This is a genomic window from Azospirillum oleiclasticum (assembly GCF_013423485.1).
Taxonomy (GTDB): Bacteria; Pseudomonadota; Alphaproteobacteria; order Azospirillales; family Azospirillaceae; genus Azospirillum; species Azospirillum oleiclasticum.
This window is the reverse complement of record NZ_JABFFR010000005.1, coordinates 55,602-169,163: the sequence shown is the minus strand read 5'-3', so window position 1 is coordinate 169,163 and position 113,562 is coordinate 55,602. Positions and strand designations below refer to the sequence as shown.

General features: G+C 69.9%; 104 protein-coding genes (1 of these 104 cut by a window edge). 39 read left to right on the top strand and 65 right to left on the bottom strand.

What is annotated here, in order from left to right:
* Positions 1 to 2: 2 nt before the first annotated feature.
* The 4 genes from HL658_RS08525 (at position 3) to HL658_RS08510 (ending at position 7,050) form a co-directional block, all read left to right on the top strand.
* Positions 3 to 2,510 carry a glycoside hydrolase family 2 protein gene (locus HL658_RS08525; RefSeq protein WP_343055037.1) on the top strand — a complete coding sequence of 836 codons (2,508 nt, stop codon included), beginning with the start codon at positions 3 to 5 and terminating at the stop codon, positions 2,508 to 2,510.
* Positions 2,511 to 2,521: 11 nt separating this feature from the next.
* Positions 2,522 to 4,264: an alpha/beta fold hydrolase gene (locus HL658_RS08520; protein WP_180281517.1), complete on the top strand. Its 1,743-nt coding sequence runs from the start codon at positions 2,522 to 2,524 to the stop codon at positions 4,262 to 4,264.
* A 64-nt stretch (positions 4,265 to 4,328) separates the two neighbouring features.
* Entirely contained in the window at positions 4,329 to 5,258 is a 930-nt protein-coding gene (locus tag HL658_RS08515) for a dihydrodipicolinate synthase family protein (protein ID WP_180281516.1), read from the top strand.
* A 232-nt stretch (positions 5,259 to 5,490) separates the two neighbouring features.
* The gene (locus tag HL658_RS08510) at positions 5,491 to 7,050 is read left to right on the top strand and encodes a tetratricopeptide repeat protein (protein ID WP_211109686.1); all 1,560 of its coding nucleotides are present in this window, start codon (positions 5,491 to 5,493) and stop codon (positions 7,048 to 7,050) included.
* A 15-nt stretch (positions 7,051 to 7,065) separates the two neighbouring features.
* Here HL658_RS08510 and HL658_RS08505 read toward each other — a convergent pair whose 3' ends face one another.
* Together HL658_RS08505 and HL658_RS08500 are read right to left on the bottom strand one after the other, a co-directional pair.
* Complete coding sequence (locus HL658_RS08505) at positions 7,066 to 7,965, bottom strand: SDR family oxidoreductase (protein WP_180281515.1); 900 nt, start codon at positions 7,963 to 7,965, stop codon at positions 7,066 to 7,068.
* 27 nt (positions 7,966 to 7,992) lie between these two features.
* A complete protein-coding gene (locus tag HL658_RS08500; protein WP_180281514.1) occupies positions 7,993 to 8,670 on the bottom strand; it encodes an O-methyltransferase in 678 nt (225 codons plus the stop codon).
* A gap of 87 nt (positions 8,671 to 8,757) precedes the next feature.
* Here HL658_RS08500 and HL658_RS08495 point away from each other — a divergent pair, with 87 nt between their 5' ends.
* Positions 8,758 to 9,381 carry a TetR/AcrR family transcriptional regulator gene (locus HL658_RS08495; RefSeq protein ID WP_180281513.1) on the top strand — a complete coding sequence of 208 codons (624 nt, stop codon included), beginning with the start codon at positions 8,758 to 8,760 and terminating at the stop codon, positions 9,379 to 9,381.
* Positions 9,382 to 9,450: 69 nt separating this feature from the next.
* Positions 9,451 to 10,884: a dipeptidase gene (locus tag HL658_RS08490; RefSeq protein WP_180281512.1), complete on the top strand. Its 1,434-nt coding sequence runs from the start codon at positions 9,451 to 9,453 to the stop codon at positions 10,882 to 10,884.
* On the opposite strand, the gene HL658_RS08485 is transcribed toward HL658_RS08490, so the two are convergent.
* From HL658_RS08485 to HL658_RS08460, 6 genes are all read right to left on the bottom strand, one after another.
* Complete coding sequence (locus HL658_RS08485; RefSeq protein WP_180281511.1) at positions 10,851 to 11,552, bottom strand: HAD family hydrolase; 702 nt, start codon at positions 11,550 to 11,552, stop codon at positions 10,851 to 10,853. The genes HL658_RS08490 and HL658_RS08485 overlap by 34 nt on opposite strands.
* Before the next feature lie 11 nt (positions 11,553 to 11,563).
* Positions 11,564 to 12,502, bottom strand: coding sequence for a 2-hydroxyacid dehydrogenase (locus HL658_RS08480; protein WP_180281510.1), 939 nt, complete (start codon positions 12,500 to 12,502; stop codon positions 11,564 to 11,566).
* A 13-nt stretch (positions 12,503 to 12,515) separates the two neighbouring features.
* Entirely contained in the window at positions 12,516 to 13,235 is a 720-nt protein-coding gene (locus HL658_RS08475) for an amino acid ABC transporter ATP-binding protein (protein ID WP_211109699.1), read from the bottom strand.
* Positions 13,236 to 13,369: 134 nt separating this feature from the next.
* Positions 13,370 to 14,164: a transporter substrate-binding domain-containing protein gene (locus HL658_RS08470; RefSeq protein WP_180281508.1), complete on the bottom strand. Its 795-nt coding sequence runs from the start codon at positions 14,162 to 14,164 to the stop codon at positions 13,370 to 13,372.
* Between the two features lie 46 nt (positions 14,165 to 14,210).
* Complete coding sequence (locus HL658_RS08465; RefSeq protein WP_196242129.1) at positions 14,211 to 14,864, bottom strand: amino acid ABC transporter permease; 654 nt, start codon at positions 14,862 to 14,864, stop codon at positions 14,211 to 14,213.
* A gap of 16 nt (positions 14,865 to 14,880) precedes the next feature.
* Positions 14,881 to 15,552 (bottom strand): ABC transporter permease subunit, encoded by a 672-nt coding sequence (locus HL658_RS08460; RefSeq protein WP_180281507.1) that lies wholly within the window; start codon positions 15,550 to 15,552, stop codon positions 14,881 to 14,883.
* A 442-nt stretch (positions 15,553 to 15,994) separates the two neighbouring features.
* Here HL658_RS08460 and HL658_RS08455 point away from each other — a divergent pair, with 442 nt between their 5' ends.
* Positions 15,995 to 17,683, top strand: coding sequence for a methyl-accepting chemotaxis protein (locus HL658_RS08455; RefSeq protein WP_246337396.1), 1,689 nt, complete (start codon positions 15,995 to 15,997; stop codon positions 17,681 to 17,683).
* A gap of 28 nt (positions 17,684 to 17,711) precedes the next feature.
* On the opposite strand, the gene HL658_RS08450 is transcribed toward HL658_RS08455, so the two are convergent.
* From HL658_RS08450 to HL658_RS08410, 9 genes are all read right to left on the bottom strand, one after another.
* Positions 17,712 to 18,572 carry a hypothetical protein gene (locus HL658_RS08450; RefSeq protein ID WP_180281506.1) on the bottom strand — a complete coding sequence of 287 codons (861 nt, stop codon included), beginning with the start codon at positions 18,570 to 18,572 and terminating at the stop codon, positions 17,712 to 17,714.
* Positions 18,572 to 19,177, bottom strand: a complete 606-nt coding sequence (locus HL658_RS08445; protein ID WP_180281505.1) for a hypothetical protein — start codon at positions 19,175 to 19,177, stop codon at positions 18,572 to 18,574. The genes HL658_RS08450 and HL658_RS08445 overlap by 1 nt, the downstream gene beginning before the upstream one ends.
* A 116-nt stretch (positions 19,178 to 19,293) precedes the next feature.
* Positions 19,294 to 20,067: a fumarylacetoacetate hydrolase family protein gene (locus HL658_RS08440; RefSeq protein WP_180281504.1), complete on the bottom strand. Its 774-nt coding sequence runs from the start codon at positions 20,065 to 20,067 to the stop codon at positions 19,294 to 19,296.
* A gap of 27 nt (positions 20,068 to 20,094) precedes the next feature.
* Positions 20,095 to 21,159 (bottom strand): LacI family DNA-binding transcriptional regulator, encoded by a 1,065-nt coding sequence (locus HL658_RS08435; RefSeq protein WP_180281503.1) that lies wholly within the window; start codon positions 21,157 to 21,159, stop codon positions 20,095 to 20,097.
* 125 nt (positions 21,160 to 21,284) lie between these two features.
* Positions 21,285 to 22,406, bottom strand: coding sequence for a DUF1513 domain-containing protein (locus HL658_RS08430; RefSeq protein ID WP_246337395.1), 1,122 nt, complete (start codon positions 22,404 to 22,406; stop codon positions 21,285 to 21,287).
* A 4-nt stretch (positions 22,407 to 22,410) separates the two neighbouring features.
* The gene (locus tag HL658_RS08425) at positions 22,411 to 23,523 is read right to left on the bottom strand and encodes an imelysin family protein (RefSeq protein WP_180281501.1); all 1,113 of its coding nucleotides are present in this window, start codon (positions 23,521 to 23,523) and stop codon (positions 22,411 to 22,413) included.
* 66 nt (positions 23,524 to 23,589) lie between these two features.
* Entirely contained in the window at positions 23,590 to 24,831 is a 1,242-nt protein-coding gene (locus HL658_RS08420; protein WP_180281500.1) for a di-heme oxidoredictase family protein, read from the bottom strand.
* Entirely contained in the window at positions 24,828 to 26,282 is a 1,455-nt protein-coding gene (locus HL658_RS08415; protein ID WP_180281499.1) for a multicopper oxidase family protein, read from the bottom strand. The genes HL658_RS08420 and HL658_RS08415 overlap by 4 nt, the downstream gene beginning before the upstream one ends.
* Positions 26,283 to 26,379: 97 nt before the next feature.
* A complete protein-coding gene (locus HL658_RS08410; RefSeq protein ID WP_180281498.1) occupies positions 26,380 to 27,654 on the bottom strand; it encodes an imelysin family protein in 1,275 nt (424 codons plus the stop codon).
* Between the two features lie 164 nt (positions 27,655 to 27,818).
* On the opposite strand from HL658_RS08410, the gene HL658_RS08405 reads away from it, so the two are divergent.
* Complete coding sequence (locus tag HL658_RS08405; RefSeq protein ID WP_180281497.1) at positions 27,819 to 28,523, top strand: SDR family oxidoreductase; 705 nt, start codon at positions 27,819 to 27,821, stop codon at positions 28,521 to 28,523.
* A gap of 109 nt (positions 28,524 to 28,632) precedes the next feature.
* On the opposite strand, the gene HL658_RS08400 is transcribed toward HL658_RS08405, so the two are convergent.
* The 7 genes from HL658_RS08400 to HL658_RS08370 all read right to left on the bottom strand — a co-directional run bounded on the left by HL658_RS08400 (position 28,633) and on the right by HL658_RS08370 (position 34,001).
* Entirely contained in the window at positions 28,633 to 30,150 is a 1,518-nt protein-coding gene (locus tag HL658_RS08400) for a UxaA family hydrolase (RefSeq protein WP_180281496.1), read from the bottom strand.
* Between the two features lie 81 nt (positions 30,151 to 30,231).
* Complete coding sequence (locus HL658_RS08395; protein ID WP_180281495.1) at positions 30,232 to 30,684, bottom strand: c-type cytochrome; 453 nt, start codon at positions 30,682 to 30,684, stop codon at positions 30,232 to 30,234.
* Positions 30,684 to 31,136: a c-type cytochrome gene (locus HL658_RS08390; RefSeq protein ID WP_180281494.1), complete on the bottom strand. Its 453-nt coding sequence runs from the start codon at positions 31,134 to 31,136 to the stop codon at positions 30,684 to 30,686. The genes HL658_RS08395 and HL658_RS08390 overlap by 1 nt, the downstream gene beginning before the upstream one ends.
* A complete protein-coding gene (locus tag HL658_RS08385) occupies positions 31,133 to 31,672 on the bottom strand; it encodes a methylamine dehydrogenase light chain (protein WP_211109685.1) in 540 nt (179 codons plus the stop codon). Before HL658_RS08385 ends, HL658_RS08390 begins: the two co-directional genes overlap by 4 nt.
* 21 nt (positions 31,673 to 31,693) lie before the next feature.
* Positions 31,694 to 32,302 (bottom strand): methylamine dehydrogenase accessory protein MauD, encoded by a 609-nt coding sequence (gene mauD / locus HL658_RS08380; protein WP_196242128.1) that lies wholly within the window; start codon positions 32,300 to 32,302, stop codon positions 31,694 to 31,696.
* A gap of 20 nt (positions 32,303 to 32,322) precedes the next feature.
* Positions 32,323 to 32,856, bottom strand: coding sequence for a MauE/DoxX family redox-associated membrane protein (locus HL658_RS08375; RefSeq protein ID WP_180281493.1), 534 nt, complete (start codon positions 32,854 to 32,856; stop codon positions 32,323 to 32,325).
* Entirely contained in the window at positions 32,853 to 34,001 is a 1,149-nt protein-coding gene (locus HL658_RS08370; RefSeq protein ID WP_180281492.1) for an amine dehydrogenase large subunit, read from the bottom strand. Before HL658_RS08370 ends, HL658_RS08375 begins: the two co-directional genes overlap by 4 nt.
* Before the next feature lie 167 nt (positions 34,002 to 34,168).
* On the opposite strand from HL658_RS08370, the gene HL658_RS08365 reads away from it, so the two are divergent.
* The 3 genes from HL658_RS08365 to HL658_RS08355 all read left to right on the top strand — a co-directional run bounded on the left by HL658_RS08365 (position 34,169) and on the right by HL658_RS08355 (position 36,285).
* Positions 34,169 to 35,092 (top strand): helix-turn-helix domain-containing protein, encoded by a 924-nt coding sequence (locus HL658_RS08365; protein ID WP_180281491.1) that lies wholly within the window; start codon positions 34,169 to 34,171, stop codon positions 35,090 to 35,092.
* Between the two features lie 108 nt (positions 35,093 to 35,200).
* Complete coding sequence (locus HL658_RS08360) at positions 35,201 to 35,884, top strand: hypothetical protein (RefSeq protein ID WP_180281490.1); 684 nt, start codon at positions 35,201 to 35,203, stop codon at positions 35,882 to 35,884.
* Positions 35,881 to 36,285, top strand: coding sequence for a PIN-like domain-containing protein (locus tag HL658_RS08355; RefSeq protein ID WP_180281489.1), 405 nt, complete (start codon positions 35,881 to 35,883; stop codon positions 36,283 to 36,285). Before HL658_RS08360 ends, HL658_RS08355 begins: the two co-directional genes overlap by 4 nt.
* A 42-nt stretch (positions 36,286 to 36,327) precedes the next feature.
* On the opposite strand, the gene HL658_RS08350 is transcribed toward HL658_RS08355, so the two are convergent.
* Positions 36,328 to 38,496: a malate synthase G gene (locus HL658_RS08350; protein ID WP_180281488.1), complete on the bottom strand. Its 2,169-nt coding sequence runs from the start codon at positions 38,494 to 38,496 to the stop codon at positions 36,328 to 36,330.
* A 206-nt stretch (positions 38,497 to 38,702) separates the two neighbouring features.
* On the opposite strand from HL658_RS08350, the gene HL658_RS08345 reads away from it, so the two are divergent.
* Positions 38,703 to 39,107, top strand: a complete 405-nt coding sequence (locus tag HL658_RS08345) for a GlcG/HbpS family heme-binding protein (protein ID WP_180281487.1) — start codon at positions 38,703 to 38,705, stop codon at positions 39,105 to 39,107.
* A gap of 43 nt (positions 39,108 to 39,150) precedes the next feature.
* Here HL658_RS08345 and HL658_RS08340 read toward each other — a convergent pair whose 3' ends face one another.
* The gene (locus HL658_RS08340) at positions 39,151 to 40,167 is read right to left on the bottom strand and encodes an NADP-dependent oxidoreductase (RefSeq protein ID WP_180281486.1); all 1,017 of its coding nucleotides are present in this window, start codon (positions 40,165 to 40,167) and stop codon (positions 39,151 to 39,153) included.
* Positions 40,168 to 40,256: 89 nt separating this feature from the next.
* Here HL658_RS08340 and HL658_RS08335 point away from each other — a divergent pair, with 89 nt between their 5' ends.
* Complete coding sequence (locus HL658_RS08335; RefSeq protein ID WP_180281485.1) at positions 40,257 to 41,168, top strand: LysR family transcriptional regulator; 912 nt, start codon at positions 40,257 to 40,259, stop codon at positions 41,166 to 41,168.
* On the opposite strand, the gene HL658_RS36970 is transcribed toward HL658_RS08335, so the two are convergent.
* Positions 41,162 to 41,578 (bottom strand): pyridoxamine 5'-phosphate oxidase family protein, encoded by a 417-nt coding sequence (locus HL658_RS36970; RefSeq protein ID WP_343055036.1) that lies wholly within the window; start codon positions 41,576 to 41,578, stop codon positions 41,162 to 41,164. The genes HL658_RS08335 and HL658_RS36970 overlap by 7 nt on opposite strands.
* Positions 41,579 to 41,877: 299 nt before the next feature.
* Between HL658_RS36970 and HL658_RS08325 the strand changes: the two genes are divergently transcribed.
* The 3 genes from HL658_RS08325 (at position 41,878) to HL658_RS08315 (ending at position 45,625) form a co-directional block, all read left to right on the top strand.
* Positions 41,878 to 42,660 (top strand): AraC family transcriptional regulator, encoded by a 783-nt coding sequence (locus HL658_RS08325; RefSeq protein ID WP_180281484.1) that lies wholly within the window; start codon positions 41,878 to 41,880, stop codon positions 42,658 to 42,660.
* A 162-nt stretch (positions 42,661 to 42,822) separates the two neighbouring features.
* Positions 42,823 to 43,791 (top strand): TAXI family TRAP transporter solute-binding subunit, encoded by a 969-nt coding sequence (locus HL658_RS08320; RefSeq protein ID WP_180281483.1) that lies wholly within the window; start codon positions 42,823 to 42,825, stop codon positions 43,789 to 43,791.
* A 13-nt stretch (positions 43,792 to 43,804) separates the two neighbouring features.
* Positions 43,805 to 45,625, top strand: coding sequence for a TRAP transporter permease (locus HL658_RS08315; RefSeq protein ID WP_180281482.1), 1,821 nt, complete (start codon positions 43,805 to 43,807; stop codon positions 45,623 to 45,625).
* Positions 45,626 to 45,635: 10 nt separating this feature from the next.
* Here the strand turns inward: HL658_RS08315 and HL658_RS08310 are convergent, their stop codons facing one another.
* From HL658_RS08310 to HL658_RS08180, 27 genes are all read right to left on the bottom strand, one after another.
* Complete coding sequence (locus HL658_RS08310) at positions 45,636 to 46,895, bottom strand: MFS transporter (RefSeq protein WP_180281481.1); 1,260 nt, start codon at positions 46,893 to 46,895, stop codon at positions 45,636 to 45,638.
* 124 nt (positions 46,896 to 47,019) lie between these two features.
* Entirely contained in the window at positions 47,020 to 49,578 is a 2,559-nt protein-coding gene (locus tag HL658_RS08305; RefSeq protein ID WP_180281480.1) for a bifunctional diguanylate cyclase/phosphodiesterase, read from the bottom strand.
* A 173-nt stretch (positions 49,579 to 49,751) separates the two neighbouring features.
* The gene (locus tag HL658_RS08300; protein WP_180281479.1) at positions 49,752 to 50,663 is read right to left on the bottom strand and encodes an acyltransferase domain-containing protein; all 912 of its coding nucleotides are present in this window, start codon (positions 50,661 to 50,663) and stop codon (positions 49,752 to 49,754) included.
* Between the two features lie 3 nt (positions 50,664 to 50,666).
* Positions 50,667 to 51,518, bottom strand: coding sequence for a triphosphoribosyl-dephospho-CoA synthase MdcB (gene mdcB / locus HL658_RS08295; RefSeq protein ID WP_180281478.1), 852 nt, complete (start codon positions 51,516 to 51,518; stop codon positions 50,667 to 50,669).
* Positions 51,515 to 52,147: a malonate decarboxylase holo-[acyl-carrier-protein] synthase gene (mdcG, locus tag HL658_RS08290; RefSeq protein ID WP_180281477.1), complete on the bottom strand. Its 633-nt coding sequence runs from the start codon at positions 52,145 to 52,147 to the stop codon at positions 51,515 to 51,517. The genes mdcB and mdcG overlap by 4 nt, the downstream gene beginning before the upstream one ends.
* 5 nt (positions 52,148 to 52,152) lie before the next feature.
* Entirely contained in the window at positions 52,153 to 52,872 is a 720-nt protein-coding gene (locus HL658_RS08285; RefSeq protein WP_180281476.1) for a biotin-independent malonate decarboxylase subunit gamma, read from the bottom strand.
* Complete coding sequence (locus HL658_RS08280; RefSeq protein WP_180281475.1) at positions 52,869 to 53,765, bottom strand: biotin-independent malonate decarboxylase subunit beta; 897 nt, start codon at positions 53,763 to 53,765, stop codon at positions 52,869 to 52,871. Before HL658_RS08280 ends, HL658_RS08285 begins: the two co-directional genes overlap by 4 nt.
* Positions 53,762 to 54,079 carry a malonate decarboxylase acyl carrier protein gene (gene mdcC / locus HL658_RS08275; RefSeq protein ID WP_180281474.1) on the bottom strand — a complete coding sequence of 106 codons (318 nt, stop codon included), beginning with the start codon at positions 54,077 to 54,079 and terminating at the stop codon, positions 53,762 to 53,764. Before mdcC ends, HL658_RS08280 begins: the two co-directional genes overlap by 4 nt.
* 6 nt (positions 54,080 to 54,085) lie before the next feature.
* Positions 54,086 to 55,747, bottom strand: coding sequence for a malonate decarboxylase subunit alpha (gene mdcA, locus HL658_RS08270; RefSeq protein ID WP_180281473.1), 1,662 nt, complete (start codon positions 55,745 to 55,747; stop codon positions 54,086 to 54,088).
* Positions 55,748 to 55,760: 13 nt separating this feature from the next.
* Positions 55,761 to 56,654 (bottom strand): ABC transporter permease, encoded by an 894-nt coding sequence (locus HL658_RS08265; protein ID WP_180281472.1) that lies wholly within the window; start codon positions 56,652 to 56,654, stop codon positions 55,761 to 55,763.
* Positions 56,651 to 57,607, bottom strand: a complete 957-nt coding sequence (locus HL658_RS08260; RefSeq protein ID WP_180281471.1) for an ABC transporter permease — start codon at positions 57,605 to 57,607, stop codon at positions 56,651 to 56,653. The genes HL658_RS08265 and HL658_RS08260 overlap by 4 nt, the downstream gene beginning before the upstream one ends.
* Before the next feature lie 167 nt (positions 57,608 to 57,774).
* On the bottom strand, positions 57,775 to 59,385 hold the full coding sequence (locus HL658_RS08255) for an ABC transporter substrate-binding protein (RefSeq protein ID WP_211109684.1): 1,611 nt from the start codon (positions 59,383 to 59,385) through the stop codon (positions 57,775 to 57,777).
* A gap of 119 nt (positions 59,386 to 59,504) precedes the next feature.
* Entirely contained in the window at positions 59,505 to 61,625 is a 2,121-nt protein-coding gene (locus HL658_RS36965) for an ABC transporter ATP-binding protein (RefSeq protein ID WP_180281470.1), read from the bottom strand.
* 225 nt (positions 61,626 to 61,850) lie between these two features.
* Positions 61,851 to 62,549, bottom strand: a complete 699-nt coding sequence (locus HL658_RS08245) for a pirin family protein (protein ID WP_180281469.1) — start codon at positions 62,547 to 62,549, stop codon at positions 61,851 to 61,853.
* A gap of 129 nt (positions 62,550 to 62,678) precedes the next feature.
* A complete protein-coding gene (locus HL658_RS08240) occupies positions 62,679 to 63,521 on the bottom strand; it encodes a ParB/RepB/Spo0J family partition protein (RefSeq protein ID WP_180281468.1) in 843 nt (280 codons plus the stop codon).
* The gene (locus HL658_RS08235; protein ID WP_180281467.1) at positions 63,511 to 64,545 is read right to left on the bottom strand and encodes an AAA family ATPase; all 1,035 of its coding nucleotides are present in this window, start codon (positions 64,543 to 64,545) and stop codon (positions 63,511 to 63,513) included. Before HL658_RS08235 ends, HL658_RS08240 begins: the two co-directional genes overlap by 11 nt.
* 181 nt (positions 64,546 to 64,726) lie before the next feature.
* Complete coding sequence (locus tag HL658_RS08230) at positions 64,727 to 65,923, bottom strand: MFS transporter (RefSeq protein WP_180281466.1); 1,197 nt, start codon at positions 65,921 to 65,923, stop codon at positions 64,727 to 64,729.
* Positions 65,924 to 66,083: 160 nt separating this feature from the next.
* Positions 66,084 to 67,220, bottom strand: a complete 1,137-nt coding sequence (locus HL658_RS08225) for an ABC transporter substrate-binding protein (protein WP_246337394.1) — start codon at positions 67,218 to 67,220, stop codon at positions 66,084 to 66,086.
* Between the two features lie 53 nt (positions 67,221 to 67,273).
* Entirely contained in the window at positions 67,274 to 68,254 is a 981-nt protein-coding gene (locus HL658_RS08220; RefSeq protein ID WP_180281464.1) for an isopenicillin N synthase family dioxygenase, read from the bottom strand.
* 15 nt (positions 68,255 to 68,269) lie between these two features.
* Positions 68,270 to 69,007: an SDR family NAD(P)-dependent oxidoreductase gene (locus HL658_RS08215; RefSeq protein WP_211109683.1), complete on the bottom strand. Its 738-nt coding sequence runs from the start codon at positions 69,005 to 69,007 to the stop codon at positions 68,270 to 68,272.
* A gap of 347 nt (positions 69,008 to 69,354) precedes the next feature.
* Complete coding sequence (locus HL658_RS08210; protein WP_180281462.1) at positions 69,355 to 69,723, bottom strand: VOC family protein; 369 nt, start codon at positions 69,721 to 69,723, stop codon at positions 69,355 to 69,357.
* Positions 69,724 to 69,786: 63 nt separating this feature from the next.
* On the bottom strand, positions 69,787 to 70,482 hold the full coding sequence (locus HL658_RS08205; protein WP_180281461.1) for a helix-turn-helix transcriptional regulator: 696 nt from the start codon (positions 70,480 to 70,482) through the stop codon (positions 69,787 to 69,789).
* A gap of 58 nt (positions 70,483 to 70,540) precedes the next feature.
* The gene (locus HL658_RS08200) at positions 70,541 to 71,833 is read right to left on the bottom strand and encodes a hydroxymethylglutaryl-CoA reductase, degradative (protein WP_180281460.1); all 1,293 of its coding nucleotides are present in this window, start codon (positions 71,831 to 71,833) and stop codon (positions 70,541 to 70,543) included.
* 54 nt (positions 71,834 to 71,887) lie between these two features.
* Complete coding sequence (locus tag HL658_RS08195) at positions 71,888 to 73,201, bottom strand: TRAP transporter large permease (RefSeq protein WP_180281459.1); 1,314 nt, start codon at positions 73,199 to 73,201, stop codon at positions 71,888 to 71,890.
* Positions 73,198 to 73,740, bottom strand: coding sequence for a TRAP transporter small permease subunit (locus tag HL658_RS08190; protein ID WP_180281458.1), 543 nt, complete (start codon positions 73,738 to 73,740; stop codon positions 73,198 to 73,200). The genes HL658_RS08195 and HL658_RS08190 overlap by 4 nt, the downstream gene beginning before the upstream one ends.
* A 73-nt stretch (positions 73,741 to 73,813) precedes the next feature.
* Positions 73,814 to 74,860, bottom strand: a complete 1,047-nt coding sequence (dctP, locus tag HL658_RS08185) for a TRAP transporter substrate-binding protein DctP (RefSeq protein ID WP_180281457.1) — start codon at positions 74,858 to 74,860, stop codon at positions 73,814 to 73,816.
* Positions 74,861 to 74,911: 51 nt separating this feature from the next.
* Positions 74,912 to 75,490, bottom strand: coding sequence for a cupin domain-containing protein (locus HL658_RS08180; RefSeq protein ID WP_180281456.1), 579 nt, complete (start codon positions 75,488 to 75,490; stop codon positions 74,912 to 74,914).
* Positions 75,491 to 75,775: 285 nt separating this feature from the next.
* Here HL658_RS08180 and HL658_RS08175 point away from each other — a divergent pair, with 285 nt between their 5' ends.
* Together HL658_RS08175 and HL658_RS08170 are read left to right on the top strand one after the other, a co-directional pair.
* Entirely contained in the window at positions 75,776 to 76,042 is a 267-nt protein-coding gene (locus tag HL658_RS08175; protein ID WP_180281455.1) for a plasmid mobilization protein, read from the top strand.
* A complete protein-coding gene (locus tag HL658_RS08170; RefSeq protein ID WP_180281454.1) occupies positions 76,039 to 76,254 on the top strand; it encodes a hypothetical protein in 216 nt (71 codons plus the stop codon). Before HL658_RS08175 ends, HL658_RS08170 begins: the two co-directional genes overlap by 4 nt.
* A 192-nt stretch (positions 76,255 to 76,446) precedes the next feature.
* Here HL658_RS08170 and HL658_RS08160 read toward each other — a convergent pair whose 3' ends face one another.
* A complete protein-coding gene (locus tag HL658_RS08160; RefSeq protein ID WP_180281453.1) occupies positions 76,447 to 77,199 on the bottom strand; it encodes a hypothetical protein in 753 nt (250 codons plus the stop codon).
* A complete protein-coding gene (locus HL658_RS08155) occupies positions 77,196 to 77,654 on the bottom strand; it encodes a hypothetical protein (protein WP_180281452.1) in 459 nt (152 codons plus the stop codon). The genes HL658_RS08160 and HL658_RS08155 overlap by 4 nt, the downstream gene beginning before the upstream one ends.
* A gap of 183 nt (positions 77,655 to 77,837) precedes the next feature.
* Here HL658_RS08155 and HL658_RS08150 point away from each other — a divergent pair, with 183 nt between their 5' ends.
* The 7 genes from HL658_RS08150 to HL658_RS08120 all read left to right on the top strand — a co-directional run bounded on the left by HL658_RS08150 (position 77,838) and on the right by HL658_RS08120 (position 87,906).
* Positions 77,838 to 78,434, top strand: a complete 597-nt coding sequence (locus HL658_RS08150; RefSeq protein WP_180281451.1) for a helix-turn-helix domain-containing protein — start codon at positions 77,838 to 77,840, stop codon at positions 78,432 to 78,434.
* 704 nt (positions 78,435 to 79,138) lie between these two features.
* On the top strand, positions 79,139 to 81,493 hold the full coding sequence (gene hypF, locus HL658_RS08145; RefSeq protein WP_246337393.1) for a carbamoyltransferase HypF: 2,355 nt from the start codon (positions 79,139 to 79,141) through the stop codon (positions 81,491 to 81,493).
* Positions 81,490 to 82,026 (top strand): nicotinamide-nucleotide amidohydrolase family protein, encoded by a 537-nt coding sequence (locus HL658_RS08140; RefSeq protein ID WP_180281450.1) that lies wholly within the window; start codon positions 81,490 to 81,492, stop codon positions 82,024 to 82,026. Before hypF ends, HL658_RS08140 begins: the two co-directional genes overlap by 4 nt.
* Before the next feature lie 24 nt (positions 82,027 to 82,050).
* On the top strand, positions 82,051 to 82,722 hold the full coding sequence (locus HL658_RS08135; RefSeq protein WP_180281449.1) for an HAD family hydrolase: 672 nt from the start codon (positions 82,051 to 82,053) through the stop codon (positions 82,720 to 82,722).
* Positions 82,719 to 83,657: an NAD(P)/FAD-dependent oxidoreductase gene (locus HL658_RS08130; protein ID WP_180281448.1), complete on the top strand. Its 939-nt coding sequence runs from the start codon at positions 82,719 to 82,721 to the stop codon at positions 83,655 to 83,657. The genes HL658_RS08135 and HL658_RS08130 overlap by 4 nt, the downstream gene beginning before the upstream one ends.
* Before the next feature lie 93 nt (positions 83,658 to 83,750).
* Positions 83,751 to 84,839 (top strand): efflux RND transporter periplasmic adaptor subunit, encoded by a 1,089-nt coding sequence (locus HL658_RS08125; RefSeq protein WP_180281447.1) that lies wholly within the window; start codon positions 83,751 to 83,753, stop codon positions 84,837 to 84,839.
* 4 nt (positions 84,840 to 84,843) lie between these two features.
* Positions 84,844 to 87,906 (top strand): efflux RND transporter permease subunit, encoded by a 3,063-nt coding sequence (locus HL658_RS08120; RefSeq protein WP_180281446.1) that lies wholly within the window; start codon positions 84,844 to 84,846, stop codon positions 87,904 to 87,906.
* A gap of 62 nt (positions 87,907 to 87,968) precedes the next feature.
* Here HL658_RS08120 and HL658_RS08115 read toward each other — a convergent pair whose 3' ends face one another.
* Entirely contained in the window at positions 87,969 to 88,367 is a 399-nt protein-coding gene (locus HL658_RS08115; RefSeq protein WP_180281445.1) for a RidA family protein, read from the bottom strand.
* Between the two features lie 193 nt (positions 88,368 to 88,560).
* Here HL658_RS08115 and HL658_RS37650 point away from each other — a divergent pair, with 193 nt between their 5' ends.
* The 3 genes from HL658_RS37650 (at position 88,561) to HL658_RS08100 (ending at position 92,829) form a co-directional block, all read left to right on the top strand.
* Positions 88,561 to 91,143, top strand: coding sequence for a methyl-accepting chemotaxis protein (locus HL658_RS37650; RefSeq protein ID WP_180281444.1), 2,583 nt, complete (start codon positions 88,561 to 88,563; stop codon positions 91,141 to 91,143).
* A 119-nt stretch (positions 91,144 to 91,262) separates the two neighbouring features.
* Complete coding sequence (locus HL658_RS08105) at positions 91,263 to 91,739, top strand: PACE efflux transporter (RefSeq protein ID WP_180281443.1); 477 nt, start codon at positions 91,263 to 91,265, stop codon at positions 91,737 to 91,739.
* Between the two features lie 49 nt (positions 91,740 to 91,788).
* Positions 91,789 to 92,829, top strand: coding sequence for a DUF808 family protein (locus HL658_RS08100; protein WP_180281442.1), 1,041 nt, complete (start codon positions 91,789 to 91,791; stop codon positions 92,827 to 92,829).
* Positions 92,830 to 92,847: 18 nt separating this feature from the next.
* On the opposite strand, the gene HL658_RS08095 is transcribed toward HL658_RS08100, so the two are convergent.
* From HL658_RS08095 to HL658_RS08080, 4 genes are all read right to left on the bottom strand, one after another.
* Positions 92,848 to 93,522 carry a hypothetical protein gene (locus tag HL658_RS08095; protein WP_180281441.1) on the bottom strand — a complete coding sequence of 225 codons (675 nt, stop codon included), beginning with the start codon at positions 93,520 to 93,522 and terminating at the stop codon, positions 92,848 to 92,850.
* A gap of 83 nt (positions 93,523 to 93,605) precedes the next feature.
* The gene (locus HL658_RS08090; RefSeq protein WP_180281440.1) at positions 93,606 to 94,049 is read right to left on the bottom strand and encodes a hypothetical protein; all 444 of its coding nucleotides are present in this window, start codon (positions 94,047 to 94,049) and stop codon (positions 93,606 to 93,608) included.
* 7 nt (positions 94,050 to 94,056) lie between these two features.
* Complete coding sequence (locus HL658_RS08085) at positions 94,057 to 95,088, bottom strand: hypothetical protein (protein WP_180281439.1); 1,032 nt, start codon at positions 95,086 to 95,088, stop codon at positions 94,057 to 94,059.
* A gap of 11 nt (positions 95,089 to 95,099) precedes the next feature.
* Positions 95,100 to 95,492 (bottom strand): hypothetical protein, encoded by a 393-nt coding sequence (locus HL658_RS08080; RefSeq protein ID WP_180281438.1) that lies wholly within the window; start codon positions 95,490 to 95,492, stop codon positions 95,100 to 95,102.
* Between the two features lie 356 nt (positions 95,493 to 95,848).
* On the opposite strand from HL658_RS08080, the gene urtA reads away from it, so the two are divergent.
* From urtA to HL658_RS08045, 7 genes are all read left to right on the top strand, one after another.
* On the top strand, positions 95,849 to 97,123 hold the full coding sequence (gene urtA / locus HL658_RS08075; RefSeq protein WP_425485326.1) for an urea ABC transporter substrate-binding protein: 1,275 nt from the start codon (positions 95,849 to 95,851) through the stop codon (positions 97,121 to 97,123).
* Between the two features lie 107 nt (positions 97,124 to 97,230).
* Positions 97,231 to 98,850 (top strand): urea ABC transporter permease subunit UrtB, encoded by a 1,620-nt coding sequence (gene urtB / locus HL658_RS08070; protein ID WP_180281436.1) that lies wholly within the window; start codon positions 97,231 to 97,233, stop codon positions 98,848 to 98,850.
* A gap of 4 nt (positions 98,851 to 98,854) precedes the next feature.
* Entirely contained in the window at positions 98,855 to 100,006 is a 1,152-nt protein-coding gene (gene urtC, locus HL658_RS08065) for an urea ABC transporter permease subunit UrtC (RefSeq protein WP_180281435.1), read from the top strand.
* Entirely contained in the window at positions 100,003 to 100,743 is a 741-nt protein-coding gene (gene urtD, locus HL658_RS08060; RefSeq protein WP_180281434.1) for an urea ABC transporter ATP-binding protein UrtD, read from the top strand. The genes urtC and urtD overlap by 4 nt, the downstream gene beginning before the upstream one ends.
* Before the next feature lie 2 nt (positions 100,744 to 100,745).
* Positions 100,746 to 101,441, top strand: a complete 696-nt coding sequence (gene urtE, locus HL658_RS08055) for an urea ABC transporter ATP-binding subunit UrtE (protein WP_180281433.1) — start codon at positions 100,746 to 100,748, stop codon at positions 101,439 to 101,441.
* 116 nt (positions 101,442 to 101,557) lie between these two features.
* Complete coding sequence (locus HL658_RS08050; protein WP_180281432.1) at positions 101,558 to 104,944, top strand: hybrid sensor histidine kinase/response regulator; 3,387 nt, start codon at positions 101,558 to 101,560, stop codon at positions 104,942 to 104,944.
* Positions 104,945 to 105,001: 57 nt separating this feature from the next.
* Positions 105,002 to 105,922 carry a response regulator gene (locus tag HL658_RS08045; protein WP_180281431.1) on the top strand — a complete coding sequence of 307 codons (921 nt, stop codon included), beginning with the start codon at positions 105,002 to 105,004 and terminating at the stop codon, positions 105,920 to 105,922.
* A 19-nt stretch (positions 105,923 to 105,941) separates the two neighbouring features.
* On the opposite strand, the gene HL658_RS08040 is transcribed toward HL658_RS08045, so the two are convergent.
* The 3 genes from HL658_RS08040 to HL658_RS08030 form a co-directional block, all read right to left on the bottom strand.
* A complete protein-coding gene (locus HL658_RS08040; protein WP_180281430.1) occupies positions 105,942 to 106,223 on the bottom strand; it encodes a hypothetical protein in 282 nt (93 codons plus the stop codon).
* 90 nt (positions 106,224 to 106,313) lie between these two features.
* Complete coding sequence (locus HL658_RS08035) at positions 106,314 to 107,099, bottom strand: DODA-type extradiol aromatic ring-opening family dioxygenase (protein ID WP_180281429.1); 786 nt, start codon at positions 107,097 to 107,099, stop codon at positions 106,314 to 106,316.
* A 33-nt stretch (positions 107,100 to 107,132) separates the two neighbouring features.
* Positions 107,133 to 107,906: a ferredoxin--NADP reductase gene (locus tag HL658_RS08030; protein ID WP_180281428.1), complete on the bottom strand. Its 774-nt coding sequence runs from the start codon at positions 107,904 to 107,906 to the stop codon at positions 107,133 to 107,135.
* Positions 107,907 to 108,136: 230 nt separating this feature from the next.
* On the opposite strand from HL658_RS08030, the gene HL658_RS08025 reads away from it, so the two are divergent.
* The 4 genes from HL658_RS08025 (at position 108,137) to HL658_RS08010 (ending at position 113,152) form a co-directional block, all read left to right on the top strand.
* Positions 108,137 to 108,298, top strand: a complete 162-nt coding sequence (locus HL658_RS08025) for a YqaE/Pmp3 family membrane protein (protein WP_180281427.1) — start codon at positions 108,137 to 108,139, stop codon at positions 108,296 to 108,298.
* Between the two features lie 167 nt (positions 108,299 to 108,465).
* The gene (locus HL658_RS08020) at positions 108,466 to 109,725 is read left to right on the top strand and encodes an efflux RND transporter periplasmic adaptor subunit (protein ID WP_180281426.1); all 1,260 of its coding nucleotides are present in this window, start codon (positions 108,466 to 108,468) and stop codon (positions 109,723 to 109,725) included.
* 59 nt (positions 109,726 to 109,784) lie between these two features.
* Positions 109,785 to 111,737 (top strand): MacB family efflux pump subunit, encoded by a 1,953-nt coding sequence (locus tag HL658_RS08015; RefSeq protein ID WP_180281726.1) that lies wholly within the window; start codon positions 109,785 to 109,787, stop codon positions 111,735 to 111,737.
* Between the two features lie 14 nt (positions 111,738 to 111,751).
* Positions 111,752 to 113,152, top strand: coding sequence for an efflux transporter outer membrane subunit (locus HL658_RS08010; RefSeq protein ID WP_180281425.1), 1,401 nt, complete (start codon positions 111,752 to 111,754; stop codon positions 113,150 to 113,152).
* Positions 113,153 to 113,165: 13 nt separating this feature from the next.
* Here HL658_RS08010 and HL658_RS08005 read toward each other — a convergent pair whose 3' ends face one another.
* On the bottom strand, positions 113,166 to 113,562 hold the end of the coding sequence (locus HL658_RS08005; protein ID WP_180281424.1) for a site-2 protease family protein. It continues 713 nt past the right edge of the window; the window shows 397 of its 1,110 coding nt (coding positions 714-1,110); its start codon lies off the right edge, out of view; it ends in the stop codon at positions 113,166 to 113,168.

The window sequence follows — 113,562 nt, the reverse complement described above, 5'->3', positions numbered from 1 at the left end:
GGGTGGGGCCCCGACGCGACAACCTCCCCGACCAGCCCCCCGCCCTGACCATGGCCCGCGTCCACCACGCCACCGGCCGTCATGTGGTCGCGCTCGACCGCGACTGGACCTGCGCGCTCACCCCGCCGGGCGCCGCCGCCACCCCCGCCGACGCCGACCGGCTGCCCGGCTGGATCCCCGCCCCGGTCCCCGGCACCGCGGCGCAGGCGCTGCGCGACGCCGGCCTGTGGAGCCTCGACGCCCCCACCCCCCTGCACGACCGTGACGTCTGGTACCGCGTCCCCCTCCCCGGCGAGGGCACCCGCACCCTGCGCCTGCGCGGCCTCGCCACCATCGCGGAGCTGTGGCTGGACGGCGAACCTATCCTCTCCTCCGACAACATGTTCCACGCGCACGCGCTGCCCGTCCGGCTGACCGGCGCCAGCACGCTGCACATCGCCTTCCGCGCGCTGGAGCCGGTGCTGAAGCGCCAGCGCGGCCGGGGGCGCTGGCGGCCGACGATGATCGCGTCGCCGGGCATGCGCGCGGTGCGCGCCACCCTGCTCGGCCACATGCCCGGCTGGTGCCCGCCGGTGCACGCGGTCGGTCCCTGGCGCGGGGTGGAGCTGGTGGAGGAGACCGGGCCGCTCACCGTCCACGCCGCCGACCTGCGCACGGGGCTGGTGGAGGACGGGACGGCGGTGCTGGACCTGTCCCTGTCCGTCGCCTGGACCGGCGGCGGCCCGCCCCCACCGGGCCGCGTGAGTGTCGCCGGCATCGAGGCGCCGCTGGCCTGGACCGACCCGCACACCCTCGCCGGCCGGCTGCGCGCCCCCGGCCTCGCCCCCTGGTGGCCGCACACCCACGGCGAGCCGGCGCTGCACGCCATCGCCGCGACGGTCGGCGACACCGCGATCGACCTCGGCCGCACCGGCTTCCGCCGCATCGAGCGCGATCCCGGCGACGGCTTCGCCCTGCGTGTCAACGGCGTGCCGATCTTCGCCCGCGGCGCCTGCTGGAGCAGCCCTGACATCGTGGCGTTGCCCGGTACGCGCGACGCGTACGTCTCGTGGCTGGCGCTGGCGCGCGACGCCGGCATGAACATGATCCGCGTCGGCGGCACCATGCTGTACGAGGACGACGCCTTCTTCGAGCTGTGCGACGAGCTGGGTATCCTCATCTGGCAGGATTTCGCCTTCGCCAATTTCGACTACCCCACCGACGAGCTCTTCACCGCGAGCGTGCGGCGGGAGGCGGCGCAGCTCCTCGACCGCACCCAGTCCTCCCCCAGCCTCGCCGTGCTGTGCGGCGGCAGCGAGGCGGAGCAGCAGGCGGCCATGCTCGGCCTGCCGGCGGAAGCCTGGAGCCAGCCCCTGTTCGACACCGTGCTGCGGGAGGAATCGGCGCGTACGCGCCCCGATGTGCCGTACGTCACCAATTCCCCCACCGGCGGCGCCCTGCCCTTCGCGGCGGACGCGGGCGTCGCCCATTACTACGGCGTCGGCGCCTACCGCCGGCCGCTGGAGGACGCGCGGCGGGCCGGTGTGCGCTTCGCGTCGGAGTGTCTGGCCTTCGCCAACCTGCCGGACGCGGAGACCCTGCGCGGCGTGCCCCCCGTCCACCACCCCCGCTGGAAGGAGCGGGTGCCCCGCGACCTGGGCGCCCCCTGGGACTTCGAGGACATCCGCGACCATTACCTCGCCCGTCTCTTCGGCGTCGATCCCACCGCACTGCGGGCGGAGGACCCCGACCGCTACCGGCGCCTGTCCCGCGCTGTGACGGCCGAGGCGATGGAGGCGAGTTTCGCCGAGTGGCGCCGTGTCGGCTCCACCTGCGCCGGTGGCCTCGTCTGGCTGTTCCAGGACCTCTGGCCGGGGGCCGGCTGGGGCGTGGTCGGGGCGGACGGTGTGCCCAAGGCGGCGTGGCACGCGCTGAAGCGCGCCTTCCGCCCGGTGCAGGTTCTGCTGACCGACGAGGGGGTGAACGGGCTGGCCGTGCATCTGATCAACGAGACGCCGCGGCCGGTGGCCGCCACCCTGTCCTTCGCTTGCCTCGCCCGCGGCGAACGCGCCGTGGCGCAGGCCGAACGCGCGGTCGAGCTGCTGCCGCGCAGCGCGCAAGCGATCCCGGCGGCGGCGTTGCTCGGCCGCTTCTTCGACACCACCCGCGCCTACCGTTTCGGCCCGCCGGAGCATGACGCCACGGTGGCGACCCTGACGGACGCCGCGACCGGCGACCGGCTGGCCGACGCCTTCCACTTCCCCGACGGCTCCACCCCGGAGCGCGCCGACCTCGGCCTGTCGGCGGAGCCGGTGCCGGACGGGGACGGCTGGGCGCTGGTCCTGCGCAGCCGCCGCCTCGCCCGCTCCGTCCATCTCGACGACGACGGTTTCCGCATGGCCGACGAGTGGTTCCACCTGCCCCCCGGCGCGGAGCGCCGCGTGCGCCTGCTGCCGCGCCATGGGGGTGCGACCCGACCCGATGGCGAGCTGCACGCGCTGAACGCGTACGGCCCCGTACGCGTCCGATGAGCGCGTCTCCGATGACCCCCATCGTCTTCGACGGCTGTTTCGGCTGGCTGCACCCGACATCCGGTGGGACATCCGGCGGGCGCGGGGTGGTGCTGTGCGCGCCGCACAGCCACGAGGAGTGGAGCGTGCACCGCGCGTGGCGGGGCTTCGCCCGGGATCTCGCCGCCGCCGGCCTGCCCACCCTGCGCTTCGACTGGCACGGCACCGGCGACAGCGCCGGCGGCGAGGAGGAGCCGGAGCGCGTCGCCGTCTGGCTCGCCAACATCCGCGCCGCGGTGGAGCGGCTGCGTGCCGAGACCGGGGTGACGGAGGTGGCGCTGGTCGGCCTGCGGCTGGGTGCCACGCTGGCGGCGGTGGCGGCGGCCGGCATGGGCGGCGTGGACCGCCTCGTCCTGCTGGCCCCCCCGGTGTCGGGCCGCGCCTATGTGCAGGAGGTGAAGGCGCTCATCCGCCTGTCGCTGGCGGAGGACCGCGCTTCCAACGGGGCGGAGATGCCGCGCCCGCCGGAACGGGCGGACGGGATCGAGGGCTTCGGCTTCCTGTTTACCGGCGCCACCCTCGCCGATCTCGCCCGCATCGACTTGGCCGCCCTGCCCGCCCGTCCGGCGCCGCGCGTGCTGCTGCTGAACCCCGGCGGCCTCCGCGGCGTGGACCGCCTCGCGTCCCGCCTGACGGAACTCGGCGCCGAGCTGGCGGAGGAGGGGTTCCCCGACTTCGCCCGCCTGATGCGCAGCGCGGAGACCGGGCACGCGCCCGCGGCACCCTTCGCCGCCGCCGTCTCCTGGCTGGCCGCGGACGCGCCGCCCGCGGCTCCGGCCGCTATCCTGTCGGCCCTGACGGAGCCGGTGCTGCCTCTGCCGCAGGCGGTGGAGCGTCCGGTGCGCTTCGGCGCCATGGGGCGGCTGTTCGGGGTGCTGTGCACGCCGGCCGCACCCACCGACCGCCCCGCCCTGCTCTTCCTCAACAGCGGCATCACCCACCATGTCGGCTCCGGCCGGGCGGCGGTGGAGTTCGCGCGGCGGCTGGCGGTCCAGGGCTTTCCCTCGCTGCGCATCGACGTGGCCGGGATCGGCGACAGCGAGTCACCGCCGGACGGGGTGGACAACCGCCTCTACCGCCGCGATTCCCTGCCCGACGTGCTGGCGGCGGTGGACTGGCTGGCCGCCCAGGGCTTCGGCCGGGTGGTCGCGGTGGGGCTGTGCGCCGGGGCGGCGCTGGCGTTGAACGCCGCGCTGGCCGACGAGCGCATCGTCGGGCAGGTGGTGGTGAACCCCGGCCGTTTCGTGCTGGGCGAGGGCATCACGGCGGAGATGGCGGTGCGCTCCGCCGCCCGCGCCGCCGACCGCTACGCCGGCATGCTGACGCGGCCCGAGGCGTGGCGCGCCCTGCTGCGCGGCGACCCGCGGGTGCTCCAGGTCGCGCGCACGCTGGGCGGCCGGGCCGCGGGCGGCGTGCGGCGCTGGTGGACCCGGCTGGCGACCCGCGGTGACGGGGCGGATGTTGCGGCCACCGGGGTGTTGGAGGCGTTCCGCCGTCTGGACGCGCGCGGCGTGCGCACCCTGCTGGTCTACGCCGCCGACGACGTGACGCTGGGCGAGCGCGACGCCCATCTCGGCCGCGGCGCGCGGCGGCTGGCAGGTCTGGCGCGCACGCGGCTGGAGTGTGTGCCCGGCGCCGACCACAGCTTCCTGCTGTCCCCCGCCCGCGAACGCCTCGCCCGCCTGATCGAGGGGCATCTGGCGGCGAAGGGCTGACAGCGCGGCGGCTCGCCCTATACTCTGCGCACCAACGACCACCAGACGCGCAAGGAGGCGGCCCATGCCGCTCGACGAGACGGCCGAGGGCGTGTACGCCATCGCCCCCACCCCCTTCCACCCCGACGGGCGCATCGACCACGACTCCGTCGACCGCATGACCGACGCCTACGTCGCTGCCGGCTGCACCGGCATCACCGTGCTCGGCATCATGGGCGAGGCGCCGAAGCTGGAGCCTGCGGAATCGCTGGAGATCGCCGGCCGCATCATCCGCCGCGCCGGCCTGCCCATCGTCGTCGGCGTGTCGTCGCCCGGCTTCGCCGCCATGCGCTCGCTGGCGCGCGGGGTGATGGAGATGGGGGCGGCCGGGGTGATGATCGCCCCGCCGCCGTCGCTGCGCACCGACGACCAGATCGTCACCTATTTCCGGCAGGCGGTGGAGGCCATCGGCGACGACATCCCCTGGGTGCTCCAGGACTACCCGCTCACCCTGTCGGTGGTGATGACCCCCGCCGTGATCCGCCGCATCGTCATGGACAGCCCCTCTTGCCGGATGCTGAAGCACGAGGATTGGCCGGGTCTGGAGAAGATCTCGGCCCTGCGCGGCTTCCAGAAGGACGGCAGTTTGCGCCCGCTCTCCATCCTCTGCGGCAACGGCGGCCTGTTCTTGGATTTCGAGATGGAGCGCGGCGCCGACGGCGCCATGACCGGCTACGCCTTCCCCGAGATGCTGGTGGACGTCGTCCGCCTGCAGAAGGCCGGTGAACGCGACGCCGCCCACGACCTGTTCGACGCCCATCTGCCGCTGGTCCGCTACGAGCAGCAGCAAGGGGTGGGTCTGGCGGTGCGCAAATACGTGATGCACCGCCGCGGCATCCTGACCTCCGACGCCCAACGCACCCCCGCCGGCAAACTGACCCCCGCGGCAAAGGCCGAGGTCGACTACCTGCTGTCCCGCGTGGCGCGGGTGGACCGCCGCGCGGCCGTGGGCTGACCCCGGCAAACCAACCCTCTCTTGCCCCCGGCGGGAGAGGGGGCTTACCTTACGCGATCATCGTATCGCGTCAGCGACCACGCGGTGCAGTTGTTCAATATCCTACCCGCCAGTGCACTTCGTCCTAGGCTTTCAAGCACCTTGCGGGAACCGCGGCGGTCGTTGGCGGCGTTGCTGCATTGTTGGGCGGCGTCTATACTCGCGGTGGTAGATCGGGATCGTGGGGGCGCGCATGCTGGGGGAAGGCTGGATTGGGCAGGCGCTCAATTGGCTGATCGGCAATCCAGGAGTGACGTGGAGCGGCATCGGCGTGCCCCTTGCCGTTGCCGTGGCCGGATTGCTCTGGAGGCTGTTCCGGCGTCCTCCGCCAAGCGTTCCGACACTCGTCCCGGCCACGCCGCAGAACACCATAAGCCACTCGGCCGGCGCCGTTCAGGGGGTGACCGGGGGCGGCCCTGTGACCATCACCACCAACATCGGCGCACCGCCAATCGACCCGATGCAGATCGTTCGGGAATACGGCGCCGCCATGGAGGCCAAGGCCCATGCCGAAGCGGCCACGCTGGATGCAAAGCGCGAGGCGGCGGATAAGGCAGCGCGACTGGAGGAAACACAGAAGGAGTTAGCCGCCGCCGTTTCCGCGCTCGACGCGCTGCGGCGCGACCTCCCCGCCCAGGCCCCTGGCATCGACTCCGCCCTTGCTGCTCTCCGCGAGGGCCGCGCGGCAGACGCGGAGTCCCTGTTCACCATGGTACTCGCCGCCCGCGAGGCCGCCGGCCGCGAACAATTCCGCGAAGCCGCCGCCGCCGCCCGCCACTTGGGCGCTTTGGCCTTCTTGCATGATACGGGGAAGGCGCTGGCGGCCTACCGCAAGGCAGTGGAACTGGACCCGGAGAACGCGGACGGGTGGAATCTGCTCGGCCATTTGCTGATGCGCGTCGGGGATCTCGACGGGGCCGAGCGTGCCTATGGCCGTGTGGTGGAGCTGGGAGAACGGGCAGGCGACAAGGTTACGGTCGCGGCTGGCTACGGCAACCTCGGCCTGATCCACCAGACGCACGGCGATCTCGACCTTGCGGAGGCGTTCCATCGCAAGTCGTTGGCGCTGGAGGAGGAACTCGGTCGCAAGGAGGGGATGGCGAACCAGTACGGCAACCTCGGCCTGATCCACCGGGCGCGCGGCGATCTCGACGGTGCGGAGGCGTTCCATCGCAAGTCGTTGGAGCTTAATGAGGAACTCGGCCTCAAGGAGGGGATGGCGAACCAGTACGGCAACCTCGGCCTGATCCACCAGACGCGCGGCGATCTCGACCGTGCGGAGGAGTTCCTTCGCAAGTCGTTGGCGCTGAATGAGGAGCTCGGCCGAAAGGAGGGGATGGCGAGCGACTACGGCAACCTCGGCCTGATCCAAAAGGCGCGCGGCGATCTCGACGGTGCGGAGGCGTTCTTCCGCAAGTCGTTGGTGCTGGAGGAGGAACTCGGCCGCAAGGAGGGGATGGCGAACCAGTACGGCAACCTCGGCCTGATCCACCGGAGGCGCGGCGATCTCGACCTTGCGGAGGAGTTCCTTCGCAAGGCGTTGGCGCTGGATGAGGAACTCGGCCGCAAGGAGGGGATGGCGAACCAGTACGGCATCCTCGGCGTCGTGTTCGAAGCCCGCGGTGACCGGGTGCGGGCGGAGGAGCATTTCCGTAAGGCGCTGGCCCTGTTCCGGCAGGTCGGGATGGCGCGGGAGATCGCGATTGCCGAACGCAACCTCAAGCGCATCGGCGCCGCGGTGCCGGCGCCCTGACGCTCCGCCGCCGGCTCATGCCGGCAGCCCCGCCCCGGCACCAACCACCGGCGCGTAATAGCCGGCCTGCGCGATTTCGGCGAGCAGGCCCGGCCCGGTGGGCTTCCAGCCGGTCAGCCGGCGGGTGCGCTCGCTGGTGGCCGCCATGTCGCCGCCGGCGAAGTCGGCGAACCAGCCGAAATGCTCGCGGCCCCGCGGTTCCACCGGCACGCCCAGGACCCCGCCGATGACGGCGGCGATGTCGCGGAACGGCACGCCCTCGTCCGCCGCCGCGTGGTAGGCGGTCTCGGTCACCCCCTGCTCCAGCGCCAGCCGGTAGAGCCGCGCCGCGTCCTGCCGGTGGACGCTCGCCCAGCGGTTGGCGCCGTCGCCGAGGAAGGCCGACACGCCGGTCCGCTGCGCCAGCCGGATCAGGTGGGGCACGAAGCCGTGCGTCTCGCCGACGCCGTGGACCGACGGCGCCAGCCGGACGGTGGCGATGCACCCGCCCCGGTCCCGCACGGCTTGCGCCGCCGCTTCCGATTGCCGGGCGAAGGCCGCGTCGGGCGCATCATCCTCGGTCGCCAGCCGGCCCGGGGCGAGCTTGGCGAGGCCGGAGGTGACGAGCATCGGGCGATCCGATCCGCGCAGCGCCGCACCCATGGCCTCGATCGCCTGGCGGTCCTCGGCCGCACCGGCGGGAAAGTTGGCGAAGTCGAAAGCGGTGTGGATCACCGCGTCGGCCTCATCGGCCGCCCGGGCGAGCCTGTCGAGATCGGCGAGCGTGCCCAGCAGCGCGTGGGCGCCCAGGACTTCGAGCGCGAACGCCTTCTCCGCGCTGCGCGACAGGCCGGTGACGTGGTGCCCCGCCGCGAGCAGGTCGGCGACGATGGCCGACCCGACCCACCCGGTGGCACCGGTGACAAAGACGCGCATGGCGTTCCTCCGAGAAAAGAAAGGGTCTCACCCGAGCTTCATGGACAGCTCGACGTCGTTGGCGAAGGGGACGGACAGGTAGCCCTGCGTGAGGTCCCGCACGCGGGCGACATAGCCGGGGCAGAAATCCACATTGTCGGCGACGACGAGCGCGCCGGGCCGCAGCCGGCTCTCCACCCGGTCGAGGATGTCGGGGTACAGCCCCTTGGCCCCGTCGAGCAGCAGCAGGTCGACCGTCACCGGCAGGTCGCGGGCCAGCGTTTCCAGCGCGTCGCCCTCGCGGAACTCGACCAGGTCGGCGAGGCCGGCGGCGTCGAGGTTGGCCCTGGCGCGGGCGACTTTGGAGGGCTCGAACTCGCTGGTGATCAGCCGCCCGCCACCATTGTCGCGCAGCGCCGCCGCGAGGCAGATCGTCGACAGCCCGAACGACGTGCCGAACTCGACGATCGAGGTCGCGCGGAGGCTGCGCGCCAGCGTGTAGAGCAGCGTGCCGGTCTCGCGCGACACGGCAAGCGGGATGTCCTTCAACCGGCTGTAAAGCGCGCCGTAGTCGGTGCGGCTGCCGAGCAGCCGCGCCTGTTCGTCCGCTGTGAGCCCGTTCCAGTACTCGGCCATGGACGGGATGGTCGCCGGATCCAGCGCGTCGTCCTCGGCGAACAGGCGGTCGAGCAGCGGCGCCACGGGCGCCGTGGTGAAGGTGGTCATCGGGAATGTCCGTTGTGTGGGGGGTGTCGTCGCGGTAAAAATACGAACAATCCGTCAGCTTTCCAATTCGCATTGGGCAGACCGCGCATGGCACCTCCCGCAAGTCCCCGGATTTCCTCGCGAAAAGCCCCCAAACAGGCGCGCTCGACGGCGCTGGTGGAGGCGGTTTTGCAGGCGGCGGCTCAGGTTTTGGCGAGGGAGGGCACGCCCCGCTTCACCATGGCGCGGGTGGCCGAGGCCGCCGGCGTGAGCGTGGGGTCGCTCTACCAGTATTTCCCGAACAAGGCCGCGCTGCTGTTCCGGCTGCAAAGCGACGAATGGCGGGAAACCGGCGACCTGCTCGGCCGCATCCTCGAAGACCGCGCGCGGCCTCCGTTCGACCGGCTGCGGGCCGTCGTCCACGCCTTCATCCGGTCGGAGTGCGAGGAGGCGGCGCTGCGCGTCGCGCTGGACGACGCCGCCCCCTTCTACCGCAACGCGCCGGAAGCCCACGCCGCCAAGGCATCGGGCTCGCGGGTGATCCGCAACTTCCTGGAGGAGGTTCTGCCGCACGCCACCGAGGAGCAGCGCGCGCTGGCCGGCACCCTGATCAAGACGACGATGAGCCAGGTCGGCAAGACCTTCTCCGAAACCGCGCCATCCGAGGACGGGATCCGGCACTTCGCCGACTCCATGGCCGACATGTTCTGCGCGTATCTGAAGCAGATCTGACGGGGGCCGACGGTCTTGACGCCATGACCCCCGTGCTTCCACGATCCACCGGACGGTCGGGAGCTGCCCATGCACATCACATGGTCCGATCTGGTGTCCGGTGCCGCCGATGCCCTGGATGGTGTCCGGGTCGAGGTCACGGGATGGATGGTGCCGGTCGATGACCGCGAGGAGCACGGCTGTTTCCTGCTGGCGCCGGAACCGCCCTGCTGCGCCGCCTGCCCGCCGACCGATCCGCTGACGACCATCGCGGTGTTCGCGTCGCACCCGATCGGTCATCCGGGGGCGGAGCTGCGCGTGGCGGGGCAGTGGCGGCGGGTGACCGACGATGCCGCCGGATGGCTCTTCCAGTTGCGTGACGCCGTGCCGATCCCCGCCGAAGCCGCACCCCCGACCGCGTTCGCGTTCACCCGGCGCGGCATGCTGGCGGCGGGGGCCGCGATCGGCCTGTCGGCCTTCGGCTCCGGCCGGGCCTATGGCGCGGCGGGTGAGGACAGCCGGTCGGCGGCGCGTCGAATTCTCGCCGACACGCTGACCGTGGACCTGCACAGCCACGCCGGACGGGTGCTGCCGGGCCGTGACGCCTCCCGCCCGCGGCCGTTCGAGGCACTGGCCGAGCCGATGCGCGACGGCGGCCTGTCCGTCGCCTGCCTCGCCATCGTCGCCGACAGCCCGACGACGGAGATCACGCCCGAACGCCGCATCAGGGCCGTCCGGCAGCCGGAGCCGGGCGAGCTCCACGCCTGGGGCCGGGCGGCCCTCGACCGCCTCCACCGCCTGATCGCCGAACAGCGCCTCGCCGTGGTGACCGACGCCGCGACGCTGCGGGCCGCGCGCACCGCCGGGCCGGCGGTCGTGGTCGCGGCGGAGGGGGCCGATTTCCTGGAAGGGGTCGCCGACCGGCTCGACGAGGCGCACGCCGGGTACCGGCTGCGGCACCTGCAGCTCACCCACTACCGCGTCAACGAGCTGGGCGACATCCAGACCGAGACGCCGGTGCATGGCGGGCTGACGGCGTTCGGGGCGGAGGTCGTCCGCCGCTGCAACCGGCTGGGCATCGTGGTCGATGTCGCGCACGGCACCACCGATCTCGTCAAGCGGGCCGCGGCCGTCACCACGAAACCGTTGGTGCTGTCCCACACGTCGCTGGCCGTCACATCACTGTCTGGCCGGCCGCCGCGGCGCAGCCGCCGCATCACCGCGGACCACGCGCGCATCGTCGCCGGAACCGGCGGGGTGGTCGGCGTGTGGCCGCCAACCTCCGAATTCCCCGATCTAACCGCCTACGCGGGCGGCGTCGCCCGCATGGCCGACGCCGTCGGGGTGGACCATGTCGGCATCGGCAGCGACATGATGGGGCTGCTGTCGCCGTCGGCCCTGCCGAGCTACCGACGGCTGCCGCACCTCGCCGCGAGCCTGCTGGAGGTCGGCTTCCGTCCGGACGAGATCGGCCGCATCCTGGGCGGCAACTACGCCCGCGTCTTCGCCGCCAGCGTGGGCTGACCCGCACCCCGCCCCATCGCCCGCCGCGCCCCGTCCTCGAAATCCGTCAGGTCCGCAATGGTGACGGTGCCCGCCGGGAACGGGTTCTCCACCCCCGGTGCGACGATGCCGAGGAAGGGCAGGCCGCAGGCCTCCGCGGCGTCGGAATCATGGGTGGAGTCGCCGACGAACAGCGTCCGGGCGGGGTCGAGGCCATGGTCGGCCAGCAGGCCGGGCACGATCTGTTTCTTGGTCAGCGGTGAGCCGCGCACCGCGGTGAACAGGCGGGCGAGGCCGCGGCGATCCACGATGCGGCGCAGCTCGTCCTCCGGCGTGGCGGAGACGACGAAGACGGGAACATGGCCGGCGTGGCGCTCCAGCGTCCCGATGGCGCCGGGGATGGCGGGGGCTTCCGCCACCCGGTCCTCCACCAGCGCCGCGAAGCGTTCCGCCAGCTCGCGCAGCCGTTCCTCGCTCAACGGGCGGCCGAGCAGCGTCTCCTCGAAATACCGGAACTTCACGAAGCGGGAGACGCCGCCGTTGACCCGCTGGTAATCGGCGACGGCGCGGCGCACCTCGGGCCCCTCGTCGGCGTAGAAGTCGACGAAGGCGTCGAGCTTCAGCGTCGCCGAATCCAGGATCACACCGTCGAAGTCGAAGACGATTCCGTCGAACGGGCGCTCGGTCATTCCACTCACACTCACACCACGGGGGTTGGCAACGGCTCGCCGGCAAAATAGGCCGCGAGGTTCGCCAGCACCAGCTCCCCCATCGCCGTGCGCGTCTCCAGCGTGGCGCTGGCCTGGTGCGGCACCAGCACCACCTGGTCCATGGCGAACAGGGCCTCCGGCACATGCGGCTCGTGGGCGAAGACGTCGAGCGCCGCCCCGCCCAGCCGGCCCTCGGCCAGTGCGTCGATCAGCGCGGCCTCGTCCACCACGCTGCCGCGGGCCACATTGACCAGCAGCCCCTCCGGCCCCAGCGCGTCGAGCACCGCGCGGTCCACGAGGTTGCGGGTGCCGGCCCCGCCGGTGACCGCGACGACGAGGATGTCGCTCTCGGCCGCCAATTGAACCGGGTCGGGCACGAAGCGCCAGGGGGCGCCATCGGCCGGCTTGCGGTTGGTGTAGGCGATCTCCATGCCGAAGCCGGCGGCCCGCTGCGCCACCGCCCGGCCGATGCCGCCAAGGCCGAGGATGCCCAGCCGCTTGCCGGTCGCCTTGCGCGCCAGCGGCATGCGCTCAGCCGGCCAGCGCCCGGCCCGCAAGAAGCGGTCGGCCTGGGTCAGCCGGCGCATGCCGGCCAGCAGCAGCGCCATGGCGAGGTCGGCCACATCGTCGGTCAGCACGCCGGGGGTGGTGGTGACTCGGATGCCGCGCTCCTTGGCGTGGACGAGGTCCACGGCGTCGGTGCCGATGCCGTTGATGGCGATGATGCCGAGGTTCGGCAGTGCCTCCACCAGCTCCCGGCCGGCCCCGGTGCCGCCGCCGGTGGCGATCGCCCGCACGCGCGGCCCCACCTCCGCCAGCAGCGCCGCACGGTCGGGGGCCGCCGACAGCCGGTGCACGGTGTAGGCGGCGTCCAGCTTCGCCTCGATGGCGGCCATCATGGGTTCGACGAGGATGATCTCGGGCTTCATGGGTGTGGACCGTTCAGTGCGGGAGAATCTGGCCGAGGAAGTTGCGCGTGCGTTCCGACTTCGGGTTGGCGAAGAACTCTTCGGGCGGCGCCTGCTCGACGATCTCGCCGCGGTCCATGAAGATCACGCGGTCCGCGACCGAGCGGGCGAAGCCCATCTCGTGGGTGACGCACAGCATGGTCATGCCGTCGTCGGCCAGCCCGATCATGGTGTCGAGCACCTCCTTCACCATCTCGGGGTCCAGCGCGGAGGTCGGCTCGTCGAACAGCATGATCTTGGGGTTCATACAGAGCGCGCGGGCGATGGCGACGCGCTGCTGCTGCCCGCCGCTGAGCTGGCCGGGGTACTTGTCGGCCTGGTCGGGGATGCGCACCCGCTCCAGGTATTTCATGGCGATGGCGCGCGCCTCGGCCTTGGAGGCGCCGCGCACCTTCATCGGCGCCAGCATGCAGTTGCCGAGCACCGTCAGGTGCGGGAACAGGTTGAAGGACTGGAAGACCATCCCGACCTCGCGCCGCACGGTGTCGATGGTGCGCAGGTCACGGCCAAGCTCCACCCCGTCCACCGTGATTCGGCCCTTCTGGTGCTGCTCCAACTGGTTGATGCAGCGGATCAGGGTCGACTTGCCGGAGCCTGACGGGCCGCACACCACGATGCGCTCGCCGGCGCGGACCTGGAGGTCGATGTCCTTCAGCACCTGGAAATCGCCGAACCATTTCTGCACGCCCTCCATGGCGATGATCACCCGATCGCCGATGTGGTGGGCGGGGACGTGGTCCAGTTCCGGATTGACCGCGACCGGCTGCATGGGGCCTCCCTCTCTGGTCAAGGAGCCCTCTCCCCGCCGGGGAGAGGGCTGTTCAAAGGTCACGGCGCCTTGATCTCCGGCAGCTCGGTGCCCAGCCACTTCTTGTGGATGGCGTTCAGCTCGCCGTTCTTCTTGATGGTGCCGATGAAGTCGTTGACCCAGGCCATCAGCGCATCCTGGCCCTGGCGCAGCGCCACGGCGTTGGGCTGCTGGCGGAACACGAACTTCATCTCGTAGTTGGCGGACGGCGCCATCGCCTTGATCTCCTTGGCGACGACGTTGCTGACGCCGATCGAGTCCACCTGCCCCGACAAGAGCGCCTGCACCGCGCTGGCGTCGTCGTCGAAGCGCATGATGCGCGCCTCCTTGGGTGCGGCGTTGGTGACGGCCTGGTCCTGGGTGCTGGCGCGCACCACGCCGACGCGCTTGCCGGCGAGGTCGGCGGCGGCCTTGATCGCGGTCTTCTCCGGGGCCAGCACGCCGATCTCGATGGCGGCGTAGGGGGCGGAGAAGGCGACCTGCTTGGCGCGCTCCGGCGTGATGCCGAGCGAGGCGATCAGCAGGTCCACCTTGCCGGTCAGCAGGTAGGGGATGCGGTTGGGGCCGGTGACCGGCACGATCTCCAGCGGCAGGCCCATGGCCTTGGCCATCAGCTTGGCGACGTCGGCGTCGTAGCCGTCGGGCTTGTTCTCGGCGTTGGTGATGCCGAAGGGCGGGAAGTCCACCAGCATGCCGACGGTCAGCTTGCCCTTGCCCTTGATCTCCTCGACCGTCTGGGCGGCGGCGGGAAGGGCGGACAGAAGACTGAGGCCGGCGGCGAGCGTGATGCCATGGAGAACGGCGCGACGGTGCATGGTGGTTTCCTCGGTTGATGATGGCGGTTTCTTGGGTGTGGCCCGGTCAGCGCGCCGGCGCGGACAGGCGGCGTTCCAGGTAGGTGCTCAACAGCGACAGCGGCCAGCACATCGCGAAATAGATCGCGGCCACGATGCTGAAGACCAGGAAGGGCTTGAAGGTGGCGTTGTTGATGATCTGGCCGGCGCGGGTCAGCTCGGTGAAGCCGATGATGGCGGCCAGCGAGGTGCTCTTGATGAGCTGCACCAGGAAGCCCACCGTCGGCGGGAGGGCGATCTTCGCGGCCTGCGGCAGGATCACGTACATCATGCGGCCGGGGTAGCGCAGGCCCAAGGCCCCCGCCGCCTCCCACTGGCCCTTGGGCACCGCCTGGATGCAGCCGCGCCAGATCTCGCCCAGGAAGGCGCTGGCGTTCAGCGTCAGCCCCAGCGCCGCCGCGGCCCAGGGGTTGACGTCGAAGCCCAGCACCGTGGCCCCGAAGAACACCAGGAACAGCTGCATCAGCAGCGGCGTGCCCTGGAAGAGCTGGATGTAGCTGGTGGACGCCAGCCGCAGCGGCTTGATGGTGGAGGTGCGGGCCAGCGCGATGCCCAGCCCGACGATGGCGCCGCCCAGGAAGGCGATGGCCGACAGCGCCAGCGTCCATTGCGCGGCGGTCAGGATGAACAGGAACTCGTTGTACCCGAACGGACGGATCATGGCGGGCCCCCTCCCCTCACCGGCGGTCGGCGTAGCCGAAGGCGACGCGCTGGATGGCGGCGAAGGCGGCCGAGAAGGCCAGCGCCAGCCCCAGATAGATGACCGTCACGACGATGTAGACCTCGAAACTGCGGAAGGTCTGCGACTGGATGTTGTTGGCGATGGAGGTCAGCTCCTCCGCCGAAATCGCCGACACCACGCTGGAGCCCAGCATCAGCAGGATGAACTGGCTGGTCAGCGCCGGGTACACGGTGCGCAGCGCCGGCTTCAGCACCACGTAGCGGAACACCTGCAGCCGCTTCAGCCCCAGCGCCAGCCCGGCCTCGATCTGGCCCTTGTGGATCGATTCGATGCCGGCGCGGATGATCTCGGTGGCGTAGGCGCCGACATTGACCACCATGGCGAACAGCGCCGCCATGTCCGGCGACAGCCGGATGCCCGCCGCCGGCAACCCGAAGAAGACCAGGAAGATCTGCACCAGGAAGGGCGTGTTGCGGACCACCTCCACATAGGCGGTGATCAGCCAGCGCACCGGCTTCGGCCCCGAGGTGCGCCCGAGCGCGCAGAGGATGGCGACCGCCAGCCCCAGCACCATGGCGCCGATGGAGAGCTGGACCGTCAGCCAGGCCCCGGCCAGAAGCGCGTCCGTCTGCTCGAACACCGGTCCGAACTGGAAGGAATATCCCACGGGCTGTCTCCCACCCTTCGTGGCGGCTCATCGAGCGGCGGCCGGGACGCCCTTGCGGCAGCGGCGAGCTTGCGGCGGGCGTTTCGTGTGCGTACGGAGGCCACGTTATTTGGATCGATCCAAAAAGGCAAGGCCGAATTGTGCGATGAGTGATCATCCGTTGGACGGAGATTCCGCCCTGCCACGGCCCTGTGACGCCTTGCCACGGCCCTTCGTTCGGCCGGTTCGCCATGCAACAATTTGTAATAATCGACATAACTGCCCGCAAGATGATTCAAGCACAGCAATTTGCGTCAATCGTCATGCCATAAATCGGCGGAAGGTAAGAATCAGATCCAAAGCTTCTCTTTAAACTCTTCTTAAACGACCGTGCTTCATACATGGATATGCAGGAAAGACATGACGAGGCTGTCGGCTGGCCTTGAACACTGGAGGATTGAGCATGTTTGGTGGTTTCAAAGGGATGACCCTGCGCGTGCGGCTGGCTCTGCTGGTCGGCATGGCGGTGTTGGCGGTGGCCGTCACGGGCGCCCTGTCCGCGCGGATGATGCATGGCCAGCTCGTCGAGGACCGGATGAGCCAGTTGCGGTCGATCGTCGAGGGCGCCGGTGGAATCGCCGCCAAGCTCCAGAAGGAGGTCGATGCCGGAAAGATGACCCGCGAAGCGGCGGTTGCCGAATTCGGCCGCGTGATCGGCGGGTTCGTCTACGGTGAGAACGACTACATCTTCGCCTACGACCGCAATGGCGTCACCGTGGCGCATCCCAACCCGAAGATCATGGGGACCAGCCGGCTGGAGGTGGCGACCAACGGCCGCTATCTGGTGCGGGAGATGTTCGAGGGGGCCAAGGCGACCGGCGAGTCGGTGATCCATTACGATTACCCGCGCCCCGGAACCACCGTGCCGGCGCCGAAGATGAGCTTCACGAAGATGTTTCCGGGCCTGGACCTGCTGATCGGGACCGGCGTCTACATCGACGACATCGACCGCCGCTTCGCCACCATCGCCTGGACGCTGGCGGCCACCGTTCTGGGTCTGGCGGTCGCGGCGGCGGTCGTCGCGGTCTTTGTCGGACGCAGCATCAGCCGCCCGCTCGCCAGCCTGGAGGCGCGCATGCACCGGCTCGCCGAGGGTCACCTGGACGGCGAGATCGAGGAGGCCGCCCGCCGCGACGAGATCGGCTCCATGGGCCGCGCCGTCCAGGTGTTCCAGCGCAACGCCCAGGCCAAGCAGCGGCTGGAGTCGGAGCAGGCGGAGACCGTCCGGCGGACCGAGGAGGAGCGTCGCGCCACCCTGCGCCGTCTGGCCGAGACCTTCGAGGGCAGTGTCGGCAGCGTGGTCCGCACCGTTTCCGAACAGGCGGCGGCGATGGAGAGCCAGGCGCGCAGCATGGTCGGGGCCGCCGACCTCACCAACGAGCAGGCGACCGCCGTCGCCTCGGCGACCGCCCGGACCTCGGCCAACGTGCAGGAGGTGGCGTCGGCGTCGGAGGAGCTGACCGCCACCATCGCCGAGATCGGCCGCCAGGTGAACGAATCCGGCCGCATCTCGGGCGAGGCCGTGTCGCTGGCGCAGAACGCCGACGGCAAGGTGGCCGGGCTGGCCGACGCGGTGCAGCGCATCGGCACGGTGGTCGAGCTGATCAACAACATCGCCAGCCAGACCAACCTCCTCGCCCTCAACGCCACCATCGAGGCGGCGCGCGCCGGTGAGGCCGGCAAGGGCTTCGCCGTGGTGGCGAGCGAGGTGAAGACGCTGGCGACCCAGACCGCCAAGGCCACCGAGGAGATCGCCAGCCAGGTGACCGCGATCCAGACCGCCACCGGCGACGCCGTGAACGAGATCCGGGCCGTGGTGCAGGTGATCGAGCGGGTGAACGGCATCGCCTCCGGGATCGCCGCCGCGGTCGAGCAGCAGGGTGCGGCGACGGCGGAGATTTCCCGCAACGTCCAGCAGGCCGCGCGCGGCGCCCAGGACGTGTCCGTGCGCATCACCAGCGTCAACGACGCCGCCGGCGAAAGCGGCCGGGCGGCGCGGGAGATCCTCGACCACGCCCAGCATCTCGGCGGCCATGCCGAAACGCTGAACCGCGAGGTGACCTCGTTCCTGCGGACGGTGCACGCCGCCTGATCCCGGGTGCCGCGCCGGGTGGCGGCCGTCACCCGCCGCGCGGCGTGCCCATGTGGCCGGCGTCCATGATGCGGTTCTGGTATTCGGTGATCTCGTTGCCGGTCAGGCGGTCGGGGATGCGGATGTCGGCGGGGCCGCGCGGCACGGCGCGGCCCTTGCCGTCCACCTTGAAGGCGATGCCCTGGTCCCTGGCGTCGCCGTCGCGGACGTTGCGGTCGATCTTGACCTCGACGCTGTGGGTGGGGCCGCGGCGGTAGCTGTCGCCCTTGGGCTTGTAGCGGATGACGGTGCCGTCGGGATATTCCCACACGCGCATCCGCTGCCCGCCCTCGGTGGCGGCGGGGATCTGCCGCTCGGCTCCCTCGCGCACCCGGCCGCTGGCGACCTCCCTCTCCATGTGGCGGACGACCTCCTCGCCCCGCATTTCCCCCAGCTGCCGGCCGAGCCGCGAGGCCTCCCGCCCCTCCGGCCCGCCGGCCTGCCAGGCGTCCAGCCGCTGCCGCCGTTCCGCGGACATCCCGTTCCGGTTGAAGCACTCGCCGTTGGCGATGGCGCGGTCGGCCTGCTGGTGGATTTCGGTGCGGCGCGACGGGCTGATGCCGTCGCGCCGCATCGCCTCCGACTCGCGCTGACGCTGGCCGAGCGGGCCGTCCGTGGTCCGCGAACCCTCGACGCCCTCGCGCTCCCGCTGGCGTTGCTCCAGCGGATCGCTGCCGCTGCGGCCGCTCTCGCGGGCCCCGCGGCTGTCCTCCTTGCCGGTCTCGCGCGCCGGCTCCCGCGCCCGCCGCTCCGCGGAGGCCGGCGGTGCTGCCAGCGCCGTGACCAGCAGCAATGCGGCCAGCGCGGCGGCGGCGGGCCGCCCGATGCCGCGGACCAGGGCCGCGCCCATCAGTCCGTCCGCTCCACGAGGATCCGCGACTGCCGAAGGTCGCAGGGCGCGCTCTCGCACACCGACAGGGTGATCCGCTGGAAGGGGCGGTCGCGCCGTGCCTGCTCGCCGGGGGTGACGGCCGGCGCGCGGACGGCGATGAAGTCGCGCATCGCCGCCTCGATCCGGTCGGCCTCCGGGCTGCGCTTCAGCTCCGCCCGCTCCACCAGGACGACCGCATCGACGAAGTCGTGCTGCGACATGTCCAGGTCGATCACCGCGATGCCGAAGACGGACGTCGGCACATCGACGTCGTTCCAGTCGCAGTCGGCCGAGTCGTGGCAGGCGGAGCGGTTGGGGTCGCGCGGGTGGGTCAGGCAGCGTTCCAGGCCGCGGGCGCCGAACACGCAGGCCACCATGTCCGGCGGGCCGCCGGCATCGGGCAGGAACGGCCCGATGATGACCGCGCCCGGCCCGTCCCACGGCTGCCCGCTGGCCTTGGCGTGGTTGGCGACGACATGGATGTCGACGCGCTGCCGGTCGGCCGCGGTCGCCACGCCGGCCGCCGCCGGTAGCAGGAGCCCGGCGAGGGCCAGAACCACCGACGCGCGCATCCCGTACCCCATGGAACCCGCCCCCATCCGTCAGGACAGGGAAGGCTACCATCGGCAATCCAGGCGCGGTCAATCGCTTCCTGAACCGCGGGGTGCGGGCGCTGCGAGCCTTGCCTACGGTCGCGTGTTCACGCCACCACCACCTCCACCTCGCCGACGCCGGGGAAGCTCGCCACGGTGCGGCGGCCGGGTTCGGTGAAGATGGTGCCGCTGGTGGAGCCGGTGGTGACGATGGTGCCGGCCTGGAGCCCGCCGAAGGCACGGGCGCCGGTGTTGGCCATCCACACCAGCATGCGCATGGGGTCGCCGGCGGAGTTGCCGCCGACCGTCTCGAACGGCTCGCGGCCGTCGATGCGCAGGCTGACCGGCTGCTCCAGCGGGCGGACGCGGCGCCAGTCGGTGAGCGCCGGGCCGACGATCAGGGCGCCGTGGCTCATCTGGTCGGCGGCGGCACTCAGCTTGTCCACCACGCCCCAGGCGGCGTAGCGGGTGTCGATGATCTCGATGGCCGGGTGGATCGAGGCGATGGCGGCGGCCACCTCCTCCTCCGTGTAGGGCTCGTCGCGCGGCGGCAGCGGCGTGGCGAAGCGGTAGGCCAGCTCCGCCTCCATGCCGATCACGTTGAAGGCGGATGCGGGCAGCCGGGCCGGCCCCTCGTGCAGCGTGGCGGCGGTGATGGCGGAGCGCGCCGGCTCGGCGTCGGGCGACGGCGCCCCGACCTTCCAGGCGGCGACGGGGCCGAGCTTGCGCTGCACCGTGTCGAGGATGGCGTAGACCTCCGCCCAGTCCGCGGGCCGCGCGCCCTCGGGCAGGGCGTCGGGGCGCTTGCCGCCGCGGCGGGCGGCCAGCAGGCACTCCACGGCGGGGACGAGGTGCGGGGCGAGGCTGTCGGTGGTGGTCACGAAGGTTCCTTTCGCAAAAAAACCGGTTCACGCGGATCGGGGCGCACGGCCACGCTCGCGTCGTGGCACGGCGCCGCAGGACTCCCGGATGATCAGCCGGGTCGGCACGATAACCCGTTCCGGCGCGCCGTGGGGATCGGCGATGCGGCGGAGCAGGAGGGAGGCCGCCTCGCCGCCGATCTGGAAGGGCTGGGTGGCGACCGTGGTCAGCGCCGGACGGGCCATGGCCGCCTCCGGCACGTCGTCGAAGCCGGCGACGGCGAAGTCGCGCCCCGGCTGCACCCCGCGGTCGGACAGCCCCAGCATCAGCCCGATCGCCACGATGTCGTTGAAGGCGATGGCCGCGGTCGGCCGTTCGGACCGCGCCAGCAGCGCCGCCGCCGCCTCCATCCCGGCGCGGCGGGTCAGCGGGATGCGCAGCACGATGTCGGCCCGCAGCCCGTGCCGCTTCAGCGCGGCGGCGAATCCGGCGCGGCGGTCGGCCCAGGCGGAGTGGTTCAGCGTGCCGCCGACCAGCGCGATGCGCTCGTGCCCCAGCCGCACCAGATGCTCGGTCACCAGCTCCATGCCCAGCCGGTAGTCGGAGCCGGCATAGTCGCCGTCGCGCGCCGACAGGTGGCGCAACGCCTGCACGCAGGGCAGCCCCCAGTCGCGCATCCGCCCGACCAGCGAAGCCGGGGTGCCGGCTGCGGGGCAGAGGATCACGCCGTCCACCCCATGCTCGCGCATGCGCTGGAGAACGCGGTCCTGCTTGTCCGCGGACTCGCCGGTGTTGGCCAGGAAGGTGGCGCAGCCCGCCGCGTCCATCACCTGATCGACCCCCGCCGTCAGCTCGGCGAAGAAGGGGTTGGTGATCTCGCACACCAGCAGCCCGATGGTGCGGGTGCGCCCGCCGCGCATCGTCGCCGCACCGCGGTTGTAGACATAGCCGAGCGCGGCCATCGAGCGCGTGACCCGCTCCCGCGTCTCCGCCGCGACCAGCGGGCTTTCGCGCAGCACCAGCGACACGGTGGAGCGCGACACGCCGGCGTGCGCCGCGACGTCCTGCAACGTCACCCGCCCCCGCCCGCAGTCCCCGGCCCCCTCCCCCATGCCCGGCCCTCCCGACCGCTCCACGCGTTGCGGGATCGTCCCGCGTAATTGCCAGCGCGATTGTTGGATCGATCCAAAATGCGCGGGGCGGAACAATTCGTCAAGGGGGCCGTCGGCGCCCTGCCCTACCCCACCGGCGTCAAATGGTTGTCCCAGCGGTAGCCGGGGGTGGCGTGGGGCGGGTCGGCGGGGGTGCCGGCGACGGTGAAGGTGCCCACCGCGCCCAGCCCGTTGGTGGCCTCGAAACCGCCCTCGGCCGGGGCGATGCCGCAGCCGTCGGGCAGTTCGGCAAGGCCCAGCCAGCGGCCGTCGCGCCCGTCCCAGAAGCCGACCACCCCGCCACGCGGCGAGCTGGCGGCGACCACCCGGCCGTCGCTGGCGACGCTGCCGATGTAGCCGTCGAAGCGCGCCCACACGCCCTCCGGCGCGTCGAACAGCAGCGGTTGCGATCCCCGCCGATGCAGCCCGACCAGCGGCTGCACGTCGCCGGTCGGCCGCTCGTCCTGGGCGCCGAAGGCGACGGCGCCGTCGGCCATCGCCGCGATGTGGCGGATGCCGAGGTTGGAGAAATCCTCCGGCAGCCGGACCTTCTCCAGCAGCGCGCCGGTGGCGGCCTCCACATAGGTGATCGACGCGTCCATCTCATCGACGTTCAGCTTGGCCCGCCCGGTGTCGGGGTGGGTGATGACGCCGCCGTTGGCGACCACCAGCACCCGCCCGCCCTCCAGCGCCAGCAACTCGTGCGGCCCCAGCCCGTGCGCCGGGAGGGCGCCGGTGCGGCGGTAGCCGTCGCGCGGGTCGTAGATCCCGATGGAGCCGGCCTCCGCCTCCACATCGTCCTCGGCCACGTAGAGAATGCGGCCGTCACGGTCGAAGGCGCCATGGCCGGTGAAGCGGAACCCGTCCGGCACCGCCACCACCGCGCCCAGCGCGCCGGTCGCCAGATTCAGCGGCGCCAGCCAGCGGCCGGGGCGGCGCGCGAACACCACCGCCTGCGCGGCACCCGGCCGCGGCACCACCGCGTGCGCGCGGCCCGGCAGTTCCCGCGTGAAGGCGAGCGTGCCGTCGGGCCGCAGCCCCGCCACGCCGTAGCCCGCCGGCTGCCCGGCGGTGGCGTAGGCGCTGAGGTACAGCGGACCCTGGCCGCCGGCGCGCAGCGGCGCCGGGTTCAGGAGCGTGAGGGCGAGTCCGCCGCCGGCACCCGCCAGCAGCCCGCGCCGCGTCAACCGGATGAGATCCGTCGCCATCGGGTCAATCGCCATCGAGTTCATTGAATCCCAACGTCACGTCGATGAGGGGGGGAAGGGTGAAATTCACCACCGTCTGCGCGGCCTTGGCCGCCTTGAAGGCGACCTCCACCTTCGGCCGCGTCTCGGCGATCGCGCGGTCGAGCGGCCGGTCGATGGCCTTCACCGCGGCCAGTGCGGCGTCGAAGGCCTTGGCGGCGTCGGCGCGCGCCGCGTTGCCGGCGGCGTTGTCCGGGGCCAGCGCGGCGAAGCCCGGCCCGCCGGCCTCGCCCAGCATGATGGCGCGGATGGCCTGGAGATTGCCGGCGATCATCGCCAGCGACCGGCCGGCGCGCACCGCCTCCGCCAGCCCCGGCTTGGCCTCCGCCGCCGAGGCGCCCAGCGGGATCAGCAGCTTCTGATCGACCACGATCTGCGTCATGGTGACGACCGAGGCGTAGAGGTTGTTCACCGCCTCCGTCGGGTTGGCGCCGACCGGCGTCGCCTCCCCCGCCGTCAACTTCGGCGCCAGCCCGGCCCAGCCGTCGCGCACCTCCGTGGCGATGGCGGCGGCGTTGCGGGCCACGGCCACCGCCAGCGTGCAGCGGAAGGCCCCGGCCTCGCCGCCGGTGAAGGAGGCGGCGGTGACGCCGTCGTCGTGCAGCAGCCGCTCCAGCGCGGTCATCCCCTGCACCGCCGCACTCTGCTTGGCGATCGCACCCGGCTCCAGCAGCTTGGGATCACGGGCGTTGAGGATCTGGCCGAGCTGGCGGGCGACGATGTTCCGCCGCTCCGGCCAGAAGGCGAAACGGTCGGTGCGCGTCTCCAGCAGCAGCGGGCCGGGGCGCAGGTGCTGGGCGCCGGCCCAGCCGTCCATGGCGGCGGCGAAGGCCGCGCGCGCCGCGGTCAGCCCGGCGGCGTCGGGGGCCGCGCAGAACCGGTCGAGCGCCGTGTGCAGCCCGGCGGTGGTGGCGGCCAGCGTGCCGATTCGTGGCGTGATGTGGCTCGACAGCAGCGCGGACAGAAAGGCCCGGTCGCCGTCGGCCGTGCGCGCCAGCGCCGGCAGGGGCAGGGACGCCAGCACGGCGGCGCCGACGCCGAAGGCGAGGCCGTGGGTGAGCAGGGTTCGTCGGTTCATGGTCGGTCTCGGGTGTCGGAGCGTTTCACAACCCTACCCCGGCGGGGAGAGGGCTTGCCGCAGCAATCACAGCGAGCGCAGGAAGCGCAGCAGGCGGTCGCGGTCGGCGCGGGACAGGCCGCGGTACCGCTCGCGGGCGCGGGCCGCCTCGCCGCCGTGCCAGAGGATCGCCTCCTCCACGCCGCGGGCGCGGCCGTCGTGCAGCAGGGCCAGGCGCCCCTCGTCGGCGGCCAGCCGGTTCAGGCCCCACAAGGGCGCGGTGCGCCATTCCGCCCCGGTGCCGCCCGGCTCGTCCAGCCCATCGGCCAGATCCGGGCCCATGTCGTGCAGCAGCAGGTCGGAATAGGGGTGCACCGGGCCGCCGCCTGTGTCGAACTGGCCCGTGTCGAAACGCGGGGTGTGGCAGGCGGCGCAGCCGGTGGCGGTGAAGAGGGCCGCACCCTCCCCCTCCGGCTTGCGGTCGCCGGGCGGCGGCAGGGCGCGCAGATAGCCATCGACCAGCGCCAGCACCTCGCCCGGAATCTCCAGCCCGCCGAACTGCGGCTGGTCGCCGTGCGGCGCCGCGCGGCAGGCGGTCTGGGTCGGGGTGCAGTCGCCCCAGGGATCGCGGTGGAGCGGCGTGGACATGCCGATGTCCAGGAAGAAGGCGTCGGAGTCCTGGCTTTCCAGCGTGGCGTGGCTGGCCTTGCGCCCGAAGCGTCCGAGCGCCATGCCGCCGCCCGGTGCCGGCACCCGCGCCGCCCGGCCGGAGACGCCGTCGCCGTCGCGATCCTCGGGGTCGGCCAGCGCCAGGATGGCGGCCTCCGGGATCGCCTCCAGCGCCCCCATCCCGCGCACCGGCGGGGCGACCCGCGCCGAGACGGCGGCGGTGATCGGGCCGAAGCCCAGGCCGGTCACCGTGAAGGTCGGGCGGCGCAGCACCACCACATGGCCGTCGGGGAAGGCCACCTTCTCGTCCTGCCACGTCGCGGCGACGCGCCCCTCCGCGGTGTGCCCGGTGACGCCGTGGATCTGCACCTGCCGGCCATAGACGGGATCGTTGCCGAGCCGGATGGCGAAACCGATCCCCTGATCCTCCGGGTCGTCACCGGCGGGCGGGCGCCCGCGTCCGGCCGCGGGGTGGCAGGCGGCGCAGGAGCGTGCGTTGTAGAGCGGCCCCAGCCCGTCGGCGGCGCGGGTCGAGGCCGGCGCCTCCACCCACAGCCGCTCGAACAGCGCCTTGCCGATCTCCAGATCCAGCCCGCGGTCGGCCAGCGCCGCCGCGGGGGCCAGCAACAGCAGCAGGAGAAGGAGCAGACGGGCCGTCATGCGACGCGGAGATAGCCCATCATCCCCGTCTCCTGATGCTCGATGATGTGGCAGTGGAACATCCAGTCGCCGGGGTTGTCGGCCTTGATGGCGACGCGCATGCGCTCCTTCGGCTCCAGCAGCACGGTGTCGGCGTGGTGGCGCGGCAGGTCGCGCTTGTCCGATCCCAGCACCAGGAAGGCGTAGCCGTGGATGTGGATGGGGTGCAGGTGCGGTGTCAGGTTCACCAGCTCGAACACATAGCTCTTGCCGCGGGTCAGAGTCACCAGCGGCGGCGGCAGCCGCTCGTGCCCGTCCTGCGGCCAACTCTTCTGGTCGATGGCCCAGAAGGTCTTTTCCGACAGGCAGAGCGAGTCGGCGTAGGGCAGCCCGGCCAGCACCGCCGGCGCGAAGGACTGCGCCACCGCGGTGGACGAGAAGTCGAAGCGGTGCGTCTCGGCCCGCTTCAGATCCGGCTGCGGTATGTCGTGGGCGGGCAGCGGCCGCGGCGTGAAGCGGCCGTTGGGGCGCGGCGCGCCGGCCGTGCGCAGCGTCGCCAGCGGCCGCGGCTCGGCGGCGTAGGCGTTGACCAGCCGGATGTCGCGGCCGGGTTCGGCGGGGGCCCGGAACACCACGTCGATGCGCATGGCCGGTCCCATCACCCAGCCGTCGAGCGGGCGCGGGGCCAGGGGAAGCCCGTCCACCGCCAGGATGAAGGCCTCCGCCCCGTCCAGCCGCAGATCGACGACGCGGGTGCTGTCGACATTGTACAGGCGCAGCCGCACGTCGCCGTTGGCCGGCACCTCGATCACCGGGTCGATGCGGCCGTTCACCGTGGCGACGTTGCCGAAGGTCCCGGCGCGCGCCGCGCCGCGGTCGCTGGTCAGCGTGCCGAAGCGGCCGTCCGCCTCCAACTGCCAGTCCTTGACCATCAGCGGCAGGTCGGCGTCGAAGACGGGGCCGTTGGTGTCCTCCACGATCAGCAGCCCGGCCAGCCCGCGGCCCAGCAGCTTCACCGTGTCGCAATGGGAATGGAAGAAGAAGGAGCCGCTGTCCGGCGGCACGAAATCATAGGTGAAGCTCTCCCCCGGCTGCACCGGCTTCTGCGTCAGCCAGGGCACGCCGTCCTGCGCGTTGGGCAGGCGGATGCCGTGCCAGTGGATGGAGGTGTGCTCGTCCAGCCCGTTGACCAGCGTGGCGCGCAGCCGCTGCCCGCGCTTCATGCGGATGACCGGGCCGGGGAAATCGTCGGAATAGGTGATGACCGGCGACGGGCCCGCCGGCTCCGGCAGGATGCGCGCCTCGCGCTGCTTCGCCACCAGCGTCACCCCGACGGTGCCGGTCGCGAGCGGACCGGGCGGCGGGAAGGCGGGGGCGGCCACGGCCCAGCCGGCGCCGGCCGCCAGCACCCCGCCGGCCAGCGACGCGGCACCACCGGCCAGGATGCTGCGGCGATTCGGGAGCGATGCCATCGTGATCGTTCGCGACCCTTGCTGCGGTGGCGGGTGGGTGACACCGGGCCGGCGCCGGCCCGGGTGCGGCGCCGGCCCGGTGTCACCTTGACCCCGCTTACTTCCCGACCTTGGACGGATCGTCCAGGCTGTCGGAACCTTCGATCTCGATCTTCACGCCCAGCGCCGCGACCACGGTCTCCAGCGCCTTCTTCTGGTCGACCAGACGGTCCACGGCGGTGGAGACGATGGCGTTGCCCTCGGCGTTGCCGGCGCCGATCATCTGGTCGTAGGCCATCTTGCCGCCGTCGGCGGTGTCCTTCATGACCTGGAAGGCCTTCAGCGTCTGGCCCATCGCCGCGGTCACCTTGGCGTCCGCCTCCGGCGCCTTGGCGGCGACGTATTCGGACAGCGACGGGCCGGTCACCACGGTGCCGTCGGTGCGGGTGTATTTCCCGGACCAGACGTTCATCATGCCGACCTGGTCGTAATAATGCGAGTTGTGCGTGTTGTCGGAGAAGCAGTCGTGCTCCTCCTCCGGGTCGTGCAGGATGAGGCCGAGCTTCATGCGCTCGCCGGCCAGCTCGCCGTAGCTCAGGCTGCCGATGCCGGTGAGGATGCGGGCGATGCCGCCCTTCTCGCCGGCCTTCTGCACCTCGGCCCGTGCCTTGCCCTTGGGCCCCCAGGCCTTCGCCATCTCCTCCAGATCCTCGACCAGCAGGTCGGTGGCGACCTTCAGGAACTGCGCGCGGCGGTCGCAGTTGCCGTTGGTGCAGTCGGTCTTGGAGAAGTCGGTCGCCTTGCGGTTGCCGGCACCGGGGCCGGTGCCGTTCAGGTCCTGGCCCCACAGCAGGAACTCGATGGCGTGGTAGCCGGTGGCGACGTTCGCCTCGACCCCGCCGGCCTCCTGCAGCTTGTCGGCCAGCAGCTTCTTGGTGATCTTGGCCGCGTCGATGGTCTTGCCGGCGGCCTTCACCTTCGGGTTGGCGATCACGTTCGCCTTGCCGTAGGGGTTCTCGTCGCCCGCCTCATAGGACGGGTCGGTGTAGTCGATCAGCCCCTCGTCGAGCGGCCAGGCGTTGACCTTGCCCTCCCACTTGTCGACGATGGGGTTGCCGAAGCGGAAGGCCTCGGTCTGCATGTAGGGCACGCGCGCCACGATCCACGCCTCGCGGGCCTTGGCCAGCGTCTCGGCCGTGGGGTTGGCGAGCAGCGCGTCGATCGCCGTGCGCAGCGTCTTGGCCGAACTCAGCGAGTCCTCGTAGCTGGCCTGGGCGATGTCGGCGTAGGTCTTCAGCACCTCCTTCGCTGCGGGTGCGGCCGAGGCGACACCGAACGGAAGAAGAAGGGCGACCATGGCGGTGGCGGCAAGACCGACAACGCGCTTCCTCATGAGGAACTCCCTGGGCTGCAAGTGCGACTAAGTCGCAGTTACTATCCTCTTGACCGCTGTTGTCAAGCTTTGATCGCGCGGCTTGACGTCGCGGCACCGCGCGGCCGATAGGTGAAAACCGCAAGACCAGGGCCCACAAAGCCAGGAATGGGAGGAGACCCGGAATGTCGGATCGGAAGGTGGCGGTGGTGACCGCGGGTGGCAGCGGCATGGGGGCGGACGCCGCCCGGCGGCTGGCGGCGGACGGCTTCGCGGTGGCGATCCTGTCCTCCTCGGGCAAGGGCGAGGCGCTGGCGGCGGAGCTGGGCGGCGTCGGCGTGACCGGCTCCAACCGCTCCAACGACGATCTCAAGCGGCTGGTGGACCTTGCGCTGGAGCGGTGGGGCCGCATCGACGTGCTGGTCAACAGCGCCGGCCATGGCCCGCGCGCGCCGGTGCTGGAGCTGACCGACGAGGAGTGGCACACCGGCCTCGACGTCTATCTGATGAACGTCATCCGCCCGACCCGGCTGGTGACGCCGGCGATGGTGGCGCAGGGCGGCGGGGCGATCATCAACATCTCCACCTTCGCCGCCTTCGAGCCGGACCCGTTGTTCCCCACGTCCGGCGTCTTCCGGGCCGGGCTGGCCGCCTTCACCAAGCTGTTCGCCGACAAGTACGCCGCCGACAACGTGCGCATGAACAACGTGCTGCCCGGCTTCATCGACAGCCTGCCGGAGAAGGAGGACCGCCGCCAGCGCATCCCCATGGGCCGCTACGGCCGCAGCGCCGAGGTCGCCGCCACCATCGCCTTCCTGGCGTCGGACGGCGCCGGCTACATCACCGGCCAGAACATCCGCGTGGACGGCGGCATCACGCGGTCGGTGTAGCGGTTCAAGAAACCTCTCCCCACCGGGGAGAAGGTCGGCGCGCAGCGCCGGGTGAGGGTAGCCCCCTCACCCTGCCCTCTCCCCGCCGGGGAGAGGGTTATTGCCCCCCTCACATCGTCGCGCCGATCACCCAGGGCACGAACTCCGCGTCGCCGTAGCCGAGCTGTTCGGACTTGCTGCGCTCGCCGGACGCGACGCGGAGGATCGTGTCGAAGATCTCCCGCCCCTTCTCCTCCAGCGGCACGCCGTCCAGCACATCGCCGCAGTTGATGTCCATGTCGTCGGTCATGCGGCGGTAGACGTCGCTGTTGGTGGCGAGCTTGATCGACGGCGTCGGCTTGCAGCCGTAGGCGGAGCCGCGGCCGGTGGTGAAGCACAGGATGTTGGCGCCGCCGGCCACCTGCCCGGTCGCCGCCACCGGGTCGTAGCCCGGCGTGTCCATGAACACGAAGCCGCGCCCGTCCACCGGCTCGGCGTAGTGGTAGACGCCCTGGAGTGTCGTCGTGCCGCCCTTGGCCGCCGCCCCCAGCGACTTCTCCAGGATGGTGGTCAGCCCGCCGGCCTTGTTGCCGGGCGAGGGGTTGTTGTCCATGGTGCCGTGGTTGCGGGCGGTGTAGTCCTCCCACCACTTGATGATGGAGACCAGCTTCTCCCCCACCTCGCGCGTCGCGGCGCGGCGGGTCAGCAGATGTTCGGCGCCATAGATCTCCGGCGTTTCCGACAGGATGGCGGTGCCGCCGTGCTTCACCAGCCTGTCCACCGCCATGCCGAGTGCCGGGTTGGCGGTGATGCCGGAATAGCCGTCGGAGCCGCCACACTGGAGCGCCAGCATCAGCTCCGAGGCCGGTGCCGTCTCCCGCCGCGCCCGGTCCACCAGCGGCAGCATGGCGCGGATGGCGTCCACCCCGGCGTCCACGGTCTTCCTCGTGCCGCCCTGCTCCTGGATGGTGAAGGTGCGGAAGGTGTCCGTCTCCGCCATGCCATAGGCGTCCATCCAGCGCTTGATCTGGAAGGATTCGCAGCCCAGCCCCACCATCACCACGCCCCCCATGTTGGGGTTGCTGGCGTAGCCCCACTGGGTGCGCTTCAGCACGTCGTAGCCCAGCCCCTCCGTGTCCATGGCGCAGCCGGTGCCGTGCACCAGCGGGATCACCCCGTCCACATGGGGAAACTCGTCGAGGATGCCCGACCGCTCCACCTCCCGCGCCATGAAGCGGGCGACGCTGGCGGAGCAGTTCACGCTGGTCATGATGCCGATGTAGTTGCGGGTGCCCACCTTGCCGTTCGGCCGGCGGAAGCCCTCGAAGGTGGCGCGCAGCTCCGGCGGCAGCGGCTCCTCGTGCGCGGCGTCGGCGCAGAAGTCGTAGTCGCGCTCGAAGGCGGCGAAGGCGCAATTGTGGGTGTGGACATGCTGGCCCGGCGCGATGTCCTCGGACGCGAAGCCGATGATCTGGCCGAACTTGCGGATCGGCTCGCCCTTCGCCATCGGCCGCAGCGCCATCTTGTGCCCGCGCGGGATGCGCACGGCCGCCACGACGCCGCGGACCTCGCTGCCGGGATCCACCGGATCGACGACGACGGCGACGGTGTCGGCGGGGTTCAGGAGAAGTGTGCGTGGCGCGCTCATGGTTCGGCATCCGGATTGTGGACCGAGGCCGAGATTACCCGTTCGTCCACGCAACACCAAGCCGCCTGATGCCCCGCTCCCTCACGGCCAGGGGTAGCCGGCCGTTTGCACCCCGGCCGCCGCCAGGCGGGCGACGATGGTGCGGCGGAAGCCCACCACGTCGTCCACCGCCCGCGCCCGCCGCTCGGTCACCTCCGCCGCGGTGAAGGGGGTGTAGCCGGCGGGCAGCGACGATCCGGCCCAGTTCGCCATGATGAAGTTGATCACCCCGGCGATCTCGTTGTCGGTCAGGCTGGCCCCGATCACGCCCGGCACATGCAGGATGTAGGTCCGCCCCTCGTCGTCGCCGGCGAAGGCCCCGACATAGTTGCGGAAGTCGGGGATGCCGCCGACCGGGCTGCCGGCCCCGTCCATGCCGTGGCAGCCGGTGCAGCGCAGGATGTAGTTGGTCCGCGGCTGGAGTTCCCCCGCCGCCGCGGCGCCCGTCGCCAGCCCGGCGGCCAGCACCGCCACCGCCATCATCCCGCGCGCCATCACCCACCTCCCTTGCGCAGGGTGCGCAGGGCGCCGTGCGAGGGCACGGCACCCCGGACCTCGACCAGCAAAGCCGGCGTCAGCGTGTGGGCGGTGCCGGCGAGATCCTTCAGGACATAGCTGCCGACCGCCGCCAGCGCGGCGTCGTCCAGCCCGTCCTGCGGCGGCATCACCAGCCCCATGTATTTCTCCCCGCCGGCCTCGATGGTGCCGGACAGCCCGCCCAGCAGCACCCCCGCCACATAGCGGGGGGCCGTGTCGCCGAGCCGGCCCCACAGGGCCGGATCGACCAGCGGCGGGGCCAGGCCCGGCGCGCCGACGCCCCCGGCCTGGTGGCAGGCGGCGCAGACCTGCTCGAACACCGCCTTGCCGTCCTCGGCGCCCCCATCCGCCGCCAGGGCCGGCGACGCGGTCAGCGCCGCCAGCGCGAACACCCCGGCCGCCGCCCTCATTCGGCCAGACCGACCAGCAGGGCCACCGTGCAATGATAGCCCTTGGAGGCGTTCGCCATGCACCAATTGATGTCGTTGTGCAGGCCCATCCGGTAGCCCGGCCGCTCGCCGACGGATTTCAGGCAGAAGGGGCTGTTGTCGCAGATCGGCTTGCCGCAGCAGTCGTTGTAGGAGACGAGGTAGTCCTTGTTGTCGTTGGGGTTGCGGCAGGTGCCGACCCACGACACCTTGGACGCCTCCGACCCCGGCGGGCACTGGGTCAGTGAGCCGCCGCAGGCGCTGCACAGGTTGCCGTCCAGCGCGCAGTAGCGCCAGTACTCGCACGACACGGCGTCGCCGTCGGTGACCGGGGTGGCGGCGTGGGCCTGCCCGAAGGTGCGGTCGAAGGGCAGCAGCGGCAGCAGCCCGCCGCCCACCACCAGCGCCCCGGTCTTGGCGAGGAAGCTGCGCCGGCCGTTGGTCTTGGCCATCGTCCGGGCGCTCCGCTCGGCGAACCGGTCGAGCCGTTCCATGAGCGCATCGAGAAGAGAGATCACGTCGGTCCTCCTTTGCGGGTGTCAGTGTTGAGCGGGCGCGGGGCCGTCCAGGAAGCTCTGGATCGAACCGACACCCATCTCGTGCGCGTTGAACAGGCTTTCGAGCTGCTCGCGGTTGTTGATCAGCCCTTTGGCGCGCACCACGCCGGCGCTGTCGATCAGCACGGCGAAAGGCAGGCGCGACACCCGGTAGGCAAGCCCCAGCTCGGTGGACAGCACATAGGGGAAGGCCGACAGGTCGGCGGTCTGGACGAAGCGCTCGTGCTTGTCGCGCTCGCCGTCGCTGGCGAGAACCACGTCGAGCCAGCCCGCCTCCGCCTGCCGGACCGAGCGCAGCACGGGCAGCAGCTTCTTGCAGACCGGGCAGGTCGGCGACACGAAGAAGACCAGCATGGAGCGGTCGGGGCGCGGGCCGATCGCCACCTCGCCGCCGGTCAGGCTGGCCAGTGTGAAGACCGGGGTGGTGTCGCCGACCTTGGGGCCGCTGTCGTTGATCAAGGCGCCCATCGGCGAGATGCGCTCGAACAGCACGCCCACCTGACGGGCCAGCGCGAACAGGGCGACGATCAGGGCGATCACCACCAGCCACAGCACCGCCAGGGCGAAGAGGAGGATATCCACGGTGTCCATTGCACAGGCTTCCTTTTCCGTCAGGCGCGGCGGCGCAGATGGGCGGCGTTGGCGAGGAGCTGATCGACCAGCGCGTAGCCGATCCACAGCGTGACGCCGACCAGCAGCGCGGTCAGCGCCTCGGGCGCCAGCAGGCTTCCGGGCACGGTGCCGAGGCCGAAGGCCGCGATCCCCGCCAGCCCCAGGTTGCGGACCACCAGCGCCGGCCCCAGCGGCTGCACCGCCCCGCCGCACCCGCATTCGATGCGGTCGCGGCCGCGGGCCACGTTGATGCCGATCGCCGCCGCGTAGCCGAGCAGCAGGGCGATGGCGAGCAGCGATCCCGCCGCCTGCCCGCCCGGCACCACCAGCGCCGCCACGGTCAGCAGCTCCAGCCCCAGCGCCACCCCGGCGGCGGGACGCGACCAGCTCTCCGGCACCACCCGGTAATCCGCGACATAGCCGGTGAAGGCGGTGAAGTCGGTCAGCTTGTGCAGGGCCGCCTGGGCGAACAGCAGCGCGGTGAAGGCCACCGCGGAGCCGGCCGCCATTTCGGTCCAGGCGCCACCGGTCACGGCGTCACCTGCGCCACGAAGGGGAAGCCGGTCACCTTCGCCTCCCCCGTCTTGGTCAGCGCGAAGCCGGCCTTGGGGTCGCTGGTGTAGCGGATCATCTTCGGGTCCTCGGTCAGCCCGAAGAGCACCGGCGCCTCATCCGCGCTGATGGCGAAGGAGGCCACATGCTCGACCGCCGAGCGCGACAGGATCTTCTTGGCCTTCAGGTCGTAGGCCCAGATCTCCTCGGCCGGGTTCTTGTGGCTGCCGTTGCCGGCGTCGGGGTGCATGGCGACGAACAGCACGCCGGCCTTCTCGGCGTAACCCATCATCGCGTAGCCGCCGGGCGCCCATTTGCCGTCGACCCCGTCGGTGATCTTGATGGTCTCGACCGTCTTCACCGCCGCCTCGGCGTCGGACAGGCGGTAGAGCGTGCCGTTGAAGGACGCGAACAGCAGGTCGCCGCCCACCCGCACGCCCGAAATGAAGATCGGGTCGCTGTTGACGTCGAAGATCCTGGCGCTGTCCGTCTTGCCGGCCGGGGCACCGTCGGCGGTCACCGCGTAGGTCTGGAAGATGCCGGTGCCGCAGATGGTGGAGAATTTGTAGGCGCCGGCGGCCGAGGGATAGATGCCCCAGCAGCCGGGCGTCGGGATCTCGGCGGTCACGCTGCCCTTCGCCACATCGACCACCGTCACCGAGGCCGCCGGCGTGCCGTTCTGCACATAGAGGAACTTGCCGTCGGCGCTGGCCTGGAACATCGGCTGGTAGCCCAGCGTCATGGCCGCCTTTGCCGGCAGGCTCACCTCCTTCACCGGGGTCAGCTTGGCCACGTCGTAGACCTGCACGACATGCTCGATGTCGCCGTAGGTGATGCGCTTCATGAAGGTGGACTGGGAATAGGCGGTCTTGCCGTCCGGCGACACCAGCATCTGCCCCATGCTGCCCGACGCCATCAGGCCCTTGAACGCCAGATCGTCCTTGCCGAACACGGCGATGGATCCGGCGCCCTTCCACTCCTGCTGGTAGACCAGCACGTTGGGGCCGGGGTCGATGGTCTCCTTGACCGTCAGAGTCTCCGGTTTGAAATCGGCCTGCTGCGCCATCGCCGGTGCCGCGACGACGGCGAGCACCGCGCACAGCGCGAGTTTGTCGAGCTGGACCACGGGCAACCCTCCGTAATTGAACTGATGTGAAGCCTAAGCGGGCAACCGCGGCCAGGGCTATCCAGTTTGCCGGGTAAGTTTGCACAGAACGCAGGCAAAGAATTGGCTTGACTGACATTGAGGCAACTTCTTCAATTCGCCTGCGGGGTGCAGGGGGCGAGGGGGCCATGACGTTCAGTCGTCAGGTGTACGTCGACGCGTGCGAGCAGGAGCGCGGGCTGGACCGCTGGTCGCAGCATTACACCCAGCTCAAGCCGGGTGGCTATCAGGGCTGCATCGAAACGCTGGGCCTTCCGGGCGTGACCATCGCGCGCGAGCGCATCAACGTGGCGGTGGAGGAGCGGGTGGCGGCACCCGCCGGCACGCTCGTCTATGTCCAGTCGCTGGGGCCGGCGCCGTCCTGCGTCACCAACGCCTGCCGGGTGCCGACCGGCGGTGTGATGATGCTGCGTGGCGGCGAGGAGATCCACGTCGCCACCGACGAGGCCACCGATCTGCTGATCGCCACGGTGGACACGCGGGCGCTGCCGGAGGGGGAGCCGCCGCCGCGCTCGCCGCCGCTGCTGTTCTCACCCGGCTTTCAACAGGCGGAGCTGGCGACGGCCTGGTTCCTGTCTCTGATCCTGGGGCAGGAAACCGGCCTGATGATGGCGATGCCCGACCACGCGCCGATCCTGGGGCAGCTCGTGGTCGACCGGCTGGCCGCCCTGTTCGGCATGATCGCCCAGCGCGGCCGGTCGCCCGATCCGGCGACCCGCGACGAATACCGCCTGTTCCAGCGCGCCCGCGCGCTGGTGCTGGCCGAGGAGGCGGAGGATCACACCCCGGCCGGGCTCGCCGCCCGCCTCGGCGTGTCGCCGGAGGCGCTGCGCCGCGCCGTGATGGCGACGGTCGGCGTCGGCCCGGCGGTGTGGCTGCGCCACATGCGCCTGGACGGCGCCCACCGCGACCTCGCCGCCGGCGGCCGGGGCGCCACCGTGTCCGAGATTGCCATGAAATGGGGCTTCTGGCACCTCGGCCGCTTCTCCTCCACCTACGCCGCGGTTTATGGCGAACCGCCGTCCCAGACCATGCGGCGGGCCGGGGGGTAGGATGGAGCGTCCGCCGCCGACCGGACGGTACGCCGCACGCATGCCGGTTGCCGGGGCGCCCGCAGCTTGTCATCTTGTGGGGGAGTGGGCAGGACGGTCGGAGGGCCGATGGACGGGTCGACGGGATCGCTGGTTGGGGTGGGGCTGTACACGGTGCCGGAAGCGGCCCGCCTCACCCGCGTGCCCGCGGCCAGGATCCGTGGCTGGATCAACGGCTATCGGGGCGGGGACCGGCGGGCCCCGGTGATCCACCGGCAGCTTCCGGTGATCGCCGGAAAATCTGCGCTCGGTTTCCTCGACCTGATCGAGGTGCGCTTCGTCAACTGGCTGATCGGCTCCGGCGTTGGCTGGCGGACCATCCGCACCGCCGCGGAGCGGGCGCGCGACGCCCTCGGCCATGAACACCCCTTCGCGCTGGCGCGGTTCCACACCGACGGCAAGGGCATCTTCCTGGAGACCCAGCGCGACACGGACGACCGTCGTTTGCTGGATCTGGTCCGCAACAACTTCGCCATGTACGACGTGCTGGAGCAGAGCTTCCGCGACGGCATCGACTTCGACCGGCAAGGCGTCGCCGCGGGCTGGCGGCCGGCGGAGGGCGAGCGGGCGATCATCCTGGACCCGGTCCGTTCCTTCGGACGCCCCATCGACGACGCGTCCGGCGTGCCGACCGCGACGCTGGCCGACGCCTATGCGGCCGAGGGATCCCTGGAGCGGGTGGCCACATGGTTCGAGCTACCGTCCGACGCGGTCCGCCGGGCCGTCGCCTTCGAACTGAAGCTCGCCGCATGAGGTTCCTGTTCGACGAGCACATCGCACCCCGGCTGGTGCGGGCACTCTCCGAACTCGCGGCGGGCGAGCCCTATGCGGTGCAGCACCTTCGCGACCGCTTTCCCCACGGGACGACGGACGTCACATGGCTCGGTGACCTCGCCGCCGAGGGCGGCTGGGCCTTCGTCAGCGAGGACCGGCGCATCCGTCGGCGCCCCCATGAGTTGGCGGCGCTTCGCGAGTCCCGCCTGATCGGGTTCTTCCTGGCCAAGGGTTGGAACCAGGAAGGGTTATGGGGGCACGCCGCCCTGCTGATCGGCTGGTGGCCAGCCATCGTTGCGACGGCGGCCCAGGCGAAGCCGGGCCAGATGTTCGAGGTGCCGCACCGCCGGACGACGGCGCCGCTGAAGCCTTTGCGGTGACGGGAGGGGCGGGCCCGGCGACCCGCCCCCTCGCCTATCCCCTTACCCCGCCGCCTTCTTCAGCTCGATCCGGCGCCGGTGCAGGACCGGCTCCGTATACCCGTTCGGCTGCTCGCGGCCCTTGAAGACGAGGTCGCAGGCGGCCTGGAAGGCGATGCTCGAGTCGAAGTCGGGGGCCATCGGGCGGTAGAGCGGGTCGCCGGCGTTCTGGCGGTCCACCACGGCGGCCATGCGCTTCATGGTCTCCGTCACCTGCTCGGCCGTGCACACCCCGTGGCGCAGCCAGTTGGCGATGTGCTGGCTGGAGATGCGCAGCGTGGCGCGGTCCTCCATCAGGCCGACGTTGTTGATGTCCGGCACCTTGGAGCAGCCGACACCCTGGTCGATCCAGCGCACCACGTAGCCGAGGATGCCCTGGGCGTTGTTGTCCAGCTCCTGCTGGATTTCCTCCGGCGACCAGTTCGGGCGGTCGGCCAGCGGGATGGTGAGGATGCTGTCCAGGCTGGCGCGGGTGCGGGACTTCAGCTCCTCCTGGCGGGCGGCGACGTCGACCTTGTGGTAGTGCAGCGCGTGCAGCGTGGCGGCGGTGGGCGACGGGACCCAGGCGGTGTTGGCGCCAGCCATCGGGTGGCCGATCTTCACCGCCAGCATCTCCGCCATGCGATCGGGCATGGCCCACATGCCCTTGCCGATCTGCGCCCGGCCCTTCAGCCCGCAGAGCAGGCCGGTGTCGACGTTCCAGTCCTCGTAGGCCTTGATCCAGGCGGCGGCCTTCATGTCGCCCTTGCGGATCATCGGCCCGGCCTCCATGGCCGTGTGGATCTCGTCGCCGGTGCGGTCGAGGAAGCCGGTGTTGATGAAGGCCACGCGGTTCTTGGCCGCGCGGATGCACTCCATCAGGTTCACCGTGGTGCGGCGCTCCTCGTCCATGATGCCGAGCTTCACGGTGTAACGGTCGAGGCCCAGCGCCTCCTCCACCCGGCCGAACAGCTCGTCGGCGAAGGCCACCTCGTCCGGCCCGTGCATCTTCGGCTTCACGATGTAGACGGAGCCGGCGCGGCTGTTGCGGATGGCCCCGGTCGCCTTCAGGTCGTGGATGGCGATCAGCACGGTGAAGACGGCGTCCAGGATGCCTTCCGGCGCCTCGCTGCCGTCCTTCAGCTTGACCGCGTCGTTGGTCATCAGGTGGCCGACGTTGCGGACCAGCATCAGGCTGCGGCCGTGCAGCGTCAGGCTGCCGCCATCCGGTGCCGTGTAGGTGCGGTCGGGGTTGAGCGTGCGCTCCACCGTCTTGCCGCCCTTGTCGAAGGACGCCGTCAGCGTCCCCTTCATCAGGCCCAGCCAGTTGCGGTAGACGACGACCTTGTCCTCCGCGTCCACGGCGGCGACCGAATCCTCGCAGTCCATGATGGTGGTCAGCGCCGATTCGATCACCACGTCGGCGACGCCGGCCTTGTCGTCCTTGCCGATGAAGTGGCCGCGGTCGATGCGGATCTCGGCGTGCAGGCCGTTGTTGACCAGCAGCACCACCGACGGCGACGCCGCGTCGCCCTGGTAGCCGGCGAAGCGGGCGGGGTCCTTCAGGCCGGTGGTCTTCCCACCATCCAGCGTCACCACCAGCGCGCCGTTGTCAACCGCGTAGCCGGTGGCGTCGGCGTGCGAGCCGTCGGCCAGCGGGGCGGCGTCGTCCAGGAACTTGCGGGCGTAGGCGATGACCTGGGCGCCGCGGGCGGGGTCGTAGCCCTTCACGGCCGTGTCGGACGGCGGGATGGCGTCGGTGCCGTAGAGCGCGTCGTACAGGCTGCCCCAGCGGGCGTTGGCCGCGTTCAGCGCGTAGCGCGCGTTCATCACGGGAACCACGAGCTGCGGCCCGGCCACCGTGGAGAATTCCGGATCGACGTTGGCGGTCTCCGCCGTGAAGGGCGCGCCCTCCGGCAGCAGATAGCCGATCTCCGTCAGGAAGGCCTTGTAGCCTTCGAAATCGGCGGGCTTGCCGCGATGCTCCTGGTACCAGCCGTCGATCTTCGCCTGCAGCTCGTCGCGGCGGGCCAGCAGCGCGCGGTTGCGCGGGGTCAGGTCGTGCAGGATCGAATCGAGCGCCGACCACAGGGCCGCCGCATCGACACCGGTGCCCGGCAGCGCCTCGGTCTCGATGAAGGCGCGCAGTTCAGCCGCGACCTGCAGGTTGCCGACCTGGGTCCACTCACTCATTCCGTCCTCCCAATGTGCTTCGCACATGCCGCCCTGTGGGCTTCGCGTGTGCAGCGTCCGTTCCGTAGGCGGTATTTGTAGCGCCTGATCCACGCCCGTCCAGTGCGACGGCGTGTCCGGGGGCGGAAAAATGAGCCTATCCGTCTCACCCTGTACTAGTTTGCCCGCGGACCGGATGGTCCGAAGCAAGAAAGGGAGTACGGAGAATGCGGAACAAGCCTGCCCTGACCCTCGCAGATGCGAAGCGGGTCGCGGCCGCGGCGGAAGCCGAAGCGGTGAAGAACGGCTGGAACGTGGTGATCGCCATCCTCGACGACGGCGCCAACCTGCTCTACCTCCAGCGCATGGACGGGACCCAGATCGGGTCCATCGTCGTGGCGCAGGAGAAGGGCCGCACCGCGGTGAGCTTCAAGCGCCCCAGCAAGACGTTCGAGGACATGGTGGCCGGCGGGCGGCAGGTGATGCTGTCCATGCCCGGCGCCACCCCCATCGAAGGCGGCCTGCCGCTGGTCTACGAGGGCGAGGTGGTCGGCGCCATCGGCATCTCCGGCGTGCAGTCCTCCCAGGACGGCATCATCGCCAAGGCCGGCGCCGACGCGCTGGCGGGCTGAGCGGGCGGTGCGGGGCGCGGTCGGCAACGGCCGCCGCGCCCCGTCATGCCCCCGTCAGGACGATCTTCCCCTGGATGTTGCCGCGCGCGGCCCGCTCATGCGCGCTCGCGGCCCCGGCGAGCGGGAATGTGCTGTCGATGACGACGCGCAGCGTGCCGTCGTCGAGCAGGCGGGCGGCCTCGGCGAGCTGCGCGCCGTTGGACCGGACCTGCGTCGTGGACACCGTGATGCCCATCGCCTTGGCCTCGTCATGGCCGGTGAAGCCCAGCGGGAAGACCGGGAACAGCGCGCCACCGGGTTTCAGACTGCGCAGGAAACGGCCGGTGTCCGGACCGCCCACCGTGTCGAGCACCAGATCCGCGTCGCGCACGACCTCCGCCGCCGCCGTCCGGGTGTGGTCGATGAAGCGGTCGACGCCGAGATCGCGCATCAGCCCCTCGTGCCGGCCGGACGCCACGGCGATCACCCGCGCCCCCCTCCACCGCGCCACCTGCACCGCCAGATGCCCGACGCCCCCGCCGGCGCCGTTGACGAGGACCGTCCGGCCGTCGAGCGGCACCGGCGCGTGCCGGTTCGGCTGGAACGGGTTCGGCGCGTCATGGCCGGGATCGATCAGGAACTGCCAGGCGGTCAGAAGCGACATCGGCGCGCCGGCCGCGTGGACATGGTCGATGCCCGCCGGTTTCCGCGCCAGCTGGTTCACCGGCACGCCGACATACTCGGCATAGGCCCCGCCGCCCCGGGTGGCGTGCTCGGGAAAGCGCACCATGGCGAAAACCTCGTCGCCGACCCGGACATCCGTCACGCCGTCGCCGACCCCGGCGACGACACCGGACAGGTCCGACCCGAGGATGAGCGGGAAGGCGGGGTCCGGTCGCCACTCCGGCGGCAGCGACCGGTAGCCGTCGCGCAGATACCAGTCCGGCGGGTTGACACCGGCGGCGTGCACCTTGACCAGGACCTCGCCGGCGGCCGGAACGGGCCGCGGCGCGTCCTCCCAGCGCAGAACCTCGGGGCCGCCGAACCGGTGCAGGCGGATCGCTTTCATCGTGTCGCTCATGGGTCCCTCCGTCGGACATCGCGGTCAGGGGAGACATGGCGAACGGCGCTGTCGTTGATAATCGGGTCGAACGTCGCTTTACTCGTTCCATGACGGAACAAATCACCCTGGAACGGCTGACCGGGCTGATCGCCTTCGCCCGCGTCGCCTCGACGGGCAGCTTCACCGCCGCCGCCCGCTCGCTGTCGCTTTCGCCCTCGGCGGTGAGCAAGAGCGTCCAGCGGCTGGAGCGCACGCTCGGCGTGACGCTGGTCACCCGCAACACCCGCTCGCTGACGCTGACGCCGGAGGGGCGCGAGCTGCACGAGCGGGCGCTGCGGCTGTTGCGCGAGGCGGAGGCCATCGAGCAGATGGCGGCGACCGCGCGCGCGGAGCCGTCGGGCACGCTGCGGATCGCCGCCTCGCTCCCCATCGGCATCCACCTGATCGCGCCGGCCCTGCCGGCCTTCCGGGCGTTCCACCCGCGGGTGATGATCGACCTGCGGCTGAACGACCGCTTCGTCGACATCGTGGAGGAGGGGATCGACCTCGCGGTGCGGATCGGCGATCCGGCGGATTCGCGGCTGCTGTCGCGCCGGCTGGCACCGCATCGCTTCGGCTGCTACGCGGCTCCGGCCTACCTGGCGGCGCGCGGGACGCCGTCGCACCCGGACGAACTGGCGGCGCACGACACGGTGAACCTGCGCTACCAGAGCAGCGGCCAGCTGCTGCGCTGGCCCTTCCGCGTCGGCGACCGCGAGATCGAGATCCTGCCCCCGTCCGCCATCGTCATGGACGCCAGCGAGCCGCTGATGGCGGCGCTGGTCGCCGGCGGTGGCATCGGCATCAGCGCGGATTTCGTGGCCGCACCCTATGTCGCTCGCGGCGAGCTGGTGCCGGTGCTGGAGGCGTTCGCGGTCGAGCGGCACAACGTCACCGCCGTCTGGCCGGAAAGCCGCCGCGCCAACCCCGCCCTGCGGGCCTTCCTGTCCCATTTGCAGCAGGTGCTGGCCGATCAGTAGAGATCGTTGCGCACGGCCTCGCGGTAGTGCGCATCGACCGCGTCCGCCTCGTCCGGCGAGCCGCCCATCAGGACCGCCTTCATCCGTCCGATCGACGGAACGCGGGTGTGGTCGATGCGCGACCCCTCCTCCCACAGCCGCGCCCGGTTGACCGCCTTGCCGCAGTGGAACAGCACCTGCTCCACCGTCACCACCACCGCGGCCTTCGGCGTCTTCGGGCCTTCCTTCAGCGCGTCCAGCAGGTCCGGCGCGGTCGAGACACGGCCGCGGCCGTTGATCCGCAGGAAGATCTCCAGCCCGGGAAAGAGGAACAGCATGGCGAGACGGTCGTCCTCGACCAGGTTGCGCAGCGTCTCGATGCGGTTGTTCCCCGGCCAATCGGCGAAGGCGACATGGCTCGGGTCGATCACCTTGACGAAGCCGGGGCGGGCCGCCGCGCGGCGAGGCGTCCAGCCCCTGTTCCCGCCCGCTCGCCAGACAGAAGAAGGTCGCCGCGGCGATGTAGTCCTCGTGGAAGGGGATGAGGTGCGGCAGCACCGCGCGCTGGATCGCCTCGGCGGGCGGTGCGTAGAGTCGGTCGAGATCGGCTCCGGTAAGGGACGGGGGAGTGTCGGGCATGGGCGGCCTCCTGCGGCGTAAGGGTCGTACTCTACCGCCGCGGCGTTGGCGCTGCTAAGCTATCGGCGCCATTCGATACCATGATGACGCCATGCCGGAGCTCCAGCCCTCCACCGCGATCGGCCACGCCATCGACGGGCCGACGGTGGCCGTCTTCACGGTGGCGCTGAAGGCGGAATTCTCGGCTCCCGCCCACCGGCACCCGCGCGGCCAGTTGGTCGGGTGCAGCCGCGGCGCGGTCACCATCCTGACGGAGCTCGGCGCCTGGGTGGTGCCGGCCGGCCACGCCATCTGGCTGCCGCCCGACCAGCTCCACGGCGGGCAGAGCTTCGGCCCCGGCGCCGGCTGGAGCGTCTATGTGGCGCCGCGGGCCTGCCGCGGCCTGCCGGACCGGCCGCGCACGGTGCGGGTGCCGGGGCTGCTGCGCGAGGCGGTCCTGCGCGCCGCCGAATGGGGGGACGAAGGCTGGGACGAGGCGCGCCAGCGCATCGCCGACCTGATCGTCGATGAGATCGGCCGGCTTCCGGCGGAGGGGCTCGACCTGCCGATGCCGCGCGACCCGCGCCTGCAACGGGTGGCGCGGGCGATCCTGGAGCATCCCGGCGACGACCGCGGCATCGCGGCGTGGGCGGCCCTGGCGCACAGCACGCCGCGCACGCTCAGCCGCCGCTTCCCGCTGGAGACCGGCCTCAGCTTCACCGACTGGCGCCAGCGCGCCCGGATGCTGCGGGCGCTGGAACTGCTGGCGGAGGGGCACGCCGTCACCACCATCGCGCTCGACCTCGGCTACAGCAGCGTCAGCGGCTTCATCGCCCTGTTCCGCCGCAGCTTCGGCGTGACCCCGACGGCCCACCCGATCGGACGGGGCGGGTGATCCGCCGTCCGTCGGGAGCGGCCCCCCATCCCGTTGACACCCTTCGTCCGCACCACCTATTGTCCCGCGCACAATCGCAAAGGGCGCCCGGAAACGCGAGCGGTCACGGGGGGATGCGGCCCGCCGGGCGGCGCGGGGTGCCGCAGAACGGGAGGGAACCCCATGTCGTCACGCCTCGTCGCCGCGGCGCTCGCCGCCTTCACCCTGGCCGCCGCCGGTCCGGCGCTCGCCCAGACGCGGGTGACGCTGAAGTCGGCCACCTCGTCGTCGTCCTACTACGTCATGGTCGTGCAGATCGGCGAGGCGCTGAAGGAGGCGTCGGGCGGCACCATCCAGGCGACCATCGAGGAGAGCCAGGGCTCCGTCCAGAACGTCAAGGAATCGGCGCGCCGCCCCGGCAACTTCATCTTCACCACCCCGCCGAACCTGCTGGCCGCCGCGCGCGAGGGCAAGAAGCCGTTCGAAGGGGAGAAGGGCTACGACCGCGTGCGGACGCTGTTCGTCATGCCCTTCGTGACCGTGCATTTCGTGGTGCGCGAGGACAGCGGCATCACCGACCTCGCCCAGCTCGCCGGCAAGGATTTCATCGGCGGCGGCAAGGGCACCTTCTGCGAGGGGCGCACCAAGGCCATCCTCTCCGCCCTCAACCTCGCCGACAAGGTGAACATGGTCGATGTCGAGCTGGCCTCGGCCGACAACGCGGTGCGCAACCGCAAGGTCGTGGGCTACACGAGTTGCTCGTCCCACCCCACCCCCGGCATCACCGAGCTGGCGACCGGCACCCCGATCCGCATCCTGCCGCTGACGCCCGACCAGTTGAAGACCGTGCTGTCGCTCGACCCGGCGTCGGGCCCGGTGACCATCGCCAAGGGCACCTACAAGGGTGTGGACACCGACGTGCAGACGGTGGGCGTGCCGGTCGGCGGCTTCACCACCGACGCCATGGACGAGGAGACCGCCTACACCATCACCAAGACCTTCTGGACCAAGCGGGCGGCGATGGCCGACAAGAACCCGTGGTGGAAGGGCATCGAGCCGACCCAGGTCAACCTGATGGGCACCAAGCTGCACCCCGGCGCGCTGCGCTACTACAAGGAAGCCGGCGTCGCCATCGACGCGGCGCTGCAGTGAGCGGAAGCAACGTATGACCGAAGCCACGGCCGGCGGGGCCTCCCTGCCCGAGCGTGCCGCGCTCCGCCACGCCGGGCTCGTCCTGGCCGCCGCCGTCACGGTGGGGGCGCATGTCTGGCTGATCGTCTCCGGCCTGGTGCCGAACCTGATCAGCCGGCCGCTGCATCTGCTGGTGTCGCTGCCCTGGATCTTCCTGTTCGCCGCCCCGCGCGGGGCGGCCTCGAAGGTCGGGGGCTGGGTGGCTTGCGGGCTCGGCATGGCCGGCTGCCTCTACATCATGCTGAACCGGTCGGCCATCGTCGACCAGTACGGGTCGCTGGACGGCAGCCTGTTCCAGTACGGCCTTTCCGCCGTGCTGATCCTGGTGGTGCTGGAAATGGCGCGGCGCGCGGTGCAGCCGGTGCTGCCGGTGGTGGCGCTTCTGGTGCTCGCCTACGGGCTGTTCGGCGACCTCCTGCCGGGGTCGCTGGGGCATGGCGGCATGCCGGTGGATTACTTCCTCGGCAACCTCGTGCTGGCGGAAGCCGGGCTGTGGGGGATGCTCACCGGCACCTCCATCGACCTGATCGTTCCCTTCATGATCCTCGGCGCCTTCGTCTCGGCGGGCGAGGCGGGGACCGGCTTCATGGCGGTGGCGACGCAGCTCGCCGGCCGCTTCCAGGCGGGGGCGGCCAAGGTGGCGGTGCTGGGCTCGGCGCTCTACGGCACCATCTCCGGCTCGGCGTCGGCCAACGTGGCCTCGGTCGGCACCATCACCATCCCGGCGATGAAGCGCATGGGCTACCCGCCCGCCTTCGCCGCGGCGACGGAGGCGGTGGCCTCCACCGGCGGGCAGATCATGCCGCCGGTGATGGGGGCGGGCGCCTTCATCATGGCCGAGCTGCTGCGCGTCCCCTACACCGACATCGCGGTGGCCGCCGTGCTGCCGGCGGTCCTGTTCTTCGCGGCGGCCTGGACCGGCATCCATTTCTTCGCGCGGCGCTACGACCTCGCCGGCATCCCGGCGTCGGAGTTGCCGGGCTGGGCCGCGGTGGCGCGCGCCGCCCCCTTCTTCCTGGCGCCGCTGGTGGTGCTGATCATCACCATGATGGTGCTCGACCATTCCCCGGCCTGGTCGGCGCTGGCGGCGACGGCGGTCACCATCGCGGCGCTGGGCCTGGACGCCAGCCTCGGCCACTCGGTGCGGCGCTGGTGGGTGCGGGCGCAGGCGGGGCTGATCGACGCCGCGCGGCAGATCGCTTTCATCGCCGCCATCCTGATCTGCGCCGGCATCATCGTCGGCGTGTTCAACGCCACCGGGCTGGGGGTCAAGATCACCTCGCTCATCGTCAGCCTGTCGGGCGACCGGCTGTGGGTGGCGCTGCTGCTGACCGCCACGGCGTGCCTGGTGCTGGGGATGGAGCTGCCGACGACCGCCGCCTACCTGATCTGCATCGCGGTGGCCGGGCCGGCGCTGACCCAGCTCGGCCTGCCGGAGCTGCACGGGCACATGTTCGTGTTCTGGTACGCGCTGCTCTGCACCATCACCCCGCCGGTCTGCGGCACCGTCTTCGTCGCCGCCGGCATCGCCGGGGCGCCGTGGCTGACGGTGGCCGCCCACGCCATGCGCATCGGCATCGGCCTCTACATCATCCCGCTGGCGATGGTCGCCAACCCCGCCCTGCTGCTGCTCGGCACCACGCCGCTGCTGGCGGTGCTGGCGGCGGTCAAGGTGATGGCCGGCACCGTGCTGGTCAGCCACGCCACCATCGGCGGCGCCAGCCATCCGCTGACCGGGGCGGCGTCGCTGGTCGGGGGGCTGGTGCTGCTGTTCACCTTCGGGGTGGGGGCGTGAGGCGGGCCGCTCACCCCCGCCGCCCCAGCGCCAGCCACACCGTGGCGGGGAGCTGGAGGGCGACGAGGGTGAGGAACATCGCCCGGTAGGCCTCCGCGGGATAATGGCCCAGCGCGTCGCGGGGCCACAGATCGATCAGCACCCCCAGAAGCCACTGCATCAGGAAGGCACCGGTGAACACCGCGAGGTTGAGCGCGGTGTTCACCCGCCCGGCCATTTCCCTGGGAAACAGCCGGGACAGGGTGGCGTAGTGCAGCGTGCCGTTCGGCGCCGTCAGCCCGTAGAGCAGCAGGGCGGCCAGGGCGAAGCCGGGGCCGGCGAAGGCCATGGCCGTCTCCACCGCCATGAAGGCGGCGCTGACCAGCGCCGCCAGGGCGCGCCCGTCGATGCCCAGCCGCTCCGCCCGCCCCGCCAGCGTGCCCATCAGCAGATAGCCGCCGACCACCGCCACCGCCCCCACCAGCAGATGCCCGGTGACCCCGGCGGGATCGAGCCGCAAGACGTCGTGCAGCCAGGGGCCGAGCCACAGCCCCTGCACCGCGACGAAGCCGCCGCCATGGACGAGGATCGAGTGCGGGGCGAAGCGCCAGAAGGCCGCGCTGCGGAACACCGCCGCCACGCCGCGCCAAGCCTCGGCACCCGGGTTCTCCGCCTGCCGCAGCACCGCCCGCTCCGGCACGGTGAACCACACGATGGCGGCGACCGCCACCGTCAACGCGGCCATCCCCAGATGCGCGGTGCGCCAGCCATGGGCCGCCACGAAGGCCAGCGCCGGCACCGTGGCCGCGATGTTGCCCAAGCCCCCGGCCGCGAAGGTCAGCGCGTTCAGCAGGGCCAGCCGGTTCGGCGGGAACCAGTCCACCGCCGCCTTGAAGCCCGCCATCAGCGACACGCTGACCCCGGCCCCGATCAGGAAGCGCCCGGCGACCACCCCGGTCCAGCCCTCGGCCAGGGCGAACAGCACGGCCCCGCCCACCGCCACCATCAGCAGCCCCGCCTGCACCAGCCGCGGCCCGAAGCGGTCGAGCAGCACGCCGGCCGGAAGCTGGGTCAGCGCGAAGCCCAGGAAATAGGTGCTGGTGAGGAATCCCAGCTCCGCCGCCGTCAGCCCGAGGTCGGCGGACAGGTAGGGGGCGATGCTGGCGTTGATGGTGCGGTAGAGGTAGGAGACCGCGTTGCCCAGCGCGAAGGGCAGCCACACCTGCGCCAGGAGGGACGCGCTCAGCGGCGCTTGCCCGGCCGCGGCGTCGGGGGGCGTGGCGCGGTCCATGGCGGCGTTTCCCGTGGTCTGGTCGTCCGGCGCCGCGGCGGCGGGTCCGGCGGCGGCCGCATCCTACCGGCACCGGCGCCGCCGGTGACCCGCGGCTTCGGCGGGGCACCCTTGCGGGGACCGTTCAGCCATTCACCACGGCGGCCGGTGCGTCCCGGCCGGCGGCCATGCGGGTGAAGCGCGCCGCCGGCATGGGCGGATCGATGTGGAACCCCTGGGCGAAGGCGCAGCCGGTGGCACGGATCAGGCTGTACTGCTCCGGCGTCTCCACCCCTTCGGCCACGGTGGCGATGTCCAGCGCGGCGGCGAGCCGGACGACGGCGCCGATCACCTCGCGGTCGGCGGCGTTCTCCTCCATGCTGTGCACGAAGCTGCGGTCGATCTTCACGATCGAGACCGGCAGCTGCTTCAGCCCGTTGAGCGACGCGTAGCCGGTGCCGAAATCGTCCAGCGCGAAGCGGACGCCCAGCGCGTGCAGCGACCGCATCCGCTCCAGCGTATGGCCGCTGCTGTCCAGCATGACGCTTTCCGTCAGCTCCAGCACCAGCCGGTCGGGGGCCACGCCGTTCGCCTCGATCACGCCGCGCACCGTGCGTTCGAATTCGGGGTGCATGATCTGCACGGCCGAGACGTTGACCGCCAGCCGCAGGTCGTCCAGCCCCTGCGCCCGCCATTCGGCGAGCTGCCGGCCGGCCGACGCCAGCACCCAGTTGCCGAGCGGGATGATCAGGCCGCTGGTCTCCGCCATCGGGACGAACTCCTCGGGCGGCAGCGTCCCCCGTTCGGGGTGGTGCCAGCGCAGCAGCGCCTCCGCCCCCGTCATCCGGCCGCTGTCCATGGCGACGATCGGCTGCATCAGCAGCTCCAGCTCGGCGCCGCTCCGCAGCGCCTTGCGCAGGTCGCCCTCCAGGGTCAGCCGCTCCAGCGCGTCGGCGTCCATGTCGCGGCTGTAGCGGATCCAGTGCTCCGCCCGCCGCTGCTTGGCCTGGTACATGGCGACGTCGGCGTTCTTCAGCAGCACCTGCGGGTCGGTGCCCTGGTCGGGGGCGAAGGTGATGCCGATGCTGGCGGAGATGTGCAGCGTGCGCCCGTCGGCCTGGAAGGGCTCCTCGAGGGTGGCGAGGATGCGGCGCACGATGCGGTCCACCTCCGCCTCGCTGCGGATGGCGGACAGGATGACCGTGAACTCGTCGCCGCCCAGCCGCGCCACCGTGTCCGTCTCGCGCACGCAGGCCTGCAGCCGCGCCGCCGCCTCGCGCAGCAGCAGGTCGCCGGTGCCGTGGCCCAGCGTGTCGTTGACCCATTTGAAGCGGTCGAGATCGATGAACAGCAGCGCCGCGCGCACGCCCTCGCGCTGGGCGCGGCGGATCTCCTGCTGCAACCGCTCGAAGAACATCGTGCGGTTGGGCAGGTTGGTCAGCGGATCGAAGCGCGCCTGATAGCGGATCAGCTCCTCCGCCCGGCGGCGGTCGGTGATGTCCTGGATGACGGTGATGATCCCCTGCACGCGGCCGCTGCCGTCCGTCACCGGCTCGCCCAGTTCGCGGACATGCAGGCTCTCGTTGTCGGCGCACCGCAGCGGGTATTCCAGATCGAAGCGCTCCCGCCGCTCCCACGCCGCACGGTAGGCCTCCTCCAGCTCCGCCCGGCGGTCCTCGGGAACATGCCCGAGATAGTCGGACAGCCGCGTCAGCGCTCCCGCCGGACCGCCCAGCATGGTTTCCAGCAGGGCGGACGCCTCCAGCCGGCCGTCCGACCGGTGCACGGCGTGGGCGAGGCGGGCGATGCGCTGGGCCTGGACCAGCCGCGCCTCGCTGAGGTGCAGCGCGTCCTGCCGGCGCAGGCGGAGCAACGCGCGCAGGAACAGCAGCAGCAGCGCCGCGAGCGCGATCGAGAAGGCGGCGCCGTAGGGGGCCGCGTCGGCGATCACCAAGCTGCCCGGCCGCTCCGGCACCCACGCCACGGATCCGACGGGGCGTCCGCTGATGTCGGTCAGCGGCTCGTGCAGGATGGGCGTCTCGGATGCCAGAGGGCCGCCCGCGGCGGGGTCGAAATGCAGCCGCGCGATGTTGCGGTCCTCGCCGATGCGGACCAGCTCGTGCCGCAGGCTGCGCAGGAACACCTGGACCGGCAGCGGTGCCGGCAGCGGCGGCCCCGTCCAGCCCGGCTCGCGGTCCAGCACGCTGGCGCCGAACAGATACAGCTCCTGCCCGATGGCGACGATCCCGCTCGCCGTGCCGGCGCTGCCGCGCGCCGCCTCGAAGACCGGGCGCAGGGCGGCGACCTCCTCCATCGCGGCGCCGGCGGTGGCCAGCAGGGCGCCGTCGGCCGACGCGTAGAGCAAACGGTCGGCGCCATCCACGGCGACGCTGCGATCGAGCCGCCAGAGACGCTCGGCGTAGGGGCCGACATTCGCGGTCGCCCAGTCGGCGTCGAAACTCAGGACCAGATGATCGACCGCGTCGTTCCAGACGCTGTATTCGATGGCCCGCTTGCCAAGGGTGGTGTGCGCGTCGTCCAGCGCCTTGCGCAGCTCGGTGCGCGATTCCTCGGCCGCGATGCCGTCCACCCGCCAGGACGCGCGCAGCGTCATGGCAAAGGCGAAGGCGATGCAGCCGAGCACGAAGAGAACAAGCATGCCGGCAAGGGTGTCGATCCGACCCTTGTCGTTGCCGTGGATCATGTTTCCGTCAATCCTGTCCCGCCGGTGCCGGCGGTGCTGCCACTGTCGGTGTGTCGAACCCGATAGTGCGGACAGCGCGGCGCCGACGCCATTCCCATGAACGGCATATCTTGCATCGCCGGGTATGTCGATGGTCAGTGTCGAATGGACGCAGGAGTCCAAAGCGGCGCGTGTCAGCGGCCCCGGCCGGCCCAGGCGGCCACTCCCGCCGGTGTCCGGAAATCCTCCCAGGCGCGGGCCGGCAGGCCGGGGGCCGTTTCCTCGACCATGCGCGTCAGCGATCGGCCGGGACCGAGCTCCAGGAAGCGGGTGGCGCCGTATTCCCGTGCCGATTCGAGGCAGCGCGCCCAGTCCAGGGCCGTGTGGAGCTGCGCGGGCAGCAGCCGCAGCAGGGCGGCGCGGTCGGCGACCGCCCGGCCGTCGATGCCCGACAGCACCGGCACCGCGGGCGGCCGCCAGGGTGTGCGCTCCAGCACCGCCGCGAACCGCGGACCGGCGGCGGCGATCAGCGGCGTGTGGGAGGCGACGCGCACCGCCAGCCGCCGGACATGGGCGCCGGCGGGCCCCGCCAGCGCCTCCAGCCGGTCGAGCGCCGCGACCGTGCCGCCGGTCACCACATGATCGGGACCGTTGACGATGGCGACGGCGGCCCCCGCCTGCTCCGCCAGCGCCCGCGCGGTGGCGACCGGCAGGCCGCGCAGCCCCAGCATGCCCTGCGGCTCGGCGGCCGCCTCGTCCATACAGCGCGCCCGCTCCTCCGCCAGGGCGAGCGCGTCGGCCGGGGCGAAGGCGCCGGCGAAGCCGTGCGCCGCGATCTCCCCCACGCTGTAGCCGGCCAGCACCACCGGCTCCAGCTCCAGGTCATGGTCGCGCAGGACGGCGGCGAGCGCCAGCGCGTGCCCGACCATCAGGAGCTGGGCGTTGCGGTTTTCCGCCAGCCGTTCCTCGGGCAGGGCCATGGGGTCGGCGCCGAGCCGGGCGGCCAGCGCTCCCAGCACCGGGGCCGCCGCCGGCTCGCCGGCCAGCCGCTCGAACATGGCCGGATGCTGGGTGCCCTGGCCGGGGAAGAGGAGACACAGGCCCACCGCTCAACCCTCCGCCAGCGCCAGCAGGAACAGCGTCGCGGCCAGTATGTCGGCCGAACCGCCGGGGCTCAACCGCCGCGCCACGAAACCACGGTGCACCGCCAGCGCGCGGGCGTGCCAGCCGGGGGCGAGCACGCCGCCCGCGTCGAGGAAGCCGGCGGCGGCGGCGCGGGCGTGGGCCAGCCCCTCCACCCCGCCGCGGTGCAGCAGGTTGGTGTCCTCCAGTGCCGCCACCGAGGCGAAGAACGCCTGGACCGCGGCGGTGGCCGGATCGGCGCCCTTCCGGCGGGCGGCGCGCCAGGCCGGTAGGGCGTGGCGGGTGACGGTGGGGAAGCCGGCCGCCGCCTCCTCCCGCGCGCCGGGGGCGCCGTAACGCTTCCGCACAGCGGCGCCGTGGCTTTGCTCGTCGCCGCGGGCCGCCAGGACGGCCGCACCCCAGCGCTCCGCGACCAGGGCGCAGAGCTCGTCCGGCCCCGCACCCTCCCCCGCCGCACCCGCCGCGGCGGCCAGCAGGCCCAGCGCGAAGACGGCGCCGCGGTGGGTGTTCACCCCGCCGGTCGCGCGGAACATGGCGACCTCCGCGACGCGCCCGATCCGGTTCAGCGCGGCGAAGCCGGCACCCGCCGCACCCGCCGCCGCCATGTCGTGGAAATAGCCGGACAGCCCGATGACGCTGCGCAGGAAGCTGGTGGCGTCCATGTCCGCGTGGCTGCCGGCATCGACGAAGCTGACCAGCCCCGGCTTCGGGAAGCAGGCGAGTTCGCCCAGCAGCGCCAGCCGCGCCGCCCGCTCCACCCGCCGGCCGTTCACCGCCGGGCCGTCCACCGCCGGCGCGGCGAGCGCCAGCGCCGTCATGGCGCCGCGTCCAGCCCGGCGAGCAGCGCCGCGCGCGGGCGCAGCGTGGCGTCGGTGCCGCCCTTCACCAGCAGGCGCGGGGCGTCGGTCAGCAGCTCGCGCCACGCCACCCCGTCGCCGCCGGGCAGCTCCAGCTCGCCGTCGAGCCGCGGGTCGGCCCAAGCCACCCGCTCCCCCAGCACCGCCAGCGCGCGGTCGAGCGCCGCCCGCCCCGCCACCGGCACCGACAGGTCGAGGTCGGAGCCGGGCCGCAGATACCCCTCCCCCGTCAGCCACTCCCAGGCCAGCGAGCCGTAGACGCGCGCCTCCGGCAGCGCGTCGGCCAGCTCCGCCAAGGGCCGGCTCCAGCGGTCGGGGGCCGCCCCCAGCGCGTCGGCCAGCCGCGGCGGTGGTTCGGTGCGGCGCAGCGCGGCGGGCGGGACCGACAGCGCCACGCGGCGACGGCCCTGCGCCAGCGGCAGCGGGATCCCGAGCGGAACACGGCTCGCGGCCTCGCCCGGCAGCGGGCGTCGGACGATGGCCGGGCGGCCGAGCGCCAGCCATTCCATGACCAGCGCCCGGTCACGGGGGTCGGCCGGCTCCGCCCATTCCGGGGCCGCCCAGACCAGACAATGCCGCGGCAGCCTCATGCCGGTCAGGCGCCCGCGCCGGCGCGCACGAGCGCCGCCACGTCAGCCGCCCTGCCCCGCCCGCCGCGTTCGGCGCCCAGGCGGCGGCGCGGGTCGTCCTCGGGGTCCGTGGCGTCCAGTGCCGCGCGCAGGCCCTCGCGCGGGTCGCCCTCCCACACCCCGTGCAGGCCGCCGATGCGCACGAAGTTCTCCGCCCCCGGCGCCAGCACCGGCTGCGTCTCGAACAGCGCCATCAAGCGGTCGAGCGGGATGCGGGTGATGCGGGCCATGGCGTCGGGCACCATCACCCGCAGCTCCGCCCCCGGCAACGCGTGGCAGGCGGCCGTCGCCATCCCCGTCGCCATGAAGCCGCCGCTGACCGCCAGCCCGTGCACCACGCCGACCACCCGGTGCCCGTTGCGCCGGGCGAAGTCCAGGCACGTGGTCAGATGGGCGATGACGCCGTTGTTGCCCATCAGCTCGTCCCAGCGCGACAGGCGCTGGCCGCCGTTGTCGACGATCAGCAGGATCGGCCGGCCGGGATGGTCGCGCAGCACGGCCAGCACATGGTCGGCGAGCGCCAGCGCCGTCTCCACCCCGATGAAGGCGCGGTCGGTGGTGCCGATGACGGCGACCGCGCGCCCGTCCAGCCACCCCTCCCCGGCGATGACCATGTTGTCCTCGTGACGGACGTCGTGGCGCTCGAACAGCGCGTCGAGCAGCCGGTCGGTGGGATGCGCGATCATTCCGCGGCCTCCGCAGGCGATGGAAGCAGGGCGTTGAAGGCGTCGATCCCAAGGTCTGGCACGCGCTTCGGCTCCGCCACGCCCAGCCGTTCCCACACCTCCACCCCGTCGCGGCAGCCGGCGAAGCGCTCGAGACGGGCGGCGAGACGCGCCTGTTCCGCCATCAGCGCGTCCAGCGTGATCGGGCGCGGCCGGTCGAGGAAGCCGGCGATCGCGGTGCGGAAGGCGCCGATGTCGTCGGGCACCAGCGCGTCCGCCTCCCCCAGCAGGCGGCGGTGCTTGCCGCCCATGGTGCGCCAGACCAGCGCGCGGTCCTGGCTGTCGAACTCCTCGATGCCCTCCACCGTCTCGATCACCTCGGGGCCGGAGATGCTGAGCCGCCCCTCCTCGCTCATCACGATCCGGTCGCAGGAGCGGGCCACCATCGACATGCCGCCGTAGCAGCCGTTGCGCCCGCCGATGGCGGCGATGACGGACACGCCGGCGTGCCGCACCGCCAGCACCGCCCGCTGGATCTCCCCCATGGCGATCAGCCCGGCGTTCGCCTCGTGCAGGCGTACACCCCCGGTGTCGAGCAGCAGGACCACGCCGTCGGGGCGTACGTCCAGCGCGCGCTCCAGCAGACCGGTGATCTTGGCGCCGTGCACCTCCCCCACCGCGCCGCCCATGAAGCCGCCCTCCTGGGCCGCGACCAGCACCGGACGGCCCTGCACCCTGCCCTCCCCCACCGCCACACCATCGTCGAAGGCGACCGGCACGCCGAGTGCGGGCAGATGCGGGCTGGTCAGCCGCATGGTCGGCGGGCAGTACTCGCGGAAGCTGCCCTCGTCCAGCAGCCCGGCGAGGCGGCGGCGCGCCGTCGCCTCATAGTAACTGTGCCGTGCCGGCCTCACCGTACGCCCCCGGTGTACTCCGCCGCCGCCTGGTCGAGCCGCAGCCCCACCACCGCGGGCGTTGCCCCGCCGTCGTTGATGGAGACGCGCACGTCGCCCAGCCGGTGCCGGGCCAGGAAATCCTCCACCACGCGGCGCCACGTGGGCGCGAAGCCGTGGATCGAGGTGTCGATGGCGACCGCGCAGCGCCCGGCCAGCTCGGCCCGCTCGATCATCACCTCCAGGTTCCCGGAGCCCACGACGCCGACCAGCACATGGTCCCGCGCGGGGTTCACGCCGGCCCACCCGGCGATGTCGAACTCAAGATGTTCCATGGGATCTCACCAGTTCCGGAAACGCGCCGGCGGGTCGTACAGGCCGCCGGACCAGCGCACGAGGTCGCGGATGGAGCGGGCGGCCAGCAGGTCGCGGGTGGCGAGCCTGGGGTCGACGCCCATGTCCTCCGGGTAGCGCACGGCCCCCTTCTCGCGCAGCCGCTCCACCATGGCGCGGTCGCGGGCGAGGCCGACGGGGGTGTAGCCGGCGACACCGCGGATGGCCTGCTCCCGCTCCTCCATGGTCTCGCAGAGCAGCAGGTTGGCGATGCCCTCCTCGGTCACGATGTGGGTCAGGTCCTCGCCATAGACCATCACCGGCGGCAGCGGCAGGCCGAACCGCTCCTGCAGGGTCCAGGCGTCCAGCCGCTCCACGAAGGTCGGCGCCATGCCGTCGCCGAACGTCTCGACGATCTGCACCACCAGCTTGCGCCCGCGCGGCATGGTTCCGGGCCGCGGCTGCTCCCGCCCGGCCTTCAGCCAGCCGGGGCTGGCGTGGCGGCGCCCGCGGGATTCGCAACCGAAGTTGGGCGCCCCGCCGAAGCCGGTGATGCGGCTGAGCGTGGCGGTGGAGCTGTTGCCCTCCAGGTCGATCTGGAGCGTCGAGCCGATGAACAGGTCCGCGTAATGCCCGGCGAGCTGGCAGAAGATGCGGTTGGAGCGCATCGTCCCGTCCCGCCCGATGAAGAACACGTCGGAGCGTGCGGAGACGTACGCCTCCATCCCCAGCTCCGACCCCGCGCAGTGGATGCCCTCGATGAAGCCGGACTCGATGGCGGGGATCAGCGTCGGGCAGGGGTTGACCGACAGGTACTGGCAGATCTTGCCCTTGAGCCCCAGGTCCTCGGCGTAGGTCGGCAGGATCAGCTCGATGGCGGCGGTGTCGAAGCCGATGCCGTGGTTCAGCCGGGTGATGCCGTACTCCTCGTAGATGCCGCGGATCACCATCATCGCCATGAGGATCTGCACCTCGGAGATGACGGCCGGGTCGCGGGTGAAGATCGGCTCGATGTAGTGCGGCTTGGGCGCCTGGACCACGAAGCTGACCCAGTCGCCCGGCACGTCCACCCGCGGCACCCGGTCCACCAGCCGGTTGACCTGGGCGATCAGGATGCCGGACTTGAAGGCCGTCGCCTCCACGATGGCCGGCGTGTCCTCGGTGTTGGCGCCGGTGTAGAGGTTGCCGTCGGCGTCCGCCGCCTCCGCCGCGATGAAGCTGACGCGCGGTGTCAGGTCGCAGAAATAGCGGCTGTAGAGCTCCAGATAGGTGTGGATGGCGCCGAGTTTGATCTTCCCCTCGTCCACCAGCCGCCCCATCCGCAGCCCCTGCGGGCCGGAGTAGCAGAAATCCAGCCGGTCGGCGATGCCACGCTCGAACACGTCGAGATGCGCCGGCAGCGCCAGATTGGACTGCACGATGTGCAGCCCGTGCAGCCGCTCCGGCGAGCATTGCGACAGACACTTAGCCAGGAAATCCGCGTGCTTCTGGTTGTTGCCCTCGATGCACACGCGGTCGCCGGGCTCGATCACCGCCTCCAGCAGCGCCACCGTGTCGGCCGCATCCACCACCTTGCCGCCGGTGATGGCGGATGCCCGCGCCAGCCGCTCGCGATGGTTCGTCTCCAGCGTGTTCCACGCCCGCCGGGCCGTGGTGAAATCACCGTCCACGCGCAATCCCTCGTCAGATCTTGAGCTTCGGGTCGAGCCAGTCGCGCAGGCTGTCACCGAACAGGTTGAAGGCGAAGACGGCGAAGCTGATCGCCAGACCGGGGAAGATGATCACCCACGGCGCCTGCTCGTAGAAATCGGCGGAATTGCCGGACAGCATCAGCCCCCAGGCCGCCGTCGGCTCGGTGACGCCCAACCCCAGGAAGGACAGCGACGCCTCCAGCAGGATCGCCTGCGCGATGAAGGCGGTGAACAGGATCAGCACCGGGGCCATGATGTTGGGGATCATGTGCCGCATCACGATGCGGCTGTGCGAGAAGCCGGCCGCCCGTGCCGCGTCGATGTAGGGCATCTGCCGCACCGACAGCGCGGCGGAGCGCGCCACCCGCGCCACCTTCGGCACGATCGGGATGGAGATGGCGATGATCAGGTTCACGTCGATGCCGCCGATCACGTTCTTGCCGAGTGCGGCCACCACCACCAGCGCCAGCACCACGATGGGAAAGGCCAGCATGATGTCGACGAAGCGCTGGATCACCAGATCGGTGGTGCTCCCGAAATAGGCCGACGCGGTGCCCAGCAGCGTGCCGAGAACGCAGCCGATCAGCGACGACAGCACGCCGACGGCCAGCGCGGTGCGCGCGCCGTAGATCACGCGGGACAGGATGTCCCGCCCGAAGGCGTCGGTGCCGAACCAGTAATCCGCCGACGGTGCCGCCAGGATGGCGGCGTAGTTGACCTCCAGCGGGTCGTAGGGGGCCACCACCTCCGCGAAGACCGACGCCAGCACCATGGCGACGATGGCGACAAGCCCGATGGCGCCCAGCGGCTGCTGGACGATGAAGGTGAGGACGGGGCCGCGCCGCTTCGGAATGCGGTAGGGGATTGGACCGGTGACGGTGGTCATGCCTTGCTCCGGATGCGCGGGTCGAGCACGCCGTAGAGGAGATCGACGGCGAGGTTGACGAGGATGAAGATGACGGCGACCAGCATCACCAGCCCCTGCACCATGGTGAAGTCGCCGCGCCCCACCGCCTGCACGAACAGCTTGCCGATGCCGTTGATGTTGAAGACCTGCTCGGTCACCACCAGCCCGCCGATGAGGAAGGCGAACTCCACGCCGATGACCGTGATCACCGGCAGCAGCGCGTTGCGCAGCCCGTGCCGCACCACGATCAGCCGCTCGTACAGGCCCTTGGCGCGGGCGGTGCGGATGTAGTCCTCCTTCAGCACCTCCAGCAGCGACGAGCGCATCATGCGGGTGGCGACCGCGGCGTAGCGGTAGCCGACGGCCAGCGCCGGCCAGATCAGGATGGACAGGTTGCGGATCGGGTCGTGGAAGAAGGACACGGTTTCGATGGGCGGCAGCCAGCGGAACAGCAGCAGCAGCCCCATGATCACCAGCATGCCCAGCCAGAAGCTGGGCACCGCCAGCCCGGCGATGGCGACCACCCGCACCACATAATCGATCCAGGTGTCCTTGTAGAGGGCGGAGAGGGTGCCGAGCGGTATGGCGATCAGCACCGCGATGATCGTCGCCATGAAGGCGACCTGGAGCGACACCCAGACGCGCGTTCCGATCTCCTCCACCACCGGCTTGTCGGTCCACAGCGAGCGGCCGAGATCCAGCGTGGCGAGCCCCGTCATCCAGTCCACGAACTGCGACGCCAGCGGCTTGTCGAGGCCGAGGCGCGCGCGCTCCTGCTGGATCACCTCCTCCGTCACCGCCACCCCGTCGCCGCGCAGCTTCAGCTCCACGATGTCGCCGGGCATGATGCGCAGCATGAAGAAGCAGAGAACGGCGACACCGATCAGCGTCGGCACGATCATGCCGAGACGATGGGCGATGTAGGACAGCATGGCGTGGTCCCTGGTTTGAACCCTTTCCCCCCGGGGGAGAGGGCAGGGTGAGGGGGCATTACGGCCGGATGGCCGGACAAGACTCTGTTGACCGAGAGGGAAACCGGTGGCGGCGTTTCCCCCTCACCCAGCCCTCTCCCCGGCGGGGAGAGGGCTTGCCGACCACATCACTTCGCCAGCCAGACGTCGGCGAGGTCCTGGTTCAGGTAGTGGCTGGGGGTCATCTCCCAGCCCTTCACGTCGGTGGACAGCACGACCGAGCGGTTCCACCACAGGATCGGCACGACGTAGGCCTGCTCCATGGCGCGGCGCTCGAACTCGCGCACGAGCTGGGCGCGCTTGGCCTTGTCGGTCTCGCCGCGCTGCTGGGCATAGAGCTTGTCCAGCAGCGGGTCCGCCTGGCCGGAGTAGTTCACCGGCGAGATCTCGGTGGACAGGTACTTGGTCAGGTTCAGGCTCGGGTCGTCCATGAAGTCGCCGGTGAAGTCGATCGCCATGTCGTAGTTGCCGCTGGACATGGCGGACTGCCACAGCTTGGTTTCCAACTGCTCGTGCTTCACCGTCACGCCGATCTGGCGGAGCTGGTCGATGACGTACACGCCGCCGATGGTGTAGGGCATGTTGACGTTGCGGTTGGTGAGGTTGACCGTCAGCCCGGTGACCCCGGCCTCGCGCAGCAGGAGCATCGCCTCGTCGCGGGCCGCCTTGATGTCCTTGCCGAAGCCCGGCATCTTGGTCAGCTCGGCCTCGCTGGCGGCCAGCTCGTAGCCCGGCCGCAGGATGCCGCCGACCGGCCCGAGGATGGAGATCTTCGCCAGCGCCGTCGACGCCTGCCAGCGGTCGATGGCGAGCGACAGGGCGCGCCGCACCCGCGGGTCGTCGAAGGGCTTCTTCTTGGCGTTGAAGACCAGGATCAGGCTGGCCAGCCACGGCGCCTCGTGCACCTGCACCTTGTCGCCGGCGCCGTTCTTCACCCGGTCGCGGTCGGCCGGGGCCAGCCCGCGGAACTCCGCCTGCACCTGCCCGCCCTGCAAGGCGTTGGTGACGGCGCTCGACGACATGAAGACGGCGCGGAACCCGTCCAGATAGGGTTCGCCCTGGCGGAAATAGCCGTCGAAGCGCTGCCCGGTCCAGTGCGAGCCGGAGACATGCTCCCCGAACTTGAAGGGGCCGCTGCCCATCACGTTCTTCTCGGGGAATTTGGGGTCCGCCGCCAGCTTGTCGGCGCTGTAGACGCAGTTCCAGGGCGAGGCGAGGTTGGCGAGGAAGGACGCGTCGGCGCCCTTCAGCTTGAACACCACCGTCTGCGGGTCCGGCGTCTCCACCGACGCGACCGCGTCGAAGGTGGCCTGACGGGCGGAGACCACGCCCTTGGGCGGGTTGATGATGCGCTCGTAGCTGGCCTTCACGTCGCGCGCGGTCAGCGCGCTGCCGTCGTGGAACTTGACGTTGGGGTGCAGCTTGAAGGTGAAGGTCAGCCCATCGTCCGACACCGTCCAGGACTCCGCCAGATCGCCGGTGATCTTCGGGTAGTTCGCCGGATCGAACTTCAGCAGCAGCGAATAATGCGGCGCCACCGGGTGGATGAAGGCGAAGGAAGTGTTGGCGTGGCAGTCGTAGTTCGGCGGCTCCGCCGTGACCGCGAAGGTCAGCGTGCCCCCCCTACGCGGCGTCTCCGCCGCCCCGGCGGCGGTTGCCAGGCCCAAGGTCAGGGCCGTGGTGGCCAATCCGGTTGTGGCGAGTGCGGCAAGGCGCCCGGTGCGATGCAGGATACCCAACTCCGTTTCCTCCTCTGTTCGGCGACGCCGGCTCTTCAGGCCGGTTGAGGCGTCGCGGTGGTCGTTCGTTGACGGGTGGGGGCCGGACGCGACCAGTGGTTGGCACCCCCCTCCCCTCCTCACAGATGGATGCAGGCCGCCAGATGCCCTGGCCGCAGTTCGACGGGCGGCGGCACCACCTCCGCGCAGGCCTTGGTCGCCTTGGGGCAACGGGTCCGGAAGACGCAGCCGCTGGGCGGGTTGAGGGGGCTGGGAAGCTCGCCCTGCAGCGGCCGGCTGGCGCGGGCCCGCTCCACCACCACGTCCGGCACCGGGGCGGCGGCGAGCAGCGCCTGGGTGTAGGGGTGGGCGGGGTGGGCGTACAGCTCGTCGCGGTCGGCGATCTCCATCACCCGGCCCAGATACATCACCACCACGCGGCGGGAGATGTGGCGGACGACGGCCAGATCGTGGGCGATGAACAGGTAGGTCAGCCCCAGCCGCTCTTGCAAATCTTCAAGCAGGTTGATGATCTGGCCCTGGATCGAGACGTCGAGCGCCGAGACCGGCTCGTCGCAGACGATCAGCGACGGCTTCATGGCGAGCGCGCGGGCGATGCCGACGCGCTGGCGCTGGCCGCCCGACAGCTCGTGCGGGTAACGCTCGGACATGTAGGGGTGGAGGCCGACCTGCGACAGCAGCTCCGCCACCCGATCGCGCACCGCGCGGGCGTTCGGCTCCAGCCGGTAGACCGACAGCGGCTCGGCGATGATCTGGCCGATGGTCATGCGGGGATTGAGGGAGCTGAAGGGGTCCTGGAAGATCACCTGGATCTTCTGGCGCAACGCCCGCATCTCCGACGGGGTGGCGCTGCCGAGGTCGCGGCCGTCGAACTGGATGCTGCCGCTGGTGGGGTCCTCCAGCCGCAGGATCAGCCGGCCCAGCGTGGTCTTGCCGCAGCCGGACTCACCGACCAGCCCCAGCGTCTCGCCGCGCTGGACGTTGAAGGACACGTCGTCCACCGCCTTCACCACCACCTTCTCCCGCCCGAACAGGCCGGTGCGGCGGCTGAGGTGGAAATGCTTGGACAGGCCGGCGACGTTCAGGATGGGATCGTCGTGGTGCGGGCGGGGCGTCGGCTGGTCGTTGCGCACCAGCCGCAGGTTGGGATGGCCGCGGTCGGCCGCCTCGAACTCGGCGGCGCGGTGGCAGGCCGCCGTATGGCCGCGGCCGACATCGACGACGGCCGGGTACTGCACGCAGGCGTCGATGCGGTGCTCGCAGCGCTCGGCGAAGCGGCAGCCGGTCGGCGGGTTCATCAGGTTGGGCGGCATGCCCTCGATGGTGTAGAGCCGGGCGTCGCGCGGCTTGTCCAGCCGCGGCACCGCGCGCAGCAGCCCCATCGTGTAGGGGTGGCGGGGGCGCGAGAACACCTCCTCCGCCGTGCCGTGCTCGACGATGCGGCCGGCGTACATCACGTTCACCCGGTCGGCGTAGCGGGCGACGATGCCGAGGTTGTGGGTGATCACCACCATGGCGATGCCCAGCCGGCTCGACAGATCCTTCATCAGCTCCAGGATCTGCGCCTGGATGGTGACGTCGAGCGCGGTCGTCGGCTCGTCGGCGATCAGCAGCTTTGGGTTGCAGGCCAGCCCGATGGCGATCATCACCCGCTGGCGCATGCCGCCGGAGAACTCGTGCGGGTGCATGTCCAGCCGGCGTTCGGCGTCGGGGATGCCGACCAGCTCCAGCAACTCCCGCGCCCGCGCGCGCGCCGTCGCCTTGTCCATCTTCAGATGGACGAACAACGGCTCCATGATCTGCAACCCGATGGGCAGCACCGGGTTGAGCGAGGTCATCGGCTCCTGGAAGATCATCGCGACGTCGCGGCCGCGCAGCTCCCGCATCTCCGGTTCCGGCAGGGTCACGAGGTCGCGCCCGTCGAACTGGATGCTGCCGCCGACGATGCGGCCGGCGGGCTTGGCGAGCAGCCGCATGACGGTCAGCGAGGTGACCGACTTGCCGCAGCCGGATTCGCCGACGATCGCCACCATCTCGCCCGGCTTCACGTCGTAGCTGACGCCGTCCACCGCCTTCACCACCCCGCGCGAGGTGACGAAATGGACGTGCAGGTCGCGCACCGACAGCAACGCCCCGGCCGCGTCCAGATTCGGGGCATTCGGCGTGGGGGCACGGGTGCCGCCCTGCCCTGCTCCGGATCGGCCTGCCCCGGATCGGACGGCGTCCGACTGCGCCCTCATGCTCTCCTCCCTCTCCGCTTCCAATCGTCCCTATCGGGGGGAGGAGGTGGCCGGGTTGATCCCGATCCTGTGTCGCGAGTGCCCCGCCCCATAGAAATACCGCTAACATATCAGCGGTCCCACTATAGGGACGGGGGCAGACCCGCGCAATCGCTTCCTGCCCCGACGATCAGCATAACGGATTTTTCGTGCTCCGCACCTGCTGATCGCGGGGTGGACAGAAAACTACGCCAGATCGAACAGAAGCACCTCGGCGCCGGTGCTGCTGGCGATGGTCAGCGCCGTCTCCTTGCTGACCGCCGCGCCGTCGCCGGCGCGCAGCTCGATGCCGTTCAGCGAGGCGGTGCCGCGCGCCACCTGCACCCAGGCGTGGCGGTCCGGGTTCAGGCTGTGGGTCACCGCGTCGCCCTCCTCCAGCAGCGTGGCGTAGAGGTCCACGTCCTGGTGGATGGTGACGCTGCCGTCCCGGCCGTCGCGCGAGCCGACCAGCCGCAGCCGACCGCGCTTCTCCTCCTCGGAGAAGGTCTTCTGCTCGTAACCGGCGGGCATCCCCTCACGTTCCGGCAGGATCCAGATCTGCAGGAAGTGGACGGGGGCCTCGGCGGAGGAGTTGTACTCGCTGTGGCGGATGCCGGTGCCGGCACTCATGCGCTGCACGTCGCCCGGCCGGATGGTCGAGCTGGTGCCGAGCGTGTCCTTGTGCGCCAGCCCGCCGTCGAGCACATAGGAGACGATCTCCATGTCCCGATGGGGGTGGGTAGGGAAGCCGGCACCGGGGATCACCCGGTCCTCGTTGATTACCCTCAGCGCCCGGAAGCCCATGTGCGCCGGGTCGTAGTAGTGGCCGAAGGAGAAGGAATGCCGGCTGCTCAGCCAGCCCATCTCCACCACGCCGCGATTGTCGCGATGCCGAACCGTGATCATCTCCGTATCTCCCTGGTTTGCGGTGGTCCGCGTCTGGGGGAGAAGATGCGGCCGATCAGGGTTCGGCACAATCCGGCCTTGTTGGATCAGATTGTTGCATGAACTGCAACGATGGCCAGTTGCGAATTCTCAACCGCCCAGCAGCGAGTCGATCCGCGCCCGCGCCGCCTCCAGCAGCCGCCGCTCCTCCTCCCCCAGCGGCACCGGTTCGGACGGAAGCCCGTCGACCAGCTTTCCCAACGAGCGCAGCGAGCGGGTGAGCGCCGGCACCGGGACGGCACCCCCCTCCCCTGCCCCGCCCTTGCGGGCGGCGCGGATGGCGGTGGAGCTGACGCCGGATTTCGCCATGCCCCAGAGCTGCATCTGGGTGCCCACGTCCGCGGCCTCCGCAATGGCGACCATCTGGGCGCGGGAGACCATGGCGCGGTGGTCGCGGTACTCCTCCAGCACCGCCTTGGGCAGGCGCAGGATCTTGCGGGAGCGGGTGATCTCCGCCGGGTCCTTGCCCAGCATGGCGGCCAGCTCGTCCTGCTGCACGCCCTGCTCCTCCAGCAGCCGCTCGATGGCGTGCGCCTCCTCCAGCACGTCCAGATCCTCGCGGACGAGGTTCTCGATCAGCGCCTCGGTGGCCTCGTCCGGGCGCTCGCTGCGGACGATGGCGGTGACGGTGGGCAGACCGGCCATGCGGGACGCCCGCCAGCGCCGCTCCCCGGCGATGAGCTGGTAGCGGTCGAGCCCCACCTGCCACACGCTGATCGGCTGGATCAGCCCCTTGGCGGCGATGGACTGGCCCAGCCGTTCCAGCCCGCCCTCGTCGAAATGGCGGCGCGGCTGGTGCGGGTTGGGGACGATCTGGTCGACCGGGACCTCGCGCAGCTTGCGCCCGCCCTCCCCCGCCAGGACCTGCTCCGCGGCGCGCGAGGACGCCCGCGCGATCATCGACGTGTTGCCTTGCGGCCGGTTACGCGCCATGGGTCGCCTCCGCCTTGGGGGTTGCCGGGGCCAGCAGCGCCTCCATCACCTCGACGAAGGCCTCAACACCCGGCGCGTTGGGGTCGAGCTTCAGCGCCGGCACGCCGGCGTTGACCCCCTCCACATAGATCACCGCGTTGCGCACGGGCTGGAACAGCCGCAGCCGGTTCTCCGCCGCCATGTTGGCGAGGTCCTGCATGCGCGCCTTGTCCTGGCTGCGCCGCGCGTCGAAGCGGGTGGGGAGCACGCCCAGGATGGACAGGCCGGGGTTCACCATGGTCTGCACCTGCTCCACGCTCTCCAGCAGCGCCGGGATGCCCATGATGCTCAGCATCTCCGCGTTGGACGGGATCAGCACCTTGTTGGACGCGCTGAGCGCCGAGGTCGTCATCTTGCCCAGATGCGGCGGGCAGTCGAGCAGGATCACGTCGTAGCCGCTGCGCACCGCCGACAGCACCTTGTTCAGCAGCAGCTCGCCATGCGGCATGGCGGAGATCTCGGTGTCCGCCTTGGCCAGCGAGATGCCCGACGGCACGAGGTCGATCATGCCGTCGCAGGCGCTGACGATCGCCTCCTGCACCGGGCGCTTGCGCAGCAGCACATGGAACAGCGTGCGCCCCTCCAGCTCCATCTCCGGCGGGTAGAGGCCGAGATGGATGGTGGCGGAGCCCTGCGCGTCGCAGTCCACCACCAGCACCTTGTGGCCGGAGCGCGCCAGAAGCCAGGCGAGGTTCACCACCGTGCCCGTCTTCGACACGCCGCCCTTCTGGTTGACCACGCAGAGCACGGTCGCCGGGCCGGTGTTGGCGGTCGGGATGCCCGGCGCCGGCGCCGGATCGGCCGGCGTCAGGAAGGCGGCGACGTCATCCGGCACCCGGTCGACGCCGTTCTCCCACTTCGACACCTTGGCGCGGTCGTAGGAGCGGCGAAACCGCTCGTTCAGCAGCTTCGCGAGCCCGTCCTGGCTGAGCTTACGCGACGCGCGCAGCGCCTTCAGATCCTCGCCGCCCATGGTCGCACCCATTGAGCCCCCCGCTTTGCCCGTTGCGTTGCGGCGGACGCTACGGGGCAGGGGAGGTCGGGTCAACCCCGGATCAACAGCGTGTTGATGCTTTGTTGATGGTGGGTGGCCCGCGGGCAACAGACGGGGCCGGGCGGCGGGTGACTTGAGAATTTTCAAGCGGGCAGGGGCCGGTTGAAAATTCTCAAGCGCGGCGTGCCACGGCGAACAGAGGGAGCAACGTGGCGGCCAAGATGGCGGCCAGCACCGCCCAGACGCCGCGGTGCAGGTCGGCGGCGGCGTAGCCCGCGGCCGTGCCGGCGTCCAGCACCGCGCCGATGCCGAGCTGGGTCAGGAAGGCCCAGCCGAACATGGTCAGCGTCATCGCCGTGTTGGCCCGGCCGGAGAGGTGAGGGGGGAACTGCGCGGTCACCGTGGCGTAGGAGATCACCCCGCTCGCCCCGAAGAAGCCGTAGAGCGCCCAGGACAGCCACAGCGGCAGCGGCAGGCCGGACAGGATCACCACCTGCATCACCAGGAACCCGGCCATGGTCGCGGCACTGGTCATCGCCAGCGGCACGCCGCGCAGCGACAGGGCGCGCGCCGCGGTGCCGGTCAGCCCGAAACCCGCGGCCATCGCCAGCCCGACCAGCGACACCGTGTTGGCCGCCGCCTGCCGGTCCAGCCCCTCCACATCCATCAGGTAGGGTCCGGCCCACAACCCCTGCACCGCCAGGAAGGTGCCCTGCTGCACCATGGTCGGCGGGGCCAGCCGCCAGAAGAACGGATCGCGCAGGATGCGCGCGAGTCCGGCGAGCTGCGCGCGGATGCCCTGGTCCGGTTGGTTCCCCTGTCGTTCCGGCACCAGCGCCATCAGAAGGACGGCCGTCGCCACCGTCGCCGCCGCCATGCCCAGGAACACGCCGCGCCAGTCGGTGACGGTCAGCGCCCACTCCACCGGGGCCGCGGCCGCCACCGCCCCCAGCCCGCCCAGCGCGAACAGCCCGCCATTGACCACCGGCAGCCGGTCCACCGGGAACCACAGCAGCAGCGCCTTCAACGCCCCCATCAGGCAGGCGGACACGCCGATCCCGACCAGCAGCCGCCCGGCCATCAGCGTCGCCGGATCGGTCGCCAGGGCCGAGAGCACCGACCCCGCCGCCGCCACCAGCAACAGCGCCGCCTCCACCCGCCGTGGGCCGAACCGGTCGAGCAGCATGCCCAGCGGGATCTGGCTGCCGGCGAAGGCGACGAAGAACAGGCTGGTCAGCAAGCCGAGATCGGACGCGGACAGCCCCAGCGCCGCGATCAGGTCGGGCGCCAGGGCGAGATTCACACCGCGGAATATGTAGGATATGAAGAAGCCCAGCGAAAAGACCAAGAAGACGCGCGTCCGCTGCATTCCGTTTCCTCCCCGCGACACCCGCCGCGGGGGCGATGGTACGGTACGGGGAAGGGTCAGTCGCTATGACCGATAAGCGCGTCAGCCCTGATCAAAAGTTGGGCAGAAACAAAAAGGGCGGGGGAAAGCCCCCCGCCCGTGCATCGCCCGGTCCGTCCGGTCAGGGCATCGACACCTTGCCGTCCTTCAGCATCACCACATAGACGTTGGGCATGTTCTGGCCGCTCTCCTTGCCCTCCGGCCCGTCCTTCATGAAGGCGATGTCGCCGTTGATGCCCTTCACCTTGACCTTCCACAGCGCGTCGCGGATCGCGGCGGGCTCGGCCTTGCCGGCCAGCTTCACGGCTTCCACCACGGTGGCGACGGCGTCGTAGCCGCGGAAGCCCTCGGTCAGGCCGGCGAACTCCAGGTTGCGCTTCTTCCACTCCGCGACGAAGGTGGTGGCGAGGTCGGCGTGGGTGGCCTTCTCCGGGTTCCAGGGCGGGAAGAACAGCAGGTGGTAGCTGCCGGCGCCGACCGGGTTCGCCATCAACTCGCCGGGGAAGGAGCCGCCGGTGGTCAGGATGCGGTGGGTGACGCGCTGCTCGGCCGCCTGCTTGACCGCCAGCGTGATCTGCTCGACGCCCGAGGTGACGATCACGGTGTCGCCGCCCGACTGCTTGATGCGGGTGAGCTGGGCCGACAGGTCGGTGGCGTCGGGGGTCATGGTCTCGGTGACGCCGACCGCGACGCCCTTGGCCCCCAGCTCCTTCTTGAAGGCCTGCGCGGCGCCCAGACCGAAGTCGTTGTTGACGCTCAGGAAATCGACCTTCTTGATGGGCGGGTCGAAGTGCGACAGCTTCTCCGCGAAGGCCTTCGCCTCCATGGCGGAGGTCGGCGCGATGCGGAACACCCACGGGTTGCCGGCGGTCGTGATCTTGCTGGATGACGAGGTCTCCACCACCATCGGCACGCCGTATTCCAGCAGTTTCGGCATCACCGCCAGGGTGAAGGTGGAGCTCCAGGCGCCGATCATCACCGGCACCTTGTCGCGCAGGACCAGCTTCTCCGCGGTGGTGACGGCCTCCTTCGGGTTGCTCTTGTTGTCCTCGATGACCAGCTCGATCTTCTTGCCGAGCACGCCGCCCTGGGCGTTGAACATCGCCTCGGCGATGCGGGCGCCGTCGGTGATGTAGTTGCCGGACGCGGCGACGGCGCCGGTCAGCGGCTGGGTCACGCCGATCTTCACGGTGTCCTGGGCCTGGGCCGCCGTGGCCTGGACCAGCGCCAGCGCGGCCAGGGCTGTCAATCGCACCATGGGCATCGTCTCCTTGTTGATCGTCACAGGGGGGAAAGGGGAGGGCAGGGGGCTCACGCCGCGGAAACGCGGGTCTGCCGGTACTTCAGGTCGCGGTATTCGCCGGACAGCACGGGCGGGTATTTCGCCTTGCCCGGCGGGGCGATGCACTCCACCCGCGCGTCGTAGTTGGGGTGGTGGAAGAAGGCGATGGACAACCGTTTGGTCTTGGCCGCCAGCTCCGCCGGCGGGTTGATCACGCGGTGGGTGTTGGAGACCCAGCGGTCGTTGGTCCAGCGCATCAGCAGATCGCCGATGTTGACCACGAAGTTGCCGGGGTCGGTCTCCACGTCGATCCACTCGCCGCCGCGGGTCAGCACCTGCAAGCCGCCCGGCACATTCTCGCCGTTCAGGATGGTCAGCAGCCCGTAATCGGTGTGGGCGCCGGCGCGCATCTGGTCCGGGGCCGGGGCGCCGGTCTGCTCGGGGTAGAAGTTCAGGCGCATCGCGGTGATGTGGCGGTCGATCTTGTCGTCGAAGAAAGTCTCGTCCAGATCGTGCGCCAACGCGGTCAGCCGCATCATGCACAGCACGAGACGCTCCATCTCCGCGTAGTAGCGCTCGGCCACCGCGGCGAAGCCCTCGGGGCGCTCCGGCCACAGGTTGGGGATGAAGTAGCGACGCCCCTCCGCCGACGTGTAGTAGGGCTCGTCGGGCCAGCGCTCGCGGCCGAAATGGTAGTATTCCTTCAGGTCCGGCGGGGTAGGGCGGTCGTTGCCGTGCGCCAGCGCCTCGATGCCCAGCGCGCGGTAGCCGCGCGGCGTGTCCGCCACCGGGTGGATGGCGCGCCGCTTCTCGTCCAGCGGCAGGGCGAAGAACGCGTGCGCGGTCGACCGCAGCGCGTCGATCAGCGCGGTGTCCACCCCATGGCCGGTGATGGTGAAGAAGCCGGTCTCGGTGCAGGTGTGGTCGATCTCCCGCGCCACCCGCTTGCGGTCCTCCAGCGATCCCGCGAGCGCGGGGGCGATGTCGATGACGGGAATGCCCTTGGTCATGCTGTAACCCCCGGCTCAGTGGTAATAGGCACCGCCATCGACCACGAGGGTCTGGCCGGTGATGAAGGCCGAATCCGGCCCGGCGAAGAAGCAGACGGCGCCCACCAGATCCTCCGGCAGCATGTCGCGCGCCAGCACCCGGTTGCGCAGCGACGGCTCCTTCACCCCCGCCACCAGCGTGGGGTTGCCGAGAACGCCGTCGCTGAGCGTGAAGCCGGGGGCGACGCTGTTGACCAGGATGCCGCGGGGGCCGAGCTCGGTGGCGAGCGCGCGGGTCAGCGAGACGACGGCCCCCTTGCTCGCCACGTAATGCGCCATGAAGGGGTTGCCCTTGAAGGCGACGCCGGAGGAGATGGTGACGATCCGCCCGCCGCCGCGCCGAGTCATCGGCGCCAGCGCCGCCCGGCAGCACAGGAAGATGCCGAGCGTGTTGACCTCCATCACCCGCCGCCACTCCGCCGGATCGATCTCCGCGAAGGGCTTGGGCGTCAGGCTGGAGTAGATGCCGGCGTTGTTGACGAGGATGTCGAGCCCGCCGAACGCGTCCTCGGCGGCGGCGGCCATCGCCGCTGTGTCGGCTTCCGACGACACGTCGACACGCAGGCCCGCCGCCTCGAACCCGGCGTCGCGCAGGGTCCGCGCCGCCTCCTCCGCACCGTCGAGGTCGGCGATCACCACGCGGGCGCCGCGCTCGGCCAGCCCGCGCGCCACCGCGGCACCGATGCCGCGGGCGCCGCCGGTGACCACGGCCACCTTGCCCTCCAGACCCATAGCCCCTGCCTCTCGCTCTTATTGCTCAGTGTTATGAGCAAATGGCGTGCCAGGGGCGGCGGCGGGGCTGGGGCAGGGAACGCGCGGCGTTGCGCCGCTGCGTCATACCGCCGCATGCTTCATTGTTGGGCGAATGACCGCGGCGGGGGCACCGCATGCCAAAATCCCTCGCCCGCCGCCGGCGGGAGAGGGAGGGGCCCGCGAAGCGGGAAGGTGAGGGCAGGGATTCCCGGGGGGACCTAGCCCTCACCCTTCCCACGCTTCGCGCGGGCCCCTTCCCTCTCCCGCCGGAGGCGGGCAAGGGTGGAATTTCGTCAGTAAACTGACGATTACATCCCGGACAGGAAGCACACCCGCAGCCGGGTGCCGTCCGGGTCGAGCCCGACGAAGCTGTGGCCGAAGTCCAGCGAGCGCGGTGCCTGCGCGATGGGCACGCCGGCCTCGCTCCACTCACGGTGGGCGGTCTCCACCGCGTCGCGGTCGGCGACCGGGAACAGCAGCTCGAAGCCGGTGCTGCCGGGGGCGGCCGGCGGGATCGCGTCGGCGCGCGACCACAGCCCGATCAGCCCGCCCGAGGGCAGGGCGAACATGGCGAAGCCGGGGTGGTTCTCGACCGGCTCCAGCCCGAGCCGGGCGCGGTAGAAGGCGACGCTGGCGGCCACGTCGGCGACGTAGAGAACGGTGGTGGTGCGGTCCATGCTGGCGGGTCCATTCCTTGGTTGGGATGACCGCAGTGTGGACCGGCCCACTGTCAGTTCCTGTCAGCAGTCCATGCAGCGGATGCCTTCGCTCTCCCGCCATGCCGTCAGCAGGGCGGCGCGGCGGCGCGGCGGGCGCTGGTCGGTGACGGTGGCGGAGACCATGCGGTCGGTGCGGAAATGGCGGAAGCCGTCGCGCAGCTCGCACCACGCCACCAGCATGCGCATGCGGTCGAAGAAGCCCAGCGCCACCGGCCACACCGTGCGCTCGGTCTCCGCCCCGGACTGGTCGCGGTAGACCAGCGCCAACTTGCGCTCCCGCCGCAGCGCGTCGCGCAGCAAGGCGAGGTCCACCGTGTCGGCGGAGCCCGCGGACTCCGGCCCGATCAGAAGGGAAGGGGTGCCGATCCGGTCGCGCAGCTCCGCCGGCAGCACGGCGCCGATGCGGGCCCGCGCGTCGCGCGCCGCGGCGGCCAGCCGGGGATCGCCGCGCTCCGCCACCCAGCGGATGCCGAGCATGACCGCCTCCATCTCCTCCTCCGCGAACATCAGCGGCGGCAGCAGGAAGCCGGGGCGCAGCACATAGCCGACACCCGGCTCCCCATCCACCTCGGCCCCCAGCCGCTGGAGGGCGGCGATGTCGCGGTACAGCGTGCGCAGGCTGACCCCCAGCTCCCCGGCAAGCGAAGCGCCGCTCACCGGCTGGCGGTGGCGGCGCAGGATCTGCAACAGGTCGAACAGGCGCTCGGCGCGGGGCATGGGACGTTCCGATCAGGGACGCCCCATGCTGCCACGCCGTGTCAGCGGGTGCGAGGGCTCACCCGCGGATCAGCTTCAGCTCGGCTTCCGCCACATCGACGCGGACGGTGCCGCGCTCGACCAGGACGCGGGCGACGCGGTCGATCTCCTCGCCCACCGCACCGGCCATCATGGCGATGTTCTGGGCGTGCAGCGCCATGTGGCCCTTCTGGATGCCGGTGGTCGCCAGCGCCTTCAGCGCCGAGAAGTTCTGGGCGAGGCCGACCGCGGCGATGACGCGGGCGAGACGGTCGGCGGTGGTGACGCCCAGGATCTTCAGGTTCGCGCGCGCGGTCGGGTGCAGCTTGGTCGCGCCGCCGATCAGGCCGACGGCCATCGGCACCTCGATGCTGCCGGCCAGATGCCCCTCCGGCGTCACCTCCCAGCGGGTCAGGCTGCCGTAATGGCCGTCCTTGGCGGCGTAGGCGTGGCAGCCCGCCTCGATGGCGCGGGTGTCGTTGCCGGTCGCCAGCACCACGGCGGTGATGCCGTTCATGATGCCCTTGTTGTGGGTGGCGGCACGGTAGGGGTCGGCCGCCGCGAACTGGTAGGCGCTGACGATGCCGTCGCGCACCGCCTCGCCCGCCATGCCCGACGCGGCGATGGCCTCGCAGGTCCAAGTGGCGCGGGCGCGGGCGAGCCGGCGGTCGGCCAGGTTGGACAGGATGCGCAGGTAGGTGCGCCCGCCGGTCCAGGCGGCGATGCTGGGGGCCAGCTTCTCCGCCATGGTGTTCACGGCGTTGGCGCCCATGGCGTCGCGGGTGTCGACGATCAGGTGGGTGATCACCATCGGCCCGCCCAGCGTGTCGATGATCCGCACCTCGACGTCGCGGAAGCCGCCGCCGAGCTTGACCAGGATGGGGTCGCACTCGTCGCAGACCGCCTTGATCTCGTCACGGCGCTCCAGGATCTTGATGCGGGCGTTGTGCGGGTCGGGCGAATCCACGAGCTGGATCTGCGCGATCATCAGCGTGCCCGACGAGGAGGTCACGAAGCCGCCAACGTCGTAGCACTGGCGCGCCGCGTTGCAGACCGCGGCGACGACCGAGGATTCCTCGGTCGCCATCGGGATCAGCATGTCCTCGCCGTCGATGCGCATGTTGGTGGCGATGCCGACGGGGATGTTCATGGTGCCGACCACGTTCTCGATCAGGTGGTCGGCGAGGTGCGGGTCGAGGTTCCCCATGTTCGCGAGGTGCGCCACCGTCGCCTCGTCCAGCCCGGCGAAGGCGGCGACGAGGTCGAGGCGTTCCTGCGGCGACTTCTTGTGGAAGCCGGAGATGCGGGAGCTCTTGAGCTGGTTGCTGGTCACGGGTGTCGTCTCCAAAGGAACGCGTGCGAGAACGGGCAGGGCAGGGCAGGGGGCTCAGCCACCCACCATCAGGCGGGGAAGCCAGGTGACCAGCCCGGGGAAGGCGGCGCAGATCAGCAGGCCCAGAACCTGCAGCAGGAAGAAGGGCACGATGCCGCGGTACACGGTGTCCATGCCCAGATGCTTCGGCAGCGTGCCCTTGATGTAGAAGAGCGTGTAGCCGAAGGGCGGGCTGATGTAGCCCATCTGGATCGTGATGGCGTAGAGCACGCCGAACCACACCTCGTCGAAGCCCAGCAGCCGCACGATGGGCAGGAAGACGGGGACGGTCAGCAGGATGATGCCGATCTCGTCCAGCACGGTGCCGAGGAAGATCAGCACCAGCATCATCACCGCCAGCACCATGTAGGGGTGGACGTTCAGATCGCGGATGAAGCCCATCAGCGTGTCGGCCCCGCCCAGCCCGGTGAAGATCGCCACATAGGCCTTGGCCCCGATGGTGATCCACAGGATCATCGCGGTCGCCTTCAGCGTCTCCACCGCCGCGGTCGACAGGTTGTCGATGGTGAGGCGACGGCGCAGGGCGGCCGCGATCATGGCGCCCACCACGCCCACCGCCGCGGCCTCCGTCGGTGTGGCGACGCCGAAGAAGATGGAGCCCAGGATCATCACGATGATCAGCGCCGGCAGCACCAGCGAGCGCAGGCTGCGCAGCTTGGCGCCCAGCGGCACCCGCTCCACCGCCGCCGCCGGCACCTTGCCGGGCTTCAGGTAGGACACGGCCAGGATGTAGGCGATGTAGAGGGCGGCCAGGATGGCGCCCGGTACGATGCCGGCGATCAGCATCTTGCCGATGGAGATCTGCGCGGTCACCGCGTAGACGATGGTCAGCACCGACGGCGGGATCAGGATGCCCAGCGTGCCGGCGGCGCAGATGGTCCCCGTCGCCAGCCCCGGATCGTAGCGGCGGCGCAGCATCTCCGGCAGCGCCAGCACGCCCATGGCGGTCACCGCGGCCCCGACCACGCCGGTCATCGCCGCCATGATCACGCAGATGACCACGGTGCCGATGGCGAGCCCGCCGCGCACCCGGCCGAACCACAGCTCCATCGCCCGGTACAGATCCTCGATGACGCCGGAGCGTTGCAGGATGCTGGCCATCAGGATGTAGAGCGGGATGCCGAGCAGCGCCTCCGACCGCATGGTGTCGAAGATCTGCAGGGCCAGGATGACGACGGCGTCGGCGTTCCACAGCGTGACCGTGAACAGCAGCGACAGCCCGCCCAGCACGAAGGCGATCGGCAGCCCGGTCAGCATGAACAGGGTCAGGCCGCCGAACATGGTGACGAGAATGGCGGTGGGCGTCATGCCGCGGTCTCCGGCGTGTCGTGGGATGCCGGCTCGAAGGCCGTGGGGTCACGGAACAGCACGCGCAGGAACTCCGCGATGCTCTGCGCCGCCATCAGCACGACGGCCAGCGGCACGGCGAACTTGACCGGCCAGATCGGCGGGTTCCAGGCGGAGAAGGAGGTCTCCTTGAACTCCCACGCCTGCACGGCGAGCGGCCAGGAGTAGTAGAGCAGGATCGCGCAGAAGGCGACGATCACCGGCTGGTTGACCAGCTCGAAGAAGCGGTTCCAGCCCGGCGACATGGCGCGCCGCGCCAGATCCAGGTTCACGTGCCCGCGCAGATGCAGCAGGTACGGGCCGCCCAGCAGGAAATACGGGCCGAACAGCAGCGTCGCCAGCTCCATGCCCCAGGTGGTCGGCGCCGCGAAGGCGTAGCGGGCGATCACCTCGTACATCATGACCGGCACGACGACGAACATCAGCGCGGCGGCGATCCGGAACAGCAGCCGGTTCACGGCCGTGATCCCCCGCACGTAGAGAAGGAAGGCGGTTGGCATGGCGGGGCCTATACGAAACGGTCCTCCCCCTCCCGGTGACGGGGAGGGGGAGGCGGGAACGGAGAGGGCTTGGTTACGCCAGCAGCCCGAGCTGCTTCATGAAGGCGACCTGGCTGTCCAGCACCTTGGTCGCCAGCGCCTCGTTCTTGGTGGCGGTCACCCAGGCCTCGCGTGCCTTGACACGGCCCTGCTGCACGTCGGCCGGGTCGAGCGACACGATCTCCACGCCCTTGGCCTTGTAGCCCTCGATGGCCTTGCCGTCGGCGACCAGGATGTGCTGGCGCAGCGCGGCCGACACCTCGCGCGCGGCGACCGCCAGGGCCGCCTTGTTCTCCGCCGACAGCTTCTCGTAGGCCGCGCGGTTGGCGACGTAGCTGGTGGCCGTGGTCGGCTGGTGCACGCCGGGCATCACGATGTGCTTCGCCACCTCGGCCAGCCCCGCCTCGAAGTTGGCGGTCAGGTCGCCGCGGTCGGCGAAGTCGATCAGCCCCTTGTCGAGCGCGGAGTAGACCTCGCCGGTCGGCAGCGGCACCACCGACACGCCGAGCGCCCCCATGACGGTGGAGGCCAGCCCGACGAAGCGGCCCTTCTTCCCGTTCCAATCCGCGATCTTGCGGATCGGGAACTTGGAATGCATCGGCTCCGGCCCGTAGACTGTGGGGGCGATGTAGAACAGCCCGGCCTGCCCATAGGCCTGGCGGGCAAGGTCGATGCCGCCCAGCTCGTAGAACCACGCCTCGTACTGGTCGGACTCCGGGAAGCCGAAGGGCACGGTGCTGGTGAAGGCGAGTGCGGGGATCTTGCCGGCCTCGTAGCCGTCGAAGGTCTTCATCATCTGGAAGGCGCCGCCGCGCACGGCGTCGAACATCTGGTTGGCGGGCAGGATCTGGCCGGCGGAGAACAGCTCGATCTTGAAGCGCCCGCCGGTCAGCTCGGCGACGCGCTTCACGAAGCGCTCCTCGAACTTCTGCGGGGTGGTGCCGCCGTCCCACAGCGACTGCATGCGCCAGGACACGGTGTCCTGCGCGATCGCCGGGGCGGCGAGGGTGGACGCGGCGGCCGCCGCGGTGCCGATGCCGGCGGCCTTCAGGGCGGCGCGACGGGTGACGAACGACGTCATGGATGATCCCTCCACAGTGTTTCTTGGTGACGGGTGAAGACGTTCCGCGGCTCAGCCGGCCGGTGAAGGCTGGGGCTGGGGCTGCGGCAGGATGACGACCAGGGCCTTGGCGGGCTCCTCGCCCGCCGCTTCGCCCCGGTGGTCGATGGCGGCATCGAAATACACGCAGTCGCCGGGGCCGATCACATGCTCGGCCCCGCCATAGAAGAAGCGGCACTGACCTTCCAACATGAAGAAGATCTCCTGCCCCTTGTGCCGGTAGAACTGTTTGGGCCGGTCGTCCACCGGCGGCAGGGTCAGCACGAACACCTCCGCCAGCCGGTCGGGCAGCCGGAAGCCGACGGATTCGAAGACATAGCCCAGCTCCGTGCCGTCACGGTTGATGGCGCGGCGGTCGTTGGCCCGGACCAGCGAGAAATGCGCGTTGTCGCCGGCCTCGTTGAAGATGTCGCCCGGCCGCACGCCATAGCCCGCGGCCAGCCGCTGGATGATGGCGATGGACGGCACGGCCTTGCCCTGCTCCACCTTCGACAGATAGCCCTTGGTGACCTCCGCCAGCTCCGCCGCCTCGGCAAGGCTGCGCCCCGCCTCCGTGCGGATGCGCCGCAGCGTCGTCCCCAAATCGTCCACGGCCTGGCGTCCCGCCTGTTTCCTGGGTGTTTCCTTCCGGGAAACACCATGGCCGCGAACGAACGCGCGCGCAAGCGTTTTCGCTTGGAAAGCGAATGATTTGATTTGTAATCCGATGCTGCGGTGCGTCGCGCGGACGGTCGGAATTACAGCCCCGGTCGGCGATGAGCCCCTTCGCCTCGGGGGCGACGGCCGCCATGCGCCCCGAAGCCACAAGGCTGACTGACCATGAGCCGAAGAGGTCCCACGGTGCATGGCATGTCCATGTCCAATGCGGACAACACCATGGCTGCGACCGCGCGTCTTGTGGTGCTAATGACGCCCGAGGAGAAGCGCCGGCTCGAACGCCGGGCGAAATCCGCCGGTGTTTCCACGGCGGAGTTCGTCCGGCGACGAATCACCGATGATGATCTTGCGGAGCACCGGCAGGAGGTCGAATCGCTGCTCGACGCCCTGTCCGCGGCCGAGCCGGGCATCCTCGCGCGCCTCGACGCGGCCCTTGCGGAGACGGAGGCGCTGACCGCCGCGTTGCGGGAGCGGCGTGCGCCATGAGTTTCGGCGACAGGGTCCTGGGCGGGCTGCGATCGATCGTGCCGATCGAGGAGCGGGTCAAGCGGCTCGACGAAAGCCTGGCGACACTGGGACGCGAAGCGACCGCCGCGGTGGCGGATCATGAGAAGCGCCTGATCCGCCTGGAAACCATCACCGAGCTTCACCGTCCCGACGGGACGACCCTGCGCATCACGCCGCCCGACCGGCAATAGCGGCGCGCGATGTGCATGTGCCCGCAAGGTCCGGGACATGGGCTGGAGCGGTCGAGCGGACCGGGGGCGACGTGCCGAAGGGAACGCCCGACAGCCGAAGGTCGGCGCGCCGACATCGTCACAGCCTTCCACCGCATCGCCGCCAGCCTCATCGGCTGGAAATTCGTCCAGGGATGGTTCTGTTAGGCGCTCTTATTCCGCTGCCTGAGCGAACCGTGAAAACTCTTCCGCCGCCTTGCTGTAAGCGAACGCCCGGCCGACCTCGTTCAACAGATTGGCGTCCTCGATGCGCACGCCACTGTCGTCCGGGTAAACGCTGTCGTTCGCCACCGCCGGCAACGCCTGCTTCAAATCGAACATTTCGGAAAAAGCCGCCGGAATGGCATGACGACCGGTAATCGCCATCACGAACGCCACCGGCTTGCTGCGGGATGAATCGAGAATGACGTTTGCCACCCGATAAAGACGACCACTCTTTCCTTTGAATTCCTGATTCTCACGCAGGCGATCACCAACGAAATTGCGAAGTTTTTCCGTCACGACAACGCGGAACTCACTTTCCGATTGCCGCCGCATTTCCAGCACCTGATCGCCCACCAGTCGCGACGCATTGGCGACGAGAGCGATGGCTATGGGCAATTCGTCCGCACCGGCCCGGCGCACGACACGGCCACCCTTCATTTCGCAACCATAACGGCCAACCGCGTTCGATAGCCTTGTCGACAGCGACTTGCTCAGGTCGATACCCTCCGCCGCCAGGTACATAGCGCCAAAGCTGCCATCATGCACCACGAAGTCGGACCGGTCCTGTTCGACAACGACCGTCACGCAATCGCCGTTGGGATACACGATCGGAGTGTTCACCTCGATGCCAAGGCTCGTCTCCGATGCTTCAATGAGCGACCGGGCGGCGAATTCGATCTCTTCTGCCGAAAGCCTGTTCATTTCAGTGACAGCCCCAACTGGACTTTATCAAAGGGCGGCTGACGATACGGAGCCTCCAAGTCAATATGCGCTCTCTTACAGAATTCGTCAAGCCATATTCGATGCGTCAGAGTTCTGTCGTCCGCCTCCGCTTCATAAAGCGGATAAACTTGCCAATGCGAGCACGAGATGGACTTTCCAGTCAGTAAATTTTTATGAGACCTTGCCGGCCCCACATCAAGGGCGAGGACTCTTGTGTTGTTGAAAAGAAGAGCAAATTGGAACTTTCTGGGATCGCGTTTGAGATGGGCCGCCATTTCGACCCGTGTCCGATATCCTTCGAAGCCATCGGCCAGCAGGCGCAGGCGGGCGACGGCGTAGTCGGGATGGTTCCCGGTGCGCCACCGGATGCTGCGGTTCACGCAGCGCTTTGGCGCCTGAAGGAACCGCTCAACGAGTTCGGCGAAATCGTCCAAGGTTCCGTCCAGGGTTGCGTCGGTCCCAGTGGCGCATTCCTGAAACTTGTGATCAAGGCGCCGACCCCTATTATCCGGCGGCGGTGTCTTCTCTGCACGCGTTTTCCATTGCCGGATCCCTTCCCCCACCCCACGCCCTCATGATAGGCTTAAATCCCTATCACTCTTCCCGAGGGCACGACCATGCTCCCCACCGCACCCCCCGCCCCCCGCGCCGTCGAGCTTGAGGAGCCGCCGCTGTCCCCCGAGGGGCAGCTCGTGCCCGGATCGGCCTATCCCGACTCCGATTGGGCGATGGCGGCGCATCGGATGGCGGCGGGGTGGGCGGTGGTGCAGGTGGCGCGGGCCATGGGGTGCCACCGCTCGACCATCTGGCGGGCCTACCACGCGGCGCCGGCCTTCCGGGCGCGGGTGGAGTGGGAGCGGGCGTGCCAGCAGCGGGAGGCGCTCCACCGGGTGCGCGCGCTGGGGGCGATGGCGGTGGCGCGGATCGAGATGGCGCTGGCCCAGGGCGATCTGGCGACGGCGCGCTGGGTGATCGACCGCATCGCGCTCGGCCGGCTGCCGGGGGAGGAGCGCGCGGCCGGCCTGCCGCCGCCGCCCGGCCCCGACGTGGCGGACGAGGCGGTCGGCTCGCCGCCGCCTGTCCCCCCATCCCCCGATGATGGGACCGGCGTCCTGACCGCCGCCACACCGCCCGCCATACCACCCGACGAGCTCGACCCCACGCCGCTCGACCCGCTGGACGAGTGGAACCCCGACATGCCCCTGATGCGCTGAGGCCGCCATGCCCGTCGCCCCCGGCCTGCGCCGCGGCCCCCGCGCCGTCCCCCGCGACCGCTCGCAGGGGCTGGCGGCGCTCGGCTTCTTCCAGAGCTTCACGCAGATCGCCTTCCTCACCAACGACCCGCGGGTGACGAGTGCGGAGGCCGGGCACGCCAAGCGCGGCCGGCGCCTGCCGGAGTCGGGGCCGGACGCCATCCCCGGCCCGCCGGCCATCCGCGCGCCGGAAGGGCGGCTGGTCCCCCGCTCCCGCACCCCCGACCGCGTGTGGGCGCGGGCCGCCCGCGCGCTCGCCGCCGGCTACACGCCGCGGCAGGTGTCGGAGACGCTGGGCATCGGGCCGGACGCCCTGCGCAACGCGTGGAAGGAGGCGGAGGATTTCCGCTACCGCACCTACTGGGAATACCACTCCATGATCGCCGAGGCCCGCGCCCGGCTGCGGCGGAACAACGCCTACATCCTGCCGGCGGCGCTGGTGCCGGACTGGCAGCGGGCGATGTGGGCGCGGATGGAGGAGTCGGGCAGGGCGTCGCACCCGGCCCACACCCGATCCCTCCCCCTGTCCCCGTGCAACACCCCCGTCGCACGCCCGTACACCGACGATCCCCCGCAACCCCTTGCCCCGCCAGCGGAAACACCCGTTGACGGGCGTGCGACAGCCGGCGCACCCTGCCCGGAAGTGTCGCACGATGTCGCACGGGATGACGGGAAGGACGCCGCCGCCGATGGGAACCGGGCCGGAGGGGATGCGCCTGCGCCTGCGGGTGCGCGGGCAGGTGCAGGGTGTGGGGTTCCGCCCCTTCGTGCATGGGCTGGCGGCGCGGCTGGGGCTGACCGGCTGGGTGCTGAACGACGCCGACGGCGTGCTGCTGGAGGCGCAGGGGCCGGGCCTGGATGCCCTGCCGGAATTGTTGACGAACGGGGCGCCGCCGCTCGCCCGCATCGACGCGGTGGAGGTGACGGCGCTGGAGCCGGTGGCGGAGGAGGGCGGCTTCGCCATCCGCGCCAGCGACGCCAGCGGGCGGGCGGCGACGATGATCGGGCCGGACGCCACCGTCTGCCCGGACTGTCTGGCCGAGCTGTTCGACCACGGCGACCGGCGCCACCTCTACCCCTTTCTCAACTGCACCCATTGCGGGCCGCGCTTCACCATCACGCGGCGGCTGCCCTACGACCGGCCGCAGACCAGCATGGCCGCCTTTCCCATGTGCGGGGCTTGCGCGCGGGAGTATCACGACCCCGCGGACCGCCGCTTCCACGCCCAGCCCACCGCCTGCCCGGACTGCGGCCCGCGCCTCTCGCACCCCATCCCGGACGTGCTGGCGGCGATCCGGGCCGGGCGGATCGTGGCGGTGAAGGGGCTGGGCGGCTTCCACCTCGCCTGCGACGCCTTTTCGGCCGGGGCGGTGGACCGGCTGCGCCGGGTGAAGCAGCGCAACGGCAAGCCCTTCGCCCTGATGGTCGCCAACGCTGCCTCCGCCCGCCGTTTCGTGGAGCTGGGGGAGGCCGAGCGACTGACGCTGGAGGACCGGGCGCGCCCCATCCTGCTGCTGCGCCGCCACCCGGCCGGGGAGGGGGCCAATGGAGCCGAGGCGGACCGGCTGGCCCCCGGCATCGCGCCGGATCTGGGCTGGCTGGGGATCATGCTCCCCTACACCCCGATCCATCACCTGCTGTTCCACGAGGCCGCCGGACGCCCCGCCGGCACCGGCTGGCTGGAGCAGCCGCAGGATCTGGCCCTGGTCATGACCTCGGCCAACCCCGGTGGCGAGCCGCTGGCGATCGACGACGCGGAGGCGGAGCGCCGGCTGGCCGGCATCGCCGATCTCATCGTTGGCCACGACCGGGAGATCCTGGTGCGGGCCGACGATTCCGTGCTGCGGCTGGTGGCCGGGGCGCCGGCCTTCCTGCGGCGGGGGCGCGGGCATGTGCCGGTGCCGATCCGGCTGCCGCGGGCGGTGCCCCCGCTGCTGGCGGTCGGCGGCCATCTCAAGACCACCGTGTGCGTGACGCGCGGGGCGGAGGCCTTCCTGTCCCAGCACATCGGCGATCTCGACAACCCCGCCACCGTGGGATTCCTCGAGGAGACGGTGGAGCATCTGCTGCGGGTGCTGGAGGTCGAGCCGGCGGCGGTCGCCCACGACCTGCACCCCGATTTCCAGAGCACCCGCTACGCCGCCGGACTCGGCCGGCCGCTGGTCCCGGTGCAGCACCACCACGCCCACGTGGCGGCCGTGCTCGCCGAGCACGGGGTGGAGGGTGACGCCGTGGGGCTGGCGCTCGACGGCTTCGGGCTTGGCGCGGATGGCGGGTCCTGGGGAGGGGAGCTGCTGCTGGCCGAGGCCGGGGGCGGCTTCCAGCGGCTGGGCCACCTCGCCACGCTCGCCCAGCCCGGTGGCGACGTGGCGGCCCGCCAGCCCTGGCGGATGGCCGCCGCCGCCCTGGTGGCGCTGGGCCGCGGCGGGGAGGTGGTGCCGCGCTTCGCCGCCTTCGGCCCGGCCGAGGGCGTGCGGCGGATGGTCGAGCGCGGCATCGGCGCGCCGCCCACCAGCTCCTGCGGGAGGCTGTTCGACGCCGCCTGCGGGCTGCTCGGCGTGCGCCCGGTGGCGGGCTTCGAGGGGGAGGCGCCGATGGTGCTGGAATCCCTCGTCCGCAGCCCCGCCGTGATGGACGGTGGGTGGAGCGTGCGGGAGGAGGGGGGCGCCCGCGTGCTCGACCCGCTGCCGCTGCTGGGCCGGCTGGCGGACATGGAGGCGCAGGCCGGGGCCGACCTCTTCCACGGCACCCTCGCCGCCGCCCTGGTGGACTGGGCCATGCCGGTGCTGGAGGGGCGGGGGCTCGGCAGCGTGGCTCTGTCCGGCGGGTGCCTGATGAACGCGGTGCTGGCCGAGGGGCTGGCCGCCGGATTCGCGGCGCGGGGGGTGCGTGCCCTGCTCCCCCGGCTGGCGCCGGCCAACGACGGCGGGCTGGCGCTGGGGCAGGCGTGGGTGGCCGCAACCTTGCCGGGGGCCGGGGTGTTGTCGGTGGGCCGACCAGACCGGGGAGGATTGCCGTGACCGCCGACGCACCCTGCCGCTTCGCCCCCGACCTCGCGGATCTGGCGCACCGGGTGGTGGAGACCTACCGCGCCGCCGGGCTGCGCCTGATCACCGCGGAATCCTGCACCGCCGGCCTGATCGGCGCCTGCCTCGCCGCCGCCCCCGACAGCACCGCGGTCCTGCACGGGGCCTATGTCACCTATTGCAGCGATCTGAAGTCCGAAGCCCTGGGGGTGCCCGCCGACCTCATCCGCGAGCGTACCCCCTATGACCCGGAGGTGGCTCGCCGCATGGCGCAGGGGGCGCTGGACCGTTCGCCGGGGGTGGCCGTGGCCCTGTCGGTGACCGGCGTCGGCGGGCCGGACCCCGACCTCGGCAAGCCGGCGGGCCTCGTTTACATCGGCCTTGTCCGCCGCGGGGGAGATACGGTGGTCGAAGAGCACCGCTTTCCCGGCCCGCCCGACGCCGTGCTGACCGCCACCATCCGCGCCGCCCTCTCGCTGGCCCTCGCCCATGCTCCCGGAACCGGCCGCGGCGCCGGCGGTTCTTGAGGCTTCGATGAAAGGGAGCAGGCGATGGTGAAGGGTGTGATCTTCGATGTGGACGGGACGCTGGTGGACTCCGTGGACCTGCACGCGCAGGCCTGGGTCGAGGCGCTCCGCCATTTCGGGTACGAGGTGGATTTCGACGCCGTGCGCTCGCAGATCGGCAAGGGCGGTGACCAGCTCATGCCGGTCTTCGTCCCGCCCGCGGATCTGGAGCGCCGGCAGGACGAGATCGACCGCTACCGCCACGACCTCTTCGCCCGCGACTATATGGACAGGGTCACCGGCTTTCCCGGCGTGCGCTCGCTGATCGAACGCCTCCTGGCCGATGGCAAGCGCGTGGCTCTCGCCTCCTCCGCCAAGGGCGACGAGCTGCAGCGTTACAAGCGGGTGGCCGGCATCGATGACCTGATCCGGACCGAGACCACCTCGGACGATGTCGACCGGTCCAAACCCCACCCCGACATCTTCGAGGCGGCGCGGCGCAAGCTGGACCTGCCCGCCCGCGATGCGGTCGTGGTGGGCGATACCCCCTGGGACGCGCTGGCCGCGGGCAAGGCCGGCATTCCGATCATCGGAGTGCTGTGCGGCGGCTTTGCCGAGGCCGATCTGCGCAAGGCCGGCTGCGTGGAGATCCACCGCGATCCTCAGGATCTGCTGGATCGCTATCAAGGTTCCGTCATCGGGAAGCCGGGCCCATGATCGATTGCCTCGTCGTCGGCGGAGGTCCGGCGGGCGCCACGGCCGCCATCTATCTGGCCCGCTTCCGCCGCTCGGTCCTCGTGCTGGACGAGGGGAAGAGCCGCTGTTCCTGGATCCCGACCACCCGCAACCACCCCGGTTATCCGGACGGCATCCACGGCAGCGACCTGCTCGACCGCATGCGGACACAGGCACGGCGCTACGGCGCCCGGATCGAGCCCGGATCGGTCCGGTCGGTCATGGCCCTGGACGGCGGCGGGTTCATCGCCACCCTGGCGGACGGCCGTCGGATCCAGGCATCCACCCTGCTGCTGGCCACCGGCGTCATCGATGACCAACCGAAAGTCCCGGACCTGTTCGACGCCGTGCAGCGCGGTCTGATCCGCGTCTGTCCGATCTGTGACGGGTACGAAGTCATCGACCGCCGGATCGGGGTGATCGGGCACGGTGCGCAGGCGGTGGGTGAAGCGCTGTTCATGCGGACATACACCCCGCATGTCACGCTCCTGACCCTCGGAGAGCCGATGGATCTGGCCACGGAGATGCAGGCCGCGCTGGATCGCGCCGGGGTCTCGGTGGAGGAGGAGCCAGCCGCCGGTGTCACGATCGCCGATGGACGTATCACCCATGTGGTGCTGCGCAGCGGCCGGGATCGCGCCTTCGATACGCTCTACTCGGCCCTCGGCACGCTGGCCCGCTCCTCGCTGGCCGCGGAAATCGGGGCCACCATGGACGAGTGCGGGCGCCTCATCGTTGACGGACACCAACGCGCCTCGGTCCCGGGTGTCTTCGCCGCCGGCGACGTGGTGTCCACCCTGAACCAGATTTCCGTAGCCATGGGAGAAGCCGCCAAGGCCGCAACGGCCATCCACAACGATCTTCGCCGACAGGAGGGCATGACCGCGGAGACGCTTGTTCGCGCGCATATCGCTTGATCCGGCGCGCCGGCGGGACACATATGGAACGGCGGGGCTCGGGAACCGGCCCCGGCGATGTCCCTGAACCCGGCCCGGAGCCTCGTGGATCCCATGAAAAAGGGTGCCATAGCCGTCCTTATCGTCGCGGGGCTGGGAGTCGCCGGGGCTGCCGGGTACTGGCGTCTCAGCGAACACCCGGCCTTCGCCCAGTCCACATCGGTGGCCAAGCCCGTATCGCGCGGCGTTGCGGTGGAAGTCGGCCAGGTGAAAAGCTCCACGGTGATCGAGGAGATCGGCGCCGTGGGCACGCTCCAGGCGAACGAGTATGTGGTGATCGCCCCGGAGGTCGACGGCCGCATCGCGTCCATTCCCTTCGAGGAAGGCATGCCGGTCAAGGCCGGCGAACCGCTGGTGCTGCTCGACGATGCCATCCTGCAGGGCGAACTTGCCCAGTCGCAGGCCAACCTGACCCTGGCGCAGGCCAATTTCGAGCGCGCCGACACGCTTTACCAGCAACGTTCGGGCACGCTGAGGGTCCGCGACGAAACCCTGGCCGCCCTGCAATCGGCCCGCGCGTCGGCGGACCTCGCCCGCACCCGCCTGGAGAAGGCCACCATCCGCGCTCCATTCGACGGCGTGCTCGGCCTGCGGTCGGTCGGACCTGGCGGTTACGTGAACCGGGGCGAGGCCCTGGTGACGCTGCAGAGCCTCGACCCTCTGAAGGTCGATTTCCGCGTTCCGGAGACCAGCCTGACGGCGATCCGGGTGGGTCAGACCGTGACGGTGACGGTGGACGCCCTGCCGGGCCGCAGCTTCACCGGCGAGATCTACGCGGCCGACCCGCAGGTCGACGTCAATGGCCGCGCCATCAGGCTTCGCGCCCGCATTCCGAACGGCGATCATGAACTGCGGCCCGGCTTGTTTGTGCGGGTTTCCGTGGCGGTCGCCAAACGGGATGATGCGCCGGTGGTGGCCGAAGGTGCGATCGTCCCGCAGGGCGACCGTCGCTTCGTCTACCGCGTGACGAACGGCCGCGTCGCGCTCGTCGAGGTCAAGCTCGGCCAGCGGCGCGCGGGGGAGGTCGAGGTTCTGGATGGTCTGAGCGCGGGTGACATCGTTGTGACCGCGGGTCAGCAACGGCTGCGTGATGGCGCAGCCGTCGAGATCGTGAACCGCGAGAATCCCGACGCGCGGGTCTGAGCCGATGCGCATCTCCGAAATCTGCGTTCAGCGCCCGGTCTTCGCCACGGTGATGAGCCTCGTGCTCGTGCTTGTCGGCGCCGTCAGCTACCAGCGGCTGACGGTTCGGGAGTACCCGAACATCGACGAGCCGGTCGTTTCGGTCGTGTCCTCCTACCCCGGAGCGTCGGCCGAGATCATCGAGACCCAGGTGACCCAGGTGCTGGAGGGCTCCATTGCGGGCATCGAAGGCATCGATACGCTGACCTCCGTCAGCCGGGCCGAGACGAGCCGGATCACGGTCACCTTCCGCAGCACGGTCGACCCCGACGTGGCCGCCAGCGACGTTCGGGACCGCGTGGGGCGGGTGCGCGGTCGCCTCCCCGACGAGTTGGAAGAGCCGGTCATCGCCAAGGTGGAGGCGGACGCCCAGCCGGTGATGTTCATGCCCTTCACCAGCGACCGGCTGTCGTCCCTGGAGATCACCGACTATCTCGATCGCGTGGTGATCGACCGGTTCAAGAATTTGCCGGGCGTGGCCGACGTCACGATTCTCGGCGAGCGGCGTTACGCCATGAGGATCTGGCTCGACCGCGACCGGCTGGCCGCCTACGCGCTCACCGTGCAGGATGTGGAAGAGGCTCTGCGCGCCCAGAACATCGAGATACCATCGGGCCGGATCGAAAGCAGGGACCGCGAGTTCACGGTCCTCTCGCGGACGGGGTTGGTCACGCCGGAGCAGTTCGGTGCTGTCGTGGTCAAACGCGCCGACGGCTTTCCAGTGCGGCTGCGGGACGTGGCGGGTATCGAACTGGGCGCCGCGGATGACCGGCGGGCCAGCCGCTCGGATGGGCGGAACGCGATCTCGATCGGCATCGTGAAGCAGGCGACCGCGAACCCGCTGGACGTGTCGAAAGGCGTGCGGGGAGCGCTTCCTCAGGTGATCGAAAGTTTGCCGGAGGGCATGACGGCGGCGATCACCTACGACAGCTCGGTGTTCATCGACCGCTCCATCAACGCCGTCTTCCACACGATCGTGGAAGCCATCGTGCTGGTGGTGCTGGTCATCCTGTTCTTCCTGCGGTCGTTCCGCGCGTCGCTCATCCCCATCGTCACCATCCCGGTGTCGCTGATCACGAGTTTCGCGCTGATGTACGCGCTGGGCTTTTCGGTCAACACGCTGACCCTGCTGGCGATGGTGCTGGCGATCGGCCTCGTGGTTGATGATGCCATCGTGGTACTGGAGAACGTCCACCGCCATGTGGAGGAGGGCAAGCGTCCGAACCACGCGGCCATCGTCGGCACGCGCGAGATTGGACTGGCCGTTGTCGCCATGACGCTGACACTGGCGGCAGTGTATGCCCCTGTTGCCTTCGCGCCGGGACGCACCGGCCGGCTGTTCCTGGAATTCGCCCTGACCCTGGCCGGGTCGGTGCTGGTGTCGGGTTTCGTGGCACTCACCTTGACCCCCATGATGTGCGCCAAGCTGATCCGGCCGCACGAATCCCATGGTCGGGTCTACAACGCCCTGGAACGGCTGTTCGAGGGGATGGCGGCCGGATACCGTCGCGCGCTGGGGCTGACCTTGCGGGTCCGGTGGCTTGTCGTGCTCCTTGCGGTTGGTGTCGCGGGTGCGAGTGGGGTGCTCTTCACAATCATCAAGTCGGAACTCGCGCCGATCGAGGATCGCGGCGTGATCCGTGCTTTCGGCACCGGGCCGGAAGGCGCCACCATCGACTACACCAGCCGCTACACTGGTGAGCTCGAGAAGATCGTCTCGTCAGTGCCGGAGGTGGAGAGCTACATCGCCGTCGCTGGTTGGCCGGAGGTCACGCGCTCGGTGGCCTTCGCCCGGTTGAAAGATTGGGATGAACGGGAGCGCAGCCAACAAGAGATCGCTGCCGAGATGCAGGCACGGATGTCGCGCATCGCCGGCATGACCATCGTCCCCGTCAACCCACCCTCCTTCGGACAACGCGGTTCCAGCCGTCCGGTGGAGTACGTCATCCAGACCTCGGGCACCTATGCACAGCTTCAGCAGCATGTGGACCGGGTGATGGAGCGTATACGGGACTACCCAGGTCTAGTAGGCGTCGATAGCGACCTGAAGCTGAACAAGCCACAGGTCGAAGTGACCATGAACCGCGACAAGGTCACGGACGCCGGTGTCCAGGTCTCCACCGTCGGGCGTACGCTCGAAACCATGCTCGGTGGACGGCAGGTCACCCGGTTCGAGCAGAATGGCGAACAGTATGACGTCATCCTGCGCTTGGGCGGCGCCGATCGGAACACTCCACGCGATCTCAGCCGGATCTACGTTCGTGGTGCGGACGGCACCATGATCCAACTCTCCAACCTCGTCACCGCCGAGGAGAAGGTGGCGCCCAAGGAATTGAACCGATTCAACCAGCTGCGCTCTGCCACGATCACGGCAACGCTGGCGCCCGGCACCTCACTGGGCGAGGCGCTCGCCTTCCTCGATCGGACCACGGCCGAGGTGCTGCCACAGGGGGTGCTGACCGATTACGCCGGGCAGAGCCGCGAATTCCGCGAGGCGGGGTCCAGCCTGCTCTTCGTCTTCGTGCTCGCGTTGGCCTTCATCTATCTGGTGCTGGCGGCCCAGTTCGAGAGCTTCGTCGACCCGCTGATCATCATGGTCACCGTGCCGTTGTCGATGACGGGCGCCCTGCTGGCCCTGCATCTGGCGGGCGGAACGCTGAACGTGTACAGCCAGATCGGCCTGATCACGCTGGTCGGTCTGATCACCAAGCATGGCATTCTCATCGTCGAATTCGCGAACCAACTCCAGGAGCAGGGGCAGACGACGACGCAGGCCGCGATCGAATCCGCCGTCTTGAGATTGCGCCCCATCCTAATGACCACGGGCGCCATGGTGCTGGGCGCCGTGCCGCTGGCGCTTGCCACTGGAGCCGGCGCGGAAAGCCGGCAGCAGATCGGCTGGGTTATCGTGGGCGGGATGACGTTCGGCACCCTGCTGACCTTGTTCGTTGTGCCGGCGGCCTACACTCTGATCGCGCGTCGGCGCACCGCGGAGGCCATGGAGCCGTTGCCGCAGCCGGCAGAGTGAATAGAACAGCGATCTCCAACGAGAACGGACCCCGGCGGTGACCGCCGGGCCGTCACGGGCCGTTAGCCTTGGGGGGCGGATGTGGCGATGCGTGCCACGCAGTCGATCTCGATGGAGGCACCGCGCAGCAGGTTGGCGATGCCCACGCAGGTGCGTGCCGGCAGACGCGGGCCGGGGAAGAAGCTTCGGTACACACCGTTCATCCGTTCGAACTCACCAAGATCGGTCATGAAGATGCCGACGCGGATCACGTCGGTGAAGCCGGCACCGGAAGCGGCGAGCACCAAACCGAGGCGGTTCATCACGGCGCGAGTTTCCGCCTCGATGTCGCCAATGGGACCGGCGAAAGCCGGGTCGTCGGTGGCGAGCTGTCCGGAGAGGTACAACAGGTCACCATGGCGCACACCGGCGCTGAACGGAAATCGCCGGGCGTCTTCGCCGGGGAAATCGATGAAATCCATGACCCGTCCGTGTCGTTGGGTGGAGAGACTATGGTGCTTACCATCATGAAGGCTAATCCGCATCGCATAGAAGGAAGTTGCGCGCCCTTATCAGGTTGTTGATGCGCCGCACATCCAAAAACAAGTTGTTTCCGCGATAACCTGTTACGCGTATATCTTTCGGATGTGGACGAATCGTGGGGGCGCGGGTGCGATGCGGGACAACGGACCGATCACCGATGAGGAGGTGCTTCTCGACGAGACTGCGCTGCTCGTGTCGCGTACCGATCCGAAAGGTCGCATAACCTTCGTGAATCGCGCTTTTGTTGAGGTCAGTGGCTACACGGAAGAGGATCTGATCGGCGCACCGCACAACATCATCCGCCACCCCCACATGCCGGCGGCCGCCTTCGCCGATCTGTGGACCACCATCAAGGCCGGCAAGCCCTGGGAAGGACTGGTGAAGAACCGCACCAAGTCGGGTGGCTTCTACTGGGTGCGTGCCAATGTCACACCCGTCGTGGAGAACGGGGAGGTGACCGGCTACATCTCCATCCGCTCAAAGCCAGCGCGCGACCAGATTGCCGAGGCGGAGCGGACATACGCAGCCGTCCGTGGTGGCCGTGCGCCTCATCTGGCGATCCACGACGGCTCGGTTGTCGCGCGCGGAGCAATGGCACGCTTGGCAAGACTAGGCCGCAGCGTGACCGGGCGGCTGATCCTGGCCTTCACGCTGATGGTTCTGGCGGTCGCCGGGGCGGGACTGCATGGCGTCATGGTTACGGGCGGTGTGGCCGACGCGCTGTCCGGGATGCAGGCAGGACGGCCGCTGGCGGCGTCCGACATCGGCGCGCTGGTCGATCGTTTGACGGTCCACCATTGGCTGACCGCGGCGACGGTGACGGTCGCTGCGCTGCTGGCGCTGTGGTGTGCGTTTGCGACGCTGGCCGCCTTGCGACGGCCGCTGGACCGGTTCGAACGCGACTTCGATGCCATTGCGCGCAATGACGTTTCCCACACGATCGAGCTGCCCGATGCGTCCGAGTTCCGTCGGCTCGGCATGCTGCTGCGCGCCACCAAGGCGAAGATTGCCTACAGTGCCCAGGAGAAGCAGGAACTCGAGGCTCGGCAGAAGGAATCCACCCGTATCGCGCTGCTGGAGACTTGCAAGGCCATCGAAAGCGATCTGGACGCCACCTGGATCGGCGTCGAACAGACCAGCCAGCACGCCGGCGAGGGCATTTCCCATCTGCTTGAGGCGCTGGCAGTGGTGCGCGACAGAACGGTCGTGGTCGCCGACGCGTCGGAACGTGCGAGCGCCGACGCCGCGTCCGTCGCCGCCGCGACGGAGGAACTGACCGCCTCTGGTGGCGAGATCGCCCGGCAGGCCTCGCGTTCCAGCACGGTTGCCCGGCGTGCCGTGGACAGCGCACGGGATTCCGCCGCCGCCATCCGCCGCATGGAACTGGCGACCGAGGAGATCGGCAAAGTTGCCGGCCTTATCGCCGACATCGCAGGGCAGACCAACCTGCTGGCGCTCAACGCGACCATCGAAGCAGCGCGCGCCGGCGAGGCGGGCAAGGGATTCGCCGTGGTGGCGGGGGAGGTCAAGTCGCTGGCCGGGCAGACCGCGCGCGCCACCGGCGATATCGCCGCCCAGATCGACCAGCTCCGTGCCGCCGTGAATGGCAGCGTCGATGCCATCCAGTCGGTCATACGGGTCATCGAGGAGATCGATGAAGCGGCCACCGCCACCGCCGCAGCGGTCGAGGAACAAGCCGCCGCCAACGGCGAGATCGGCCGCAGCGCGTCCAACAGCGCAGATGCGGCCATGCAGGTCTCCGCCAACGTCCTGCAGATCCGCCATCAGGCCGACGACATCACCGACGTTGCCGGCGATGTGGAGCGCCGCATGGCCGACACGCGCCGGGCGGTGAGCGATCTGAAGCGCCGGCTGGTCATCGCGTTGCGCCAGTCGGTGGCGGGTGACCGCCGCACCTCCGACCGCATCCCCTGCGAGGAGCCGGTAACCCTGACCATTGCCGGCCAGCGTTTCGCCACCACCATGCTCGACCTTTCGCTGCAAGGGCTGCTGGTGGATCCGAAGGGACTGCCGGAGTTGCGTGAGCGCGACTCTGTTGGCGTCGTGCTGCGGGATGTCGGCGAGGTTGCGGCCTTCGTTGCGGGAACCAGCGACCTAGGCTTGCATCTGGCGTTGGACGAATTGGATGATCCACGCATGCAGAAGTTGGACGTCGTTTACCGCCGCTTGATCGAGTCCGACGGGCCCTTCATCAAGGCGGCGCAGGAGAACGCCGCCAACATCGCCCGCGAGTTCGAGGAATCTCTTTCGCGAGGCGAAATCACCGAGGAGGCGCTGTTCTCGACTCGCTTGACGCCGATCCCCGGCAGCGATCCCGAGCAACACATGGCACCCTTCCTGGCGCTGACCGACCGGCTGTTCCCGCCCATCCAGGAGCCGGTGCTGCGCATGGATGCGCGCGTGGTGTTCTGCGCCGCGGTCAATCTGATCGGCTTTCTGCCGACCCACAACAGTGCCTATTCACAGCCGCAGCGGCCGGGCCAACGCGACTGGAACACCGCGAACAGCCGCAACCGCCGCGTCTTCGCCGACCGCGCCGGCCTCGCCGCCGCCCGCAACACCCGCCCCTTCCTGTTGCAGGCCTACCGGCGCGACATGGGCGGCGGGCAGATGGTGCGGTTGAAGGAGGTCGACGCACCGATCATCGTGCGCGGCCGGCACTGGGGCTCCTTGCGGCTTGCCTACAAGGCATGATCCGGAAGGGGGTTGCGGTTCCGGCCCGGCTTCCCACATGGTCGGGCAAGCGAGGACGACCTCCCCCTCTATAGGGACACCGGCGTCGGGACGGCCCGATATTTGCATCGGATCCGACCATGCGCACCACCACGGATCGCATCCGCCAAGCCATTCTCTTCGAGATTGTCGGGCTGCTGCTCATCACGCCGCTCGGGGCCTGGACATTCGGGCACCCCATGAACGATATTGGCGTTATCGCCGTCGGCGGTGCGACTATTGCCACCGTTTGGAACTACCTGTTCAACCTCGGCTTCGATCACGCGCTGAGGCGGCTGAACGGCGACACCTGCAAGTCGATCGGAGCACGCATTATCCACGCCCTGCTGTTCGAGCTGGGACTGTTGGCTGTGCTCATGCCCTTCATCGCGTGGTATTTGGGGGTCGGCCTGCTTGAAGCTTTCCTCATGGATGTGTCCTTCGCCTTGTTTTATGTGGGCTACGCCTTCCTGTTCACATGGTTCTATGATCGGATGTTCCCGGCACCCCCGTCGCGGGGGGCCGGGCCGGTTGACCGCGAACATGGCCGCGATCCGAGACCGATGGCCGACTTGTGATGTTCACCGCAACCGCTAAGGTGTCGGCGCATCGCACGGAGGGGGCGTCGTGAGCAGCGGACTGATCGCACTGATCGATGACGTGGTCGGCATCGCCAAGGTGGCCGCCGCGTCGGTGGACGACGTGGCGGCGCAGGCGTCGCGGGCGGGGCTCAAGGCCGCTGGAGTGGTGGTGGACGACGCGGCGGTCACGCCGCGCTACGTGGTCGGGTTCGCGGCGTCGCGCGAACTGCCGATCGTTGCCAGGATCACCATCGGCTCGTTGAGGAACAAACTGCTGTATCTGCTGCCGGCGGCTCTTCTGCTCACCCTGGTGGCGCCCTGGGCGATCACGCCATTGCTGATGCTGGGCGGCGCCTATCTCTGTTACGAGGGGGCGGAGAAGGCGGTCGAGGCGCTCTGGCCGCACGCCGAGCATCACGGCCCTGGCGGGACCTCGCCCGGAGCCGTGACCGATCCGAAAGTGCTGGAGGACGAGAAGGTGCGGGGTGCCATCAACACCGACCTGATCCTGTCGGCGGAAATCATGGCGATCACCCTGTCCTCCGTCGCCGCCGAGACTTCCTCCTTCTGGATGCAGGCGCTGATCTTGGCCGTGGTTGGCATCGGGATCACGCTGGCCGTCTACGGAACGGTGGCGCTGGTGGTGAAGGCGGACGACGCTGGCCTGTCGCTGGCGGGCAATGAGCGGCCGGCCGCAACCTTTCTGGGGCTGCGTCGCGTCGGGTCCGGGGAGCCCGGCGCCGCCGACCGCGCCCTGCGCCCGGTGACCCGGATCGTCGGCCGCGGGCTGGTGAAGGGAATGCCGCTCTTCCTGAAGGCACTGTCCGTGGTGGGCACCGCGGCCATGCTGTGGGTCGGCGGCGGCATCATCGTCCACGGATTGGAGGTCTTCGGATTCACTACCCTCGGCCACGCCATTCACGACGCCGGCGCGGCGGCGGGGCGCGCAGCCCCTGCCGTCGGCGGAGCGTTGGAATGGCTGGTGTCGGCAGCCCTGTCAGGTCTGGTCGGACTGGCTGTCGGGGCGGTCCTGATCCCGCTGGTTCACCGCCTCGCCATCCCGGCCTGGAATGCCATACGGGGGTGATCACTGGCGCGCGGCCTGCTACGGCATGCCGCCGCCCGCTGGCCCAACGGATTCTGACGCCAGCGCACGTCGCGCCGCGGCGGCTTCGGCGGCCGCCCAGCGGTCGTTGGCATCATGGCGGAGAAGACGATCAGCGAGAGACGCCCACACCATGGCGGCGGAGCGTCGCTCCTGTCGGAGCCGGGCCGCCTCCCGCAGTGTCTCCGGAGTCTCGGATTGACCGGTCAGCGGTCTCAGCAGCGCGTCGCGCTCGTCCACAGCTTTGGCTGAGCGGGCGATACGGGAACGGGCCAAGCTGGCTGATGGCGCTGCAGCGAGCCGGACCGGGGCGAGGTGTGGGTTCGCCGCGGTGGGGTCAGGCTCCAGTCCGTAGCCGGCGCGCAGTGTCTCCACGGTAACGGCACTGCTGGTGTGCAACTCCAATCCCGGCAGGTTAAGACGCAGCGTCCTCCCGCTCAATAGCGCCAACATGGAGCCAGGCAGGCAGGGCAGGCCGTCGACGAAGGCGGCGACCTTGTCGAGGTCCAACTGTTCGGCGTCGAGATCCGGATCCAAGCCCGACAGGCGGACGGACGCATCGAAACGCGCTACGGCGTCGGCCAAGCGCGCAGGGGTGAAGTCATCCGGCGCCATGGTCGTGCGTCCGACCTCAAGCGATATCCGCGTCTTGCGGATCAATTCGTCAGCATCCATGGTCCCTCCTCCCGGCTGGCAAGCCGACGTCGCGTTGGCGAGACCAATGCCAGTCAACAACATGGCCAGGAAAAGGCGCCGCGTCATCCGCGTTCAGGCGGCGCCGATCGCGCGACGGCGGCGTACTGGAGCGACACAGCCCGGAAATGCGCAAGGAAGGCGGCAAGATCAGCGGCATCGCGGACGGACAGCACGCATGGCTCCAACCACGCGACGAAGCCGGGGTTGTTCGGTTGGCCCAGCAGATTCTGAACGAGATCCAATGCCTCTGACGCCACCGCGGGAAGTTCGGCTGCGGCGCGGTCTCCGTAGTAGGGCAGGATCTGCTGGAAGGCTTCCAGCGTGGTCTGCACCTCCTGCACGGCAACGCGGGAGGCAAGCAACTGTTCGGCCGCTGCCGTCGCCCACCAGCCGTGGATCTCCAGGAATGCATGGCCGGCGTGGTCGCGCCATCCGCGGGCCAAGTAAAGCGCCGGCACCGCCTTGCGCAGCGCGTCGCGGGTGGATGGGATGGAATCCGGGCTCATGCGCGTCTCAGCAGGGTGGTTTCATGGGATCGGTTGGTACGGATTTGGGCACCTCGACGGCGGTCACCTGATTGGACCCGGCGAGATTGATCGTGCCGTTCTTTAGGTCGGACTCGCTGCGCTGAACAGTCTTGCCGGACCAGGGATCGTGGATGGTGTAGGTATTGGGCGGGCCGGGGTCGGAGCCGGTGACGACGACGTAATGGGTGTACTGCCCCGGCCCGTTGCCGATCACGATCGGCACTGGGGCGCCGGTCTTCAGCCCGTCGTCGATGAGGGTCACCGGATTGGCGGGGTTCTTGGTCGTGCTGTACTGCACGCCTGTGGTGCCGGACTGGTTGTTCAGCAGGTCGTCGGCCCAGCGACCGCCGCCGCCGGCTTGGCCGCGACCGACGGCCACGCCCGTGTGTTTGCCGGCGGTGGGACCGGAATACTCACTCGTCAGCATGTCCTTCTGCTGCTGCGCGAGTGTGGGGTTTTCCTTGGTGGCGTCGATGTCGTCGACCTTGCCGAAGTTCGGATTCTCCTCGTGCACCTGGAGGGCATAGACCGGATCCATCTGACCGCGCACGGCCTGCACGGTGGTGGCATTGCACGAGTGGTGCCATTGTTGCTGTACGCCGGTGCCGGTGCTGCTGCCCGTCAGGCTCAGGTTATCCCGCATCCATTGCGGGGACTTGCCCTGGATCTTCTTGCCGAAGGCGGCGCACTCGGCGGGAGTGTGGCAGGCTGCGAAGGCCTTCCAGATGTAGGCGCGCTCCTCGTCCGACTTGGCTGTCGCGAGTGCGTCGTCGAGCGTCTTCCGGTCCTCGGGGGTGAGGCCGTCGTACTTGCGCCGGGCGCGCTCGGCCGCCGCTTGGTTCAGAATTTTCGGATACTTCTTCGCCGCCGCAAAGGGGCATTCCTGCACCGGCGCGCCGGCTGGATGGCAGGGGTCGAAACTTTTTTCCGCGTCATCCCCCGCCGCGCTCATTGCCGAATAGAGCGCTGCAGCGGCAACCGCCACAAGCGCGATGCCGAGAATCAGCAGCGGAAGCATCGCCGGTCCTCCTACCGTTGCGGCGGTAGCGGCACCCACGGGCGCCCGGATTGCGACGTGGCAGCCAGCGCCAGCGCATAGACCCGCCTCAGCCTGGATGGCGGATCACCCAGGATGCGGCTGTGCAACGTGGCACCGGCCCAGGGAAGCGTGGAGTCCTCGTCGAAGCCTGGACCGAAGGCGAAGCTCAGGCAGGTGAAGAGGAACAGGTCGTATTCGCTGACAAAGCCATAGCCGCGGCCCTTGGCGATCGCGGTTTCTACGGCAGTACGCGTGCCGGCGGAGCCAAGTTTCCCGGCGTGCTCGCGAAACCGAGTGGAGATCGCGCGGACGACGCGGTCCACATAGCTCCGCTCCGCATTACCCTTCATCCGGTCGAACTGTTCGAAAGTGACCCTGATCATGGCAAGCTATGCGGCCGTGGATGCCCCATCCGGCAGTGTACCCGCCTTGCCCGACTGGACCAAGAGCTCGGCGGTCAAGGGCATGGGGTAAATGACGTAGGCCAGGGGGGCATGTTTGACGTAGAGACGGGTTGAATGGGCCGAGCTAGAGTCACGTCATAAGGCTTCGGTCGTGGTCGGGGAGTGCGACACTCCCCTAAGGCGGCCGGACCGCCACGCACGGTCTTCGCGCCATCATCCGCAAAGGAACCCGGATCATCCAAGGTCCGGGGGTGTGGGCACTTGTGCGAGGGACAGGCAAGTCACGGCGGGACCACCGAGAGAGGAAGGACTTGGAGATGAAGGCGTCTTACACGATGGGGGCCGTAGCCGGCCTCGCGATCTACGCGGCCAGCGGTATGGCCGTGCCAGCGCTTGCGCAGGACACGATCAAGGTGGGCATCCTTCATTCGCTGTCTGGCACGATGGCGATCAGCGAGACGACCCTGAAGGACGTCATGCTGATGCTCGTGGAAGAGCAGAACAAAAAGGGGGGCGTTCTCGGCAAGAAGCTGGAAGCCGTCGTCGTCGATCCGGCTTCCAACTGGCCGCTGTTCGCCGAGAAGGCGCGAGAGCTGCTGACCAAGGACAAGGTCGCGGCGGTGTTCGGCTGCTGGACCTCGGTGAGCCGCAAGTCGGTGCTGCCGGTGTTCGAGGAGCTGAACGGCCTGCTGTTCTACCCCGTGCAGTACGAGGGCGAAGAGTCCTCGCGCAACGTCTTCTACACCGGTGCGGCCCCGAACCAGCAGGCCATCCCGGCGGTGGACTACCTCGCCGAGAAGGAGAAGGTGCAGCGCTGGGTGCTGGCCGGCACCGACTACGTCTACCCGCGCACGACCAACAAGATACTGGAAGCCTACCTGAAATCCAAGGGCGTCAAGTCCGAGGACATCCTGATCAACTACACCCCGTTCGGGCATGCCGACTGGCAGTCGATCGTCGCCGACATCAAGAAGTTCGGTTCGGCCGGCAAGAAGACAGCGGTAGTGTCGACGATCAACGGCGACGCTAACGTGCCGTTCTACAAGGAACTGGGCAACCAGGGCATCAAGGCGACCGATATCCCGGTGGTGGCCTTCTCGGTCGGCGAGGAGGAGCTGGCCGGCATCGATACCAAGCCGCTGATCGGGCATCTGGCAGCTTGGAACTACTTCCAGTCCGTGAGTACGCCGGAGAACGAGGATTTCATCAAGAAGTGGCAGGCATTCACCAAGAACCCGAAGCGCGTGACCAACGACCCGATGGAAGCCCACGTGATCGGCTTCAACATGTGGGTCAAGGCGGTCGAGAAGGCCGGCACCACGGCCCCCGACGCGGTGATCGACAGCATCATCGGCGTGTCCGTGCCGAACCTGTCCGGCGGCTACTCGGCGATGATGCCGAACCACCACATCACCAAGCCTGTGCTGATCGGCGAGGTGCAGGACAATGGCCAGTTTGACATCGTCTCCAAGACGCCGGGCCTGGTGGTCGGTGACGAATGGTCCGACTACCTGCCGGACAGCAAGGACCTGATCTCCGATTGGCGGGCGCCGATGTCCTGTGGCAACTTCAACGTGAAGACCGGCAAGTGCGGCGGCAAGGGGACGTGAGGTAGCGAGGTCCTCGCACCGGGCTTCCACTCCGACCCTCCCCACTTCGCGGGGGAGGGTCGGAGTGGGGGCCCAACTCAGGAACTCAGGGTAGGACAGAGGCCCCCATGCGCTGCACGATCCGACGGCTGCTGATCGCGGCCGCCCTCCTCATCGCCGCGCTGCCGCCGCTCGCCGCCTATGCGGCCGACCTGCCGGCGCTGGTGCGCGGGCTTGGGGTGAGCAATTATGACGAACTTGACAAGGCCATCGCCAAGCTGGCCGAGACCGGCGACCCGGCGGTCGCCCCGGTGCTGGAGGCGCTGCAGGCCGGCGATCTGAACCTGCGCAAGTCCGACGGCGCCGTCGTTGTCGCCAAGCGCGCCGGCAGCGGCTGGGACCTGTTCGACCCGCTGACCGGCGCCGCCCTGGGGCCGGCCGAGCGCAGCGCGGTCGAGCGCATCCGCATCAACAACGCGCTGCGGCGTAGCCTTGGAGCGGCGCTTGGCGCGCTGACGCTGATGAGCCCGGATCCGGCCGTCCGTCGTTCTGCCGCTGAGGCGGTGTTCAAGAGCCGCGACCCGGCGGGCATCGAGATCCTGGACCGCGCCATCGCCAAGGAGACGGATGCCGGCATCCGCACCGCCATGCAGCGCGCGCGCGCCGCCGCCGTGCTGAACACCGATGCGCCGGAAGCCGAGAAGCTGGCCGCCATCGAGATCATCGCCGCGCGCGGCGACCGCGACGGTTTGGGGCTTTTGAACACGGTCGTCAATGCGACCGCTCCGGATGCGGTGAAGGCCGCGGCGCGCGAGGCGATCGGGGCCATCGAGCACCGGCTGGCGCTGTGGGCCGCCGCGCAGAACCTGTGGTACGGGCTGTCGCTGGGCTCGGTCCTGCTCCTGGCCGCCATCGGGCTGGCCGTCACCTTCGGCGTAATGGGCGTCATCAACATGGCGCATGGCGAGATGGTGATGATCGGCGCCTACTCGACCTTCATGGTGCAGGAGATGTTCCGCGCCTACGCGCCGGGTCTGTTCGACCTGTCCATCCTGGTGGCGCTGCCGGTGGCCTTCGTGGTGGCCGGCGGCATCGGCATCATCATCGAGCGCGGCATCATCCGCTGGCTGTACGGACGCCCCCTCGAAACACTGCTGGCGACCTGGGGCCTGTCGCTCATGCTGCAGCAGGCCGTGCGCTCGCTGTTCGGGCCGTCGAACCGGGAGGTTGGCGCGCCGTCCTGGATGTCCGGTGCCTTCGAGTTGGGCGGGTTGACCATCACCTACGGGCGGCTGTGGATCGTGGTGTTCGCCTTCGCGGTGTTCGCCGCCCTTCTGGTCGCCTTGCGACGCACCTCCTTCGGTCTGCAGATCCGCGCCGTGACGCAGAACCGCCGCATGGCGTCGGCCATGGGCATCCGCACCCCGCAGGTGGACGCCCTGACCTTCGGGCTCGGCTCCGGCATCGCCGGGCTGGCCGGGGTGGCGCTGAGCCAGATCGACAACGTCAGCCCGAACCTGGGACAGGGCTACATCATCGACAGCTTCATGGTGGTGGTGTTCGGCGGGGTGGGGAACCTGTGGGGCACGCTGGTGGGTGCGTTGACGCTCGGCACCATCAACAAGTTCCTGGAGCCGTACGCGGGTGCCGTGCTCGGCAAGATCCTGGTGCTGATCTTCATTATCCTGTTCATCCAGCGGCGTCCGCGCGGCCTGTTCGCGCTGCGTGGCCGGGCTGTGGAGGCCTGATCCGATGCTGACCCGCTTCCTGCTCGCCGGACTGGACACCAAGGCCTGGGTCCTGCTCTCCGTGCTCGCCGTGCTGGCCGTGGCCGTGCCGTTCATGGCGCTGGCGGTGCCCCCGACTTCGCCCTGGTCGCTGTCGATGCTGACCGTGACGCTGTTGGGAAAGTATTTCTGCTACGCCCTGCTGGCGTTGTCGCTCGATTTGGTGTGGGGCTATTGCGGCATCCTGTCGCTTGGGCACGGCGCATTCTTCGCGCTGGGCGGCTACGCGATGGGCATGTACCTGATGCGCCAAATCGGCAGCCGCGGCGTGTACGGGAACGCGGAGCTGCCAGATTTCATGGTGTTTCTCAACTGGAAGGAACTGCCCTGGTACTGGCACGGCTTCGACATGTTCCCCTTCGCGGCGCTTATGGTGGTGCTGATTCCGGGAGTGCTGGCCTTCGCCTTCGGCTGGTTCGCCTTCCGCAGCCGGGTGACGGGCGTGTACCTGTCGATCATCACCCAGGCCATGACCTTCGCGCTGTTGCTCGCCTTCTTCCGAAATGACATGGGATTCGGCGGCAACAACGGCCTGACCGACTTCAAGGAGATCCTCGGCTACGATATCCAGGCGCCGGCCACCCGCGCCGGGCTGTTCGTGGCGACGGTGGTGGCGCTGGCCATCGGCTACATCCTGGCGTCGGCGGTGGTGTCGTCCAAGTATGGCAAGGTGCTGGTCGCGGTGCGCGATGCGGAGAGCCGCGTGCGCTTCCTTGGTTACGATGTCGAGAAAGTGAAGTTGTTCGCCTGGACCCTGTCGGCCTGCATGGCCGGTGTGGCGGGTGCGCTCTACGTGCCGCAAGTCGGCATCATCAACCCCAGCGAATTCAGCCCCGCCGCCAGCATCGAGGCGGTGATCTGGGTGGCGGTCGGCGGCCGGGGCACGCTGGCAGGCGCCGTGCTGGGTGCGGTGATCGTCAATTACGGCAAGACCTGGTTCACCGGTGTGCTGCCGGAAGTGTGGCTGTTCGCCCTGGGCGGGTTGTTCGTGCTGGTCACTCTGTTCCTGCCCAAGGGCATCCTGGGTCTGGCTGGCGACTTGCGCCAGCGCCTCGCCGCCCGCCGCAGCCGCGCCGCCGCCGGTTCCAACGCCGCCAAGGAGGCGACCGCGCCATGACCGACCCGCTGCTCTACCTCGACGGCGTCTCCGTCAGTTTCGACGGGTTCAAGGCGCTCAACAATCTCTCCCTGATGATCGATCCAGGTGAGCTGCGGGCCATCATCGGCCCCAACGGTGCCGGCAAGACGACCATGATGGATGTGATCACCGGCAAGACGCGGCCCGACCACGGCACCGTCATGTTCGAGGGCAACACCGACCTGACGAAGCTGAAGGAATCGACGATCGCCAATCTCGGCATCGGCCGCAAGTTCCAGCGCCCGACGGTCTTCGAGCACCACACCGTCTTGGACAATCTGGAGCTGGCCCTGAAGAACCCGCGCGGGGTGTTCAGCGGCCTGTTCTACAAGGTGTCGGAAGAGGACCGGAAGCGCATCGAGGAGTTGCTGGACATCACCAAGCTGTCGCCCAAGCGCGACGTCGTCGCCGGCGGTCTGGCGCATGGCGAGAAGCAGTGGCTGGAGATCGGCATGCTGCTGGCTCAGGACCCCAAGCTGCTGCTGGTGGACGAGCCGGTGGCCGGCATGACCGACGCCGAGACCGAGCAGACCGCGCATCTGCTGCGCGCCATCTCAGGCAAGCATTCGGTCATCGTGGTCGAACACGACATGGTGTTCGTGCGCGAACTGGGGGTGAAGGTCACGGTCCTTCACGAGGGTTCGATGCTGGCGGAGGGCTCGCTGGATACGGTGAGCGCCAACCAGCAGGTCATCGACGTCTATCTGGGGCGCTGACGATGCTGGACGTGAGTGGAATCGACCTCCATTACGGGGCGGCGCAGGCGCTGCGCAAGGTATCCATGACCGCGGAGCCGGGCAAGGTGACCTGCGTCCTCGGCCGCAACGGCGTGGGCAAGACCAGCCTTCTCAAGGCGATCATGGGCCTGCACCCGACCAGCGGCGGCGCGGTCACCTGGGAAGGGACGCCGGTGACCAAACTGCCGCCCTACGAGCGGGCACGGCGCGGTATGGCCATCGTGCCGCAGGGGCGCGAGGTGTTCCCGCTGATGAGCGTGCGGGAAAATCTACAGACCGGCTTCGCCCCCATCCCGCGCAGCGCGCGCACCGTGCCGGATGAGGTGTTCGAGCTGTTCCCGGTGCTGAAGAGCATGCTGGACCGGCGTGGCGGCGACTTGTCGGGCGGTCAGCAGCAGCAGCTCGCTATTGGGCGGGCGTTGGTGACCCGACCGCGGCTGCTCGTTCTGGACGAGCCGACCGAGGGTATCCAGCCCAGCATCATCAAGGACATCGGGAGGGCGATTGGCTACCTGCGCGACAAGGGCACCATGGCGATCGTGCTGGTCGAGCAGTATTTCGAGTTCGCCCGGGACCTAGCCGACCAATTCGTGGTGATGGAGCGCGGTGAGGTGATGATGGCCGGGGCCAAGGCGGATCTGGAGGAGGGCGAGGTCCGCAAGTTCCTGACGGTGTGACGGAACGCGTCCGCCAGGCGCCGGCCCTTGCCATTCCCATGACTTCCATCGACAGTGGCGTCATCCGGAACCAGTTGCGGCGGCGCAGCAAGACAGGCTGCGCCGGACAGGCGGGGATGAGTGCCAGGCAGAGGATCGTCCGCGAGCGGCGCCAGTACAACCAGCTGGCCGCGGACCAGACGCTCGAGGATTTCGCGCTGCGCTACACCGCGGAGCGGGCGCGCACCTGGTCGCCGTGGCGGGTGGCGAACACCGCGCTGGGCGCCATTTCCTTCCTGGCCTGCGAAGCGATCGGTGCCGCGATCACGCTGACCTACGGCTTCACCAACGCCATGGCGGCGATCCTGGCGGTGGGGCTGCTGAACATCATCGTCGGGCTGCCGATCACCTACCACGCCACGCGTGCGGGGGTGGACATCGATCTGCTGACCCGCGGTGCCGGATTCGGCTATCTGGGCTCCACCATCACGTCGCTGGTCTACGCCACCTTCACCTTCATCCTGTTCGCCATCGAGGCGAGCATCATGTCGGCCGGGCTGGTGCTGCTGCTGGGGATACCGGAATCGCTGGCGCATGTGATCAGCGCCCTGTCGGTGATCCCCATCGCGATCTACGGCATGCGGGTGATCAGCCGCATGCAGGTGCTGACGCAGCCGGTGTGGCTGGTGCTCCAGTGCCTGCCGTTCCTGTATGTGGCGCTGCTCGACCGCGCGGCCCTGCAGGGCTGGCTGGGTTTCACCGGAACGCAAGGCGACCCGGACGGGTCGCTGGGGCTGCTGCCCTTCGGCATGGCGTGCTCCATGCTGCTGTCGCTGCTTCCGCAGATTGGCGAGCAGGTGGACTATCTGCGTTTCCTGCCCGACCGCAAGCGGACGGGGCGGGCGAGCTGGTGGACGGCGATGCTGGTGGGCGGGCCGGGCTGGGTGCTGATGGGCAGCGCCAAGCTGGTGATCGGCTCGCTGCTCGCCTATCTGGCGATCCAGCAGGGGATGCCGGCCGCAGCCGCGGTGCAGCCGACCGACCTCTACCATTTCAGCTTCCGCGACCTGACCGGTTCGGCGTGGCTGGCGCTGGTGCTGGCCGGGGTGTTCGTCATCGTCTGCCAACTCAAGATCAACGTCACCAACGCCTATGCGGGGTCGCTGGCGTGGTCTAACTTCTTCTCGCGGCTGACCCACAGCCATCCGGGACGGGTGGTTTGGCTTGTGTTCAACGTCCTGGTGGCGCTGATGCTGATGCAGGTCGGCATCCTCGGCGTGATCGAGAGCATCCTGGCGCTTTATGCCAATGTGGCGGTGGGCTGGCTCGGTGCCGTTGCCGCGGACCTCAGCATCAACAAGCCGCTGAAGCTGGCGCCGCGTGGCATCGAGTTCAAGCGTGCCTATCTCTACGACATCAACCCCGTCGGAACCGGCGCCATGGCGCTGTCGGTGCTGTGCTCCACCGCCGCCTTCTTCGGTGTGGCGGGGCCGGTCGTCCAGGCGCTTTCGCCCTTTGTCGGGCTGGTGGTCGCCTACGCCGCGGCCCCGGCAATCGCGTGGTGGACCGGCGGCCGCTACTATCTGGCCCGCAATCCCGACGACCTGCCGACCCAGGCGACGGAGGTCCGCTGCTCGATCTGTGAGAATGTGTTCGAGCGCCGGGACATGGCGTGGTGCCCGGCCTACGACGCGCCCATCTGCTCGCTCTGTTGCACGCTGGACGCTCGCTGTCACGACGGCTGCAAGACCGAAAGCCGTTTTTCCGACCAGATCACCCGTGGCCTGCAACGGCTCCTGCCCCGCCGCTTCGCACCGGAGGTGCACAGCCGCACCGGCCACTTCATCGGCGTGATGGCGCTGTTCACGCTGGTGCTCGGCGGGCTGCTGACGGTCATCGACTTCCATTTCGTGACGGCGCCGGAGACTGCCCATGGCGCCGTGCGGGCGGCTCTGCTCGCTGTGTTCTTTTGTCTGGTCATACTGGCCGGGGTGGCGGCGTGGCTGCTGGTGCTGGCGCAGGACAGCCGCCGCAAGGCGGAGGAGGAGACGGCGCGCCAGACCGGCATGCTGATGGAGGAGATCGCCGCCCATGAGCGCACCGATGCCGCGCTGCAGAAGGCCAAGGAGGCGGCGGAGAGCGCCAACGCCGCCAAGAGCCGCTACATCATCGGCCTCAGCCATGAAATCCGCGCGCCACTGAACGCCATTTCCGGCTACGCGCAGCTTATGGAACACGGCTCGGCCGAGCGCCCTGAGGATGCGGTGAAGGTGATCCGCCGCAGTGCCGACCACCTGTCGAACCTGATCGACGGCCTGCTCGACATCTCCAAGATCGAGTCGGGGGTGCGCCGGCTGAATCGGGAGAAGGTGCGGCTCGGTGATTTCCTGGACCAGCTTGTCGACATGTTCCGCATCCAAGCGGCCAACAAGGGGCTGGAGTTCCGCTACGCCCGTGCTGCCAACCTGCCGCCTTACGTCAACACCGACGCCAAGATCCTGCGGCAGATACTCATCAACCTGCTGTCCAACGCGGTGAAGTATACCGAGACGGGACATGTTTCCTTCACTGTGCGCTACCGCAGTCAGGTGGCGGAGTTCGAGGTGGCCGACACCGGCATCGGCATTCCCGAGGAGGACCGGGAGCGGGTGTTCGAGGCGTTCGAGCGGGGCAAGGGAGCTGTGCTCAAGGGCATCTCCGGAACGGGTCTCGGGCTCACCTTCACCCGGCTGCTGACCCGCATCATGGGCGGTGACATCTCCGTGGACAGCGAGGCGAGCCGGGGCAGCATCTTCCGCGTGCGGCTGCTGCTATCGGAGGCGCTGCACACCGGCGACGAGCCGCAGGAGCACGGCCGGGTCACCGGCTACGCCGGGCCGCGGATCAAGCTGTTGCTGGCGGACGACAACCCCGTGCACGTTGCGTTGATGACCGACATCCTGCGGCCGCTGGGCTTCCTGCTCACCGCCGTGTCGGACGGCGAGGCGTGCCTGAAGGCGGCGGAGGAGATCCGGCCGGAACTGGTGATCCTCGACATCTCCATGCCCGGCGAGAGCGGGTGGGACGTGGCCGCTGCCATCCGCGCCCGATTCGGCGATGCCGTGCGGATCCTGATGGTGTCGGCCAACGCGTACGAGCAGCAGGGGCCGGCTGGTGGAATAGCACCGCATGACGCCTTCCTCGCCAAACCGATCGAGCTGCGGGCCTTGTTGGACCGAATCGAATCGCTGATGGGGTTGGAATGGCTGCGCGAAGCCGGGCGCTTGGCAGTCGCCGCGGAACCCGTGCCGTCACCGCCCGCAACGGCCGACGGCGTTCCGCCGGGTATGGCCCATCATCTCGACGATCTGCGCCAGCTCGGCCGCATCGGCTACGTGCGCGGCATCGAGGCGCGGCTTGTGGAGGTGGAGGCGGAGGATCCGGCGAATGCCGCCTTTGTCGCGCGATTGCGTGAATTGCTGCGCGCCTTCAACATGAAAGGCTATATGAAGCTTCTGGACATCTCTCGGGGTGACGGGCCCTGACCGATTGGCGCTGGCCGGTCGGAGTTGACCGGTTGGTGCCGATACGGGGGGCGGTGGATGAAGCGGCGCGACATGATCCTGGTGGTCGATGACACCCCGGAGACGCTGGGCTTCCTCACCGAGACGATCGAGAAAGCGGAGCTGACCGTGCTGGTGGCGACCGATGGTGAAAGCGCGCTCGATCTCCTCAACCAGATCACGCCGGATCTGATCCTGATGGACGCGATGATGCCGGGCATGGACGGGTTCGAGACCTGCCGGCGGGTGAAGCAGCAGCCTCATCTTTCGCATCTGCCTGTCATCTTCATGACCGGGCTGGCGGAGACCGAGCATGTGGTCCAGGGGCTGGAGGCCGGCGGCGTCGATTACGTGACCAAGCCCATCGCCGTCAACGAGCTGATCGCCCGCATCCGCGTGCATCTGGCCAACGCCCGCGTCGCTTATGGTGCGCGGGTGGCGCTCGACGCCACTGGCCGCTTCCTGCTGGCCGCGACGGATCGGGGGCGGGTGATGTGGTGCACGCCACAGGCCGAACGGCTGTTGGGTGTCTTGGCCCATGGCGGCGGCGAGGCCGATTCTAAAGTGCTAGCGGAGGGGCTGGTAAGGCTGCGCCGCAACCCCGATCCGGCTTCCCCCGCCTTCACCCTGGAGGTGGGAGAGGACGACGACCGCCATCGCCTTGAATTCACCTATCTCAGCCCCGGCAAGGCGGGTGAGTATCTGTACCGGCTGAGCGAACCTACAACTGGTCAGGACGAGGCCATCCTGAAGCAGGCATTTGCGCTTACGGCGCGGGAGGCGGACGTGCTGCTGTGGATCGCCCGCGGCAAGTCGAACCGGGAGATCAGCACCATCCTGGGCATCAGCCCGCGCACTGTGAACAAGCACCTGGAACAGGTCTTCGCCAAACTGGGCGTGGGAAACCGCGCGTCCGCCACGGCACTGGCCACGCGGGCACTGTCGGCGCGCGGCGGGTAAAGCACGTCAGAGGACGACGTCAGTGCATGGTGCCCGGGGTGCTGGCCGATGCGTCATCCTCAGCTGGGCGAAGAGTGCCGTTTTCCTCGGCAGCGTCCAACATAGCTTCTGCTTGTCGGCGGACCTGTGCGGCGCGGCTGCGGGCATCGGCATCGTTGGACGTTGCCTCAACGAAACCCGCTGCCCGCTCGGCGAGGTCCAGCGTCTCGACGACCTCTTCCATCGTGTCTTCCAGCGCCTCCACATCGACGCAGCGGGTGCGATCGGCCTTTTCCTCGTCGGTCCCCTTCGCATCGGTCATGTCGCTCTCCTCGTGACGGGCACCCTTTCCGGGTCGGGTCAACGGTCGGGCAACAGGCGGCGGGCGCATGCGTTCCCACCTGGAGCTTTCTCAGGCGAAGGCGTACGCGTCCATGGCGAGCACCCCGTACGTGTGGCTCCGATGGACCGGTACACCGCTCAGTCCGTTGGAGCCGGCTCCGAGAGCCACGAACAGCGGCAGCAGATGCTCGTCGGTCGGATGGTTGCGGACGGCGTGCGGAGCCAGCCGGCGGTAGTCGAGCAGATCGTCCGTACGCCCTTCTGCGACCGCATCGGCGATCCAGTCGGCAAAATCGGTCACCCAATCCGGCGAGCCGGCATCCGAGCGGCGGCCGAAGAATTCGCGCAGATTGTGGGTGATGGCGCCGGTGGCGAGGATCAGCACCCCCTCGTCACGCAGTGGCCGCAGCGCTTGTCCGACCCGCCAATGATGCTCTGGTCCCAGATGCGGCTGAATGGAAAGCTGCGTTACCGGGATATCAGCCTCGGGGTAGAGCAGCATGAGCGGCACCCAAGCCCCATGATCGAGCCCACGACCGGGGTCCGTACCCGCGGGGATGCCGGCCGTGGTCAGCAGCCCCGCCGCCCTGCCCGCCACCTCCGGCGCCCCCGGTGCGGGGTAGCGCATGGCATAGAGTTCGCGCGCGAAGCCGCCGAAGTCGTGGATCGTGTCCGGACGGACCGCGGTGGAGACAAGCGGTGCCGGCGTTTCCCAATGGGCCGACACCACCAGCACTGCCTTGGGCCTGCGGAGTTGCGCACTGTAGCCTTTCAGGAAGCGGTGCGCCGCCCCGTCCTCGATCACCAGCATCGGCGAGCCGTGGGAAACGAACACCGCCGGCAGAGACCCGTCCATCGCTTGAACCCTCCCGTTATGGAGCGGTCGGGATCACCGCTCCACGAAAGCCTTCTCGATCACGTAATGGCCGGGCGTGTTGTGGCTGCCCTCGTCGAACCCGCGGGCCTCCAGAAGCGCCACGGTATCGGCCAGCATGGCCGGGCTGCCACACAGCATGACCCGGTCGTTCTCGCGATCCAGGGCCGGCAGGCCGATGTCCCGGCACAGCTTGCCCGACTCGAGCAGATCGGTGATGCGGCCCTGGTTATCGAACGCCTCGCGCGTCACTGTGGGGTAGTAGATCAGCTTCTCCCGGACCAGATCGCCGAAGAACTCGTTGTCGCGCAGCGAGCCGGTGATCTCCTCCCGGTAGGCCAGCTCCGACACGAAGCGGCAGCCGTGAACAAGGACGATCTTCTCGTACCGGTCGTAGACGTCGGGGTCCTTGATGATGCTCATGAAAGGAGCCAAGCCGGTACCGGTCCCGAGCAGATACAGATGCTTGCCGGGTATCAGGTTGTCCGCCAGCAAGGTGCCGGTCGGTTTGCGGCCGACGATGATCTCGTCGCCTTCCTTGATATGCTGCAGGCGAGACGTCAGCGGACCATCCGGCACCTTGATGCTGAGGAACTCCAACTGCTCTTCATAGTTGGCGCTAACCATGCTGTAGGCGCGCAGCAAGGGACGGCCGTTCACCTCCAGCCCGATCATCGCGAACTGGCCGTTCGTGAAGCGGAACGACGGGTCGCGCGTGGTGGTGAAGCTGAACAGCGTGTCGGTCCAGTGATGCACGCGCAGAACGCGTTCGCGGGCGAGAGAGCTCATGGCGTCCTTTCAACCATTCCTACAGGTTGGATCTGTCTGAATTCCACAATTCCCAAAGGGTCTGTGTTATACGGCACCCATACTCCAAACATAGTGCATCGCAGCACGAGCGTCACCGGCTCATGGCGCAAGGGTGCCCAGCGTCCAACGTTCCTGTGGCATCGCGGGAACAGCCACGCTGCAGCACCGTTACACAGGCCACCACGGACACGGCAGGGAGCGGGCGCATCATGGACATCCTTCGCATCATTCTGGCGATCCTGCTGCCGCCGCTCGGCGTCTTCCTGCAGGTCGGCTTCGGCCTGCATTTCTGGATCAACATCCTTCTGACGCTCCTCGGATACATACCGGGCATCATTCATGCTGTGTGGGTGATCGTGAAATACAGGTGAATCCGGGGCGCTGGCGCCCCTGCCGGACCGGTTACACTCCGTTACACATTTCCCTCACCTCGGACACGAATCAGCAACCTTGCCGGCCGACAATCTCCCGAGTTTATTGCGGGTGACAGTCGTTTGCAATTGAAGGCCTCGGCAGGATGATGAAGCGGGTTCTGTTGATGCTGGTCGCGATGGCCGCGGCGGCGGGCGGCGGGTGGTGGTGGTTCGTGGCGGCCAAAGCCGAAACCCCGCCTCCCTTCCGCACCCACACGGTTGTCATCGGCAGCGTGGAGGACACGGTATCCGCTGTCGGCACGCTGCAGCCGCGAAATTATGTGGATGTCGGCACCCAGGTGTCCGGGCAGCTCAAGAAGATCTTCGTCGACTATGGGGCGAAGGTGGAGCAGGGGCAACTGCTCGCGCAGATCGACCCGACCGTCTATGAATCCCGCGTGGCCGCCGATCAGGCCCAGCTTCTGGCATTGCGCGCCCAGGTCAAGGAGCGCACGGTCCAGCAAGAGTTGGCCGAAACGCAGTTCGAACGTCAACGGCGTCTGCTGGCCGAACGGGCCACCAGCCGCGAGGCGTTCGACACCGCCGATGCACAGCGGAAAACCCTGGCCGCCCAGATCATGGCGCTGGAGGCGCAGATCCAGCAGACCGAATCCACCCTGCGCGGCGACCAGGCCAACCTCAGCTACACCAAGATCTACGCGCCCATGGCCGGCATCGTGGTGGACATCACCGCGCGTCAGGGCCAGACACTGAACGCCAACCAACAGGCGCCGATCATCCTGCGGATCGCCGAGCTGGACGTGATGACTGTCCGCACCCAGGTGTCGGAGGCGGATGTCCCCAAGCTGAAGATCGGCATGCCCGCTTGGTTCACCACGCTGGGCCGTCCCGATCGCCGCCGCTTCGGCAAGCTGCGGCAAATCCTCCCAACCCCCGAGGTGGTCAACAACGTCGTCCTCTACGCCTCCCTTTTCGAGGTCGAGAATTCCGAACTGGACCTGCTGCCGCAGATGAGCGCCCAGGTGTTTTTCCAGGTAGCGCAGGCGACGGACGTGCCGCTGGTGCCCATGGCCGCGCTGAAGCCCATTTCGGCGCGCGGCGCGCGGCCGGCCGGCGCCGTGTCCGGGCCCACCAATGGCGGAAGCGGTGCCGGTCCGCGCCCGCCCGGTGAGGGACGGCGGGAGGGCGGGCAACGCGGTGCGCATCCCGCCGAAGGAGAGACCACCACCTTCATCGCCCGCGTTCTGGAAAATGGCCAGCCGGTCGAGCGGCGGGTGGTGATCGGTGCCAGCAACCGGGTGATGGCGGAGGTGCGCAGCGGCCTCAATCCCGGCGATGACGTGGTCATCGACACTCCGGCACCGGTGATGGCGCAGAACAACCGCGGACCCGGCGGTCCGCCGAACTTCGGGCCGAGGTTCTGACCATGGACGGCGACATCGCACGTCTCACCCCGCTTCCGGCGTCCGCCGGCCGGACGGGGATGGAGGGCCTGCCCATCCCGATCATTGCGTTGCGCGGCATTATCAAGTCGTTCCAACGAGGGACGCTGGAAGTGCCCGTGCTGCACGGTGTCTCGCTGGACATCTTTCCGGGTGAATTCGTGGCGATCATGGGCGCCTCGGGATCCGGCAAATCCACGCTGATGAACCTGATCGGTCTGCTCGACCGCCCCACGGGCGGCAGCTACCGTTTCAATGGGGAGGAGGTGTCGACGCTTGACGCCGACCGGCGCGCTGTTCTGAGGCGGGAGGCGTTCGGCTTCATCTTCCAGCAATACAATCTCCTCGCCTCCTCCACCGCGGTCGAGAATGTGGAGATGCCGGCCATTTACGCCGGCATGCCACACGACAAGCGGGTGGCGCGCGCGACGGAACTGCTGGGCCAACTCGGCCTCGCCGATCGGCTCGATCACCGGCCCAACCAGCTTTCAGGAGGGCAGCAGCAGCGCGTGTCCATCGCGCGGGCGCTGATGAACGGCGGGCCGGTGATCCTGGCCGACGAGCCGACCGGCGCGCTCGACAGCCGCAGCGGCACCGAGGTGATGAAGCTGCTGCGTGACCTCAACGCCCAGGGCCACACGGTGTTGCTGATCACCCACGACCCCAACGTGGCGAAGCAGGCTCGCCGCATCGTGGAGATCAAGGACGGCAACATCGTCTCCGACACCGTCCAGGATGCCGCCGCGCCGGACGATGCGGCGGAGGGGCCGCTGCCCAGCCGCTGCGTCGGCCGACTCCACCCCCGCGATGTCGCGGAAGCCGGGCGCATGGCGCTGCACGCGCTGCGCAACAACCTGTTGCGGACACTGCTGACGTTGCTTGGCATCATCATCGGCGTCGGTTCCGTGGTGGCGATGCTAGCGATCGGCAACGGTGCTCGGCAGGAGGTGTTGACGCGCATATCGTCCATGGGAACCAACCTGCTGTTGATCCGGCCCGGCGCCCCCAACGTGCGCCCAAGTGGGGGCGTGACCGCCACCCTGGTCGCGCCCGACGCCGACGCCATCGCCGAGTTGCCCAACATCCGCGCCGCGGTGCCGGAATATCCGGGCAACGTGACACTGCGTACCGGCAACCGCGATTACCAAACCCAGGTGAACGCCACGACCGCCGACTTTCCGAAAGCGCGCGACTGGACCGTCGCGTCAGGCGTCTTCTTCGGGCCGGAGGACGTGGCGACCTACGCCCCTGTCGCGGCGATCGGCCAGACGGTGGTACGTGCCCTGTTCCCGAATGGGGAGGACCCGCTGGGCCGTCACATACTGGTCAACAACATCCCCTTCCAGGTGATTGGGGTGATGGGCGCCAAGGGCGCCTCGCCCGGTGGCAACGACCAGGACGACATCGTCTATGTGCCGCTGACCACCGGCAGCCTGCGGCTGTTCGGCCAGCGCTATGTCCGCACCATCACCGTTCAGGTGGAGGACGTCGAGCGGATCGACCAGACGCAGGAGGAGATCCGTCAGCTCCTCATCGCGCGCCACCGGGCGGAGGATTTCCAGATCCGCAACATGGCCTCCATCATCCAGACGGCGACGGAGACGCAGAACACGCTGACCCTGTTGCTTGGCTCCATCGCCGCCATCTCGCTGCTGGTGGGGGGCATCGGGGTGATGAACATCATGTTGGTCAGCGTCACCGAGCGCACGCGGGAGATCGGCGTGCGCATGGCGACCGGAGCGCGCCGAGTCAACATCATGCTTCAGTTCAACAGCGAGGCGCTGGCCATCTGCACGCTGGGCGGTGCCGTCGGCGTTGCCGGCGGCCTCGCCGTCACCTGGGCCTTCGCCGCCTTCGGAAAGCCGGTTCTGGTAACGCCGGGGCCGGTGCTGCTGGCCTTTGGCTGCGCCTTCGCCACCGGCCTTGTCTTCGGCTATCTCCCCGCGCGCAAGGCGGCGGACCTTGACCCCGTCGTTGCCCTCGCTTCCGAATGACAAGACCAGGACCGATGCTCTCCAGGACCGCAGCCCCCCTGCTGATGGCCGCGCTGCTCGCCGGCTGCTCGCTGATTCCCGACACCGCGCCGCCCGCCGTTACCGCGCCCGTTGCCTGGGACAGCCCGGCCGGGGCGGCCGGGCTGTGGCCGGATCGGGCGTGGTGGCGGGCTTTCGGCAGCGCCGAGCTGGCCCGCCTGATGGAGGAGGCGCAGGCCAACAACCTCGACCTTGCCGCGGCCGCGAACCGCGTGCGGCAGGCCGACGCGCAGGCCCGGATCGCCGGAGCCGCCCTATACCCTGCGGTGGGGCTGGACGCGTCCAACAGTCGCTCCTGGACCGACAGCTCGCGCACCGGCGGACGGGGGGCCGGCAGCTCGTCCAGCCGCAGCTATCAGGGCACGGTGGGAGCCGCCTATCAGGTGGACCTGTTCGGCGGCAACACGGCGAATGCGGATGCCGCACAGCAGCGTCTGCTCGCCAGCCGCTACGACCGCGAGGCTGTCGCTCTGACGGTGGAGAGTGGCGTTGCGAGCCTCTACTTCCAGCTCCTTGCCATCCGTGACCGGGTGCGGCTGGCGGAAGAGACGCTGCGGATCGCCGAGAGCATCCTGGGTGTCCTGCAAAGACAGGTGGATCTGGGTGCCGCGTCCGACCTGGAACTGGCGCAGCAGCGCGCCAGCGTGGCTCAGCAGCGCGCCTCCATCCCCGTGCTTCAGCAGGCGGAGCGGGAGACGCTGACGGCGCTCGCCATCCTGCTCGGCCGTCCGCCGCAGGGCTTTGCGGTGGAGGGGCGGACGCTGGTCGGCGTGACGCTGCCGCCGGCGGTCGCCGGTCTGCCCGCCACGCTGCTGCTGCGCCGCCCTGACTTGCGGCAGGCGCAGGCGACGCTGAAGGCTGCCGACCTCGACATCGTCACCGCTCGCGCCGACCGGCTGCCCGCCATCGATCTCAGCCTGCGCGGCGGGGTGCAGGCGGCGGCCCTGTCGGCGGTGTTCGACGCGCCGACCTTCGTGGGCAGCCTCGTCGGCTCCCTCTCCGCCCCGCTCTTCGAGGGCGGCCGGCTGGAGGCCCAGGAGGATCAGGCCCGCGCCCGCGCCGCCGAACTGGTGGACTCCTACCGCCGCGCTGTGCTGACGGCCTATGGTGACGTCGAGAACGCGCTCAGCGCCACCGACACCGCCGAGCGCCGCCACCGTTTCGCCCAGGACGCCAACGCCCAGGCCCGCGTCGCGTTGCGGATCGTCGATGCCCGTTTCCGGACGGGGACCGTTGATTTCCTGAACGTGCTGGAGGCGCAGCGCACGGTGTTCCAGACGGACGACACGGCCATCCAGGCAGCCCTCGACCGCTATGCCGCCGCGGTCACGCTCTACACCGCGCTCGGTGGCGGCTGGGACGGCGCATTGCGGTAGAGCATCGCGACCATCACGGCGTGGTCCCCCGCCGCCATGGCCCGTCTGTCGACGGGTTGGGACGGGCGGTCTGGATCATCATCATCTCGCCGATGTTCTCCGGCGTGACGACGCCGACAAGGCGGCCGGCGGCGTTCACCACACCGATGGCGGGCAACGTGCCGTCGCGCAGCAGCGACAGCGCGTCCTCCAAACACTGACGCTCGCCGACCAGAGGGATCTCCCGGCGCATGACGTCGATGACGGGTGTTTCCGGGCCGGTGTCGCGCAACGCCCGGATCATGTCATCGCGGGTCAGCACCCCACGCAACGTGCCACCACCGTCCACCACCGGGAACTCCCGCTGGGTGGTGCGGATCAGGCAGTCCGCGGCATCGGCCACGTGGGCGGTAGGGTCAAGGGTCTCGAAC

Coding starts and splice junctions, on each gene's coding strand:
- HL658_RS08520 (WP_180281517.1), top strand. CDS start 2,522: ATGACCCCCATCGTCTTCGACGGCTGTTTCGGCTGGCTGCACCCGACA.
- HL658_RS08515 (WP_180281516.1), top strand. CDS start 4,329: ATGCCGCTCGACGAGACGGCCGAGGGCGTGTACGCCATCGCCCCCACC.
- HL658_RS08510 (WP_211109686.1), top strand. CDS start 5,491: ATGCTGGGGGAAGGCTGGATTGGGCAGGCGCTCAATTGGCTGATCGGC.
- HL658_RS08505 (WP_180281515.1), bottom strand. CDS start 7,965: ATGCGCGTCTTTGTCACCGGTGCCACCGGGTGGGTCGGGTCGGCCATC.
- HL658_RS08500 (WP_180281514.1), bottom strand. CDS start 8,670: ATGACCACCTTCACCACGGCGCCCGTGGCGCCGCTGCTCGACCGCCTG.
- HL658_RS08495 (WP_180281513.1), top strand. CDS start 8,758: ATGGCACCTCCCGCAAGTCCCCGGATTTCCTCGCGAAAAGCCCCCAAA.
- HL658_RS08490 (WP_180281512.1), top strand. CDS start 9,451: ATGCACATCACATGGTCCGATCTGGTGTCCGGTGCCGCCGATGCCCTG.
- HL658_RS08485 (WP_180281511.1), bottom strand. CDS start 11,552: ATGACCGAGCGCCCGTTCGACGGAATCGTCTTCGACTTCGACGGTGTG.
- HL658_RS08480 (WP_180281510.1), bottom strand. CDS start 12,502: ATGAAGCCCGAGATCATCCTCGTCGAACCCATGATGGCCGCCATCGAG.
- HL658_RS08475 (WP_211109699.1), bottom strand. CDS start 13,235: ATGGAGGGCGTGCAGAAATGGTTCGGCGATTTCCAGGTGCTGAAGGAC.
- HL658_RS08470 (WP_180281508.1), bottom strand. CDS start 14,164: ATGCACCGTCGCGCCGTTCTCCATGGCATCACGCTCGCCGCCGGCCTC.
- HL658_RS08465 (WP_196242129.1), bottom strand. CDS start 14,864: ATGATCCGTCCGTTCGGGTACAACGAGTTCCTGTTCATCCTGACCGCC.
- HL658_RS08455 (WP_246337396.1), top strand. CDS start 15,995: ATGTTTGGTGGTTTCAAAGGGATGACCCTGCGCGTGCGGCTGGCTCTG.
- HL658_RS08450 (WP_180281506.1), bottom strand. CDS start 18,572: ATGGGCGCGGCCCTGGTCCGCGGCATCGGGCGGCCCGCCGCCGCCGCG.
- HL658_RS08445 (WP_180281505.1), bottom strand. CDS start 19,177: ATGGGGTACGGGATGCGCGCGTCGGTGGTTCTGGCCCTCGCCGGGCTC.
- HL658_RS08435 (WP_180281503.1), bottom strand. CDS start 21,159: ATGGGGGAGGGGGCCGGGGACTGCGGGCGGGGGCGGGTGACGTTGCAG.
- HL658_RS08430 (WP_246337395.1), bottom strand. CDS start 22,406: ATGGCGACGGATCTCATCCGGTTGACGCGGCGCGGGCTGCTGGCGGGT.
- HL658_RS08425 (WP_180281501.1), bottom strand. CDS start 23,523: ATGAACCGACGAACCCTGCTCACCCACGGCCTCGCCTTCGGCGTCGGC.
- HL658_RS08420 (WP_180281500.1), bottom strand. CDS start 24,831: ATGACGGCCCGTCTGCTCCTTCTCCTGCTGCTGTTGCTGGCCCCCGCG.
- HL658_RS08415 (WP_180281499.1), bottom strand. CDS start 26,282: ATGGCATCGCTCCCGAATCGCCGCAGCATCCTGGCCGGTGGTGCCGCG.
- HL658_RS08410 (WP_180281498.1), bottom strand. CDS start 27,654: ATGAGGAAGCGCGTTGTCGGTCTTGCCGCCACCGCCATGGTCGCCCTT.
- HL658_RS08405 (WP_180281497.1), top strand. CDS start 27,819: ATGTCGGATCGGAAGGTGGCGGTGGTGACCGCGGGTGGCAGCGGCATG.
- HL658_RS08400 (WP_180281496.1), bottom strand. CDS start 30,150: ATGAGCGCGCCACGCACACTTCTCCTGAACCCCGCCGACACCGTCGCC.
- HL658_RS08395 (WP_180281495.1), bottom strand. CDS start 30,684: ATGGCGCGCGGGATGATGGCGGTGGCGGTGCTGGCCGCCGGGCTGGCG.
- HL658_RS08390 (WP_180281494.1), bottom strand. CDS start 31,136: ATGAGGGCGGCGGCCGGGGTGTTCGCGCTGGCGGCGCTGACCGCGTCG.
- mauD (WP_196242128.1), bottom strand. CDS start 32,302: ATGGACACCGTGGATATCCTCCTCTTCGCCCTGGCGGTGCTGTGGCTG.
- HL658_RS08365 (WP_180281491.1), top strand. CDS start 34,169: ATGACGTTCAGTCGTCAGGTGTACGTCGACGCGTGCGAGCAGGAGCGC.
- HL658_RS08360 (WP_180281490.1), top strand. CDS start 35,201: ATGGACGGGTCGACGGGATCGCTGGTTGGGGTGGGGCTGTACACGGTG.
- HL658_RS08355 (WP_180281489.1), top strand. CDS start 35,881: ATGAGGTTCCTGTTCGACGAGCACATCGCACCCCGGCTGGTGCGGGCA.
- HL658_RS08350 (WP_180281488.1), bottom strand. CDS start 38,496: ATGAGTGAGTGGACCCAGGTCGGCAACCTGCAGGTCGCGGCTGAACTG.
- HL658_RS08345 (WP_180281487.1), top strand. CDS start 38,703: ATGCGGAACAAGCCTGCCCTGACCCTCGCAGATGCGAAGCGGGTCGCG.
- HL658_RS08340 (WP_180281486.1), bottom strand. CDS start 40,167: ATGAGCGACACGATGAAAGCGATCCGCCTGCACCGGTTCGGCGGCCCC.
- HL658_RS08335 (WP_180281485.1), top strand. CDS start 40,257: ATGACGGAACAAATCACCCTGGAACGGCTGACCGGGCTGATCGCCTTC.
- HL658_RS08325 (WP_180281484.1), top strand. CDS start 41,878: ATGCCGGAGCTCCAGCCCTCCACCGCGATCGGCCACGCCATCGACGGG.
- HL658_RS08320 (WP_180281483.1), top strand. CDS start 42,823: ATGTCGTCACGCCTCGTCGCCGCGGCGCTCGCCGCCTTCACCCTGGCC.
- HL658_RS08315 (WP_180281482.1), top strand. CDS start 43,805: ATGACCGAAGCCACGGCCGGCGGGGCCTCCCTGCCCGAGCGTGCCGCG.
- HL658_RS08310 (WP_180281481.1), bottom strand. CDS start 46,895: ATGGACCGCGCCACGCCCCCCGACGCCGCGGCCGGGCAAGCGCCGCTG.
- HL658_RS08305 (WP_180281480.1), bottom strand. CDS start 49,578: ATGATCCACGGCAACGACAAGGGTCGGATCGACACCCTTGCCGGCATG.
- mdcB (WP_180281478.1), bottom strand. CDS start 51,518: ATGACGGCGCTGGCGCTCGCCGCGCCGGCGGTGGACGGCCCGGCGGTG.
- mdcG (WP_180281477.1), bottom strand. CDS start 52,147: ATGAGGCTGCCGCGGCATTGTCTGGTCTGGGCGGCCCCGGAATGGGCG.
- HL658_RS08285 (WP_180281476.1), bottom strand. CDS start 52,872: ATGATCGCGCATCCCACCGACCGGCTGCTCGACGCGCTGTTCGAGCGC.
- mdcC (WP_180281474.1), bottom strand. CDS start 54,079: ATGGAACATCTTGAGTTCGACATCGCCGGGTGGGCCGGCGTGAACCCC.
- HL658_RS08265 (WP_180281472.1), bottom strand. CDS start 56,654: ATGACCACCGTCACCGGTCCAATCCCCTACCGCATTCCGAAGCGGCGC.
- HL658_RS08260 (WP_180281471.1), bottom strand. CDS start 57,607: ATGCTGTCCTACATCGCCCATCGTCTCGGCATGATCGTGCCGACGCTG.
- HL658_RS36965 (WP_180281470.1), bottom strand. CDS start 61,625: ATGAGGGCGCAGTCGGACGCCGTCCGATCCGGGGCAGGCCGATCCGGA.
- HL658_RS08245 (WP_180281469.1), bottom strand. CDS start 62,549: ATGATCACGGTTCGGCATCGCGACAATCGCGGCGTGGTGGAGATGGGC.
- HL658_RS08240 (WP_180281468.1), bottom strand. CDS start 63,521: ATGGCGCGTAACCGGCCGCAAGGCAACACGTCGATGATCGCGCGGGCG.
- HL658_RS08235 (WP_180281467.1), bottom strand. CDS start 64,545: ATGGGTGCGACCATGGGCGGCGAGGATCTGAAGGCGCTGCGCGCGTCG.
- HL658_RS08230 (WP_180281466.1), bottom strand. CDS start 65,923: ATGCAGCGGACGCGCGTCTTCTTGGTCTTTTCGCTGGGCTTCTTCATA.
- HL658_RS08225 (WP_246337394.1), bottom strand. CDS start 67,220: ATGGTGCGATTGACAGCCCTGGCCGCGCTGGCGCTGGTCCAGGCCACG.
- HL658_RS08220 (WP_180281464.1), bottom strand. CDS start 68,254: ATGACCAAGGGCATTCCCGTCATCGACATCGCCCCCGCGCTCGCGGGA.
- HL658_RS08210 (WP_180281462.1), bottom strand. CDS start 69,723: ATGGACCGCACCACCACCGTTCTCTACGTCGCCGACGTGGCCGCCAGC.
- HL658_RS08205 (WP_180281461.1), bottom strand. CDS start 70,482: ATGCCCCGCGCCGAGCGCCTGTTCGACCTGTTGCAGATCCTGCGCCGC.
- HL658_RS08195 (WP_180281459.1), bottom strand. CDS start 73,201: ATGACGCCCACCGCCATTCTCGTCACCATGTTCGGCGGCCTGACCCTG.
- HL658_RS08190 (WP_180281458.1), bottom strand. CDS start 73,740: ATGCCAACCGCCTTCCTTCTCTACGTGCGGGGGATCACGGCCGTGAAC.
- dctP (WP_180281457.1), bottom strand. CDS start 74,860: ATGACGTCGTTCGTCACCCGTCGCGCCGCCCTGAAGGCCGCCGGCATC.
- HL658_RS08175 (WP_180281455.1), top strand. CDS start 75,776: ATGGCTGCGACCGCGCGTCTTGTGGTGCTAATGACGCCCGAGGAGAAG.
- HL658_RS08170 (WP_180281454.1), top strand. CDS start 76,039: ATGAGTTTCGGCGACAGGGTCCTGGGCGGGCTGCGATCGATCGTGCCG.
- HL658_RS08160 (WP_180281453.1), bottom strand. CDS start 77,199: ATGAACAGGCTTTCGGCAGAAGAGATCGAATTCGCCGCCCGGTCGCTC.
- HL658_RS08150 (WP_180281451.1), top strand. CDS start 77,838: ATGCTCCCCACCGCACCCCCCGCCCCCCGCGCCGTCGAGCTTGAGGAG.
- hypF (WP_246337393.1), top strand. CDS start 79,139: ATGACGGGAAGGACGCCGCCGCCGATGGGAACCGGGCCGGAGGGGATG.
- HL658_RS08135 (WP_180281449.1), top strand. CDS start 82,051: ATGGTGAAGGGTGTGATCTTCGATGTGGACGGGACGCTGGTGGACTCC.
- HL658_RS08130 (WP_180281448.1), top strand. CDS start 82,719: ATGATCGATTGCCTCGTCGTCGGCGGAGGTCCGGCGGGCGCCACGGCC.
- HL658_RS08125 (WP_180281447.1), top strand. CDS start 83,751: ATGAAAAAGGGTGCCATAGCCGTCCTTATCGTCGCGGGGCTGGGAGTC.
- HL658_RS08120 (WP_180281446.1), top strand. CDS start 84,844: ATGCGCATCTCCGAAATCTGCGTTCAGCGCCCGGTCTTCGCCACGGTG.
- HL658_RS08115 (WP_180281445.1), bottom strand. CDS start 88,367: ATGGATTTCATCGATTTCCCCGGCGAAGACGCCCGGCGATTTCCGTTC.
- HL658_RS37650 (WP_180281444.1), top strand. CDS start 88,561: ATGCGGGACAACGGACCGATCACCGATGAGGAGGTGCTTCTCGACGAG.
- HL658_RS08105 (WP_180281443.1), top strand. CDS start 91,263: ATGCGCACCACCACGGATCGCATCCGCCAAGCCATTCTCTTCGAGATT.
- HL658_RS08095 (WP_180281441.1), bottom strand. CDS start 93,522: ATGGATGCTGACGAATTGATCCGCAAGACGCGGATATCGCTTGAGGTC.
- HL658_RS08090 (WP_180281440.1), bottom strand. CDS start 94,049: ATGAGCCCGGATTCCATCCCATCCACCCGCGACGCGCTGCGCAAGGCG.
- HL658_RS08085 (WP_180281439.1), bottom strand. CDS start 95,088: ATGCTTCCGCTGCTGATTCTCGGCATCGCGCTTGTGGCGGTTGCCGCT.
- HL658_RS08080 (WP_180281438.1), bottom strand. CDS start 95,492: ATGATCAGGGTCACTTTCGAACAGTTCGACCGGATGAAGGGTAATGCG.
- urtA (WP_425485326.1), top strand. CDS start 95,849: ATGGGGGCCGTAGCCGGCCTCGCGATCTACGCGGCCAGCGGTATGGCC.
- urtB (WP_180281436.1), top strand. CDS start 97,231: ATGCGCTGCACGATCCGACGGCTGCTGATCGCGGCCGCCCTCCTCATC.
- urtC (WP_180281435.1), top strand. CDS start 98,855: ATGCTGACCCGCTTCCTGCTCGCCGGACTGGACACCAAGGCCTGGGTC.
- urtD (WP_180281434.1), top strand. CDS start 100,003: ATGACCGACCCGCTGCTCTACCTCGACGGCGTCTCCGTCAGTTTCGAC.
- urtE (WP_180281433.1), top strand. CDS start 100,746: ATGCTGGACGTGAGTGGAATCGACCTCCATTACGGGGCGGCGCAGGCG.
- HL658_RS08050 (WP_180281432.1), top strand. CDS start 101,558: ATGAGTGCCAGGCAGAGGATCGTCCGCGAGCGGCGCCAGTACAACCAG.
- HL658_RS08045 (WP_180281431.1), top strand. CDS start 105,002: ATGAAGCGGCGCGACATGATCCTGGTGGTCGATGACACCCCGGAGACG.
- HL658_RS08040 (WP_180281430.1), bottom strand. CDS start 106,223: ATGACCGATGCGAAGGGGACCGACGAGGAAAAGGCCGATCGCACCCGC.
- HL658_RS08035 (WP_180281429.1), bottom strand. CDS start 107,099: ATGGACGGGTCTCTGCCGGCGGTGTTCGTTTCCCACGGCTCGCCGATG.
- HL658_RS08030 (WP_180281428.1), bottom strand. CDS start 107,906: ATGAGCTCTCTCGCCCGCGAACGCGTTCTGCGCGTGCATCACTGGACC.
- HL658_RS08025 (WP_180281427.1), top strand. CDS start 108,137: ATGGACATCCTTCGCATCATTCTGGCGATCCTGCTGCCGCCGCTCGGC.
- HL658_RS08020 (WP_180281426.1), top strand. CDS start 108,466: ATGCTGGTCGCGATGGCCGCGGCGGCGGGCGGCGGGTGGTGGTGGTTC.
- HL658_RS08015 (WP_180281726.1), top strand. CDS start 109,785: ATGGAGGGCCTGCCCATCCCGATCATTGCGTTGCGCGGCATTATCAAG.
- HL658_RS08010 (WP_180281425.1), top strand. CDS start 111,752: ATGCTCTCCAGGACCGCAGCCCCCCTGCTGATGGCCGCGCTGCTCGCC.